Source organism: Acinetobacter sp. GQ146, from assembly GCF_059758585.1.
The window spans coordinates 115,344-200,243 of record NZ_JCAXDV010000006.1 but is presented as its reverse complement, the minus strand read 5'-3'; the positions used below and the strand labels follow the sequence as shown (position 1 = coordinate 200,243).

Here is an 84,900-nt window from a genome sequence, read left to right as displayed (position 1 = left end):
CCCCCTTTTTTAACTTATGCTTTTGAGTGTGCGTTTTTTGAACCAAAATGAGTTTTTTTTACATATTATGATCAAATTTGTTTTAATACAGCAAAGAAAACTACTGTTACAATACCGCTTATACTCTTTAATTTTAGACGGTTTCTTAAATTTGAGCTAAAAATTAAGAATTGTCTTGGATCTATTATGCATCATACTCACTATTATTTATGTGCTGCACTTATAGCTGTTAGCCTTGCCCCAACTCTTCAAGCCAATGACACTGTAGCAATTGCCAATACAGAAAGCACAGCTGCTGAAGTGGGTACAGATACTACAGCCTCTGCCCCAACTGCAACTTCGACTTTTGAATCGCTTAAAGAACTTAAGAATGTTAAAGCTACAGATTTAAAAGTGAATGCAAATGCGGCACAACCTGATGAAGTAAAAGATCCCCTTCAACCGTTGAATCGTCAGATCTTTGCGCTCAACGATGTTGTTGACCGAAACTTTGCTCGTCCTGTTGCTGTTCAATATAAGAAAAAAGTTCCAGACACTGTACGTGGTTCTTATCGCGCTTTTCGTAAAAACCTAAATGAACCTTGGAATGCGGTGAATCAGTTAATTCAAGGCCGACCATTACGTGCTGCAAAATCTTTAGGTCGATTTACCATTAACTCTGTCACAACTTTAGGTTTTGCTGATCCTGCACGTCGTCTTGGTTTGGATATGGAAGAAGAAGGATTGGGAACAACGATGGGATATTACGGCGTTCCCTCTGGCCCATATATAGTTTTACCGATTATAGGTCCAAGCACGTTCCGTGATGGTGTTGGTTTCTTTGTAGATGGTCAGGCTCGTCCACAGCGTTATCTTTTTGATGATCAGGATGGTTTATATTGGTCGGATCAAGTGTTGCGTGGTATTGATACCCGTGCTCAGATTCTTGATGTTGAAGATGTATTGCAAGGTGATCGCTATGCTGCGATTCGCGACATCTACTTGCAGCGTAAAAACTTTGAGATTGCCCAGAAACGTGGCTTGGATGCAGACAATATTTCTTTTATTGATGAAGAAACTGATGATAGCCTAGATGAGGATCTTTCAACGCCTTCCGAATAATTTGTAAAACTTATTCTCAGGTAAAATTATACTTTTTCTAGCAATTACTTGATTGATATAGTACATCTAACGAAGTAAACGTAAGGATCATACAATTTATATATGTATTTCATTCAACCGACTCGCAATATTCCTTATTTAGATCAGGTGATTAACACTCTCCCGAGTGTACAAATGATTCACATAGATGACATAGATTTGTATGATCCTACAATTATTGCCATTGCTGATGTGCAAGATTATTTAATTCATCAATGGAATTTACCCACGATTGTCTTGGCTTTTGAAAGTGAAGGTACTGCCTTGGCACAAGCGTGGGAAATGGGTGCACTTGCAGGCTGGATCTGGAATCGACTTCCGGCAAATCCAGAACACTCTTTATTAAAAATCGACGCACAATATAAGCGTAACCAAGATAGCCGAGACCTGCCTTCTGCGGCTGAATTACAAAAACGGTTACTCCCTAATCCGATTGAATTAACCAACTATCGTATTGAAACCCTTTTTCAACCATCTGCCTATCTTTCTGGAGATTGGTATGACTATTGGAAACTCAGTGATAAAGAAATCATTTTCTATTTAGCCGATGTTTCGGGTCATGGTGTCACCAGTAGCTTGCTGACCTCTTGGATGGCGGCCTTTCATGGTCGTTCTAAGACACCAAGAGAATTGATTAAAAAGCTGAATGGGATGTTGGTACAGGAAAATATTGAAAAACATATCACCATGATTGCGGGTACACTGAATTTAGAAACCCACGTGTTAAAATGGTCCAGCGCTGGACATTATCCTCCAGCTATTATGTTAGAACCAAATCATCCTCCAAAAATCTTAAACACCAGTAGCTTTCCTTTAGGTCTGACGGAAGATTTAGAGGTTGAAGAATTTGAGTGTGTCTTAAATAAACAGACCCGTTTCATTATTTGTTCAGATGGCGCTCTAGAACCTTTTGATGGCGGATTGAACGAACAATTTGAACAATTGGTCTACCACTTGCAAAATCAATCATTCCAAGCCCCTGAACATGTGGCTGATGACATTGCTATTTTAAGTTTATGCAGAATGAATTAATTTGTTTTTCAAATACTTAAACATTAAGACATATATCTACGACTCAAGAATACTTGAGTCTACACTTGCCCTATGTGATAATTTTCCTATCCTTCTCTGAAAATGGCATTTATATGTCAACAGGTCATGTTGAATATGCAAGTTTGGATGGAACGCATATTTTTAAGCTTATTGGCGAAGTGCGTGCCCAATCTTGTATCAGTCTAGACAAACTTTTAAACCGAATTGAACAACAGTCAAATGTAGTTGGGGCAATCGTAGATTTAACCCAAACAACATTTATCGACAGCACCGTGTTAGGTATTTTAGCCAAATTAGGTTTGAAGCTAAAGCAAGTGCATAACATTCAAGCTGTCATGTTATCAACCAATCCAGATATCACGACTTTAGCCAATAGCATGGGCTTGGGTCAGGTTTTTGTCATCTTGAATTACTGCGGTGATCCAAGCGTATGCACACGTGAATTAATGGAAGAACACGTGACCCATAGCAATATGCTGACCACGGTACTGGATGCGCATAAAACCTTAATGAAATTGAACGAAAGTAATCAGAATATGTTTGAACCGCTGGTCAAACAACTCCAAAAAGAACAAGATAATCTGGAACAAGCGTCTAGTCAGCAAAACGCTTAATGCACCCGTTGCAAGGAACAACACATGCCTTTACTTTCTGTTGCTCAAATGAATTCTCAAAATGACATTGAAGAAAACTTCAAGGTCATTGAGGCATTTATTCAACAGAGTAAAGCGCTAGGTTCATCCTTAGTGGTTTTCCCTGAAAACTTTGTCTGTTTTGCTGCAGGGAAGCAGCGCGAAACCGCTGAACAGTTTGAGAGTATTCAAAAGCGACTTGAAGTTCTTGCCCATCAATATGAAATCTGGATTGTGGCAGGGACTTTGCCTTGTCCTTTTCGTCCTGATGGTTCAGTGATTCAAGATGGTCGTGTACGTACCGTCAGTTTATGTATTAGTCCTGAAGGTACTGAAGCACGCTATGACAAAATCCACTTGTTTGATGTACAAGTGGGTGATGCTGTTGGCGGCTATCAAGAATCCAAGTTTTTTGAACCTGGCACAGACATTGTGGTTGCCCAAACTCCCTTTGGCAATATTGGGATGATGGTGTGCTATGACTTACGCTTTCCTGAACTGGCCTTACACTTGCGTGCACGTGGTGCTCATATTCTGACTGCGCCAGCCGCCTTTACTTACACGACGGGTCAAATGCACTGGCAACTGCTGTTACAGGCACGTGCCATGGACAGTCAATGTCAGGTTTTAGGTGCAGCACAGCAAGGCTGGCATGGTGAGAAACGTCAAACCTGGGGACATACAGCCGCCACCAATAGTCGTGGACAGCTGTTGGATATCGTGACTGCTGAAGGCGCCCAATTAATTACAGTGCCATTTGATTTGCAAGAACAAGAACACATTCGTGCCTCTATGCCTTTGATGCAACATCGCCGACTGGCACATTATGGCTAATCCTTTAACACTCTAGTTGAAGTGTGATTTCCATTCAAGTTGCTAAGGCTGTATGCCTAAGCACAAGCTCTGTATTTTAGACCTAGCCCACCCTAAACTTCTCAATAGATTAATCACACATCTGGTCTGCTCTTTTTGAAGAAAAATGTTTACCCTTTTTCTACAAATCGGTTTGTTTGTTTCTTGAACTTTAATTTAAATCGTGTACGATATATTTGTACACAATATTATTGGGTGGATAAAATGTCGTTAGAACAAGTCGTATATCGTGCAAAAGCAAAGGCTACAGGAGGTCGTGATGGCCGTGCCGTTTCAGATGATGGTATTCTCGATGTCAAATTAACCGTACCTAAAGAAATGGGCGGTATGGGTGGTGGCACCAATCCCGAACAGCTCTTTGCTGCGGGTTATTCAGCTTGCTTTCTTGGTGCACTGAAATTTGTAGCTAATCGTGATCAATTTAAAATGCCCGCTGATGCTTTTATTGAAGGTGAAGTCGGGATTGGCCCTATTCCAACAGGTTTTGGCATTGAAGTGACATTGAATGTTCACCTTCCTGCCATGGATACTGCTGAAGCAGAAAAACTGGTGGCAGCGGCACATATTGTTTGCCCTTATTCAAATGCAACGCGTGGCAATATTGACGTAAATTTTAATATTCTTACCGCATAAGCATCGAACAATAAAAATGCGCTCAACGAGGAGCGCATTTTTTTATGCAGTATTTTATTGCATGATTATTCTTCAGTCGCATTGGTGACACGTAGCACTTCTTCCAAGGTGGTTTTACCCGCCAGAACTTTGCGCAAACCATCATCGCGTATTGAGCCTGAATGCTGTCGCGCATAATTTTCTAATTCAAACTCAGCTGCATTGCCATGAATCAGACGGCGCATGGACTCATCGACAGGTACAATTTCATAAATTGCGGTTCGCCCACTAAAACCGACATGCAAACACTGTTCACAACCATGCGGCTCTGGCAATTTCAGCCCCGAAACTGAAGTCTGCAGATGTTGAAACATTTGCTGTTCAAAAGCATCCGCTTCCCGCCAAGTGGTACAATGTGGACATAAGGTTCGCACTAGACGCTGGGCAATAACTCCGATTAATGAACTGGATAACAAGAACGGCTCAATCCCCATATCTTTTAAACGGGTGACCGCACCTATTGCGGTGTTGGTGTGCAAGGTCGATAGAACCAAGTGACCCGTTAAGGATGCTTGCACCGCAATTTCAGCGGTTTCTAGATCACGAATTTCTCCGACCATCACTACATCAGGATCTTGACGCAACATGGCTTTTAACGCTCTTGCAAAGGTCATATCTACCTTGGTATTGACCTGAGTCTGACCAATCCCTTCCAGTTGATATTCAATCGGATCTTCTGCCGTCAGAATATTACGAGTGTTATCATTCAAATCAGATAAAGCCGCATACAAAGTGGTGGTTTTCCCCGAACCTGTCGGCCCCGTGACCAGAATAATCCCGTGTGGGCGATGTACCAATTGCGTCAGACGTTGATAGTCTGGCTGTAACAAGCCCAAATGAGTCATGTTTAAACGTCCAGCCTGTTTATCCAACAGACGCATGACCACCCGCTCACCATGCGAGGACGGTAAGGTCGAAACACGGACATCCACTTCTCGCCCTGCAAGACGCAATGAAATACGTCCATCTTGCGGAATGCGCTTTTCAGCAATATCCAGTTTTGCCATCACTTTAATACGAGACACCAAAAGCGGTGCCAATTCACGGCGCGGCTGGACAATTTCACGCAGTTGACCATCGACCCGCAAGCGCACTGAAAGTTTCTTTTCAAACGCCTCAATATGAATATCCGAAGCACCAACGCGAATCGCCTCCGAAAGCAAGGCATTAATTAAACGGACAATTGGCGCATCATCTTCCTGATCCATTAAATCTTCTGCTTCAGGGACTTGATCGGCCAAACTGAGTAAATCGGGATGATCTTCTAGTCCTGCCGCGACTTGCTGAGATTCTCCGGTATCTCCAGCATAACTGGAACTTAACAAAGCATTAAATTTTTGGTCATCTAATAATTCATAATGGGCTGGAGCATTGAGTAAACGGCGCGCTTCTTGTAATGCAATCCATGCGGTATTTTCACGTCGCACAATAAAAATCTGATCACCTTCATATCGAAGTAAAACGCCATGTCGTTTGGCAAAACTATAAGGAATTTGTATTTGTTTAAGTATTTGCATCACAAAATTATAATGATGAAAAAGAGGCTTTTGAGTGTACTCTAAGCTTATGACAGCGTGAAGTCTGTTTTTGACTGAACTGACTAGAGGATTTTTTTATTTTGGCAGCATCTGATTTAGAGCATGCTCCTGCGGAGCATCTTCCCCTAAAATGGTGGGGAGAACAAAAATTCGAATTAAACCAAGCCAGAACATGGCAGTTCGGCACTTTATTGTTTCGTTTAACCCGTAGTATTAATGAATGGCGGCTTGAATACCATCGCCCACAATTTCAAAAAGACTCTGAACGCAAATGGAAAACCATTGAGGATCCTGACTTTGCTTTTCCACAACCGATTAAAATTGAACGGTATATGTTTCGCAAAACTCATGAAACCTTTCATTTGATGCCTCGTTTGGCCGATCGCTCAGTGGTAATTAAGCCCGTCGATCCAATTTACATTCCTGCAGGACAGCGCGGTACGTTGTATATCAGCACACCATTATGGATTGCAGGATTTGTGGAAAGCCAACGCGAACCCTTATTTGATCTACCGATGATGCAACCTAAAGACACCTGGTTTGGTCCAGACCAACGCACTGGTGAAATGTGCTATGCCACGGCCGTTGATGGGCGCACCGAGTTAAATCTGCTCAAGCCAAGTCCATTTCGCGCGGTGACTCCGATTGAGTTTCACAATACCAGCGGACAGCAATTACGCTTTGACCGCATGAATGTGCCCGTTGCCGCACTGCCACTATTTTACAGCGAAAGTACCGATCGGCTGTGGACGTCACAAATTAAAGTGGTGCATGAAGATTTAGATCGCCCACCACGGATTAAAATTGAAAACCGGACTCCGCCTTTGGCGGGCGAAGTGACCTATGTGCATGCACCTCGCTCCCCTGGCGGTGCCTTATTCAATATGTTTGACTCATTTTTTTAGGAGGCTGTTATGCCAGATACCAATATTCCTAAAGATGTTGCAGTCAGCCTTAAAGGAATTTTCACCAATATTAACCTTGAGCGCCTGAGTGAGATTCTGGTCGCCTTAGTTTTGTGCCTAATTGGCTTTGTTTTGGCACGCGTAGTCTCGAATACCTTTATCCGCACGGTTGGACAACGCTTTAATGCCCATCAAAGCATGGTTTGGCGCCGCGGGATTTTCTACTTTATTTTCTTGCTGTTTATTATGGCGAGCCTAAAAGAAGCCGGTTTTAAACTGAGTGTCTTTTTAGGTGCCGCAGGGATTCTGACCGTAGCTTTAGGTTTCGCGTCACAAACTTCCGCCAGTAACTTAATTAGTGGGCTATTCCTGATTGGCGAAGGTTCTTTCGAAGTGGGCGATACCATTCAAATTACCTTAATTCGTGGTCATGTGATTGAAGGCGAAGTGATTTCGATTGATTTACTCTCAGTCAAACTGCTCACTTTAGACAATATTTATGTGCGCCTACCCAACGAACAGTTGATTCGTGCGCCCGTGATGAATTTATCTAAATTTCCAATACGACGCATTCCAATTACTCTGGCCATTAATTTTCAGGAAGACATCATCAAAGTCCGCGAAGTTCTGCTCGATGTCGCCGCACGATATCCGCTGGCTCTAGATGATCCCAAACCTGAAGTGACTGTAACCGCCTTTCGTGAATCCACCATTGAAATTCTATTTGCCGTCTGGTGTCGACAAGACATTTTCATTAAAGCACGCGATGAATTACAGGAACGGGTCCGTAATGGTTTCTTGGAAAATCAGATTGAAATCCCTGTACCTAAAATGGGTATTATTGATCGACCACGTCCAAAAGAAAAAGATGAAATCGACCAGTATGCTTATGCCAAAGAGCTGAAACAGGAACAAAAAGAGCGATAAAATTATCGCTCTTTTTTGGGCTCAAGCAGACTTGGAGGTAAAGGTGCAAGATATGCAATCACCAACATCACCACACCCGATGCAATAAATGAAATCACCCGCGTTAAGGTTCCACTTTGCGATAAATCCAACAACAACAGTTTAACCACGACAATCGCCAACAGCGCCGATCCCACAAACCAGATCTGACGTATCTGCCGTCGACTGGAAAAAGTCATCAAGACAAAGGCTAGAATCACCCACAATAAAGTCAAACTGAGCTGTACCGAACCATCTCGCCAAATCGCACTGCCCCATAATGGGGTTGCCAGATAATGATGCATGGCTCGAACCACCACACTACTAAACACCAACAGTCCGATCAGGATCGTGCTGACTTTAAAGCCCCATTCAACACTTTGCCGTTGCTGAAAATCATGATGATAAATCAGCCACAATAAGCCGAGCAACATCCCGAGTGAGAGGAGATCGGTCAAATTGAGTAATGGGATCACATAATACTGAGTTGCAGAATAAGGGTCGAGGTTCAAGATCAACAACCATAACAGCCCCAAACTCCACACCGATTGTTGATGTAAAAACCGGGGGTTATGGTGCATGAATTGTAAGCAGGCGTAACCCAGTGGCACAATGCCTAGTGCCGCAATTGGCATCTGTGGAAAAACTGCCAGACCAATACCTGCCAGACTAAAACACAGCATGCCTGACCATAGCGAATTGCTAATTCGATCTGGAACACGCGGCATCATCAGCAAGATTAAACTTAAAGTGATTGCACTCACCGCAACACTGTATTGCACAGGGGTACTGGACCATTGCTGCGTGGTAAAAACTGCTTCGAGCAGACTTAGCAGGTACAGCAGCAGCAAAAGTCCACCCAGTAATACCAGTTGCACATTTTGCCACTCTAATTTAGATTTTAGATGCACCACTAAACTGAACAGCGCCAGCAACAGTGTTGCGATAGCAATCGAGTAACTGAAGGCCCATGCCTGCCCATGCAGCACTTCCACCCCAGCCAAAGCACCAGCATACATACCAGAGATCAGGAAAATACTGCTAAGCATGCGCGCACTGAAATACTTCTCGACTTGTTGATAATGCAGTAAATAGAAGGCAGAAATAAATTGAGCCAAGGCATAAATAAGCGTCGTTAAAATCGGAAAATGATCATTCGACCAGACCTGATACATCAGGGCAATCGAACTGATCAAAACCAGAACCACCCCCACATAACGGCTCAAACGATAGCGTTCAGTAATCCCCCAAACAATTAAGGCTGTCCCCTGTATCACCCAACCTGTGGACGTCCAATGCGCCCCTTTAGCCAATGGAAAAATTAGCGCAGTAAAGACCACGGCTAAAATAAAGAAGCTTTTCGCCAAAATGGACAACTCTGGATAGCGACGCTTTATCCAGAAATGTAATGCAGCATAGGTGACGGCTAAAGCAACAGCACCCCAAGTCAATGCCGTGGTTGAATCATGCATCAAGAAAGCATGTAAAGAAAAACCCAAGACAGGTACACTAAATATTAAACCCACATCTAAAATGGGCTGCAATTTTTTTCTCGACTCAAACATAGCCTGTTGCTGCGATTGAGCTTTCAGCATGAGCTGACTGTAGCGAATACTCAACCAAATAAATAATGCGATGTGCAGCCATAAAATCATATCAAGGGTATGCAGCTGCTTATGTTCTGCATAGATACCCACCACCGTCCCCCCAATAAACATGGTGGCAAAAAAAGCAATTTGGTGCAGAATTTTCCATGGTTGCAAAAAGTTCAGCACCACCACAGCCAAATTGATGACCCAATAATAGGCAAATAAGAACACCACATCAGGATGAGTGTGTGGAATCAGCAAAGGCGCTAGATACGCCATACTGAGTGCTAAAATTGCCAGATACAACGCTTGCTGTTTCAGGCTTAAAACAACAGTAATCCCCAGTACAATCACGCATAAGCCACTTGCCCACATCAAGCTGGCTACGATGGCAAAATGATGCGCAAAGATTAACGTCAGGAAAATAACGGCTAAGCCCACACCCTGTAAGGCAATCGCAAATAACGTATTTTTTCGTTGCAACAGATAGCCGAAAACAGTCGTGGCACCACCCGCGAACGCGATAAAGCCCAGTTTCACCGCCAAGCTCAGCTGCCAATGTTCGCTGGCAAAGCGTAACAACAACACAACACCGACCATAAGTAGCGTAACCGCAACTCTTAAAATCGGGTTGCCATGTTTCATCCAGTCGAGTGCAGGTTGCCACCATGCAACTGACGGTCTTTCAGGTAGAGCGTGCTCATGCTGTACAGGTTGCTGAAGTGTAGGATCATTTTGCTGAGTGATGCTCAGCTGCGGCTGTAGTGGTGGTGGTGAAGTAACGGCCGACTGTTCAGATGGCTTGAGCATGCCCGTGGCTAAAGATAGTTCTGCCGAAGACTGTTGCGTCTGTTCTAATCGAGCTAAACGTGTTTGAAAATTACTGATCACTTGAATCATGCAGAGCAGTAACAGCAATAATGCCCCTACCACCAGCCAAATCCACGTGTGGGCATATCCCCAGAGTGCAGCAAAAGCGGCTACATAAATCAGGAGTTGTTGTGTGCCCAGACTAGCGGGTTGAACAACAGAAGGCGTTTGCGACTGTTCTAAGTGTAATAAGCGCTGATGCAGATTAGTAATTACCTGAACCATCACGACAGTCAATCCAATGGCCGCAGCAAATAGCGCAGATTGCCATTGCAAACCGATTGCAACCAGCAACAGGATGCTTAATGCAATCAATAACCACAGCATGCCCTGCTTGTCTTTTTTATACATGGCGAAATTAAGTTATGCAGCTGACTTCAATTCATCTTACTTGATCAGGCTTCGAGCAGGCAGTTTTACATACAAAATGCTGCAAATTTATGGACTTGTCATGATAATTTCCATTCATGTCCCAGACAGGATTACATCGCCAATAAGACAGATTTGGCTTTTTCACGTAATATATGCCTGAGTTCATAATCAAGGTTTACAGCATGCCACCTTTTGTATTGGTCGATGGGTCATACTTTTTATTTCGCGCCTTTCACGCGGTTCCCCCGCTGACCACGTCTACAGGGTTGCATACCAATGCGGTACGTGGCGCAATTTCTGCCATTCAAAAATTGATGCGTCGTACTCAACCGACCCATATGGCTGTCATTTTTGATACACCAGAACCCACCTTCCGCCATGAATTATCTCCGATCTACAAAGGTGACCGCCCTAGCATGCCTGATGAACTGGCACAGCAAATCCCCTATCTACATGCGCTGATTCGTGCTTTAGGCATTCCAGTTCACATGCTCCCAGGTGCTGAAGCCGATGATATTATCGGAACATTGGCAAAACGGGCTGAAGCCAAAGGACAGCAAGTACTGATTTCCACAGGCGATAAAGATATGGCTCAGCTGGTCACCGAAAAAGTGACCCTCGAAGACAGCTTTAAAGAAAAGCCAATGGATGTGAATGGTGTTTTTGAAAAGTTCGGCGTGTGGCCAAATCAAATTATCGACTACCTAACCTTAATGGGTGATGCTTCTGACGGCATTATGGGCGTGCCAGGGGTTGGTGCAAAAACTGCGGCAAAACTGCTCACCGAATATGGCTCGATTGGTGGCATCTTAGAAAATGTCGACAAGATTAAAGGCAAGGTCGGACTAAACATTAAAGAAAATGTCGACAACATTGCGATTGACCATCAATTGGCCAGCATCGTCTGTGATTTAGACATCGGCATTTGCTACGAAGACCTTGCCTTGCAAGATCCGAACGTGAATGAATTACGTCGCTTATATACCGAGCTCGAATTCCGTAATCAGTTACAGTCCCTTGATCACCCGAACAATCCTAACAACAGTAAAAACAAACAAAGTAATGCCAGCCTGCAACAAACGGCTGCACCTGCTCCGATTGAAACGGAAGATCAAGCGACCTTAAGTAGTGTTGATGATCAACTCGGTCAAGCCAACTACCATACCGTACTCTCCGCAGAAGTATGGGACAAACTGTTACAACGTATGCAGAATGCCCACAAGTTTGCGATTGATACCGAAACCACCAGTCTAGATTATCGTGTAGCGGAAATGGTTGGTTTCTCAATTGCTTTTGATGCTGAAGATGCTTATTACGTCCCACTCGCGCATGACTACGAAGGGGCGCCTGCGCAATTGGAACGTGATCAGGTCTTAGCGCAAATCAAGCCCATCTTAGAAAATCCTGAGATCAAGAAAATCGGACATCATCTAAAATACGATGCCCACATTTTTGCTAATCATGGCATTGAGCTACAAGGTTGGTATTTTGATACCATGCTGGCCTCTTATGTGTTGAATTCCGTCGCCACTCGTCATGGCATGGATGATGTTGCACGTCTCTATTTAAGCCACCTCACCACCACCTATGAAGAAGTGGCCGGCAAAGGTGTCAAACAAAAGACCTTTAATCAGATTGAGATTGAAACTGCAGCACATTATGCAGCTGAAGATGCCCATGTCACCTTCCGCCTGTATGAAGTACTGGATAAAAAGCTCAAAGCCCATCCAGAACTGATTAATATTTTGCATAATATTGAAGTGCCTGTAGCGCGTGTTTTAACGCACATGGAAGAAAATGGCATTCAGCTTGATCTCCAATTCCTCGATCAATTGGGTGAAGATTTTTCTAAAACCATGCAAAATCTGGAAAACCAGATTACCGAATTGGCTGGACAGTCGTTTAATGTCAGCTCCCCGAAACAAGTAGGTGAAATCCTGTTTGAAAAATTGGGCTTAAAAGGCGGTAAAAAGACCTCAACCGGTCAATACAGCACCAGCGAAAGTATTTTAGAAAAAATTGATCATCCAATCAGTGCCTTAATTTTGGATTATCGTGGCCTGTCCAAACTGAAAAGCACCTATACCGATGGTCTGCTCAAACAAGCCAACAATGCAACGCATCGTGTGCATACCAGCTATCACCAAGCCTTGACGGCGACAGGACGTTTATCCTCTACCGATCCGAACTTGCAAAATATTCCGGTGCGCGAAGAAATTGGCCGTCAAATTCGTAAAGCCTTTATTGCCCCAGAAGGTCGTGTATTACTTGCAGCCGATTATTCACAAATTGAACTGCGCTTAATGGCCCATTTTTCTCAGGATGATGCCCTACTCGATGCTTTCCGCCACGGACAGGATGTGCACCGTCGTACTGCCTCTGAAGTTTTGAATATTCCGCTCGAACAGGTGACCCATGATCAACGTCGCCAAGCTAAGGCGGTGAACTTCGGTCTATTGTATGGCATGTCGGAATTTGGTTTGATTCGTCAATTGGGCTTTACCCGCGAAGAATCACAAAACTATATCAAACAGTATTTCCACCGTTACCCTGGCATTTATGAGTATATGCAACGTACTCGTCAGGTGGCGTTGGAACAAGGATTTGTCGAGACTATTTTGGGGCGTCGCTTATATACCCCTGAAATTGATGCCCGTAACATGATGATTCGTAAAGCCGCTGAACGTGCTGCCATTAATGCACCACTACAAGGCAGTGCTGCGGACATCATTAAAATGGCCATGATTGAAGTCGATAAAATGCTACCGAAAGATCAAGCCAAAATGCTGTTACAGGTCCACGATGAATTGGTGTTTGAAGTCGATGCTGACATTGCCGATGAATTGGCACCGAAACTGGCTGAAGTAATGCAATCGGTACTGGAAATTTCTGTGCCATTATTGGTTGAAGTCGGCAAAGGCAAAAACTGGGATGAAGCCCATTAAGCAATAAAATTCTAAGCATAAAAAAGGACTCACCAGTGAGTCCTTTTTTATATCTTGAAAATGAAGCAGGAAAACTTTATAAACCCGTTAATAATGCAATTGCCACTTCATTCATAATGATTTCAGCAATATATAAAGCCAAGAAGGCAATAATTGGTGATAAATCAATCATCCCCATATTTGGCAACAAACGACGGAACGGTGCCAATAACGGCTCAGCCAATTCTTGAATGACTTCAATATAAGGTGAGCGAGACTGGGTAAACATGACCACCCAACTTAAAATAATCGTCGCGAAAATCAGGTAACGACAGAAACGAATCAAGTCCTGAATCATGGTCACAAACGTCAAAATCACCAAATGAATTGGACTGTTCGGCATCGCACCAGATAAATACATGATGCCAAATATTTTTAATAAATACAGCACTACCACCAAAGCCAATGCCGCAGTATTCACCCGACCTTTACCCAGTGTCGGAAAAATACGACCAAAAATATCCACGATCTTGGTGGCTTTAGCTGTCGACATCACCACTGGGTTGTAAGGATTAACCGCTGCTAATTGCATTAAAAAGCGGAAGAATACGAGCAAAATCGCTACGTTAATAATAATGCCAAAAATTAGCGCAGAGCTTGCACCCATATTTAAATTTTCCTAATTAAAAATTAATTATTTGCTACTTTCACTTAATTCTTGCGCCAACTCTTGACTGCGTTTTTTCGCAGCCGCTAAAGCAGACTGAATATTTTGTGAAATTTGCGCACGATCAAAGACCTCTAAAGCTGCCTGCGTCGTGCCATTTGGAGAGGTTACATTTTTACGTAATTCTGAAGGTGAGCTGGCACTGGTAATCGCCATTTGGGCTGCACCTAAAGCCGTTTGTAAGGTCAAAGCCGTCGCTACTTTTTCATCTAGACCTAAGTTCTTACCTGCACGAATCATGCTTTCCATCATATAGAAGAAATAAGCAGGTCCTGAGCCAGAAACAGCCGTCACCGCATCAATCTGCGCTTCAGTATTGACCCAAATGGTTAAGCCTGTTGCAGCGAGCACTTGACTGGCTAATTCACGGTCTTTGGCATCTACGGCTTCAGTCGCAAATAAACCATGTGCACCCGTTTGTACCAAAGCCGGTGTATTCGGCATAACACGCACAATACGGTTTGTGCCAGATAAAGTGGCCATGGTTTCAATTTCAGCACCCGCCACAATCGAAATCACCAACTTACCATCAAGTAAGCCATGCAATTGCTTTAATACGGTCGTCAACACCTGTGGCTTTACTGCTAAAACTACAATATCTGCGTGCTCAATTGCGGCAATATTATCATCCGTTACATGCACATCTTTTTCTTGTAAAAGTTGACGAATATTTTCAAACGGATCAGAAACTGTAATACGTGTGGTTGGCATACCGCGAGCAATTAAGCCTCCAATTAAGGCCTGAGCCATATTGCCGCCACCAATAAAACTAATATTACAATTTAAAACTGCACTCATGATTTACGCTCGATATTGAGTATGTTATTGCTTAGAAAACAATTTTGGTTGCCATCCTTCTGCTTCAATATATTCAGACTGAGCGAACCAAAAACCATTAGGTGTAAAAACCCCTAGCATAACATTATCTATGCTTAATATTTGAATTGTATGACGCAACCACGGAAAAATTTGTGCCTGTTGTATGGCTTTTTTTAACGGCCAACTCCCTACCCGCCCCAGTAAATGAATTTTCTCCCCGCCAATACGGGCCGATAAGATCAGCTCCCGCCCCAATAAGCTTGCAGCTAAGCCCTGTTTTTGCGGGGTAATGCGATATGTTCCAGAGGCTAAAACAATCTCTTCTTGCTGATGCCACAGCACCGACTGCTGCAAAGGAATGGGATACAACTGTTCTGCCAAATATTCCTGAGCAGTTAAACGGAAAATCTGCTGTTGATAGCGAACAAAATAATAGCCATTCCAGTGCAAAGCAGCCTGCGCATCTGGTTTAGCGGCAATCACTTCTTTCAACACACGTTCAACCATTGCAAAGTTGGGTCGATACACCGCCTCACCTTGCATCCACACCGAGAGTAATTGCCGCTGTCTGGGTTTTGACAGATTTAATAAAGCTTCAAGATTCAATAACCTTGAATTTCCACAGGTCAATAAGTCGTCTTGCAGTACTTCTAGTAAAATGGCATCTGCATCTTGCATTAAAATACTGGTCCGGTTCAGCGCTTGCTGCATTTTTGGAAAGCGTTGTTGTAGGACTGGCCATAAAATTTCACGACACCAAGCACGATCATAATCAGGATCAGCATTGGTCGGGTCTTGAATATTTTGTACATTCGACTGGGCAGCCCATTGGCAAATCTGCTCACGTGATAACTCGAGCATGGGACGCCAAAGGGTCATATTCTCGCGCTGATCCAATACGGACATCGCTGATAAACCCTGCACTCCGGCTCCAGAAAGCAAACGTAGCATCAGTGTTTCGGCTTGATCTTGCTGATGATGTGCCAAAACCAAAATTTCATTGGCTTTTAAGTGCGTAGCGAATGCCTGGTAACGTGCAGTACGGGCCTGATTTTCTAGATTTCCTTCGGCCACGTGTACAGGAACAACCGAACACGGCACCTGTAATTGCTGACAGGTCTGAAAGACAAAATCACCCCATGCCGCACTCATACTTTGCAGTTGATGATCGACATATATCGCACGTACTTTTTGTGGGAATAAAAAAGACATAAGATGCAGCAACAGCATGGAATCCACGCCACCGCTACATCCTATCAGATACGAACTTTGTTCTGTAAAGGTCTGTGCCTGTATTAAGACGTTAGACCTAAATTGTCGCTGCCAAACTTCATTAAACGTTGGTAACGTGCTTCGCATCGTTCTTGGGCATCCATCGGCTGTAACTCATCCAAAGCTTGTTTGAGTACGGCTTTTAAATTTTCCATCACTTGTTCAGGATTTAAATGCGCGCCTTGACCTTCGTCAACCACGTATTCCACAATACCAATTTGTTGTAAACGGTCAGCTGTTAATGCCAATGCTTCACTGGCTTGTTCAGCTTTTTCCGCCGTTTTCCACAAAATAGAGGCACAGCCTTCTGGTGAAATCACTGAGTAGATACTGTGTGACAACATAATCACACGGTCAGCAACACCAATACCTAAGGCACCACCTGAACCCCCTTCACCCAAAACTGTTGCAATAACAGGAACTTTCAAATTAGAAAGTTGTGCAAGGCTGGTGGCAATCGCTTCAGCTTGACCACGCTCTTCAGCACCAACACCTGGGTAAGCGCCCATAGTATCAATAAAAGTGAAAACAGGTAAATTAAAACGCTCAGCCATATCTAGCAAACGTTGTGATTTACGGTAGCCTTCAGGGTTACACATCCCAAAGTTATGCTTTAATTTTTCGCGAGTGCTACGACCACGGTGTTGACCGACAACCATTACGGGTTTGCCATCAAAACGCGCTAAGCCACCGACCATCGCACCATCATCACCAAACAAACGATCCCCATGTAAAGCATCGAATTCAGTGAAGATTTCGCCAACATAGTCCAAAAATTGCGGACGATCTGGATGACGTGCAATTTGGACTGTTGTCCATGCTTTAGATTGAGCAGCTTTATTTTTCATAGGTCGACCATTATCCCTAGATTAACCAATCAGTATTAATCGATAAATTGTTCCGACTGAATATTCAATTCAATATCCCAGTGCTTGAATTGCACTTGTTCGTCGTGCAAGTCTGCTACAAGCAAAGGCCATTGTTTGGCATCACCAGAAACGCAGAGTTGCCATTGTTGCGCATTGCCAATGGTTAATTCAATGGCAGGAAGCATCGCATCGCTACGACTATGATTCAGTAAAACTGCTAATCGAAGCAATAGACATAAGTGCACAAGTTTGCTACCACCGACCTTCATCACATCAATTTTGGCATCACTACGCAACTTGCGACGATGGTGGGCAACCAAATGCGATATAAGATTTTGGTCAATTTGTGAGAAGCCCGCAATATCGGAATGTTGTAATAAATACGCTCCATGACGGTGATATCCCCCATGGCTGATGGCCAAACCAATTTCGTGCAAATACGCTGAACGACGCAGTAAGTCACTGTCATCACTAGTTAAATTGAGTGATTCGGCCACACCATCAAATAAATGTTGTGCCGTTTTGACCACGCGTTCTGCTTGTTTTGGATCTGCACCATAACGTCCCATCAGGGCTTGTACACTACGGTCACGAATATCCTCATGCTGGAAACGACCAAGCAGGTCATACATCACACCTTCACGCAATGCACCATCCGAATACACCAAAACATCAATATTCAGTAAATCAAACACTGCCGATAAAATGGCAACCCCAGCTGGCAAAACTGCTCGACGGTCTTCTTTTAAACCATCAAAATCCATTTCAGTCACATGTTTAAACTTGAGCAGTTTTTCCTTGAGTTTTTCTAGCCCTTCACGGGTTAGATTTTCCTGTTCATTGCTCCAACCCATGTTGACCGCAATTTGGCGGCAAGCCTTAATGGTACCACTCGACCCGACAACGGTATCCCAGCCTGCTTCTTTATAGGTATTGGCAATCGCAGAAAGTTCTTTACGCGCCGCAACCACCGCTTTATCAAAACTTTTTTGGTTGATTTCACCATCTGGGAAATAACACTTGGTAAAAGCCACACAGCCCATCTGTAAAGATTCAGTATGGATGGGTTCAAATTCCTCACCAATGATCAATTCGGTTGAACCACCACCAATATCAATCACCAAACGACGACCACTATTCGCCATGGTATGCGATACACCTAGATAAATTAAACGCGCTTCTTCACGACCCGCAATAATTTCAATCGGTTTGGGTAAAATTTCTGCCGCTTTTTGAATAAATTCATGACCATTTTTAGCTTGGCGCAAAGCATTGGTCGCCACAATTCTCAAACGATTGGGCTGTACTGAACTTAAGCGCCCAACAAAACGCGCTAAACAAGCCAAACCACGTTGTTGTGCGGCTTCAGTTAAATTTTTATTTTCATCAAGCCCAGCCGCCAACTGAACTTTTTCTGACATTGATGCAACTTTTTTGACTTCACCATGGTCTACACGAGCAATCGCAAGGTGAAAGCTGTTCGATCCCATATCGATGGCAGCAAGTAATTCTTCATCAATCAAAAAATCAGACATTCTTCAAATAAACCTGTACAGAATTGAGCCTAGAGTAATGCACATGCATGCAATTTAAAAGCCATTTATCTCTTTTAAATATTGAGCTTTTTATTTTTAAGCATATATGACAATTGTGTTACACGATCAGCATCATCGTGAGCATCAATTAGACAAATTGAACTGAAAGGCTGAAAATTTGCATCTAACACTACATTGTTAAAGATGGCTATGTAATACTTAGAGCCATTAGCGATCTTTTAATAAAATTTTGGAGCATATTCCATGTCAGGTAATATCATTAACACTACAGATGCCAACTTTGAAGCTGATGTTTTAAATTCTGATACTCCCGTTCTTGTTGATTTCTGGGCAGGCTGGTGTGCGCCTTGTAAAGCGATTGCACCTGTATTGGAAGTGCTTGCAAATGAATACGAAGGCAAAGTAAAAATTGTTAAAGTAGACGTGACTTCATGTGAAGCAACAGCCGTAAATTACAACATTCGTAACATCCCTGCTTTACTGATGTTTAAAAATGGTGAAGTGGTTGCGCAACAAGTGGGCGCAGCACCAAAGTCTAAATTGACTGCATTTATCGAAGAACATATCTAATTCTCGCTTTGCAATTAGACCAAATGCGCTATCCTCGATAGCGCATTTTTTTCGACTATAAATTGACAAACTCTGTAATCTCTCTTATATTGCATGCTCAAGAAAGAAAGGATTTCAAGTCCATCTTTTTCTTACAAGACACAACACATAAGATCGCCGCTCGGCAACAGAAATTGTTTCACACATTTTCTCTTCGCAACAATTTACCAGACCTCCGCGTTGATATTATACAAATACAATGCCGTCATTTTATTGCTGTATGCGACCGAATGTTGCTCCCTTTCCAACCTGTTTCTAGAATTTATGATTCTATCTGACCACCTATGAATTTAACCGAACTCAAGAAAAAACCAATTGGCGAACTCATCAAAATTGCAGAGTTTATGGGCCTTGAAGGAATGGCACGTAACCGTAAGCAAGATATTATCTTTGCCATCTTAAAGCGTCATGCGATGAATGGCGAAGAGATCTTTGGTGACGGCGTTCTCGAAATTCTGTCAGATGGTTTTGGTTTCTTACGCTCAGCTGCAGGCTCTTACCTTGCAGGTCCCGACGACATTTATGTGAGTCCTTCACAAATTCGTCGCTTTAACTTGCGTACAGGTGACACCATCACAGGAACGATTCGCCCACCTAAAGAAGGTGAACGTTATTTTGCCTTACTAAAGGTCAATCAAATTAACTACGATACGCCTGAAAACTCGCGTAACAAGATTCTATTCGAAAACTTAACACCATTATTCCCGACCGAACAACTGGTTATGGAATTGGGTAATGGTACTACTGAAGACTTAACTGCCCGTGTAGTCGATTTAATCGCGCCGATTGGTAAAGGACAACGCTCGATTATTGTTGCTCCGCCTAAAGCGGGTAAGACTATGTTATTACAAAATATCGCCCAGTCGATCGTACGTAATAACCCAGAAGTGTTTCTAATCGTCCTCCTGATTGATGAACGTCCTGAAGAAGTGACTGAAATGGAACGTACCGTTCGCGGTGAAGTTGTGGCTTCAACCTTTGATGAATCACCAGCGCGTCACGTCCAAGTGGCTGAAATGGTGATTGAAAAAGCAAAACGTCTAGTTGAGCATAAAAAAGACGTGGTGATTTTACTCGATTCAATTACCCGTCTCGCACGTGCCTATAACACCGTTATTCCATCATCCGGTAAAGTGCTCACAGGTGGTGTAGACGCACATGCACTAGAACGTCCTAAGCGTTTCTTTGGTGCGGCCCGTAATATTGAAGAAGGCGGCTCACTCACAATCATCTCAACTGCACTCATTGAAACAGGCAGTAAAATGGATGATGTGATTTACGAAGAGTTTAAAGGCACAGGTAACCAAGAAATTACGCTTGATCGCCGCATTGCTGAAAAACGTGTCTTCCCTGCCATGAACATCAAGAAATCAGGCACGCGTCGTGAAGAGCGCTTGATGGATGAAGATAATCTTCGCAAAGTTTGGATTTTACGCAAGTTACTTCACCCTATGGATGAACTGGCGGCGATGGAGTTCTTACTTGATCGCATGAAAGAAACAAAAACCAATGATGACTTCTTTGATCAAATGAAACGCAAAGCAAGTAACTAATTTTTAAGAAATATCAAAAAGGTCACGCACAGTCGTGACCTTTTTTATTTGGTTGACTTTCTTAACATAAAAACACAATTCATTTGATCTTGTGTAAGCATATTTTCAAATATTTGATTGTCAAAATATTGCTTAGAAAAACTGCTTTATTTTTAAAAACTTAAAAAGTATTTATCCAATATAAAGCGCACTCTTAATTGTTATTTTCTGTTAAAAAATAGCAAATATTTGCTCATTTTTTGGTTTTTTTTCACACAGACCAGTAGTAATTCAAAAGGGGCAGTGATAGCATATTCGCAGACCAGTTAAGCTGCTCCTGCGTTGTTACTGCCTAACAAATTTAGGAAGAATAAAAGCATATAACAGCTGACCTTGGTTTTTTTTAATCTCATATTTTAGAGAGTGATGCCATGTTATTCAAAAAAATCGCTATTGCTGCTGCAGTTGCTACTACTTTAGCTTTCGTTGGCTGTGCTAAAAAAGAAGAAGCTCCTGCTACTGAAGCTGCTGCTTCTGCTGCATCTGAAGCTACAATGGAAGCTTCTGCTGCTGTAGACGCTGCTGCTGTTGAAGCTGCTTCTGCTGCTGAAGTTGCTGCTTCTGCTGCTGAAGTTGCTGCTTCTGCTGCTGACGCTGCTGCTTCTGCTGCTCAATAATCTTTACGATTACGTAGCACAAAAAAGAGAGAACATTATGTTCTCTCTTTTTTTATGTCTTCATAAAAACAAATTCAATTATTTCAATTTTATATATTAAAAAATCATGAGTACACGCACATAAAAAAAGCAGATCAATCGATCTGCTCTTTCCCTACACGCTGTCTAAATTTCTGACCAGCGCGGAATGTAACCACTCGACGGGCAGAAATCGGAATCTCTTCACCCGTTTTAGGGTTTCGTCCTGGGCGTTGACGCTTATCACGCAACTCAAAGTTCCCGAAACCCGAAAGTTTAACCTGCTCTCCAGAAATGAGCGCTTGGCTAATTTCATCGAAGAATAATTCGACCATTTGTTTTGCTTCACGACGGTTTAAACTCGTGAGCTCACTTAAATGATCAGCCATTTCTGCTTTAGTTAATGCTGTCATGAAGCCCTCAATGTCGCCTGATAAGTGTTTTGCAACACTTCTATGATTGTATCCATACCGGTTTTGATTTCAGCATCTTCTAATGTACGTGAAGGATGTTGCCATAACAAAGCAAATGCCAATGAGCGTTTACCTGCTTCAACCCCTTGTCCTGTGTATACATCAAAGAGCCAATTCGAGTGTAACAGCTCCCCACCCGTTTTAGTGATAAGTTGCTGAATTTCACCAATATTAATCTTATCACTAATTAAAAGCGCAATATCACGTCTAACTGATGGAAAACGTGATAATTCTGTAAAATTAGATACATAAGTTTGCAAAACTGCTTTTTGATCAAGTTCAGCGACCCAAGTTACCCCCAAGTCTAAATCTGCCTCTAGGGATGGATGTAAGCGACCTAAATAACCAATCGATACCCCATTCACCATCATTTCAGCCGACTGCCCTGGATGTAGCCATACGCGTTCCGAGCGGACATATTCCACCTTAACACGACCTGCCGCTAAAATCTCTTCCACTTCACCTTTAAAGTCAAAGAAATCCATGGCTTGTGGCTTCGCATGCCAAGATTCTGCCTGCTTCGATCCAACGGCAATCATTGCTAAGGTTGGTATCTGTTTTAAATCATGAATGCTGTTCGCACCCTGATAATCAAAACGTAAACCCAACTCAAAGAAACGTACTCGATGCTGCTGACGATTAATATTGTACTGAACACAAGGAATCAGGCTAGAAAGCAATGTTGAACGCATTACCGCCAAATCACTTGAGATTGGATTGGCCAACATTAATGGCTGAACAGATGGATTTAACTGTTTTTCCAATTTAGCATCAGCAAAGCTAAAGCTAATCGCTTCTTGATAGCCTAAAGTCACTAAAGTCTGACGCAATTGTGACAATTCAAATTGATCCTGATAGCTGGCTAATTGAGCTTCAATTTTTGGCAAACTAACTTGAATATTGTCATAACCATGAATACGCGCCACTTCTTCAATCAGATCTTGATAAATCGCCATATCAAAACGGTGAGATGGTGGCACTACCGACCATTCCGTAGCAGCAACTTCAGTCACTTCACAGCCTAAACGGGTTAAAGCCGCTACAATGAAGTCCGTATCAACACTATATCCTAAGAGTTGATCTACCTGCGCCTGACTGAGTACAATCGCTTCACGCTTTGGTAATGATGCTGGTTGCTCTGCTACTGTAATTGGTCCAAACTCACCACCAGCGAGTTCAGCAATTAATTGAGATGCACGGTGCATTGCAAGCATTGGCAATTCAAAATCTACCCCACGCTCATAACGCTGCGATGCATCTGTATGTAAGCCAAAGCTACGTGCACGACCTGCAATATGTAACGGGGCAAAGAACGCCGACTCTAAGAAAATTTCAGTCGTTTCATCGGTCACAGAAGAAGATAAACCGCCCATGATACCTGCGATCGCCAATGCTTTTTCATCATCAGCAATAATCATGACTTTTTCATTCAGCTCAACTTCTTGCTCATTTAACAGCACTAGCTTTTCAGCTGCCGTTGCTTGACGTACATGAACCGCACCTTGAACTTTTCCACCATCAAAAGCATGTAAAGGTTGACCTAACTCCATCAATACATAGTTGGTAATATCCACCAAAATACTGTGTTGACGAATACCTGAACGCGCAAGCGCTCGTTCCATCCATTCTGGCGTCGGTGCTTTGGTATTGACGTTTTTAATCACACGTCCTAAATAGCGCGGGCAACCTTCGGTGGTGACAACCACTTTTTTCTCATCAGCGATTGTCGCAGCCACTTCTTGAATGTCTGGCGCAGTCGCTGCCATTTGATTAATGACAGCAATTTCACGCGCTACACCACGAATACTGAAACAGTCACCACGGTTTGGAGTAATACTAATATCAATCACATGATCATCTAAGTCTAGATATTCACGAATATCCACACCCACCGGTGCATCTGCTGGTAACTCTAACAGACCATCAATTTTATCTTCGAGATCAATTTCAGAGGCACCACACAGCATACCTTGTGATTCAATCCCTCGTAATTTACCTTTTTTGATTTTAAAATCACCTGGTAACACGGCACCAATGGTTGCGACAGGGGCTTTCATACCCACGCGGACATTGGGTGCACCACAAACGATTTGTAAAGGTTCTCCCGAACCAATATTCACGGTAGTCACACGTAAACGATCTGCATCAGGATGCTGCTCAACCATTAAAACTTCCCCGACCACTACGCCGGTAAATGGTTTGGCTGCAGGCGACAAGTCATCAACTTCCAGACCCAGCATGGTTAGTTGGTCAGATAAGGTTTCGCTATCAATCGCAGGGTTAACCCAAGTGCGTAACCAATTTTCGCTAATTTTCATTTCTGTAAAAACCTATCAATCTATTTTTTAAATCCCCTCTAACTTCACCTTTTCCAAGATGAAGAACCCTATTTCACGTTGAAGCCATCTCCTTTTCAGAGAGGATCGTTAGGGAGAGGTCTAAATCTGTTTAAGCAAATTGGCGTAAGAAACGCACATCGTTTTGATAGAACATACGTAAGTCATTGATGCCATAACGCAACATTGCAAAACGCTCTACACCTAAACCAAATGCAAAGCCTTTGTATTTTTCAGGATCAATACCTGCTGCTTGCAATACATTCGGGTGTACCATGCCACAGCCTAAAACTTCCAACCATTTACCGCGCTCATCCATGATATCGACTTCTGCACTTGGTTCAGTAAACGGGAAATAAGACGGACGGAAACGGACTTTAAGATCTTTCTCAAAAAATTCGTTCAGCAAGTTCACCAATAAGCCTTTCAGTTCAGCGAAGCTGGTATTTTCAGCAACATATAAACCTTCAATTTGGTGGAACATTGGTGAATGTGTCTGATCCGAGTCACAGCGGTAAACACGACCTGGACATACGATACGAATTGGTGGTTGTGATGTTTCCATCGTCCGGATTTGTACACCCGAGGTATGCGTACGCAACAAATGATTGGCATCAAAGTAGAAGGTGTCATGCATTGCACGTGCCGGGTGATGACCCGGAATATTCAATGCTTCAAAGTTATGATAGTCATCTTCAACTTCTGGACCTGTCGCAACAGTAAATCCTGCTTTGGTAAAAAATTGACAAATGCGTTCCTGCACTTGTGTAACTGGGTGAATACTGCCAATGGTTTGACCACGACCCGGTAAGGTAATATCGATGGTTTCACTAGCAAGTTGTTGTTCTAATGCGGCTTTTTGCAATTGCGCTTGACGTTCAGTCAATGCAGCATTGATGGCTTCACGCACAGCATGAATTGCGGCGCCCTGAACTTTACGCTCCTCAGGGTCCATTTTACCTAACGCTTTCGATTGTTCTGCAAGCTGGCTCTTTTTCCCTGTAAATTGCACACGAACGAGATCAAGTGCAGCAAGGTCTTGAGCTGCTGCAATGGCAGCAAGCGCTTCGGTGGTCAGGGCTTCCAGTGACATAGTAACTCTCAAAGCAACAATTTAATAATAAGATAAAACCCGATATTCTATCAGTTTTTAAAGAGCTTGATGAAGTTTCCAATTAAGGAAAATTTGATTAACATCCGAAATTAGAAAAAGTTTAAGATAAACCCAATTGCAAAGAGATCAATATCTATGGCCCTCGATCAAATTTGGAAACAGCAGCTCACATTAGTCACTTATGGCAACGAATATCTGAACAAAGAGCTGGGGTTTAATCGCTGGAAACAACATCCGATTTTTGATCAACATCTTTTTGTATTTCGGGATTTACTCTCGCAACACTTATTGGCGCAACACTTTCAAATCTGGCTGGAAGGACTAAAAAAACAAGGGGTAAAACGCCTAAGTTTACACAGCTCCAGCCTGTTGAATGATGAACAAAATCCAAATGCCAATGTTGAACTGTTGCCACTTGCACACTTTATTGTCAGCCATGAAGCCAACAAGAAAACGGCCTGGATTTTTGGTAAAGAACTTGCGGAATGGTACAATGCCGATAATGATTTTGAAGCCCCAGCCGCACAACAAATTTCGCTACGAGATGAAACTTTTTGGCGCTTTGAGCTGAATCACAAACTGGCCAAGCGCCTTGAAACTGATTTACAGTCTCCCAATTGGGATGACATTCAAAGTTATTTGCAAACTGAATTATTTAATAGCCCATTCACGCAAGGCTTTGTTGAACCCGCACAACAAAATCTTCCCTATTATGGTTATACCCAAAATCCAACTAACAACGCTGACACCACGTTAAATTCAAACAAACTCGCCCTACTTCCAACAGATTATTCTGCTGATTTTGCACATCAATCATTATATCGACTTGAAGCCTTAGAGCACTATCTCCAAAACCAGCTCCAACATCCTCAACATGAAGATGGCTCACCGCTGAGCGCAGATGAACAACTTAATCTACGTCATTTCTCGCAAAAACTTGATGATTTAAGCGCTAAATTTATTGTAAAAATTGCCAATCACTATCAATCAGCACAACTGACTCCTGTCGTATCCCCTAATCCTTTAGAAGGCATGTCAGCCTCAACCCCAAGCTCAATTCACAAGCCGCACGCTCATCACCATAAAGTCAGTACTTCCGCAGTAATTAAACTGATTTTAATTACAGTCATCATCTGTATTGTGGCCTATTACTTTGGACTCTAAAAAATCATTAATCTAAAAGCCACATCTGTGGCTTTTTTTATAGTTCTAGATGAAGCATTTGCAATCAGGTTCAGCATCTGCTTTTTGTAGATTCAAAGAATGCCGTGACTCAACAGCACAGTGCATTTAAGAAGTAATTAGCAAATTAAATGGTCGTACCTCAATTCTGACTTTATGCTCATCGGCATGCTGATTAATATAATGCTGCACCGCAACCACTTGACCTTCTAATTGCGCATCAGGTCCGTACATAATTTTCACAGACTCTCCAACCCTCGGAATCATCTCCAGCTTGACACTAATCCGCGCCTGATTCACACCGACAATTTCTGCAAGCATCGCCCCATTCCTTTTTATGATGACTTCATTTCATTAGGCATCCAAGCCCAGTAAATTTAAAGTTCAATTATGTAACCTGTTCAAGAACATCGATTTAGTCAACATCATCAAAATAACAAGGCATAAAAAAAGACCGCATAAAGCGGTCTTTTCCAATCATCTTGCGACAATTATGCAGCTAATGCACCTTTAGCTTTTTCAGCTAAAGCAGCAAATGCTACTGCGTCATGCATAGCGATATCCGCAAGTACGCGACGGTCGATGATCACTTGAGCTTTTTTCAAGCCATCGATCATACGGCTGTAAGACAAACCGTTTTGACGTGCACCAGCATTGATACGCGCAATCCATAAAGCACGGAATTGACGTTTCTTCTGACGACGGTCACGATAAGCGTATTGACCAGCTTTGATTACTGCTTGGAACGCTACGCGATAAACGCGTGAGCGAGCACCGTAGTAACCTTTAGCACGAGCAAGAATTTTTTTATGACGGCGATGAGCCTGTACACCACGTTTTACACGAGCCATTTATAAATCTCCTTAGATGTATGGGCACATACGGCGAACTGAAGCAACGTCACTTACGTGAACCATTACACAGCCGCGTAACTGACGAATACGCTTAGCAGATTTTTTGGTCAAAATGTGGCGTTTGAACGCTTGTTTACGCTTGAAACCGTTTGCAGTCGCTTTGAAACGTTTAGCTGCACCACGGCGAGTTTTTAACTTAGCCATAACAACCTCTTTAAACACCTGTTCGGAACGTCTGCACCATTGCAAAAACGACCTGCAGGTAAGGAAGGCGCTATTCTAAATCATCTTTGTACAAAACAAAAGCAAAACCCGCGCTATTTAACGAATAAATCTATTGGTTAAAGGCAATGTTTTTCATCAGCTGCTTGTATCTGAATGATCTGTCTAACGCAGGCTGAAATATCGTGCTAACAGTGCAGATTCAGGCGTGTTCAGGTCAATTCCGCTCTTGCAATCATGTCTGACTGCCTAGATTCAACCCAAACATATCAGCGACTTATGCTCATCTTATTCGAGTACAGCCCTCTCTACCAATTTATCCAACTGAAAGCATGCAACGACAGCTATAGCGCCGAAGGTCTGCCCACTGCATCAAGGAATGAGTAAGCATATTTGACTTTAGACGAGCTGCTCAAGTGATGAGAATGAGTATTCCCCAATATTTGAATGCCGCAGGATTATGCTGCGATTAGAATGAATTAACGACATATTAAGGATGAATTCGGTATCAAAATAGGCGAAGGAAAATATCCATAAAACATAATTTTAGGCTTGCCAGCATGTTCAAATCAGGAAATACTGGCAACAATTTAGCCACCCTATCCGCGACCTCGCTGCAGCAAGGATCAAATTAAACTGTATGAAACGACTGCTTTGTTTTTCTCTGATTCTCACCTTCCCATTTACACAAAGTTTTAGTGCGGAAAAACCCTCAACCTCACAGCTTTCTGTGCAGAAAAGTGTAGCCTTACCCGCTCACTTAACCACGCGGATTCAGTGGACCAGCTTTCCCCAACCCCAATATAAAAGTGAAGATTTAAAAGGGCAAAATCGTGCTGCCATTTTACGTGTTTACGCAGATGAAACAGGAAAAATCACTCAAACCAGTATTCAAGAAAGTACTGGTTTAAAAGATTTAGATGAACGCTTGCTTCAAGCGGTACGTCAAGCACGGGTTCAACCTTACAAAATTGAAGATACCACCCTGCCGATTATTGGCTACCAAACCTTTAACTTAAATCTGCAGCGCGAAGAAGCCGACTGTCAGTATGCATTTAACTCTAAAAATTGGCAGCTTCAACAACAAGGTCTGGTTAAATTCAGCTATATACAGCAACCCCAACTGGCATTAAGTCGTGATGATTTAAACCAACATGACCGCAACATCAAATTTAGTTTTAAGGTCGATAAAAAAGGACATGTGAAAAAAGTCAAAATCCAGCAAGGATCTGGTCTTTATGCTTTAGATCAAAGCGTCATAGCAGCAATCTCTAATAGCCAAGTCCGTGTAAAACGTACGGCTTCAACCTTATGGCTTTATAAAAAATCCAACCTTAAGGACGAAATCCAATTTAAACTCAATGCCTGTTCAAATTAACTTTCCGGGAGGGGTTTCCCTCCCAAATTTTAATCTCGTCAGCACACGCCATCTCACCTTTAACACAAAATGTTAAAACCAGCCGATAAACAGACTATACAGCACCAAATAACGTCCTGTTTTTGCCAGTATCACCATCAGTAGAAAGCGTAGAAAATTTTCTTTCAGCAATCCGGCAATTAAAGTAATTGGATCTCCAATAATCGGCACCCAACTGAGCAATAGCGACCAGAACCCATATTTCTGATAAATCCGCTGCGCTTGCAGCATTTTTTGCTCAGAGACGGGAAACCATTTTTTATGCTTATAATGTTCAACCTGCAAGCCCAGATACCAATTTACACAGGAACCTAAGACATTCCCTAGGCTCGCAACGACAATCAGCAAAGCAGCAGAATGCTTTCCCGTAGCCAACAAGCCCAATAAAACTGCTTCCGACTGAAGCGGTAATAATGTGGCTGCACCAAAGGCAGAGAAAAACAAGAGTCCCAATGACCACATGGCGTTATGATCACAAACCTAGTTTTTTCTTCGTTGCATGATATGCATAACCCGACCAAATAAAGCTGATTAACAATAACAACCAGCGCGTCCGCGAATACCTATCAGAAATTGGCTCAATGGCAGCACGTAAAACAGCCTGATCTTTGGTATTCAGTAGCTCCACGATTTTTTGCACGTGTACGGCTTCTGCCACGAATAACATGCAGCATCCAGCAATGCCAACAATAAGGCTAATATAAATTTTAGGACTGGTTTCAATAATGCGGGTTAAATTTAAAAAGAATGCCTTCATCATAAATAGCTAGTTTTCAAGCGTGAAAACCTCAAATTAACAGTACTGAGGATATTAACACTGAATCAGCCACGCTTAGAGAGGCGAATAAAATTTCACAATCCAAATCAATGATTGCCATACAACAAATATATAAACTTTGCTGCTTACAGGTTGAGGCAAAACTTACTGCACAAAGTATTGAGAATATAAATCGAACTAAGTAAAAACAAAGAATGCTTCACAGCAATCTTTTTCAAACCCAGATCATCAAAAGCCACTATAGCCGATCAATTTCATGATTTGCTAATCGGCACAGATAGCAGCTTTGCCTATCCATCAAAACGCTGTTGCAGATCAGCAAAAATTCATAATCTCAACTGCATCTGATGAGAATTATTCATTCAAAAATAAAATAAAGGATATGAACTCTCTAGCTGAACGCTTAAACCTGTATTGCCAAGGCTCTTTGCACCGCTGGACGTGCAGTTAGGCGCTCAACATATTCTTTGACATACGGATAATCTTCCAATTGAATTTGCTGCCATTCATAACGCAACACCCATGGCAAAATAGCCATATCAGCAATGGAGTACTCACCTGCTACAAACTTTTGACCAATCAACTGCTTATTCAGTACCTCATATAAACGTTTGCTTTCATTCACATAACGTTCTGTCGCATAAGGGATTCGCTCTGGGGCAAAACGGCTGAAATGATGGTTTTGTCCGAGCATTGGTCCAAAATTTCCCATCTGCCACATCAACCATTGCTCTACTTCAACACGTTCCTGCTCATCTGTTGGGTAATATAAGCCTGTTTTGCGCCCCAAATATTGCAAAATCGCACCTGACTCAAATACAGAAATTGACTCCCCCTGAGGCCCATCTTGATCAACGATGGCTGGAATCTTATTATTCGGAGAAATCCGCAGAAAGTCAGGTTGAAACTGGTCATTTTCCAAGATATTGATGGGAAAAATTTGATACTCCAAGCCCATTTCTTCTAATGCGATGGTAATTTTATGGCCATTGGGTGTACCCCAGTAGTATAAATCAATCATTTTTTTCCTTTATCTTTTTACTGTTCTTGCAGCAATCAATTCTTATTTATAGCACGCTTTTACCCATAGCGACATGATTCAAAGCTCAATTTATTTGCATATCATGAGAATCAACTTATATAACCACACACCCTTCAAATAGCGATTCACCCAACTAATGAGCAAAAAAAAGCACTGCGAATGCAGTGCTTTTTTCAAATGAAGATTACTTTTTCTTTTTCGGTCCAAGTAACATACCCATTTGACGGCCTTCCATTTTTGGTGCTTGCTCAACAACACCAAATTCAGCCACGTCAGCTTCAATTTTCTGCAATTGAGCCAAACCTAACTGTTGGTGGGCCATTTCACGACCACGGAAGCGTAAAGTGATTTTTACCTTGTTGCCTTCTTCAAGGAACTTGATAATTGCACGTAATTTTACGTTGTAATCACCAACATCCGTTGCAGGGCGGAGCTTGATTTCTTTAACCTGCACTTGATGTTGTTTTTTCTTCGCTTCTTTTTGCTTTTGTTTTAAATCAAACAAATGCTTATTGAAGTCCATAATTTTGCAGACTGGAGGCTCTGCATTTGCAACGATCTCAACCAAATCAAGATCAACTGCTTCAGCTGCACGTAAAGCATCAGTTAGGCTTACGATGCCTTTTTGCTCGCCATTTTCGTCTACAAGACGGACTTCTTTTGCACGAATTTCATCATTCAAAGCAGGACGGTTTGATTTTCCGCCCTGTTGATTACGGTCAGGCTGTTTAATCGCTTTTACTCCACAATGTACCGGCCACGTTCGGCTACGGCTGCTTTCACTAGGTCAACGAAAGCATCGATTGACATAGTGCCCAAATTTTTTCCAGAGCGGGTACGCACGTTAACTGTACCTTCCTCTACTTCACGGTCCCCTAGTACCAATAAGTATGGAATACGCTCTAATGTACGTTCACGAATCTTAAAGCCGATTTTCTCATTTCTCAAGTCAGAAATCGCGCGGATACCGCTTTCTTTAAGTTTAGCGACAACCGACTCACAGGCTTCCGCTTGGGAATCGGTAATATTCATCACACATGCTTGTACTGGTGCTAACCAAGGTGGCATAAAGCCCGCATAGTGTTCAATAAGTATACCAATAAAACGTTCAAAACTACCAAGAATTGCACGATGCAACATCACCGGTTGATCACGATCATTGTCTTCAGTGACATAAGACGCATCTAAACGTTCTGGTAAATTGAAGTCACACTGTATAGTACCACATTGCCATACACGACCTAAGCAGTCTTTCAATGAGAATTCAATTTTCGGACCATAGAATGCGCCTTCACCCGGCTGAAGCTCCCACTCTAGACCTGCTGCATCTAAAGCATCCGCTAAAGATTTTTCAGCCATGTCCCAAAGTGCATCATCACCCACACGCTTTTCTGGACGGGTTGAGAGTTTCATTTGCACTTCTTCAAAGCCGAAGTCTTTATAAACATCTAACGTTAGTTTAATAAAGTCTGCAACCTCAGGACCAATCTGCTCTTTAGTACAGAAAATATGCGCATCATCTTGCGTAAAGCCACGCACACGCATAATGCCGTGCAATGAACCTGATGGCTCATTACGGTGACATGAACCAAATTCTGCCAAACGAATTGGCAAATCACGGTAAGATTTCAAACCTTGGTTGAAGACTTGTACGTGACATGGACAGTTCATTGGCTTCACCGCATAGTTACGACTTTCTGAATGCGTCGTAAACATGTTGTCGGCATAGTTCGCTGCGTGACCTGATTTTTCCCACAACGTAAAGTCGACGATTTGTGGTGTTTTAATCTCAAGATAACCATTATCCTGCTGAACTTTACGCATGTATTGTTCAAGCACTTGATAAATGGTCCAGCCATTTGGATGCCAGAACACCATACCTGGGGCTTCTTCTTGCATATGGAACAAGTCTAGCGCTTTACCAATTTTACGATGGTCACGCTTTTCCGCTTCTTCAATACGTTTGATATACGCCGCAAGCTGCTTCTTGTCTGCCCACGCTGTCCCATAAATACGCTGTAGCTGTTCATTCTTCGCATCACCACGCCAGTATGCGCCAGAGATTTTAGTCAGCTTGAATGATTTTAAGAATTTTGTGTTTGGCACGTGTGGACCACGACACATGTCCAAATAGTCTTGATGGTAGTACAAGCCCATTTGTGTTTCTTCAGGCATGTCCGCAATCAAGCGTAATTTATATTCTTCGCCACGTGCTGTGAATTCTGCAATCACTTCATCACGCGGGGTCATTTTTTTAATGACGTCATAATCTTGATCGATGAGCTTTTTCATACGCTCTTCGATGGCTGCCATATCATCTAAAGTAAACGGACGTGGCATCCAAATGTCATAGTAGAAGCCTTCTTCAATGACAGGACCAATCACCATTTTCGCTTCAGGGAACAATTGCTTAACAGCATGTCCCACCAAGTGCGCACAAGAGTGACGAATAATTTCGACCCCTTCGTCGTCTTTAGGCGTAATAATTTGAAGGCTTGCATCCGTGGTAATCAAGTCCGATGCATCGACTAAACGACCATCAATTTTTCCTGCAACTGTATTTTTAGCAAGACCAGGACCGATGCTTTGAGCAACTTCCATCACAGATACAGCTTGATCAAATTTTTTTTGATCGCCATTTGGCAAAGTGATAATTGGCATAAAAAATCCTTAAGGAGTGATGCCCCGTACCATGGAGCATGTCACCGCGAGATTATGATCGAGGTAAACCTCAAAAGATAAAAACGGTGGATAAAAAACTGCTAAGAATTTTACACGTGTTCAGGATTGGATAAAACCTTTTCCCTCGATAAATCTTTCTTACCACAGAAAATTGTCATGTTTTACCAGTCCAACATCCACTCGTTTGTAACCAAACTTAAAATCCTTATCGGCTTTCAATCCACATTTCGCCCGTTTAATCGCTTTAAAATGCTTAAAAATCCCCAAAAAATACATTATGATTTTATAGCGCGTTGAATTCACTATAATTTTTGAACAGCAATTCATTAAATTAGATTTTCCATTTAAAATTCATAAGCTTGCACATAAATTTAATACTCGACTAAAGCATAAATGCAAGTCGCCCCTGAAATGCTTATCTTTAAATCATCGATGATAATAAATATACATGGAGTTGTTACATGGTCGCTGCCTATGATGAACTACCGCGAACCCCCGCAAATTTCGTTGCACTTTCCCCTTTACGCTATTTAGAGCGTGCCGCTTACATCTATCCCCATCAAGATGCGATTGTTCATGGCAAACGACACCTGAGTTGGCGTGAAACCTATAACCGTTGTCGTCAATTCGCCCATCAGTTACAAAAATTAGGCATCGGTAAAAATGACACAGTTTCGGTATTGCTGCCGAACATTCCAGCCATGATTGAAGCGCATTTTGCCGTCCCGATGGTTGGTGCAGTACTCAATACCCTCAATACCCGTTTAGATGCCAAAACCATTGCCTTCATGCTTGAACATGCAGAAACCAAAGTGCTGTTGGTCGATCCAGAATTTGCAGCACTGGCGAAAGAAGCCTTGAGTTTGGTCTCTCACTCCATTTATGTAATTGATGTCGATGATGAAGAATATGAGCAATGTTTTTCGACGCCAATTGGGCAAATCGAATACGAAGATTGGTTAGCAGAAGGCGATGCAGAGTTTGAGTGGCACCTACCGAATGATGAATGGGATGCGATTAGCCTGAATTACACGTCAGGAACAACGGGGAATCCTAAAGGCGTGGTCTATCATCATCGCGGTGCTTACATCAATGCTGCCAGCAATATCATTGCTTGTGGTATGACACCTCGTGCCACGTACCTCTGGACTTTACCCTTATTTCATTGCAATGGCTGGTGTTTTGCTTGGACGATGGCCGCCAATGGTGGAACCAATATTTGTCTGCGCAAAGTCGATTCAGAACTCATCTTTAAACTGATTGCTGAGCATCGGGTCGATTATTTCTGCGGTGCACCGATCGTATTATCCATGCTGATCAATACGCCTGAACAAAAGCAAATTAAATTCGAACATCGTGTTGAAGTCATGGTGGCTGGAGCTGCACCACCCGCTGCAATTATTGAGGGCATGCGTAATCTCGGCATTAACGTCACCCACGTGTATGGTCTAACAGAAACTTACGGTCCTTCTGCCCTGTGTGCATCTCAAGCGGGCTGGAGCGAATTAAGCATTCAGGAACAAGCTCAACTGCATTCGCGCCAAGGGGTGCCTTATCCACTACAAGATGGCATGAAAGTGCTTGACCCTGAAACCCTAGAACCCGTTCCAAAAGATGGAACAACCATGGGTGAAATTATGTTCCGTGGTAATATTGTGATGAAGGGTTATCTAAAAAATCCAGAAGCCACAGCAGAGGCTTTTAAAGGAGGATGGTTCCATACCGGTGATTTAGCGGTTTGCCAACCGGATGGCTATGCCAAAATCACTGATCGCTCCAAAGATGTCATTATTTCAGGTGGTGAAAATATTTCTTCACTTGAAGTCGAAGAAGTCCTCTATCGTCATCCTGCCATTTTAACTGCGGCTGTAGTCGCAAAACCGGATCCGCGCTGGCAAGAAGTGCCATGTGCCTTTATTGAACTGAAAGAAGGCAAATCGATCACACCTGAAGAGCTGATCAGCTTCTGCCAAGAACATCTGGCACGCTTTAAAGTCCCTAAAGATATTGTGATTACCGAGATTCCTAAAACCTCGACAGGAAAATTACAGAAATTTGTATTGCGCGACTGGGCAAAAGAACGTGCAATAGGAGAGTTTGGTTAATTAGCTCTCAAGACACCAACAACATCCAGTTCAATAAAAAAGCACTTCAAATGAAGTGCTTTTTTAAATTCAACCTGATCAGTTATCAGATAGCAGTGCCACTTGCTGAACATAGTTGAATAATTTGAGTTTAGACTCCGCCAGTTCAGCTTCAGTCAACGCTTTTGCCATATCACGGTGAATACGCAAAGCATGTTGACGTAATGTATGACGTTCTGCAGCATTATGAACTTTACAGAATTCATTGATGATCGGATCACCATCTTTAATAATTCGATCTACCCAACGTTGCAACTGTGCAGTTTTCTTTGCACCCTGCTGTGGGGTCAAATACGACAAAATGACGGTCTCGTCTTCATTGCGCAATAACTTACCTACACGCTGAAATTGGCGACGACGCGCTTCATGTGAGGTAATGGTCTGCGCATCCAAAATAGCATCAATTAAACGCTCATCCACAGGAAGTTGCTGGATTTGTTTTGGATTCAGTTGCGCCAACTGCTCACCTAAAGCAGCCATACGCTGAACTGCTTTCTTTTGTTCAGTTTTACTTGCGCGTCCTTCTAAAATTTCGAAGTCTTCGTCAGTAAAACGGTTCGGTCGACGTGCCACGGTTAATCTGCCTCGTAAAATTTTGCTGCAAATAGTGCTTGAACTTCAGACAGTGCCTTTTCCTCATCTGCCCCATCAATCACTAAACGTAAAGTGGTGCCTTTACCTGCGCCAAGCATAAGTAAAGACATAATGTTTTTTGCATCGACCAATTTATCACCTTTTCCAATTTGAATAGATGATTTGAATTTGGTGGTTACTTCAATGAGTTTGCCAGATGCACGCGCATGTAACCCTAGTTTATTAATTACGTCAACAGTTGTGTCAATCATGACCAATGCTTCATTTCTCGATGTAGGACCTGAATAGACCAATTTGCTTCAAGTGCTTTTTTAAGTCTATCCACAATATAAACAGAACGATGCTGTCCACCTGTACAGCCGATGGAGATAGTCATATAGTGACGATGTCCTTCTGCAAATGCAGGTAACCACTTGTCCAAAAAATGATAAATGTCTTTAAACATTTCATTGGTCTGCGGGCTTTGTTCTAAAAAGTTTTGTACTGGTACATCTAAACCCGAATATTTCCGCAACTCTAAATCCCAATGCGGATTAGGCAAATGACGTACATCAAAGACATAATCGGCATCTAAAGGAATACCGTGCTTATAGCCAAATGACTGCAAAATCACAATTAAGTTATCGGACTGTCCAAGTTTAGACAATAAAGTATGCTTCAAATCATGCACACTTTTATCAGTTGTATCAATATGTACGGTAGCACGCAATTGTATCGGAAGTAATAATGTTTTTTCTTCCTGGATACATCCATTCAAACTTTTAAAACGATTGGATAACGGATGCGGGCGTCTTGAGGCACTAAAACGTGCTATCAACTCCTGATCGCGTGTAGTCAAATAAATAATATCGACCACCCCGTGCCTTAACAACAGTTCAAAGACATGATCAAACTCTTGTAAATCCGCACGGGTACTACGCACATCCACCCCAAGCGCGAGTAGTTCTAGATTATTTTCATGATCTAGCTTCTCGACAATCTCGGGCAACAATGCCAAAGGCAAATTATCAATACAGTAATAACCCAAATCTTCTAGTACCTGCAATGCAGATGACTTACCTGAACCAGATTGTCCTGTCACAATCAAAATGCGCTTCATGGCAAAGCTATTCCTTGAGGTTTTATGCTGCAGTATGCTTAACCTGCAAATTATCGATGAGTCGGGTTGTGCCCAATTTTGCCGCCACAAACAGAACAAGATCCTGATTAAATTGATCAATCTCTTGCAAACTTGGTGTACGGGCTTCCACATAGTCCACAACAAAACCTGCTGCTGTCAACGTGGTTTTAATATTCTCTAACACTTCTGTTAAATCAGTACCTTGCTTTAAATCGGCTTCCGCCTGTTTTAGGCTTTGGAAAATCACGGGGGCAACCTTACGTTGCTCTTCGCTCAAATAACCATTGCGGGAACTCAAAGCCAAGCCATCTTCAGCGCGAGCAATCGGTACACCAATCACTTCTAAGGGAATATTCAGATCACGTACCAATTGACGAATCACCGCCAACTGTTGAAAGTCTTTCTGCCCAAAGAAGGCATAATTCGGCTGTACGATATTAAATAATTTGGTTACAACGACTGCCACACCATCAAAATGACCTGGGCGCTGTTTGCCACATAAATCATTGGTAATTTCAGACACGCTAATATTGGTTAAACGCTGTTGTTTACCATACATTTGCTCGACCGATGGAGCAAAAATAATGTCACAGCCGACATCGGCCAACAACTGGCTATCTTGATCCAAAGTACGCGGGTAATTATCGAAATCTTCATTCGGTCCAAACTGGATTGGATTCACGAAGATACTCACCACCACCACATCACAAAGTTTTCTTGCTTCACGCACAAGGTTCAAATGCCCTTGATGCAAATTCCCCATGGTCGGAACAAAGCCGATAATTTTTCGTGCTGTACGAGCTGGTTGTAACGATGCGGCTAAGCCTTGTATTGTTGTTTCAGTTTTCATATTACAGCTCTACTTGAAAAGTATGTTCTTTTGCTGGGAATGATTGATCAAGCACCGCTGCATGATAGGCTTTAAAGGCATCTAAAATTGCAGTTTCCCCAGCTTGCTCTTTCATAAAATTACGTACGAATTTCGCCACACGACCAAAAGTCAAACCGAGCATATCTTGCACAACCAAGACTTGTCCATCGGTTTCCACACCTGCCCCAATCCCAATCACAGGAATATGCGGGAAATGCTCCGTCACTTCTCGTCCAAGCTGAGCAGGTACACATTCCAGCAATAACACTGCAGCACCAGCATCAACCACGGCTTGGCAGTCTGCAAGCAACTTATCTGCGGCTTCACGAGAACGGGCTTGCAACTTATAACCACCCAAAACATGGACGGATTGTGGTGTTAAACCCAAGTGCACACACACTGGAATGCCATTTCGGGTCAGGACTTCAACGGTTTCACTTAACCAAGCACCACCTTCAATTTTGACCATCTGCGCGCCTGCCTGCATCACCGCTTTCGCATTCACCAATGCATCATTGAGCGTGGCATAGGACATAAACGGTAAATCCGTCATAATCAACGCATGCTGATTACCACGACGTACTGCCGCAGTATGATAAGCCATGTCTTCAACCGTTACTGGCAAAGTTGAATCACGGCCTTGTATTGCCATTCCTAAAGAGTCACCAATTAAAATCGTATCCACTTCAGCAAGTTCCATTGCTTTTGCCATACTTGCATCGTAGCAAGTCAAGCATGAGAACTTACGTCCGTCTTGTTTAAATTGTCTTAAGTCACTCAGACTAATCATGAGTTATTCCTCTCTAGAAGTTCCTAGAACGTACCATTAATGATTAAATACTTGCCCAATTGCTATCTGCAACTTCAGTGAGCGTTGAATGCTGCAACACATCAAGATGATTTAATCGGTGTCCCTGAATATGTAGTGCGGGGTCTAAATCCAATAACGGAATGACCACAAAATCACGTTCTAAAATACCAACATGCGGTACAGTCAATCGCTCATGCTGAATCTGCTGATTGCCATACAGCAACAAGTCCAAATCTAGGGTTCGCTCTCCCCAACGGCGTAAACGAACACGTCCAGCCTCTTGCTCAAATTGCTGCAACAGATCCAGTAAGCTGAGCGGTGCCAAATCGGTTTCTAACTGCGCCACTGCATTTAAATAATGTGGCTGATCCTGCGGCCCCATCGGAGGGCTTTGATACAACTTAGAGGTTTTAACCGCACCTAATGTCGCTAACTTTTGAATGGCTTCGGTCAGAATTTGGCGTGAATCCCCCAAATTACTGCCTAAACCGATATAACTGACCGTCTTCATTGTGTTGGCCCAAAAACAACTTGGCTCAAATCACGTTTCACACGCTTTCTTTTTAAAATAGGGTGATCTTGCCCCAACTCGGACGTCCCAGAATTAAAAGTTGCCGTGTTACTTTCTACAGTTTTGGTTTTCCGGCGACTGCGACTACGTGGTTCAGGCTCTTGAACCAAAGGCTCAATTTCCGCTTTGACTTTAGCCTCTGGCACCTCTTCCTGAGCCGTTTTACGACGCGTTTTAGCACGTTGTCGATTGTATTGACTAATCGCACGCTCTTTTTCATCGGAAGACATCAATTGATAAGCATCCCACCAACTGCCCATCGATTGCGTGGTGTTATCCCCTGCTTTTTCTCGCAACAACAAAAAGTCAAAACCAGCACGGAAACGCGCATGATTTGACAGCGCCTCAATTTGTTGCGGCTTCGGGTTTAATAATCGGGTTTGCATTTCCCACACTTCACGAATAAACGTTTCCGCAAAACGAGGAATGACGGTGCGTGTCGCTTGACGCTTTAAGACATCCAGTCCAGCTTGCGCCCGCGCCTCAGCCGGAACAACACCTTTTTGCAAATAATAGTCACAACGCTCCAAGAATGGTTTCCAAAGCAACACGGCATAGAAAAATGCAGGGTTGATGGTTTTACCGATTTGGATACGTTGATCTGTATTTTTTGCGGCACGCTCAATAAACGGGGTAATTTCAGGACGAATCTCGGCAAATAGCTGACGCCAAATTCCAAAATCAATCAACATTGGCAGCACTTGCGCCAAATGCCCCATGGTAAACAGTTTTTGTGATTCATCATAAAGACGATGCGGGGATACATCACGTAATAACTGGGTGCGTTCAGGAGTAAAAATCTCCAAGATTTTCGGATCAATACTAAATTTTAATTTTGCCGAAAAACGTAATGCCCGCAACATGCGCACTGGGTCTTCTTCAAAACGTAATTGCGGATCACCCAATAAGCGTAAGGTTCGACTTTGAATATCTTCGACCGCATGACAAAAATCGAGCACCACATCTTTACGTGGCTGATAATACAGCGCATTAATCGAAAAATCCCGACGAGCAAAATCCTGCTCAATTGAACCCCAATTATTGTCACGTAAAATCATTCCGGCTGCAGATGTGACTGCTTTTTTAGGTGGTGCGCGGAAAGTCGCAACTTCAATTAATTCTCGCCCAGAATAAACATGAGCCAACTCGAAACGACGACCAATAATACGGCAACGACGTCCGAACACTTCTTTAATTTGTGCTGGTGTAGCATTGGTTACGGCATCATAATCCTTAGGATTAAGGCCTAACATTAAATCGCGGACACCGCCCCCTACGATATAAGCTTCGTAGCCTGCCTTCGTTAAGGCATCAATTACATCAAGTATTGAAGGGGGTAATTGAACGGTGGATAAACCGCATTTTGACGCGCGCAAAGTTTGCAAAAGACGCTGTCTCCTACGCCTGAACGTAAAATGTCTAAGATGTTGCTAATCATATCTCTAACACAATCAAAGGGCAATTTGATTATCTCAACACGATCATGATTATTGCCTAGCAATTTTGCAAAATAAAAGCTTAGAGCGCCAGCCGATCTCGATTTTTCTGCAAAAGTTTCGGCCCTATGCCTTTAATCTGTTGCAGTTCATCAATGGTTTTAAATTTTCCATGAGCTTGCCGATATTGCAAAATCGCTTCAGCTTTTTTCTCGCCTATGCCCGACAATTGCTGCAATTGTTCTGAAGTCGCACTATTGAGCCGAATTTTATTGCCTGAAACAGGTGCAACACTGGGTTTGGCTAAATAGTAATTTGCATCGGTCGCCGATGTTCCGAGTCGCGCATCTTGCGCCTGTTGTTGAGCTTTCCAGTTCAAATACTGCTGATCAAAATTTTGGGCATACACCGTGTGCATAGTCAAAAGCGTAAGTGTAAAAAACACCAGCACACGTACCACATGAAACGGGGGAAAATATTGTTGCATAGCATGCCTAATTTATTATGAAGTCATTTATTTTTTGCCTGCTCCCAAAGTTGATCCATTTCAGCGAGTGACAACTGCGCCAATGATTTGTGTTGCAGTCGGGCCTGATCTTCTATGTAAGCAAAGCGTGTTCTAAATTTATCAATCGTCCCTAACAGGGCAATTTCATTATTAACGCCTAGTTTACGTCCTACATTGATCAGTGAAAATAAACAATCCCCAAATTCTGCCTGTATTTCATCGGAATCTTGCTGCTGGATCGCCTGTTGCAGCTCCTGTAATTCTTCCTCTAGCTTGCCATACGCATCCTCAACATTTGAAAAATCAAAGCCAATCTGAGCAGCATTCTGCTGAATCTGTTCCGCTTGTTGTAAAGCTGGTCCATGTTTAATTTGATCCAATCGAGATTTCGGCTTGCCCTGCTTTTCTTGCTGTTTGATCTGTTTCCAAAGCTCAGACACTTGCTCAGCCGTTAATTGGCTAAACTGTTCTGCCTGAAATACATGGGGATGGCGACGAATTAATTTATCGGTAATCGCCTGCACGACATCCTGAAAATCAAAAGCGCCCTGCTCACTATACATTTGCGATTGAAACACCACTTGCAGCAACAAATCCCCCAGCTCTTCCTTAATATGCTGAAGATCACCCGAACGCACAGCCGCTTCCACCTCATACGCTTCTTCAATCGCGTAAGGCGTTAAACTATTGGGTGTTTGCTTTTGATCCCACGGGCATTTTTCTCGTAATTGCTGCATAACATCCAATAGTTGTTCCATGTTCAAACGACGCTCTAATCCTGAATAAAATTTAATGGTTACGATCACAGGGATAAAAAAGCCTGCGCTTGGCAGGCTTTTTTAATAGGTAATTGGTTTAATTTCCCTGAATTAAACGGCGGGCACTAATAATGCCGGGTTGTTGCTCCAAGCGCGCCAACAAGCGTGACAATTGCGCCAAGCCTTTGACTTCAATCAACAACTTCATGTTGGCAATACCATCCGCTTCGGAAATGGTATTCACCTGACGAATATTGATTTGGTCGGAGAAAATCACCTGTGTCAGATCTTTCAACAGACCACGACGGTCATACGCCTCCACCACAATCTGCACGCTTTGACCACGTGTGGGTTGCATTTCCCAGTCTGCTTCCACTGCGCGCTCTGGTTCCTGACCAATCATACGCATATAATCAGGACAAGCGACCTTATGGATACTGACACCACGATTCAGGGTAATATAACCTGCAATAGATTCCCCATGAACAGGCTGACAACATTGTGCAATATGTAGCTCAACATTATCTAGACCATCAATCAAAATTCCATGTGCTGACAAGGTATGACTGGCACGAGGATTAAGTGCAGGCTTCAACACCAGTTCAGGTTCATCCTGATCCAGATGCATATGACGATTCACCTGATTCATCAAGGCATGCAAGCTAATATCACCGCTGACCAGATTAATCAGAATATCATCACCCGATTTCACATTGAAGTGGTTACAGTAGTCACTTAAATCAATACTTTTCGGATGAATCGCAAGGCGCGACAATTCTTTGTTCAGAATATCACGGCCAATCTCAAGATTCTTACTGCGATCTTGCTGACGGAACCAATGACGCAACTTGTCACGCGCGCGTGCAGTCTTGATATAACCCAAAGAATTCACCAACCAATCACGGTTAGGTTCACGATCTTTTTTAGTTAAAATCTCAACTTGCTCACCTGTTTTTAAGGTATAGGTCAGCGGCACATAACGCTGGTTAACCCGCGCGGCATAACACTTGTTACCCACTTCGGTATGCACGTGATAAGCAAAGTCCAGTACGGTCGAGCCACGAGGTAACTCTTTAATATCCCCGTCACGACTAAATACATAAATTTTCTCAAAGTCTTCAAACTCTTGAATCTGTTCAAAGTTTTCAGAACCTTCCTCGTCTTTATGCGCGCTGGCATCGTTACGTTCCTGATAGTGTTCCAACACAGCACGCAACGAATGTAAACGATGATTGAAAGAGTGATCGGTGGTTTTTGCACCTTCTTTATAGTTAAAGTGCGAACATACCCCCAACTCGGCTTCTTCATGCATATCTCGGGTACGAATTTGTACTTCCAGCGACTTGTTTTCCGCAATCACGGCAGTATGCAAAGAACGATAACCATTGGCTTTCGGATTGGTAATATAGTCATCAAACTGATGTGGAATATGTCGCCAAATTTGATGCACAATACCCAGTGAGTGATAACACTCCGGCACCGATTTCACCAAGACACGCACGGCACGAATGTCATACAGCTGATCAAAGCTCAGGTTCTTACTTTTCATCTTGCGATAAATCGAATAGATGTGTTTAACCCGACCATTGATTTCGGCTTCAATCCCATGTTCAGCCAGTTCATTCTTGAGCTTATCAATCACGAACTGAATATAATGTTCACGCTCTAAACGTTTTTCATTCAATAAGGATGCAATTTCCTTATAACGTTCTGGCGCTAAATAACGGAAGGCCAGATCTTCTAGCTCCCATTTTAACTGGGCAATCCCCAAACGGTGCGCCAGCGGTGAGTAAATGGTCAGAATTTCTCGTGCCACACGTTCTTGACGTTCGCGTGATGATTTTGCCAATTCACGCAAAGCATAGGTACGCTCTGCCAGCTTAATCAGTACAACACGAACATCTTCTGTGACTGAAATCAACATCTTGTAAATGCCAGTCAAATGCTCACGCTGATCATTATTAAAATGATCTTCTAAACGTTTATTTTGCTCAATTAACTCGGAAAGCTTACCCATCGACAGGGTACCCTTAACCAAGCTAAAAACTTGTTCGCCAAAATGTTCTCGCACAAAATCAATGCTCATGAGTCCTTCACGAACACTGCGATACAACATTGCGGCAGAAAGGGTATCTTCATCGACATGTAAATGCGCCAAGATGTCGGCCATTTCAATACCGGTATAAAAGGTATTTGATCGATGATTGGTGGTGGATTCTAACTCTTTTTGCAAAGTCTCTTTGGCAACTTCTTCGAGTTGCTTGAGCGCTGCCCCGTCTAAAATACTGCGAACTCGATCCAACCATTCTGCTAAATCAAGTTGAGCTTGTTCGGCATGCTCTACAGTCGCTTCCTCAGACAACTCATTGAGTCGCCCAGGCAATTGCTCACGTACTGTGACCATACCCTTCTCCTACAAAATAATCATTCATATTATAAATCGTTTATCTCTTTTTCTTGCTCAAATAAGGCAATTGATTCGACATGTTCAGTATGCGTAAACATATCCATCACACCTGCCTTTTTTAATCGATAGCCATGTTGTGCCAATACACCTGCATCCCTTGCCAATGTTGCTGGATTACATGAGACGTAAACGATTTTTTTTGCATTAAATTTAGGCACATAATGCATTACCTCTTCCGCGCCAGAGCGTGGTGGGTCTATCAATAATGCATCAAATCCCTGCTTTGCCCAAGAATGATGCGAAAAATCTTTTGTTAAATCTTGTGAAAAGAACTCAATATTGGTCATGTCATTGCGACGAGCATTGTCTTGACCTCGTTGAACCATTTCATCACTGCCCTCCACTGCAATCACGTGTCCTGTAGGTGCTACACAACGCGCAAGCGGTAAAGAAAAGTTACCAAGTCCACAAAATAAATCTAATACGCGATCACCTTGCTGCAATTCTAGCAATTCACATGCCAGCTTCACCATTTGCGGATTTACGGTTGAATTCACTTGGGTAAAATCAAGCGGACTAAAACTAAAATTCACATCAAAATCCGCTAAAGCATAATGTAAGCGCATTTCTGCCTGATCCTGATCCACACGCTGCAAACTGTCTGGACCTGCAGGCTGTAAATACAATTGCCACTGCTTCTGTAACGTAAACTGTTTTAATTGGTTGACATCTTGATCCGATAATTTTTCTGTATGACGAATCAATAAGGCAACTTCCTGATCGCCCATTGCCAATTCTATATGCCCAATGGCAGCTTTGGCTGTTAGACTTTGGAGTAACTGCTTCAAGCGTGTAATTGAACCAAAAGCTTGATCAAGCACCAAACAACGATCAATTGACGTTAATTTATTACTTTGTTTTTCACGAAATCCCACTATCAACTGATCACGCTGCGGGAAATAACGCACCCCGATACGGGCTTTACGACGATAATCTTCACGCAGGGAACGAATCGGTGCCAACCACTGTTCAGGTTGTAAGCCAGCAAAATGCTGTAAATGCGATTGCAGCACATCTTGCTTAAAACGAATCTGCTCATCTTTGTCGATATGTTGCAAACTACAGCCACCACAGACATGAAAATGCGGACACGCTGGCTTTACCCTCAATTCAGAAGGCTGACCCACAACCTCAATACAATCCGCTTCTTCTAAGCGTTTGTTGGCATGAGTGATTTTGGCACGAACCGTTTCACCGGGTAATGCCTGACGAATAAAAACTTTCTTGCCCTGTTTTTCGACAGGATGAGCGGCATCCGTACCATAGTGGGCAATCCCTCGTCCCTCATGTGACAGTGTCTCAACCTTAAAAGTATAAATCGGTTGCTGACTTGGACGGGTATGCTGACGATGCTTCATGAAAACCTAGTTTGAATGGTGAAAATCGGATGCTGTAAATTCTGTCTGTTGCGACGTTTCACGCCAAATTTTCAGAAAATCAGCATGTTGAGGATGAGACTGCAGCAACTGAATGCTGGCTTGAATCCAAGCACGATGCTCTTCCAGTTGTAATTGACCTTTCAATAACAACCAGCGCAAATAAATTAACCATGTATTTAATACATCACCTTCACAATAGCCAGTTAAATCCTGCCATTGTTGTAAGCGAACATATTCGGGCACATGATAACCGCCATCACTACGCTTACCCGGAAAGCCCAGTAAATGCGCAACATCATCAAGCTTTTGGAAATGACGTATATTAAACATCGCCATTACATCCATTAAATCGACATGACGATGATGGTAACGGTTTTGGTAGTTATTATACTTCTTCTGCTGATCAATTTCGCCTTGATCAAACAAACTCGATGCAGACAAACCATGATACATGGCCCGGAAAAGGATCACTGGCAAGTCAAACTGTGAACCATTCCAGCTCACCAATGTCGGAAGCTTTTTATTAAAAATCGATAAAAATTTCTTTAAAATTTCGGCTTCAGAAAACTGTTCTCGACTAAAGGAGAACAGTTTCATCGCCCCCAGTTCATCGACCCACAACCCTGAAATACAGACAATTTCATGCAGAGGTAAGCGTTGAAAGTCCATACCCGCTTCTTGGCGACGCAACTTGGTCAGTGCCTGCTCCAAGTCTGGCTCAGGCAAATCCAAGCCATACAAATGCGCACCGGACTTTAAGTCCGTCATGGTTTCAATATCAAAAACTAGAACAGGTAAGCGCATGTATACTCTCAAACTCGATTCAAAGGGTTACAGTGCAATTATTCAGGGTCTTGGACCGAGAATAAACCTGTCGATAAATAACGATCACCACGGTCACAGATAATGCAGACAATGACCGCATCCGGATTTTCTTCTGCAATCCGTAAGGATGCCCACACTGCTCCACCCGATGATGTCCCTGCACTAATGCCTTCTTTACGCGCCAATTGCCGTGCAGTTTTTTCCGCTTCAATTTGTGGAATATCCATAATCTGGTCAACACGTTTTGGATCAAAAATGGTTGGCAAATATTCCTGTGGCCAGCGACGAATGCCCGCAATATTTGAACCATCTGAAGGTTGTAATCCCACGATTTGAATGTCAGGGTTTTGTTCTTTTAAATATTTCGACACCCCCATAATGGTGCCTGTTGTCCCCATGGCGCTGACAAAATGCGTGATCTTGCCACCCGTTTGTTGCCAGATTTCTGGACCCGTTGAGAGGTAATGGCCTTCCACATTGTCTGGATTGCCAAACTGATTCAAGACCAGTCCTTTCCCATCTTTTTGCATTTGTAGCGCCATATCACGCGCTTCTTCCATATTCTCAGACTCAATCAGCTCGGCGCCATACGCACGCATCGCATCTTTGCGTTCCTGACTAGAACCCGCAGGCATAATCAGTTTCATCTGATAACCACGCATAGCAGCCACCATCGCCAAGGCAATACCGGTATTACCACTGGTTGCCTCAATTAACGTATCCCCTGGCTGAATTTCCCCACGCTTTTCTGCCTGCATAATCATATTGTAAGCTGGACGGTCCTTAACCGAACCTGCTGGATTATTGCCTTCTAACTTCGCTAAAACTGTGGCTTGCGTGTGTTTGGCTAGACGCTGTAAACGCACTAAAGGTGTTTTTCCGACGTAATGGTCTAACAAAAATTCATCTGCTTGGAAATCAGGGGTTGTGTTACTCATGGTCTACACCTAGATCGAGGTGCGGCTATTGTATGAAAAAATGGATTGTCCTGCACCCTTTTCACGGGGTTTTTCATGAAAGTGATTAAAGCACGGTCAGTTTCAAATAAAGCATGTTAATATGCTGGGCATAGGGAATTTATTACGTTTGCCATGTCGAATTTCAATAAAAAGTTATTTAAGCGCCTACACTTAAATCATGCTTATGGACAGCTGATTGCCATGATTTTTGTGCCGATTATGATTTTGGCCTGCGTGGGTGCGGCATTGGTTTTAACTGAAACCTCCAATGCCGCAAAAGCACAACAACGTCAAATGGCGATTGCTATTCTGACACGCTATCAAAGCACGGCTGAATCTGCGTTGGATTTGCTCAATCGCTATCCATGGCATTACGATCAAGCGCAAAATGCCATGCAGTATATGTTTAATGAAAAGCTGCTGAATCACGCCACCATTCTGGATCACACTGGTGCTGAACGTATTAATATTGGCAGTGATGCGCAAGAACCATGGCCCAAATTCCCTAAAGATAAAAGCTTTTTTGGTCCAATTAAACAAAATGGCAATCATGTCTATGGCATGCAAATTAATGAATCGCCGCATCAAAAAGGCTGGTTATTAATTGAGTTAGACAATCAACCGCTACAAATTGCGCGTTATCGCGTACTGATCGTATTGGTTGCGACAGGCTTATTAACCTTATTACTGTTATTGCTGTGCCTGAATTTCTATTCACGTCGCTGGATTGCCCCGATGTATGAAATTCGCATGCAGTTACAACGCTTAAATGCCGACACATTAGATCAACACATGATCATTAACAGTACTGGCGAACTGCGACTGTTACAGCGTGATATTGCCAATGTGGTCAAACGCCTTCATTTCAGCTTTTTGGAATTAAAAGAACATACCGAACAAACCGAAGATGACTTAAGACGTACATTAGACACGCTCGAAGTCCAGAACATCACCTATCGTCAAGCACGTGACCAAGCTATTTCAGCCAACCAAGCCAAATCGGTTTTCTTGGCCAACATTAGTCACGAACTGCGAACCCCGTTGAACAGTATTGATGGTTTTATACATTTGCTGTTACGGCAGGGAAACCTCAGCAACGAACAAAACTTATATTTACAAACCATTCGTAAATCGTCTGCGCATTTATTGGCACTGATTAATGATGTCTTAGATTTCTCCAAAATTGATGCGGGTAAATTGGAGCTGGAAACTGCTCCCTTTGATCTTGAGGAAGCCATCTTTGATGTGATGGATATGTTGTCCCCTCTGGCGGCACAAAAACATATCGATATGGCATTCTACTATGGCGATGATGTCCCGAAACAAGTGATTGGCGATGCCCTGCGTTTTAAGCAAATTCTGACCAATTTAATTTCCAATGCCATTAAATTTACCCCAGATGGTGAAATCATCGTACGGGTTCGCATGAAACATGATGATATTGGACAATGCTTACTCCATTTTAGTGTGCAAGATAGTGGCATTGGATTAAGTGGTACCGATCGTAAGCGTCTGTTTGAATCGTTCTCACAAGGTGATGCCTCAGTGACCCGTCAATTTGGCGGTACTGGATTGGGTCTGGCAATTTCCAAACAATTGGTACACCTCATGCAAGGGCAAATTGGTTTTGAAGACAACCAAGAACGCGCCCCAACCGAGAAAGGCTCAACCTTCTGGTTTACCGCCATGTTTGCGGTAGATGAAGAATATGAAATCGTGCATCCGCAATTTGGGCACATGAAAGTGGTGTCCTACTTGGCTCACCATGCCGCCGCGCATGTTCTACGCCATTATTTAGAAAACTATCAAGTGGAACATATTGAAGCGGCATCGATTCTGGATTTATTTAGCCGCCTCAATCAAATTCAGTCGCAACAAGAAAACACTTGGTTGATTGTCGATCACAGTGGTGACACCGAAGCCATGCTGAAAGAGATTCGTAGTCGCTATACCGGTAGTCTTGCGGTCTATGGCTATCAAATGGCGCTCGATCCGAACATGCTCAATGAATATCGTGCACGCCCACTGTACCAACCGTTGAGTCGGAATGCCTTGATTCAGCTATTAAGCAATCAATCCATTTTCCAGTCGGAACAGCATGAAAACTTTGATGGTCAGGGCTTGCATATTTTAGCGGTTGATGACCATTTACCCAATTTGATTGTACTCGAAGCACTCTTGAGTGAATTAAATGTCACCACAACCAAAGCCCAAAGTGGTCAGGAAGCAATTGACATTATTCAGTCTCGGCTTGAACAAAAGCTCAAACCTTTTGATTTGGTATTCATGGACATTCAAATGCCAGTGATGTCGGGGATTGATACGACGCGTGCCATTCGCGCTTTGGAATCCACCTTAGAGGAAGAATCTCACCTACCGATTATTGCCCTGACTGCACATGCCTTAGCGGATGAAAAGCAAAAGCTGTTAAAAGTAGGGATGGACGATTACGTCACCAAGCCAATTCAAATTGAACAGATTATTCAGATTTTAACGCACTGGACACGTAAACAATTCGACAAAACCGCTTTGGTCGAGAAAAACATAGTGCTTGAAGCACTCGATCCGCAGATTCTCAACTGGCAACAAAGCCTACAGTTGGCGGCCAATAAAGAAGATTTGGCGGCCGATTTACTGAAAATGCTAGTTGATAGCTTCCATACCGAACTGGATGAAATGCAGCAACTGATCGAACTCGAAGATTTTCCACAGCTAGAACATGTCCTGCACCGCCTGTATGGCGCCACTCGCTACGTGGGTGCACCAAGTCTACAAGAAGCTTCTGGTGCCTTTGAGCAATTCATTTCGACCCTACGCAAAGAAAAACGTCGGGCGGATGAGCAGTTTATTCAAGAAACACTACAACGCTTTGATGAACTAAAATTGATCATGCAACAAGTACAGCAAGCAGCACAGTCAGTTTTGAATAAATACGGGCAATAAAGAGCATCGAAAAGATGTGACTGCTCTGTCATGCAAGTGCTTTGGCTGCATGCTATGCTCCGAAGCAAAGCAAAATTAGAGTATCCAACATGGCTTTATTACGTGTAGAAAAACAGAATGGAATCGCAACGGTCAGCTTAAACCGACCAGAAAAGCGTAATGCAATGAGCTTTGCTCTCTTAAACGAACTGGTGAAAGTAGCCAATCAACTCAAAAAAGACCGCAGTATCCGTTGTGTAATTTTAACTGGCGAAGCCCATGTATTTAGCGCGGGAATTGACCTTGCCGATTTAAACAATCCCAAAAATCGTGCTTATGCGGCATGGGAACTGGTGAAACCTGGCCAAAGTTTATTTCAAAAAGCTTTCCTGATTTGGCAAGAACTGCCGGTTCCCGTGATTGCAGCCTTAGAAGGTTTTTGCTTCGGTGCGGGCATGCAATTGGCGTTGGCGGCCGATATTCGAATTGCCCACCCTGAAACCCAAATGTCGATTATGGAAAGCCGCTGGGGTTTAGTGCCAGATATGGGTTTGAGTCGCTCACTGAAAGGGGTTATTGGGCTGGATTTAGCCAAAGAACTTACCCTGACGGCGCGTATCTTTGATGCCAAGTATGCCAAAGAGATTGGCTTGGTCACCCATTTATCTACAACCCCTTTACAACAAGCTCAAGCACTGGCAGAAGAAATGTTGCAACGTTCACCAGATGCCTTAGCCGCTGCAAAACAGGTTTTGGATGCCATGGAACACCATCCCCGTAAATCTTTACGCTTAGAGAAAATTTGGCAGTTGAAACTTTTACTTGGCAAAAATAGCCAATTGGCACGCAAAAAAGACAAACAACCTGAAGTCGAATTTGTTCCGCGTCAATTTTAATAATTTAAAGCAACAACCTTAAACGATAGAGAGATTCCAATGAGTTTTGATCGTAATACGAAAATTGCATTTCTTGGTATGGGACTCATGGGCAGCCGTATGGCAACCCGATTACTGCAAGCGGGATTTGAAGTAGCCGTATGGAACAGAACTGCTGCGGCCTGTGATGTTCTGATTGATCTGGGGGCAACAGCCTTACAACTCGAACAGATTGCGGACTATCCGGTAATTTTGACTTGCTTGGCAGATGACTCTGCAATGCAACAGGTCATTGAGAAAATCCGTCCGTTTTGGCAAGCTCAACAAATCATTGTGGATTTCTCAAGTTTATCGGTCGGGCAAACCCAATCCTTGGCTGCACTGGCCTTGCAAGATGGTGTTCACTGGATTGATTCACCTGTGTCGGGAGGCACAGCTGGTGCAGAACAAGGGACTTTGGTGATTTTTGCGGGAGGCGACGCCAGCATCATTCAGGACCTGTCACTGATTTATAACGTGCTTTCACAACGCGTCACCCGTATGGGAGAAACTGGCACAGGTCAAGCCACCAAAATTTGCAATCAACTGATTGTGGCTGCCAATAGCACCTTAATTGCAGAAGCCGTTGCACTGGCACGTCAAGCCGGTGTAGATACCACATTACTTGCACCTGCACTGGCGGGAGGCTTTGCCGACTCTAAGCCGTTTCAAATTTTAACACCTCGCATGGCCAGCCATCAGTTTGAACCTGTACAATGGAAGGTACAAACTTTATCAAAAGATTTAAATAATGCGGTACAGCTAGCCGAACAATTCCAACTGGATATTCCAGTCGCAAAAAAAGCGTTGTCGCAATTGCAGACACATCAAAATAAAGGCTATGCTGAAGCTGATTTAGCAACAGTAATTCAACAAGTTGAAACAGAATAATAATGCAGGAGCAAGCTCATGACTAAACTCGCAGTGAATCTGTCCATGATCTTTACGGAAGTGCCACTCATTGAACGTTTTGCACTTGCTTATGCACATGGCTTCAAACATGTTGAAATCCAGTTTCCTTATGAACTCAGCATTGCGGACATTCAGAACCAACTGACTCAGCACGATTTAAGTTTATGCCTGATTAATGTTCCTGCGGGTGATTTAATGCAAGGTGGCAATGGCCTAGCGGGCATCCCCGGTAAAGAGCTTGAATTCCATCGAGCCCTAGAAACCGCCATTCAATATGCCGTGGCATTAAAAGTCCCTAGCGTCAATATTTTGGCCGGCAAACAACCACTGGACTGCGACCTGTTACCTTGCCTAAATACCCTCGCTAAAAATTTGAAGCTGGCCTGTTTTATGTTGGCTGAACATCATATTCAGCCTGTCTTTGAAATGATTAATGGCACCGACATGCCGCGCTTTCTCATTCAGAATATTGCCCAAGCGCAGGAAATTCTGGAAGCGGTACAGCACCCTGCTCTGAAGATGCAATATGATTGTTATCATATGGCCATGATGGGCGAAGATGTGCTAGAAGAATTAAAACAAAATATTCTAGAAATTGGTCACATTCAATTTGCAGACTGTCCTGGACGACATGAGCCAGATACCGCACAAATTAACTTCAAAGAAATTTTTGATTGGCTGAGTCATAGCGATTATGCAGGTTTTATTGGTGCAGAATATCGCCCCCAAGCGCATTCCAACCATTCTTTCGCTTGGAAAAACAAGTATTTTGCCGAGCATCCACAAAGTTAAAAAACAGACAATTGAAATTTAGTGATAAAACCGCTATATTAGAAGGTGAGTTATTGTCAGGAATTATGACCCTTTATGAATTTAGAACCATCGCCCAGCGCTTCTAATTCTCTCGATCTCGCAATGAATTCTCAAGCTCAGGATGTACAAGCTTGCTTAAAAGTTGTACATGAAGCTCTATTAGATGTAAAAGCCAAAGATATTATTGAACTTGATGTGAGCAGCATCAGCAATGTCGCAGATGCGATTGTGATTGCAAGCGGTACATCAACTCGCCACGTAAAAGCACTTGCTGACAATGTGGCAGAAGAAGCACGTAAAGCTGGTTTCCGCCCTATTGGTGTAGAAGGCGAACGTGATGCAGAGTGGATTTTAATTGACTTGGGACACGTTGTTGTTCATGTCATGCTTCCAACTGCACGTAAATTCTACGACCTAGAAAGTTTATGGCGTACAGCTCCAGAATCTGTAGCATAAGAACAATGACCCTCAAGGTCTAAAAAGCCAGTTATTCTTCAGAGTAACTGGCTTTTTTATTGTGCATCTTTTTATGGATTCTCACCATCTTATCCGCCATCAAAAGACACGCTCAAACCGAGAGTGCCTTTATAGACAAGCCCAGATCCATTTAAATTAACTGCTGTAGATCAACCCCCATAAATTGCTGTTTGATCTGCTCTTTGACCCGTGCAAAGATAAAATCTGCTTTAGTGGGACCATAAAACTCGCAATACACTTCATAAATTACCGTGAGTGCTTTGGCATAACTGCTGACTGGTAAGAGTGAAACAAAATCATGCGCATGAATTTCCAAATGAGAGGCAACCGCATAACCCATCTTACTAAAACGCATTTTCAGCTCCTGATCAAAATCAGAAACATCACTAGGAACCACCCCTTTGAGCAGCAGGGCGACAAACTGCATAAAGGCATCCCTGAGCTGTGTCGATTCCAAAGCCTCTGCTTTGCTCTGCGGTTTCACCTCCAATAAAACCTGCTTCTCGACTTGCGCAATCTCAAACAAGACCTGACGTAGCATATCTTTGCGATAGAAACGCAATTCATCGGTATTACAGACTTCACTCAAAAAGCGATTCAATACAAATGAAGGTTTATCGCCATACTCTTTTTCCCAGTAACTTAAGACCCGCTCCAAAGCAATTCCATTTAAATATTGGCTAAGACCTCGCTCTATGGCACTACGTTTTTGTCCAATACTTAACAATTCATTTGGCATACTGCTGAACTCCTTAATGACGTTTGGTCATACCATCAGTTTCAAAAGTCACATCACGCTGAAATTCAGGATAAGACAATTCTGCATGCTCGCTATAATCCAAGCCACGTTGTTCATGCTGAGTACTCACACGTAAGCCCCCTAAGAGCTTTTCCAGCACTTTAAATACCATAAATGCCACACCAAACCCCCAAACAAAACCAGCAATAACACCTAAAATCTGTACTGAAATAATGTGTGAATTAAACGGACTGGCTTCATAAAACAGACCAGCAGCAAGGGTTCCCCACGCACCACAAAAACCATGCACGGTCACAGCATCCACCACATCATCCAGCTTTAATTTCTCCATCAGCACAGGAATCACACTCACCACCAGCCCCGCAGCCAAACCTGTAACAATCGCATATACTGGACTCATGGTGGCACAGCCCGCAGTAATGGCAACCAATCCCCCCAAAGAAGCATTAATCGTGGTCCGAATAAGAATCGCCTTGCCACGCACTAAGGCATAAAACATATAAGCTACCGCTGCGGCACATGCTGCCAGATGGGTATTCAAAGCAATTCGACCAATACTGACTGTGGCATTGACGGTAGAGGCTGCATTAAATCCAAACCAAGCCAACCATAAAATAAATCCGCCCAACGCCACCAAAGGTACATTATGCCCTGCCAGATAATGCGATTGCCCATTACGCCCAAAACGCCCCAAACGCGGTCCCAAAACCAGAATCCCGGCCAATGCCACCCAGCCACCAATTGAATGCACGACCGTCGAACCAGCAAAATCAATAAAACCCAGAGACTTTAACCAGCCTTCCCCTGCAAACAAACTCCCCCATGCCCAACTACCAAACACAGGGTAGATTAAGCCACTGACCACAGCCGCACTCACCACATAAGCCACAAAATGGATCCGCTCTGCCATCGCCCCGCTGGCAATCGTGGTTGCTGTTGCCGCGAACATCATTTGAAAGAACACTAAATTCCAATGCCAATCATCCAGTTGATTCGGAGCAAAATGACTTGCACCAAACCAACCTGTGGTATTGATACCAAACATCAAACCAAAACCCACCAGCCAAAAGACCAAGCCTCCCAAGCAAGCATCCATATAGTTTTTCATCAATACGTTGACCGTATTTTTGCCACGAACGGAACCACTTTCCACCAAAGCAAAACCCGCTTGCATAAAAAACACCAAGATTCCGCCCATCACCACCCAGACACTATCGAGGGAGATGCGAATTTCCTGAATATTTTGCGCTTGTGTCGCAATCGCCTCAGCCGCAACACTATTGGCTGACCAACCCCATAACAGCATTAAAAGTAGATAATTTATTGTTTTCATGAACACCCCCATAATCTGTTCACAAAAAAGCAAAATCAGTGCCAACTAGAACACAAAACCATCAAGATAAGATTCCCCTCTTAACCAACACCAACCCCCACAATTCATTCCTATGCCATTTCAGACAACCCATCACAAAAATCCATGCAGGTTTAAGCATAAAAAAACCACCCCGCAGGATGGTTTTTCAAATACAGCTCAATTCAATATCTAAGCCATAAAACTTGCAATCAAATCATTCTTAATCAACATATAGATACACGCTATATAGGTTTCTATACTTGGTACAATTTAAGAACACCAATAGACATCTAGAATTGCCTGAGAATGTTCAGATTTAAATTCCTCTGAGCTTTTATATTTTTAATTGGCTCTTTTCCGCATGGATTATTTTGTGATAGCACTCTTTTTCGCTAATACAGCCATCATCATTGGTGCAATTTGCTCATCCGTCAAAGCAGGAAAAGCTTTCATAGAAAGAATATCATTCCACTCCATTACCCATTGCTGTATCGACTCAGCATCATTGGCCTCGATTACAGCAAAACCCGATAATTGCGCCACTGTATGCCATCTTCCTAGCAATTTTATTTCAGTTGGCACTTTTCCTCCTGACTCAAGAAACCGTTCCATCGCCGCATTACGATTTTCTGAGCGAACTTTGTACTTCACGATAAATAACATAAGCCATCTCCTCGATGAATCAACACAACTACCTTACGATCCCGTGTGAGCTTGCCTTACTCATCCTCCTAACCATAATGATCTGCCAGTCATGTGATCTTACTATTGTGACAATTTCCCCTCATATTTTTGATAGTATTTTGATCACTATTTGGTTGTATTTTGATATTTATAAATTGTAGTACAGTCACTGAGCATTCATTCACTCATTAAATTCACCTCAAAAATCGAGGCTATTTTTAAGAGCAGAGTAAATGAAATTAACTCCACATTTTCATAACCTTCAAACATATAGATTTCTTAAAACAAAAAAAACCACCCCGCAGGGTGGTTTTTTCAATTCTAAGATTCAGTCTCTTAGTGACCTGTACCATTAATGGCTTTGGTCATATCTTCCACGACTTTCTTCGCATCACCGAAGACCATCATGGTTTTTTCATTGTAGAACAAGTCATTGTCTAAGCCCGCATAACCTGTCGCCATCGAGCGTTTGATCACCATAATGGTACGCGCTTTATGTGCTTCCAGAATTGGCATACCGTAAATCGGAGAGCTTGGATCATCTTTCGCGGCTGGGTTAACAACGTCGTTTGCACCAATCACCAGTACTACATCTGTTGCAGGGAAGTCTGAGTTAATCTCATCCATCTCTAAGATGTCTTCATAAGCTACATCTGCTTCTGCAAGTAATACGTTCATGTGACCTGGCATACGACCTGCAACTGGGTGAATCGCGAAGCGAACTTTAACACCTTGTTCCTTCAAGATTTCACATAACTCTTTAACCGCATTTTGTGCACGACCTTGCGCCATACCATAGCCAGGTACAATCACAACACTGTCTGCATTTGACATCAAGAAGCCTGCATCATCTGCTGAACCCGAACGATGGTTACGCTGTGCTTGTTCGCCTTTGTCCGCAGAAGCTACCGCTGTTCCGCCCATTGCGCCACCAAACAAAACGTTGATGATGGAACGGTTCATCGCCTTACACATGATGTAAGAAAGAATTGCACCCGAAGAACCTACCAATGAACCCGCAACGATCAACATGTTGTTTTCAAGCGTGAAACCAATACCTGCTGCTGCCCAACCCGAGAATGAGTTCAACAGTGATACCACGACTGGCATATCACCGCCACCTACAGGTGCAATCCATACCCAACCGAATGCCAGTGCAAGCGCTGTCATGGCCCAGAATGCATTCATATTACCTGTGGTGAAGAAGTAGAAACCACATGCCAGCATTGCAATAAAAATTGTTGCTTGAACCGGTTTAACCCATGCACCCGAAATGGTTTTTGCCCATTTTTTCGCAGCCAATTTACCGTAAGCAAATACAGAAGCTGTAAAGGTAATCGCACCAACGAAACAACCAACAAACAATTCGAATAAATGCACACTACTCATATGCGCATGTTGCACACCCGCAGCAGTTAAAGCCGCTTCATTTTGTTCAAACAATGCTGTGAGCTGGTTGTTGTGCAGAATGGCAGCAATCGCAATCAGTACCGCAGCCAAACCCACCAATGAGTGCATTAAGGCAACAGTTTCTGGCATTTGCGTCATTGGAACCGTTTTCGCACGCGCGATACCAACCACTGCACCCAGTACCATGGCACCGCCAATCATCCAAATCACCGGATGGTCGGCGACAAAGAAGGTGGTTACAACAGCAATCGCCATGGCGATCATGCCGTAACGATTCCCTTGAATTGCCGTCTTAGGACCTGACAAACCACGTAACGTTAAGATAAAGAGGACTGCCCCAATCAGGTAGAACCAATCCGCATAGTCTCGAATAAATTCCATGTATTAGCCCTCTTTCTTCTTTTGCTTCGGCTTGAACATTTCAAGCATACGAGCGGTTACCGCAAAGCCACCAAAAATATTGATACTTGCCAAGAACACAGCCACTGCACCCAAGATGCTCACTACATTCACGCTTTGGAAAGCAACATTGGGATCAACCCCAATTACTGGCATACCCACTGTCTGAATCATCGCACCAACAATGATGATCGAAGATAAAGCATTGGTTACCGCCATCAATGGCGTATGTAATGCTGGTGTTACGCCCCATACCACGTAATAACCTACGAAGATGGCAAGGACGAAAATTGTAATCGTTTCAACCATGAGTAATCTCCTTAACCACGCTTCAGCAGTACTTGACCGCCATGTGTAACCATTAGCGCTTTTTGAATTTCATCTTCCTGATTCAAGACAAGGATTTGGTCTTTATCAAATAAGGTTTCGACAAAATTAAAAACGTTACGTGCATACAGTGCAGATGCTTCGGTAGACACGGTTGATGGAATATTTGGAACACCCAAAATTTTCACACCATTTTCCGTAACCACAGTGGTCCCACATTGTGAACCTTCAACGTTACCGCCTGTTTCCACCGCCATATCCAGAATGACTGAACCCGGTTTCATCTTGGCAACTGTTTCTGCCTTGATTAAACGTGGTGCATCACGACCTGGTAACAATGCCGTGGTAATCACGATATCTGCATTGGATACCGCTTTGTCCACGATTGCCGCTTGGTCTTTGATGTATTGCTCACCTGGCATCCATCCATAACCGTTTTTCGCGGCATCGGCTGCACGTTGCTGTTCTTCTTCAGACATTGGCACGTCTAACCACTTACCACCCAAAGACTCCACTTGGTCTTTTGCAGTTGGACGTAAATCTGTAGCTTCAACCACTGCACCTAAACGTTTTGCAGTTGCAATCGCCTGTAAACCAGCAACACCCACACCCATAACCACAATACGCGCAGGTTTTACTGTACCAGCAGCGGTCATTAACATTGGGAACATGCGTTGATATTCTGCTGCAGCCAAAAGTACAGATTTGTAGCCTGCAAGGTTGGCTTGAGAAGACAACACGTCCATGTTTTGAGCACGAGACAAGGTACGTGGCAACAGCTCTAATGCAAATGCAGACACATGTTGTGATGCAAATTGATCTAGCTCGGTGTTACGGTGCGGGTCAAACATTGCCACGACTGTGGTATTTGCTGCCATTTTTTGAATTTCCTCACCCTTCGGGGCGCGGACTTTCAAAATCAGTTGACTTCCCGTATAGGCATCATCTGTAATTTTGGCACCAACTTGTTCATAAGCACTGTCAATGTAAGCAGCCTTAACACCTGCTCCACGTTGAATAACCACAGTATGACCAGCATTGATCAACTTCTTGACTGTCTCTGGCGTAGCGGCTACGCGATTTTCACCGACGACAGTTTCGGTTGGGATTCCGATTTGCATGAGCATTCCTCAAGCTAATTTTTGTCTAGCAAACACCGTTAAAAACGATGTTCCCCCAGGATGTGTTCTTGTTGAATTTTTGGATTCTAATTGAACTGTTTTAAATTACCACCCAATATTTATTTAATAAATACCCATATTTTGAACTGATGATTCATAAATATAATCATTCGATATATCATCCATCAGTTTTGCCCAACACATAGGTGAGTAAAATTCATACGAATATCGGGTGATTTTTATTTTTATCTCTCCCATACCCCAAAAATCTCAGCTTTACTCCCCACAACGCTGTAGTTGCACTGGTGATTTTGACAACTGCCCTAGGATGCAGCTTCTATGCTGAGCCTGATCAAGGTGCGCTTGATTCAGCCCTTTTCTTGATTTTTCTGCACAAAGTTGACCTGAATGACATTTTATAAAACCATGACGACAGCAACGAATGGGCTTAATCAGGCTGAAATTTGAATTTTTGGACCAACTCATGACTTGCCTGTGCTGAATCAGCATCTTCAAGCTTAACGCCACAATAAGTCATAAAAGTGAAATAGGGCGAAAGTCTTATCAAGCAGAAAATTTAATTAAAAAAATTTTTCTAATCATTTAGCCTGATGATGCAATATGTTTCACTTGTCATATTTTGCACTATTTTAGGTCACTAAATATTCACCCAAGCTAAAGCCTAACGGACAGCATGAACAAGTCTTTTGGCCTGACAGAATTTTTACACAGGATAAGAATTCAAATACCCCATTGATTATCAAAAGATTTAATATTTTAAATCAGCTAATTTAATAAATTTAAGCTATATATCTTTAAATTTATTATTCCAAATCGTATGTAGATCTATCAGTTTTTTGCATTTTTAACTGTGCCTGCCACACTCTATACTGCAAAGCTCGATCAATCGCCCAATTGTTTAAAGCGCATCCACCATGACCTTTTCTTTATCCCGTACCCAACTTGGTAGCTTATTTGCAATTGGTGCAGCATTCTTATTTAGCAGCAAGGCCATCTTCATTAAACAAGCCTATGCTCTGTCTCCACTGGTCGATGCCACCCTCCTGATGGCAATTCGTATGGCCTGCGCACTCCCGTTTTTTTTACTGATGAGTTGGCTGAATCGTCATCACAATCGAAATTTATCCGTAAAAGATTGGTCCCTGTTGATGGTGGCGGGCTTAATGGGCTACTACTTTGCCAGCTGGTTGGACTTTCAGGGTCTGATGTATATTAGTGCCTCGCTCGAACGGATTATTCTTTTCCTTTATCCCACTTTAACCGTGTTGGCATCTTGTGCGTTGTACCGTCAGAAGTTGTCTCTTAAAAGCATATTTGCAATCTTACTCAGTTATGGCGGAACAGTATTAGTGATGTTGCAAGAACAGCAGAATGCTCCTGTACAAGAACATTTCTGGCTGGGTGCCAGTTTTGTCTTTGCCAGTGCAATTGCCTTTGCGGCCTATTTATTATTAACCCCGCCCTTGATTAAAAAATTTGGTTCATGGAACTTTACTGGGCTGGCACTCAGCACTGCCTGTATTGGAACCTTAGTACAATTTTTTTGGGTGACTCCTGCACCTTTTGAGCTGATTCAGCAATTACCGACAGGCGTATTATGGTATGGCTTAGCCCTCGGCTTTTTTGTCACCGTGGTTCCAACCGTTTTATTAATGCAGAGTATTGAACGTCTTGGGGCTGCGCAATCGGCCATGATTGCCTCCATTGGCCCCATCTTGACGATATTATTGGCCGTGGCTTTTTTAAATGAACATCTAAATTTTTGGCAATGGGTGGGCTGCTTGCTCAACATTGTTGGGGTCATGCTGATTACTTTATCCAAAAAGAAACTGGCCAACTAAGGGGATGCAATCCCAATCAAGCATGCAGAATACCGCGTACTGATCACACTATTCCTTGTTCGTAAGCTGGAACTGTGCAGCATCTGCCTGGATATGCAATAACAGTTGCTGAAAATGTGCACCAGCCGATTCTGCCGCCAAAGCATCCTCAGGGTTACGCAGCGGACATTGCTCGAGTGACAGACAACCACAGCCAATACACCCATCCAGCTGTTGCCGCAGTTGCAGTAAACGTATGATGTGCTGATCTAAGGTCTGTTGCCATTGTTGTGACATGTGCTGCCAATCTTGCTTACTGGGATTACCCTGTTTCGGCAACACCTGAAATGCTGTCTTGACCTGTTGCAGCGAAATTCCCACCTGTTGTGCGGCTTTAATAATGGCAACACGTCGTAGCATTGCACGTTGATAACGTCGTTGATTACCTGAGGTACGAATACTCCAAATCAGCTGCTTTTCTTCATAAAAGCGCAATGTAGCAACCGTGACATCACTCCGTTTTGCCAATTCCCCTATTGTGAGCCATGAAGATGGAGAGCCATCCTTATTCTGCGGATCTGACATGAATACTTGACCTCAAGTTAACTTGAGCTTTGATACTAGCAAAAATTTACATCAAAGCAGAACCGCTTATGTCCGCATCCAGCTCAACTTCGCCTTTTCGCCTGATTAACCCAAAAACACTTTATAATCCACGCCCTTTTGCCTATAGTCACATGGCAGAAGTCAGGCATTTTTCTCGTATACTGCATATTTCAGGGCAAGGTGGTGAAAACCGACAAGGGCGTTTATCTAAAGATTTTGCAGAACAGATACGACAAGCCTTTGTCAATTTAGAATCTGCACTGCAGCATGCCCATGCATCTCTGTTAGATATTGCGGTTTTAAAAATTTTGGTGGTTGATCACAGCTCCCAAAAACATTCGCTTTTAATTCAGGAAATACAAACGCACTGGAAAGATCATGCTTTCCCAGTCTGTACGCTGATACCTGTTCCGTGTCTTGCCTTAGAAGAGATGCTGATTGAAATTGAAGCCACTGCTTACTGTCATTAATCACACCAGCAAAGGAACTTTATGAATTCTTCTCCTGATATTAGCCAAGACAAATCCTTACTCTGGTTGATGGCTGTGGCTTGCGGTTTGTGTGCCGGTGCGAACTATTATTGCCAACCGCTTATTCATTCAATTCAGCAATATTATAATGTGCCTGAATCACAGGTGGCGTTAACTGTCACTTTTGCCCAAGTATCCTATGCACTGGGCTTATTGCTGATTGTTCCGATTGGCGACATGGTCAATAAAACCAAATTCATTCCGCTTTTAATGTTTCTGGCAGCAATCGGATTATTTATTTGTGCTTTTGCAGTCAATTTACCCATGCTTTGGTTAGGAACCTCAATTGCAGGTTTATTTTCGGTTGCAGCACAAGTCTTGATTCCTTTAGCTACCATGGCGGTCAAACCTGAAAAAACGGGAGAAGTCATCGGCTTTTTGATGAGTGGCTTATTGGTTGGTCTGTTGCTGTCCACCAGTCTGGCCGGCTTACTCTCGAACCTCTTTCATTGGAAACTGATTTATGTGCTCAGCGGTTTTAGCATTTTACTCTTAGCCTTTTTGCTGAAATCGCGCCTGCCTTATGTCATGTCCTCTCGCATGAGCTACCTAGAGGTCTTTAAGTCGATGGCTCAACTGCTTCAGCAAGAACGACGCCTGATTTTACGTGCCTTGATTGGTGGTTGTGTATTTGCAGCCATGAGTATTCTATTTTCGACCATAGCGCTCTTGTTGACTTCTGAGACCTATCAATTACCCGATGTCTTGGTTGGCATTATTCCACTGATTGGGGTGTTCGGTGCCTTATCCACGCAGTATGTAGGAAAATTAGCCGACCAAGGCTATACCACGCTACTGACTTGGGTTGGCTGCAGCATTATGGCGACCAGCTGGTACTTCCTGTATTTAGGGGGGCATCATCTGATCAGCTATATTTTGGGCTACGGCTTAATCAATTTAGGCTTAGCCGTGGTACATAGCAGTAATCAGAACATCATTTTCCGTATTCGCCCCGATGCCAAATCGCGGATTAACTCCATTTATATGACCCTGTATTTTATTGGCGGTGCCTGCGGTTCCGCACTGGGGGTTTATGCTTGGCATCATGGAGGATGGGGGATGAGCTGCTTGGTCGGGATCGGCTTAGTGATTGCGGCGGCTGTCTTTGCATTGATTGATCTCTTGAGTTTCAACAAACCGCTCACGCCACACAACCGCTGATGATCGATTCCAGTCCTCTTTCCTGTCTAGGCGATAATATTGGCAAAGACAGGAAAGCAGCCTCCATCAGGCCTAAGACACCTGCATGACAGGATAAAATGGCTTGTCACTGTCTAATTGCATTGGATGTTCTAGCAAGATAAACATAAAAATAGGCATTAATGCCGATAAAATTGTACATCCTTCCGCGACATAACGACGATTGACCACACTATTGTAAGTGACACCGCCTTGTAAAATCTGATTACGTAAAGTGTTTAAACGGCTAAAGACAAAACATAAAACATCGACGGACTTGCGTCCTTGCACAGCTTGATGAACCACCCGCTGCTCTGCCTCAAAATCTGTTTTCCATGAAAGCTGGCTGACTTTATGATTATGATAATCCCAAAAACCCTGATAAATATATGGATTTTCTAAAATTGCATGAATGGTTTGCTTACACTTATGCCCAAGTACAAATTCTATTTTGTGCTCATCATCAAGCTGATAAAGTGTGGCCAAAAACTGTTTTACTCCCTGCTGGGGTTGAAGTACAGCACCCTCACGTGCATAAATGGCATTAAACGAAATCCATAAAGTGAGGAATTTCAAATCTAAATCAGCATCTAACAACATGGCTTTTTTAAACCAGCTGATGCCACGATGCAGCCGTAAATTAAAAGCTTCAGAATGCTCTGCTTTTTTATTCTTAAACACGTCTTCGAGTACCAACATTTTGGTCTCCTTTTCTTTATTGTTATCTTCTGTTTACCATAACCAATTTGAAGACCCTGCTCAATCAGAAAACGAGTATTGATGCGTTCAAAAATGGCATTTAAAAATATGCCATATCAAAACAAAAAAGCAGCCCAACGAACTGAACTGCTTTGATCATGGCAGAAGTATTTTATTTTTTAGCGGCCTGCATATTTTTAATCAACTCGCTGAAATCAAGCGTGGCCGCTTTTTGTACCAGAGGATAATCCATCAAAGATTTGATATGCGAAGCAAGGCTTGTGAGGGTTCAGCAATCCACAAACCCAAATGAATGATGACGAGATAGATAATCTGCCATAAAAAACACGATGTATATTGAATGCATCATGATCATGCGCAGGAGATAAAGCAGATTCTGATAAGACGTATTTGATAGAACGACAAGGAACATACGGGACTAAACCAGAATGACTCCAATTTAGCCCCACTACTTCATTTAGTGATCACTATTCTTGTCCAGCTTGCATTTGCTTAATCACTTCACTGAAATCCAGTGTTGCAGCTTTTTGTACCGGTGGGTAATCCTGCAATGACTTAATATGCTCATTCAAGATTTCTTGAACAGGCTCATTCAGCCATTGTTTACTTTGCAGTACTTGTGAACGGTCTAAAATAGTATCAAATGATTCGTACGGATCCATATGAATGTTAAACATCACAGGGAATTTTTGTTTTTGATATTGGTCATAGTAGTTTGCACTGGTTTCAAAGTGCAACTTCCACTGATTGACGCGAATCGCACGTAAAGTCGACTCATGGTAATACAAATAATTATTACGTTTACTTTCTGATGATTTTCCAGTCCAGTAATCTAAGTTATTAATACCATCAATATATTGTTTACGCTTACTTTTCATCTCTTCGACGACATTAGAGTTACCCGCTGCTGCTGCCAAAGTGGTGAAAATATCCATGTGCGCCTGAATACCCGTTTTCACTTGTCCCGCAGGAATATGTCCTGGCCAACGCACCATCATAGGCACGCGCACCCCACCTTCATAGGTCGTCATTTTTTCACCACGGAATGGCGTGGTTCCACCATGCGTTTTCGCACTATGCTCTGGTCCATTATCGGTTGAATAGATGACGATGGTGTCATCCAGCACACCCATGGCTTTCATGTTATCCAGGAGTTTACCGATTTGCATATCATGTTCGATGACACCACTGCCATACATATCGGCTTCACTCGTTACGTTTGCAGCCAAGTAACGATGCTCAGGACGTAAGTGGGTGTACATATGCATACGGCTTGGGTTCAACCAGACAAAGAATGGCTTATCGGCATCCTTACTTTTTTTCATGAAGTTTAAGCTGGCGGCAATAAACTCATCATCCACAGTTTCCATGCGCTTACGTGTCAGTGCACCGGTATCTTCACAGGTCTGCTTACCCATCTTGCCAAAACGCGGATCTTCCGTATTGTCGTTTTTGCTTGAGGAAAAACAGTGTAATACACCACGGGTACCAAACTTTTTCTTGAATTCTGGATCTTTCGGATAGTCGTATTGTTCTGGTTCTTCTTCAGTATTTAGGTGGTAGAGATTTCCAAAGAACTCATCAAAACCATGCACGGTTGGCAAGTTTTCGTTACGGTCACCCAAGTGGTTTTTACCAAATTGACCATTCATATAACCCAGTGGTTTGAGCACTTCTGCCAAGGTTGGAGAGGCAGCTTTTAAACCCAGCGGCGAACCCGGACGCCCTACCGTGGTCATACCTGAACGAATCGGATACTGACCGGTAATGAGTGCCGCACGTCCTGCGGTCGAGCTTGGCTGTGCATAATGCTCGGTAAACATAATGCCTTCTTTGGCAATACGGTCAATGTTTGGGGTCTTATACCCCATGACGCCTTGCCCATAAGCACTCACATTTGACCAGCCGACATCATCAGGGAAAATAATTAAAATATTCGGTGGCTTGGCAAGTGCAGCCGCTGATAACAAGGCTCCCCCCATTAAGGCGACGGAACGTGCGAGTATACTTTTCTTCATTCTCTATTCTCCTGATTCGGATTTTTATAAAGCTCATCTAGTTTTGTTATGTCACTGGGCTGAGTTTTTCTCAGCCTTGTTTTGGTGCTACGTTTTATTTGAAACTAAAAATAACTTATTCGACTTCTGTTACAACGGGTCTTTTATTGTGGCTGTAAACGTTTCGCAATCTCATGCTTCGATGTGGTTGCGGTATGAAAAAATTTCTTTAAGCCTGAACACAGGTAATGCAATCCACGCTCTCCATCTGGCGTCTTTAAGAAGCGGTCTTTCGGGCAATCCCCCCAACACAGTTGCAGATAAGGACATTTGCGGCAATATTCAGGCAGGCTATTCGACTTGGCATAGGCAAATTTCTTTTGGCGTTCTGAAAAGACCAGATCGCCCTGATGAATCTCTTGAATGTTGCCCAGCTTGTATTCGGGATAAACAAAGTGGTCACAGGAAAACAGATCCCCATTGTGTTCGACCGCCAGTGACTTGCCACAGATTTGTCCCGAGACGCATTTCTGTGGACCATAGCCAAACATCATGGAAATGACATTTTCAAACTGGTCGATAAAGACTTGCCCAAAGTCATGCGTTAGCCATTCTTTCCACACGGTTGAGAGGAATATGCCCCAGTCATCTGCGGCAATCGACCAGTCGGTAACCACCGAATCTGCTGTACCAGGTTGCGCTGCTGAGCTGCCAAGTTGTGGTAAGTCTTGCGGTTTCCAGTGTCCGGGTGCGGTTTGTTGGAACTGGGCACTTTCCATACCCGGAATAAACTGAATCATGTAGGGTTTAACTTGATCACGCAAAAAGCGGTAGACCTCAAGTGCTCTTTTGCTATTGTCGCGATTGACTACACAGAGTGCGTTAAACGGAACTTGGTATTGGTGCAGGAGTGCTGCGGCATGCATGACTTTGGCATGCGTTGGTTTGCCACCTTTGTTATAGCGGTGAATGTCGTGTAAATCTGCAGGACCATCAATGGATAAACCGACCAGAAAGTTGTGTTTCTTTAAAAAGGCACACCAGTCTTCATCTAGCAAGGTGCCATTGGTTTGTAAGTCATTTTCGATGCGTTGCTTTGGCTTTTTATATTTTTGCTGTAGCTCAACGACGCGTTCAAAAAAAGCCAAGCCCATTAACGTTGGTTCGCCACCCTGCCAACTAAAAACAATTTCATCGCCTGTCTGGGCTTCAATATATTGTTTGATGTGCAGTTCCAGCATCGATTCTGCCATGCGTGGCGTTTTGGGTTGATGCAACATGTCTTGTTTATGCAAATAGAAGCAGTAGCTACAGTCCAAATTACACTGCGCACCTGAAGGTTTGATCATCACATGATAACGATAGGTCTGTCCCTTGATTTGCATGGTTCTTAACGGTGGGCTTTCGGCTTGTGTCGGTATTATGCGCATCTTTTATAGAGCCCCCATGTTGTTATGATCTTATAGGTAATTCATTGTTTTCTAGTTTGATACTAAACAAACAAAAAAGTGTGAGCAAGGTTTTATTTGTATACCCTATAAAACTTTTATGCTGCTTTTATCGTATAAAAAAAGTAATGATTAAAAACTTACCAAAATCTTGTTTTCTTGGGTCGATGGATGACTGATATAAAAGTCATTCTGAATTGATCATTAAGTATTCGCTTTCATTTTCATATAAAAAGTCACTTACTTATATTTCCAGATATGGCGTTTTCACTGATCATATTTGTCTAGTATGTAAACTATCTATTGAGGTCTGGAGCAAGTTTTTAAATCCTCGTATAGGGTAGATTTTTCAATATCGCTCGCGATCCCACATCCTGATTTTTTAAATTAACAATCCCCATCATTCACACTGCAAAAATTCATCGCCATTTTTACGTTGGTATCAATTATTGATATTAATCAATCTACTACTGGCTAAAAACATATCATCAAGCGTCCGAGCCATTCATGACTCACTTCGCAATGAAATGCACAAACCTCATCTCAGATGTTTAGCCTGTTCATTTGCTTGAATCATCAAGCTTCTCATACGCAACCAAAATCATTATTTTTTTGATCATCTATTGTACACCTCTATGGTGTGATCAAAATTTATGCTAATTTTATCGTGTGGTTAATTTATAAGAACACTGCATAACAGCACACCGTATAACTAATGCCGATATGCATCTATAGCTTTATTTTTATTACAGTGAATTATAATAAATGGGAGTTCAATATGAATCCAAGATCACCCTTTCTTTATGGGCTTCGGCAGTTTAATACTGGTGTGCTCACACTCACGTTTGCCTTACTTCCCTTGGCTGAGGCCATGGCACGCCCAACTCAAGCTGAAGTGGATAAACAAGCAGCAGCAAATGTCGTATTTGATCGAACCATCCTCCCGATTGCACCCTATCAAAAAGTTGGCAAAATTGCTTCAACCATCGAAAGTTCTGATCCAGCCGCTTGGCCAATTGAAGTCTCTGCACCCAAAGGCGCACCGAACGTCCTGCTGATTATGACCGATGACGTCGGCTTTGGTGCAACACAACCCTTTGGTGGCGCCATTCCAACGCCAACTTATGACAAATTGGCACAACATGGTCTGAAATATAACAACTTCTATACCACTGCCCTCAGCTCACCTTCACGTGCAGCACTGATCACAGGTCGTAACCACCATGTTGGCTCGACAGGGATCATCATGGAACTTTCGACACCTTACCCAGGTCAACACAGCTTAATGTCGAAAAGTGTAGGCACCATTGGCGAAATCCTGACAGACAACGGCTATGGTACATCTTGGTTTGGTAAAAACCACAACGTGCCTGACTGGCAAACCACATCCGCAGGCCCCTTTCAACTTTGGCCTACAGGTCTGGGTTTTGAATACTTCTACGGTTTCTTAGGTGCCGATGCACACCAATTCCGCCCTGCCATTTATGAAGGTACCAAACCGATAGATCCATACCTCGGCAAAGAAGATTCGTACCATTTAGATGAGGATTTAGCGAATCACGCCATTAAATGGATTCAGACGCAAAAGTCGGTTTCCCCTGACAAACCGTTCTTTGCCTACTACACACCAGGCACCGCCCATGCGCCTCACCATGCCCCTAAAGCATGGCGAGATAAATTTAAGGGCAAATTCGATATGGGCTGGGATGAACTGCGTAAGCAAACCTTCGAGCGCCAGAAAAAAATGGGCATTATTCCTAAAGATGCCGTACTCAATCCAACCCCAGAAATCTATGGTCGTTTCGCAGATCTCTCTCCTGACATGAAAAAAGTTGTGTCCCGTGAAATGGAATCCTATGCTGCGGCATTGGCACATGCGGACTATCAAATTGGTCGACTCATTGACTCTATTGACAAAATGGGTGAGCTAGACAATACCCTGATTATCTTTATTCAAGGGGACAATGGTAGTAGTGCGGAAGATCCATCTGAAGACGGTATCGGGGTGACCAGTGAGATCAGTGTCATTGCCAACCATCTCCCAGACGAAAAACAATATATGATTGATCATATTGATGAGTTTGGTACGCAATGGATGCAAAACCACTTTGCACGTGGTTGGGCACATGCGATGAATACCCCGTACCAATGGGATAAGAAAATTCCTTCGCACCTAGGTGGTACCAAAACGTCAATGGTGGTTTCATGGCCTGCGCGCATCAAACAAACTGGGCAAATTCGTAGCCAATTCGTGCACATTACCGACATTGTACCGACCATCCTTGAGGCGACCAAGCTTCCAGCACCAACCAGCATCAATGGCAACAAACAAGTACCAATGAATGGTACAAGTTTCATGTACACCTTCGATAGTGCGACTGCCCCTGAACGTCACAAAACACAATACTTTGAAATCATTGCCAACCGTGCCATTTATCATGATGGCTGGATGGCGAATACGACACCCGTCATTGGTCCATGGAGTAATAAACTTTCGGAAAAACCGGCTACAGTCAATGATTACAAGTGGGAACTCTACAATCTGAAAAAAGACTTTACACAATCGAAAAACCTTGCAGAACAATATCCTGAAAAGCTCGCAGAACTTCAAAAACTGTTTACGCAAGAAGCTGAGAAAAATAAAGTCTTCCCACTTGATGACCGTTATCTTGAACGTGCTCAACCAGAAAACCGTCCGCAACATAACGTGGGTCGTAACGCTTATACCTACTATGAAGGGACCACACGTATCACTGAAGGCATTGCGCCTGACATGAAAAACCGCTCTTATAGCATTACAGCCGATGTGAACATTCCTGAAGGTGGTGCAAATGGTATTGTGATGACCCAAGGTGGATTCTTTGGTGGTAATGCCTTATTACTGATGGATGGTAAACCTACTTTCTTGTATGCGCGTTCACTGTATCCAAAAGATAAATACAAAGTACAAGCACCAAACAAACTCTCTGCTGGTAAGCACATCGTTAAAGTCGACTTCGCTTATGATGGTGGTGGCACAGGTAAAGGCGGTATGGCAACGCTGTTTGTCGATGGTAAAGAAGTGGCCAAAGGACGTATTGAAGGCACTGTACCCGTACGTGTGAGTTCAGACGAAACCTTTGATATTGGCGAAGATACAGGTACTCCGATTGTTCGAGATTACAAAGTACCGTTTAAATTCACTGGAGAAATCCACAAAGTTGTGGTTGACCTGAAAAACTAATTGCAATAAATACCGTCAGGTTTAGACCTGACGGTATTCCCTTCAGTAAAGCTCAATGCTTTACCCAACTTATGCAGCTTTAAAGACCAGATTCACTCCACCTGCTGATTGGGCGTATTACTGGCGTTGAGAAAAAAAGTACAGTTAGAATGGTTTGATTGAATTCAAATCTCAGTACAGAAAAATTATAAATCTTTATACATTTTAAAATATCGATCGATCCAACTCACGATGATCGAGATTTTCTGCGTTTGCGACATCGAAGTGGGATAAACCATGTAATAGGCTTGAGTGCTTTTTAAACTATATGGCCAGACTTGGATAAGTTCACCTTTCATCAATGCCATTTTGACATAAAACTTTGGTACGAGCGCTAGTCCACTTCCCAATAAAGCAGCTTGAATACAAGAATGAATGGTATCAATTCTAGGGCCCAATAATGCTTTATCCAACTCACTTTCTTGCAGCTGAAAGTAATTTGTCCAATCTCTAGGCCGAGAGCGCAATTGTAATAGAGAATATTGGCTAAATTGCTGTAATGAATCGAAAGGTTTTGCAATAAGCTCTGGTGACGCAACGACGATACATTCTTCATCAAAAAGTTTGATACTCGTCATATCTCGCCAAACCCCATCCCCATAGAGAAAAGCAACTTCTATCTGACTTCTGTCAATTTCAGAAGAAGAAATTTGTTCCTGAATATCTAAGTGAATATGTGGATAAATTTTATTAAAGTCTTTTAATGCAGGCACCAAAATTCTGGCACAAAAAGATGGATGTGTCGCTATATGTAAAGTCTGATTCTCGCTGTTGCTGGTTAAAAGATTAAGAACAGAAATTTCAATTTGGTTTAAAATCTTTTGGGTTTCAATGAGAAAAAGCTCACCCGCTGGGGTCAATTTTAAGGCTTGTACGGAACGAGAGCGTTCAAATAGGATTGTATTTAAAGTCTCTTCTAAATTTGAAATTTGTTTGCTTACCGCACTTTGGGTCATATTCAAAGCTTGAGCTGCTTTAGTAAAGCTCATGAACTTTGCCGAAGCATCAAAACATCTTAAGGCCGTAGTTGAAGGGTAATTACTAGACTTAAAGTTTTCCATATATTGCTTTATAGACTTCCATTACTATTCCTTCAATCTTACCGTACTAATGCAGAAATTTTGCCTGATTCACAATGAATAATTTCTTATTTGTATAAGAAAAGCTGATTAAAAGCACTGACTCAAAAAACCATATAAAAATAAAAATAAATACCTAGGTGGAAATTACCCAGATGACTGATCCAAAAATCTATGAAAAAAAGGAATAACCATACCAAATTTCTTCGCTTGTTAAGAAGAACATGGAACTATTAAATAAATTCGTTTTTTGAATTTAACCTCCGCCTCTAATTAACTGTTTGAGATATGACAAAACTAGCACTAAATTTAGCCGTAAATGCTTTTATAGATCAATTAAAACCTTCTTTCCAAGGAGATATTGATACTTCTGAAGCTGCCAGACAGGTGTTTTCTACAGACAATTCAATTTATCAACTCACACCTCAAATCATTATTTTTCCTAAGAATATTGATGATTTACAGTTAATTATGCATATTTCTAAACAAGATGAATTTAAGGCGCTAAAAATTACGCCTAGAGGAGGCGGCACAGGAACGAATGGACAATCCTTAACGGATGGGATTGTTGTAGATCTATCTAAACATATGAATAAGATCTTACATATTGACCCCATCAATCGAACCGCAACAGTGCAAGCCGGTGTGGTCAAAGATCAATTAAATCTTGAATTAAAAAAATATGGATTATTCTTTGCCCCAGAATTGTCGACCTCTAATCGAGCCACCATTGGTGGAATGATTAATACCGATGCAAGCGGTCAAGGAAGTTGCCTTTATGGAAAAACCCATCATCATGTGATTGAGTTAAAAACGGTCTTAGTTTCTGGGGAAATTCTGGATTCAAAAGCGATTGATATGCGTGATTGGCAAAGTGAACTTGAAAGAAAATCGCCATTTCAACAGAAATTATTTCAGGATCTTTTTAATATTGTTTCGAATCATCAAGCATTAATTGAACGATGTTTTCCTAAATTAAATCGTTCATTAACGGGTTACGATCTGCCCGCCTTATATAAAAACAATCAATTTAATATTAATAATATTCTCTGTGGAAGCGAAGGAACGTTGGGTTTAATCGCCGAAGCGACTCTCAATGTGCTCCCTATACCCAAGTTTAGATTATTGATTAATATTGGGTATGATAACTTTCAAAATGCTTTAAAAGATGCAAAAGCATTAATGACATTAGCCCCGCTATCCATTGAAACGGTAGACTCCAAAGTTTTAAACCTCGCTAAGAATGATATTGTCTGGCAAAAAGTAGCGCGTTATTTTCCTGAACAGACTGTAGCCACTCAAGGGATTAATCTGGTAGAAATTAATGCTGAAACAGAATCAGAATTAAATACTTTAAAACAAGAGTTTTTAGAACATTTAAATCATGATCAAAGTGTAAAACGCTTGAGTGTAACCATTGCTCAGGGCGAAACAGAAATAACTGATGTCTATGCGATGCGCAAGCGTTCAGTCGGACTGCTTGGTAATGTCACTGGAGAAAAACGGCCTCAACCTTTTGTTGAAGATACCGCGGTTCCTCCCGAAAATTTAGCCGACTATATTGCAGAGTTTCGTAACTTACTGGATGCTCAAGGTTTAGATTATGGCATGTTCGGTCACGTAGATGCCGGTGTTTTACATGTTCGACCATTGCTTGATATGAAAGAACTAGCTTCTGCTCAAATTGTTCAATTCATTAGCGATCATATCGTTGAACTCACCCATAAGTATGGTGGCGTAATTTGGGGCGAACATGGCAAAGGTCTAAGATCAGAGTATGCCCCTGTATTCTTTGGGGAATCTTACCCATTAATACAAAAAGTCAAAGGGCTCTTTGATCCTCTGAATCAATTAAATCCTGGAAAAATTGCCACTCCAGATACTCAGCCAGAATCTAAACTTATTCGATTACTTGAGAGTCCTCTACGTGGCGCTAATGATCGGCAAATTGATTTATTCAATTGGAAAGCCTTTAGCACCACAATGCACTGCAATGGAAATGGAGCATGTTTTAACTTCGATCAAAATGACCCGATGTGCCCGTCCTATAAAATTACCCGAGATCGTATCCATTCTCCAAAGGGACGCGCCACACTGATTAAAGAGTGGCTCAGACGAGAAAACACGGGGGAAAATACCAGCTCATTTGATAAAGAAGTTTATGATTCTTTACATGGCTGTCTATCCTGTAAATCATGTGCAGGACAGTGTCCTGTGAAAGTGGATATTCCTGATAGTAAAGCTCGGTTTCTACAAAAATTCCATACGAAATACCGTCGAGGCTTACGTGATTATTTAATCAGTAACCTTGAAAACTTTTTGCCCATGCTGGCCAGTTTTCCAAAAACTTATAATTTTATTCAAAATTTAAAATTCATAAAAAATTTACAACGTGATTTATTCAAAGTTGTAGATATTCCTTTATTTCACCCTCAAGCGAAAGAAAACCTAACAAAATATGGTGCGATACTGATAGAGAAAGATTTAAGCAACTTAGAAAATGCAGCTCAAGACAATGCTGTTATTCTTATTCAAGATGCTTTTACACGCTATTTTGACACCCCTGTTCTGATTGAAACCATTCAATTTATCAAAGCACTGGGAATCACGCCTTATATTCTTCCATATTTCCCTAATGGTAAACCCTTACATGTACATGGCTTTTTAGACGAGTTTGAAAAAAAACGCCTGCACAGTATCCGTTTATTAAATAAAGCAGCGTTGTCGGGTCTCTCATTAATCAGCATTGATCCAGCGATGACGCTGGTATTTCGTCAAGAATATAAAATGAAATATTCTAGCGAAATACCAACCAGTAATTTTGAGGTACTGATGCTGCAAGAATGGTTAGTAAAGCAGCTTGATAAAAGTCCCCGTTCAGGTATTCAAAGGTCAACTCAACCCACTTATTACCTTGCAGGACATTGTACAGAAAGAACGCAGCTTCCTGCTTCTACTTCACAATGGCAACAAATTTTTCAACACTTTGGGCTTCAACTCGAACCTTTAGCATTGGGCTGCTGTGGTATGGCGGGGACATATGGCCATGAGGCAGAACACTTGCATCTTTCAGAAGGGATTTATGAACAATCATGGAAAGAAAAATATGAGAATCTGGGCGATCAATTTCTTGTGACAGGATATTCATGCCGTAGCCAGATCAAAAGATTAGAGCTCAAAACCACCAAGCATCCTATTCAAATCCTGATGAATGTCATTTAAATTTATACATTAGAAGAGCGTGGTAAATGAATAAATCACGCTTAAATTTTCTATGCGTTGATCCAAATAACTTGCTTAAAACGAGTTGAATCATCCTGAGAGTATAAGAAATTAACTTGCTTGCGAGGAAGTTAATTTCAAACACGATACAGTTCCAGAATTGATCGCCTGTTCTGGCTTAGTCGCACAAACATCTAAAAAACAAAGCTCAACTCAGTTAAAGCTACAACTCGGCTGTAAGGTGTGCCGAATTCTGTAAATTTGTTAAGTCTTGCTATACCGGCATGTAGTTCATTGAGTTGAAAGATGCTGTGCAAACCTTTTATCGCCGAATCATTTCATGCCAAGCATCTTGGTGTCGATGCAGCATCTTGCAAGACAATAGTAATGGATCAAATTGGTCTTTTTCATCTCAATATGCACGCCACAAAAATCATGACTCAACGTACCCGCATTATTTTCATCTATTGATATTCATTATTTTTTTATAGAAATAAGCCCTAAACTGATTTCACAAAGGGATATATGAAAAAAATGAAGAGCTAAAGTAGTTTAATTCGTTTGATGCAGGCATAAACAGGCTTTAAATTTATAAACATTCTCCAACATTTCACAGCGTGTGAATTTTTGGCTATGCCACAGTCATACTGCATGCAAGCCGATGAAATTCACAATAGAAAAGAGAGCGTCACACTAAAGTGGAAAAAAATTATACATATCAAAATATTAGATATGTCGTATCTTCCCGTAGGTAAAAGTGATAGATATCCTCCAAACAACTGCATAGGATTTATATAAGGAAATTTAATTATGTCTTGGGTTAGTTCAAGTGAAATTCGATCAAAATTCGCCAATTTAATGTCAAAAATGTATCAAAACGAAGTGCCTCTTTATGGAGATCTCATCGAATTGGTAACGGATGTCAATAATGTCACATTGGATCAATCTTCAGAATTAAAAAAACAATTAGAACAAACCAACCAACTGCAAAGATTACATGAAGAACGACATGGTGCTATACGTCTAGGTAAAGCAGAAGAGTTAAATATCATTCGTCGTGTTTTCCGTGTTATGGGCATGTCACCCGTAGGCTATTATGATTTAGTCCCTGCAGGTGTACCCGTACATGCAACAGCATTCCGTGCAACGGAAATTGATGAACTGAACCAAAGCCCTTTCCGTGTATTCACTTCACTCTTACGCTTAGAACTAATTCAAGATAGTACATTAAGAGAAACAGCCGCAAAAATCTTAGAAAAACGCCAAATCTTTACTCCGCGTGCGATACAGCTCTTGGAAAAGTTTGAACAGCAAAATGGCCTCGATGCAAAAGATGCCGATGAATTTATTCTGGAAGTATTAGAAACTTTCCGTTGGCATACTGAAGCGCCAGTCTCAAAAGAACTCTATCAAGCCCTCCATGATCAACATCGTTTAATTGCAGATGTGGTCGCTTTTAAAGGTCCGCATATTAACCATTTAACACCTCGCACATTAGATATTGATACTGTGCAAAGTGAAATGTTGCGAAAAGGCATCTCAGCAAAAGCGATTATTGAAGGCCCTCCTCGTAGAAAATGTCCAATTCTTTTACGCCAAACCAGTTTTAAAGCACTAAATGAAAAAGTGGCCTTTATTGCTGAAGCAGGTTCACATACCGCTCGATTTGGTGAAATCGAACAACGGGGTGTTGCCCTCACGCCTAAAGGAAGAGCGCTTTATGACACTTTACTGAGCAAAGCACGTGAGCGCTTAGGGAAAGCACCCGATGATGCAAATGCTGCGGAATACACACGTATCTTAGAAGAGGAATTTGTAAAATTCCCTGATAACTATGTTGATCTTTATAAAGAGAAACTTGCATATTTTAACTTTATACCGGCTAAACCCTTACATAGCGCAGCCAACATCAATGATTTAGAAACGCTGATAGAGAATGGATCAATTTTAATTGAGCCAATCGTCTATGAAGACTTTCTTCCAGTGTCCGCTGCAGGTATTTTTCAATCCAATCTAGGCGATGCTGCACAGAACCAATATCACCAAAACTCTAATCAAAAATTATTTGAGCAGTCCCTCGGTACGCCTGTTTTAGATGAAATGGCACTGTATGAAAAAACTCAACGTGAATCACTCGCTTTATGTTTTAAATAAATAATGTTTTAAGACAATACATACCGTCAGGTTTAGGTCTGACGGTATTCCCTCAAATAAAGCCAAATGCTTAATTCAACTATTACTAGTTTAAAGGTTCGAAAACTTTCGTTTCAGCAACCATCTTCTTTACCTTTAGCTCTATATGCAGCCATCACAATTAACAAAACCCTCTCTGCTATTTCTTGCCTTTTTATTGTATTTTTTGCACTATAGCGACCCTTCATCTTGTTAAATTCTGTTGCGCTGGTCTCACACTTGTCTTCGCTCGGTGAGCAGCCCATTCTGATAGGTTCTTGCATGTCTGAGTTAAAACCGAACGCTGATCTCTCCCAGCTTCCGCGTATTTCTGTTGCCCCGATGATGGATTGGACCACCAAGGACTATCGTTTTTTTGCGCGCTTGTTTAACCCGAATGTCATTTTATATACCGAGATGGTCACTACAGGTGCCATTTTATTTGGCGATGCCAAACGTCATCTCGACTTTAATCACGAAGAACATCCGATTGTGTTGCAACTAGGCGGATCAAACCCGAAAGATCTTGCAACCTGTAGCCAAATGGCGCAAGACTGGGGCTATGATGAAATCAACTTAAATGTCGGCTGCCCGAGCGACCGCGTACAGAACAATAAAATTGGCGCCTGCTTAATGGCGGAACCTGACTTGGTGGCAGAATGTATTGCTGCAATGCGTAATGCGGTGGACATCCCCGTGACGGTAAAACACCGTATTGGCATTGACGACATGCACTCTTATGAAGAAATGCTGCATTTTGTCGATACCGTAGCAAAAACTGGCTGTAATAACTTTATTGTACATGCCCGCATTGCCTTACTTCAGGGCTTATCACCAAAAGAAAACCGTGAAGTCCCGCCACTGCGCTATGAAGATGTCTATCGCCTGAAACAAGAACGTCCGCAACTGCTGATTGAAATTAACGGCGGGATCAAAACCTTTGCAGAAACCCAGCAGCATTTACAGCATGTCGATGGGGTGATGATTGGTCGCGAAGCCTACCACAATCCCTACCTACTGGCAGAACTCGGGCAACTTTGGCAGTTAGATGCGCCTGACCGTTTTGAGATTATGGAGCAAATGCTGCCGTATATTGCTAAACGCATGGCGGAAGGCGCACCGCTTTCAATTCTCACCCGTCATATATTAGGTTTATTCCAAAACTTACCAGGTGCCAGAAAATGGCGTCAGGCTTTAAGTGGTGGTAATGCCAAAACCTTTGCGGATGTGGAAAATGCCATTCAAAACATTAAAGAAGCCATGAAGCGCACTGAAGATTATTTGATTGAACATCAAGTTCAACCTTAATGCCTACACTTAAATACAAAAGCTCAATCTTGGATTGAGCTTTTTGATTATCTAGGTTGAGTGTTTTCATTTACATGACTGAGCCGACGGTGGTCGACAACGCTTTATTCTCAAATTCACAAGAGGCTGGGGCTGGTACATCACCCTTACGCTGCGCAGCCTGATATTCCTTTTGTGCTTTTTCCAGATCTTTTAAGAACTGCTTTTCGGTATGCAACTGCGCTACGGTCATCGCGGCCATATTCTTGCCTTCGATGATGTCACTTTGCCAGTGCACATTACACACCAAGCGACTTTCGGCAAAAGCACGTCCGCGCAAGAAAATATGATTGGCACGCTGCGGTGCAATTTCACTCATAATGAGTGCCCAGCCCCAACCAATGGTTGAATGCCCCGAAGGATATGAACCATCGGTAGATAACTTCTCTTTATCTTCGCTATAAGTGATGCCGTACTTTTCACGGTCTGCGGCAGAAATTTCACAAATCCCCTGACCATTGCTCATGAACGGGCGTGCGCGTTGATATTTATTTTTTGCGGCATAGGATGACAACCCCAAATCTACCAAAGACAGTTCTAACATTTTATAAATGGTCGGAGTCTTTTCTTTACTAATGTCCACATTGGCAGCACACGAAAAGGCTTTGGCTGCACTAGGAAAATATAAATTACTGTCATAACCTGCCTGCACCCAACGCTCGGAACCATACAGCATCAAGGCATTTTTATTAATAAATTCATCATTGGCTTGCGTGACTGAACCTGCCGCAGGGGGTGCAGGTAAGATTAAAGAACTATCCAGCCTAGATGACTTTAAATAGCCTTGATGGGTTGCAAGTAATTCTTTTTCATAGCTGCTGCTTTCTGCATAAGTCAGCGCTGTTGCGAAGCTCAGCAGCAGCATCCCGATCGGTTTTATGATTGTCATAGCCACCTCTGTTCTCTGTTTTTTCTTATGTTATTTTCGTTGTTTATTCAGCTGTAGATGAGAATTGCCTGATCATCAACATAGCATAATCTAGGAAGCAAATGCGGCTTGCTCCCCAGTTTGGATTTGTCCCATGCTCGTAGTGCTGCAATGATTCGATTAGCTATTTTTTTTCGCCTGAATGGCTTCTAACTTTTTCAAGACTTCCGCAACTGCAATCATGGCAAAGCTAGAAGTCACCACCACTGCCGAACCGTAGCCACCACAGCGTAAGCCCGCACTTGGACAGACATCGGCACTGGAAAACGGGTTATCAATTGAATAGACGCAAGTAATGCCAAATTTGTCTTTCGGCTTTTTACAGATGCCTTTAGCACGCAGTTGGGCACGTAATTTGGCCAACATCGGGTCTTGTTCGGTTTTCGACAGGTCTGCCACGCGAATCTTCAATGGGTCAAGTTTACCGCCCGCACCACCCGAAACAATCAGCGGAATTTTATTAAATCGGCAATGCAGCATCAGTGCCAATTTGGCTTTGACATCATCAATACAGTCCAGAATTAAATCCGGCGTATTGGCCAGCACGGCCTGCACATTTTCTGGCGTTAAATAGTCATCAATCAGATTAATTTTAATTTTTGGATTAATCGAACGACAACGTTCCGCCATCACTTCAATTTTTTCACAACCTAAGGTGGAGCTCATCGCAGGCAGTTGACGGTTAATATTGGATGCAGCCACCACATCCATATCCACCAGGGTTAACTCGCCCACACCGGTACGCGCCAAAGCTTCAACAGCCCAAGAGCCTACCCCACCAATGCCGATCACCATCACATGACTGTTTTCATAGGCGTGAAAGGTGCTATCTCCATAAATTTTGGCTACGCCAGCAAAACGGCGGTCATATTCATCATCTAGGAGTAAATCAGTCATGGGGCAATCAAATCGAAAAAAGTAACGCGCCTATTTTAGCAAACTCAATCACCGAATCGAATCTTAATATGTTGTCCAAGCCTGCGGAATCTTGATCGCCTCTGGATCGTTGCGGGTTAAGCGAAACGATTTTCTTTGATTGATGGCGGGTTGCTGATCGGAAGATGGCGATAAAGTGCGGACATAATCATAATTCAATTGCCAGATGTAAGGCTGCTGATAGTCAATATTCAACACCAGTTTTTCTAAATCATGACAATTGCCATTGGACTGAGCATAATCTTGCTCCGAAAAACAGGCACGAATCATACGAGAGACATAAAACGGGATATTCTGGAAAATCTGTTGGTATTTGCCCTGAGGCTTGAGTTGTACAAAGTCGGCCACCTCTTCACGCATGCCCCCACCCGAGTACATTTCCTCCCAGCGTTGAATCAGGGCAATGCTATAAGCTTGTTCATTCACAGGAAATAAGGCTGGATAAATATGCAATGCTTCAGGTTGTATAAATTTACCTTGGGCATCCAGTCGATCTTCTGTTGTGCTCACTCCCTCCACCGTCCAATGCGGGGTCTGACTGAGTGGTTGATAGCCTGAAAAGTCCCAATGGTTGTGTAATTGATAACCCTGAGTGCCGCGCTCCAGTTCAAACATTTGCAATTGCGCAATCACATAGTGATGCTTGCTTTGATTGGGGACTTGATAGAGTTGCCATGTCGCATCAGGTTGACAGGAAATCTTGAGTTGAGCACACAGGCTTTCACGCTGTGCTGCTGTGATTTTTTGTTTTTGTAATATTAGGGTTTGAGGTTTTGCATACCCCCAAGCAGGAAAAAGAAATACACAACCTGCCAATAAAAATTTCAACATAAAAGTGATCTTAAAATTTTGTTTTCTAAATGAATCATACCAGAGCCTTAAAAATCAAGACTCTGGTACTTGATGATTGAATAGCGACTTAGGCTAACTCGCAATCAGATGTCGCAGTACATAATGCAAAATCCCACCCGCTTTGAAATATTCCACTTCATTGAGAGTATCAATACGGCACAGCACAGGGAATGAATCCCGCGAACCATCGGTACGAGTCACTTCCACTTCGAAGGTTTGATGTGGTGTCAAATCATCTGACAAGCCTAAAATTGAAATACATTCATGTCCTGTCAGATTTAAACTGTGACGATTCTGCTCCGACATAAACTGCAACGGTAGCACGCCCATTCCCACCAGATTTGAACGATGAATCCGCTCAAAACTTTCTGCGATAACCGCTTTAACGCCAAGCAAATTGGTGCCTTTTGCCGCCCAGTCACGTGATGAGCCTGTACCATATTCCTGACCAGCAATAATCACCAACGGGGTATTGGTTGCTTGATACAGCATCGCGGCATCATAAATGGCCAGCTTTTCTCCGGTTGGAATATACAGCGTATTGCCGCCTTCCTCCCCGCCCAACATTTCATTTTTAATCCGAATATTGGCAAAAGTCCCGCGCATCATCACTTCATGATTCCCTCGACGTGAACCATAGGAGTTAAAGTCTTTCGGCTCTACCCCATGCTCTTGCAAATAGCGTCCCGCAGGACTGTCCTTTTTAATGTTCCCTGCTGGGGAAATATGGTCGGTGGTCACGGAATCGCCCAGAACAGCCAAAATACGGGCATGTTCAATATTGTGCAGCGATTTTAACGGTTGACCAATCTCGGCAAAAAAAGGCGGATGACGAATATAGGTCGATTGTTCATCCCAGGCATAGGTTTGGCTTTGTGGAATTTGGATCGCCTGCCAATTGGCATCCCCTTCAAACACCGCAGCATATTCTTTATGGAACATCTCGGTATTCACTTTCTGCAAGACTTCATCAATCTCGGCTTGGCTCGGCCAAATGTCTTTTAAATATACCGCCTCGCCATGTATACCTTGCCCAATCGGTTGCGTAGTTAAATCCAAACGAATATTCCCTGCCAAGCCAAAAGCAATCACCAATGGCGGTGAAGCCAGCCAATTGGTTTTGACCAGTGGATGTACCCGACCTTCAAAATTACGGTTACCCGATAGAACTGAGGCCACATTTAAATCATAACAATTAATGGCTTCTTCTATGGGTTCTGGCAACGGCCCTGAATTACCAATACAGGTGGTACAGCCATAGCCAACGAGGTTATAGCCCAGTTGATTCAGATAGGGGGTTAACCCTGCTGCATTGAGATAATCGGTGACCACTTTGGAGCCCGGTGCCAAAGAGCTTTTCACCCAAGGTTTACGCTGTAGACCTTTCTCAATCGCTTTTTTGGCCAACAATCCCGCAGCCATCATGACACTAGGGTTTGACGTATTGGTACACGAGGTAATCGCAGAAATCACCACATCCCCATGGACCAATGGATATTGTTTCCCGTCTATTTCACAAAAAGCACTTTCATGAGTGATATTGGATTTTTTCGCATCAATGGCTGTGCCTCCGCCTCCTTCATTTTCCAAACGAGCTTTATCTTCTTTTTCAGGTTTTAAACTTAAGGCCATTAAAGCATCGAAGGTTTCAGGCACATCAGCCAGCAAAACCCGATCTTGCGGACGTTTTGGACCAGCCACACTAGCAGCCACCGTCGACATATCCAGACTTAAGGTATCGGTAAAGACAGGTTCATCGCCTTGATTGCGCCACAGTCCTTGTTCTTTACAATAGGCTTCCACCAAGGCAATACGCTCATCGCTACGCCCCGTTAAACGCATATACGCCAAAGTCACGTCATCAATCGGGAAGAAACCGCATGTTGCCCCATACTCAGGGGCCATATTGGCAATCGTAGCGCGATCGGCTAAGGGTAAATCCGCCAAACCATCACCATAAAATTCAACAAATTTACCGACCACCCCTTTTTGCCGTAGCATTTGGGTAATGGTGAGCACCAAATCGGTTGCAGTAATGCCTTCACATAATTTTCCCGTCAGTTGAAAACCAATCACTTCCGGAATCAACATGGAAATCGGCTGCCCCAACATGGCAGCTTCGGCTTCAATCCCACCGACGCCCCAACCTAAAACCCCTAGACCATTAATCATAGTGGTGTGCGAATCTGTACCGACCAAGGTATCGGGAAAGGCAAACGTCTGGCCATCAGACTCCCCTAACCAGACCGCTTGAGCCAAATACTCCAAATTAACCTGATGACAAATCCCTGTACCTGGCGGTACCACACTAAAATTGTCAAATGCGGACTGTCCCCAGCGTAAAAACTGGTAACGCTCTCCGTTACGCTGCATTTCAATTTCAACGTTTTCTGCAAAAGCCCGCGCATTGGCAAAGTGATCAACCATCACCGAGTGGTCAATGATCAAATCTACAGGCGATAAAGGATTGATCATCTTCGGATCCCGCCCTGCTTGCGCTACTGCGGCACGCATCGCGGCAAGGTCGACCACAGCAGGTACCCCAGTGAAATC

At 42.8% G+C, this 84,900-nt stretch carries 72 protein-coding genes (1 of these 72 cut by a window edge); 26 read left to right on the top strand and 46 right to left on the bottom strand.

What is annotated here, in order from left to right; genetic code table 11:
• Positions 1 to 186 precede the first annotated feature (186 nt).
• The 5 genes from AC6CHI_RS11665 to AC6CHI_RS11645 all read left to right on the top strand — a co-directional run bounded on the left by AC6CHI_RS11665 (position 187) and on the right by AC6CHI_RS11645 (position 4,331).
• Complete coding sequence (locus AC6CHI_RS11665) at positions 187 to 1,101, top strand: MlaA family lipoprotein (RefSeq protein WP_498121408.1); 915 nt, start codon at positions 187 to 189, stop codon at positions 1,099 to 1,101.
• A 102-nt stretch (positions 1,102 to 1,203) separates the two neighbouring features.
• Complete coding sequence (gene gigA, locus AC6CHI_RS11660; RefSeq protein WP_458892882.1) at positions 1,204 to 2,172, top strand: RsbU family protein phosphatase GigA; 969 nt, start codon at positions 1,204 to 1,206, stop codon at positions 2,170 to 2,172.
• A gap of 113 nt (positions 2,173 to 2,285) precedes the next feature.
• Positions 2,286 to 2,807: an anti-anti-sigma factor GigB gene (gene gigB / locus AC6CHI_RS11655; protein ID WP_458892883.1), complete on the top strand. Its 522-nt coding sequence runs from the start codon at positions 2,286 to 2,288 to the stop codon at positions 2,805 to 2,807.
• Positions 2,808 to 2,831: 24 nt separating this feature from the next.
• The gene (locus tag AC6CHI_RS11650; protein WP_458892884.1) at positions 2,832 to 3,659 is read left to right on the top strand and encodes a carbon-nitrogen hydrolase family protein; all 828 of its coding nucleotides are present in this window, start codon (positions 2,832 to 2,834) and stop codon (positions 3,657 to 3,659) included.
• 243 nt (positions 3,660 to 3,902) lie between these two features.
• Positions 3,903 to 4,331, top strand: coding sequence for an organic hydroperoxide resistance protein (locus AC6CHI_RS11645; RefSeq protein WP_498121407.1), 429 nt, complete (start codon positions 3,903 to 3,905; stop codon positions 4,329 to 4,331).
• A gap of 65 nt (positions 4,332 to 4,396) precedes the next feature.
• On the opposite strand, the gene gspE is transcribed toward AC6CHI_RS11645, so the two are convergent.
• Positions 4,397 to 5,887, bottom strand: a complete 1,491-nt coding sequence (gspE, locus tag AC6CHI_RS11640) for a type II secretion system ATPase GspE (RefSeq protein ID WP_458892886.1) — start codon at positions 5,885 to 5,887, stop codon at positions 4,397 to 4,399.
• 101 nt (positions 5,888 to 5,988) lie between these two features.
• On the opposite strand from gspE, the gene AC6CHI_RS11635 reads away from it, so the two are divergent.
• Positions 5,989 to 6,813 carry a DUF432 domain-containing protein gene (locus AC6CHI_RS11635; protein ID WP_458892887.1) on the top strand — a complete coding sequence of 275 codons (825 nt, stop codon included), beginning with the start codon at positions 5,989 to 5,991 and terminating at the stop codon, positions 6,811 to 6,813.
• A 9-nt stretch (positions 6,814 to 6,822) separates the two neighbouring features.
• Entirely contained in the window at positions 6,823 to 7,740 is a 918-nt protein-coding gene (locus AC6CHI_RS11630) for a mechanosensitive ion channel family protein (RefSeq protein ID WP_498121406.1), read from the top strand.
• Positions 7,741 to 7,742: 2 nt separating this feature from the next.
• Here AC6CHI_RS11630 and AC6CHI_RS11625 read toward each other — a convergent pair whose 3' ends face one another.
• On the bottom strand, positions 7,743 to 10,568 hold the full coding sequence (locus tag AC6CHI_RS11625; RefSeq protein WP_498121405.1) for a DUF2339 domain-containing protein: 2,826 nt from the start codon (positions 10,566 to 10,568) through the stop codon (positions 7,743 to 7,745).
• A 203-nt stretch (positions 10,569 to 10,771) separates the two neighbouring features.
• Here AC6CHI_RS11625 and polA point away from each other — a divergent pair, with 203 nt between their 5' ends.
• Complete coding sequence (polA, locus tag AC6CHI_RS11620) at positions 10,772 to 13,534, top strand: DNA polymerase I (RefSeq protein WP_498121404.1); 2,763 nt, start codon at positions 10,772 to 10,774, stop codon at positions 13,532 to 13,534.
• 76 nt (positions 13,535 to 13,610) lie between these two features.
• Here the strand turns inward: polA and AC6CHI_RS11615 are convergent, their stop codons facing one another.
• The 5 genes from AC6CHI_RS11615 to ppx are packed head-to-tail and all read right to left on the bottom strand — an operon-like array spanning position 13,611 to position 18,735.
• On the bottom strand, positions 13,611 to 14,180 hold the full coding sequence (locus AC6CHI_RS11615; RefSeq protein ID WP_458892891.1) for a YggT family protein: 570 nt from the start codon (positions 14,178 to 14,180) through the stop codon (positions 13,611 to 13,613).
• A 27-nt stretch (positions 14,181 to 14,207) separates the two neighbouring features.
• Complete coding sequence (proC, locus tag AC6CHI_RS11610; protein WP_498121402.1) at positions 14,208 to 15,038, bottom strand: pyrroline-5-carboxylate reductase; 831 nt, start codon at positions 15,036 to 15,038, stop codon at positions 14,208 to 14,210.
• A 24-nt stretch (positions 15,039 to 15,062) separates the two neighbouring features.
• Positions 15,063 to 16,418 (bottom strand): tRNA lysidine(34) synthetase TilS, encoded by a 1,356-nt coding sequence (gene tilS, locus AC6CHI_RS11605; RefSeq protein ID WP_498121401.1) that lies wholly within the window; start codon positions 16,416 to 16,418, stop codon positions 15,063 to 15,065.
• Positions 16,355 to 17,179: an acetyl-CoA carboxylase carboxyltransferase subunit alpha gene (locus AC6CHI_RS11600; RefSeq protein ID WP_458892894.1), complete on the bottom strand. Its 825-nt coding sequence runs from the start codon at positions 17,177 to 17,179 to the stop codon at positions 16,355 to 16,357. Before AC6CHI_RS11600 ends, tilS begins: the two co-directional genes overlap by 64 nt.
• A 35-nt stretch (positions 17,180 to 17,214) precedes the next feature.
• Complete coding sequence (ppx, locus tag AC6CHI_RS11595; protein ID WP_458892895.1) at positions 17,215 to 18,735, bottom strand: exopolyphosphatase; 1,521 nt, start codon at positions 18,733 to 18,735, stop codon at positions 17,215 to 17,217.
• 264 nt (positions 18,736 to 18,999) lie between these two features.
• On the opposite strand from ppx, the gene trxA reads away from it, so the two are divergent.
• The 3 genes from trxA to AC6CHI_RS11580 all read left to right on the top strand — a co-directional run bounded on the left by trxA (position 19,000) and on the right by AC6CHI_RS11580 (position 21,574).
• Positions 19,000 to 19,326 carry a thioredoxin gene (trxA, locus tag AC6CHI_RS11590; protein WP_458892896.1) on the top strand — a complete coding sequence of 109 codons (327 nt, stop codon included), beginning with the start codon at positions 19,000 to 19,002 and terminating at the stop codon, positions 19,324 to 19,326.
• 323 nt (positions 19,327 to 19,649) lie between these two features.
• Complete coding sequence (gene rho / locus AC6CHI_RS11585) at positions 19,650 to 20,918, top strand: transcription termination factor Rho (RefSeq protein ID WP_458892897.1); 1,269 nt, start codon at positions 19,650 to 19,652, stop codon at positions 20,916 to 20,918.
• A 410-nt stretch (positions 20,919 to 21,328) separates the two neighbouring features.
• Positions 21,329 to 21,574, top strand: a complete 246-nt coding sequence (locus AC6CHI_RS11580) for a hypothetical protein (RefSeq protein WP_498121399.1) — start codon at positions 21,329 to 21,331, stop codon at positions 21,572 to 21,574.
• 134 nt (positions 21,575 to 21,708) lie between these two features.
• Here AC6CHI_RS11580 and AC6CHI_RS11575 read toward each other — a convergent pair whose 3' ends face one another.
• The 3 genes from AC6CHI_RS11575 to pheS all read right to left on the bottom strand — a co-directional run bounded on the left by AC6CHI_RS11575 (position 21,709) and on the right by pheS (position 25,494).
• Entirely contained in the window at positions 21,709 to 22,005 is a 297-nt protein-coding gene (locus AC6CHI_RS11575; protein ID WP_016166119.1) for an integration host factor subunit alpha, read from the bottom strand.
• Entirely contained in the window at positions 22,002 to 24,383 is a 2,382-nt protein-coding gene (gene pheT / locus AC6CHI_RS11570) for a phenylalanine--tRNA ligase subunit beta (RefSeq protein WP_498121397.1), read from the bottom strand. The genes AC6CHI_RS11575 and pheT overlap by 4 nt, the downstream gene beginning before the upstream one ends.
• A gap of 130 nt (positions 24,384 to 24,513) precedes the next feature.
• Positions 24,514 to 25,494 (bottom strand): phenylalanine--tRNA ligase subunit alpha, encoded by a 981-nt coding sequence (pheS, locus tag AC6CHI_RS11565; protein ID WP_100242091.1) that lies wholly within the window; start codon positions 25,492 to 25,494, stop codon positions 24,514 to 24,516.
• 156 nt (positions 25,495 to 25,650) lie between these two features.
• On the opposite strand from pheS, the gene AC6CHI_RS11560 reads away from it, so the two are divergent.
• Complete coding sequence (locus AC6CHI_RS11560) at positions 25,651 to 26,679, top strand: hypothetical protein (protein WP_498121395.1); 1,029 nt, start codon at positions 25,651 to 25,653, stop codon at positions 26,677 to 26,679.
• A 126-nt stretch (positions 26,680 to 26,805) separates the two neighbouring features.
• Here AC6CHI_RS11560 and AC6CHI_RS11555 read toward each other — a convergent pair whose 3' ends face one another.
• The 3 genes from AC6CHI_RS11555 to rpmI all read right to left on the bottom strand — a co-directional run bounded on the left by AC6CHI_RS11555 (position 26,806) and on the right by rpmI (position 27,755).
• Entirely contained in the window at positions 26,806 to 27,018 is a 213-nt protein-coding gene (locus tag AC6CHI_RS11555; RefSeq protein ID WP_458892901.1) for a hypothetical protein, read from the bottom strand.
• Positions 27,019 to 27,188: 170 nt separating this feature from the next.
• Positions 27,189 to 27,548 (bottom strand): 50S ribosomal protein L20, encoded by a 360-nt coding sequence (gene rplT / locus AC6CHI_RS11550; RefSeq protein ID WP_004867327.1) that lies wholly within the window; start codon positions 27,546 to 27,548, stop codon positions 27,189 to 27,191.
• 12 nt (positions 27,549 to 27,560) lie between these two features.
• Positions 27,561 to 27,755 (bottom strand): 50S ribosomal protein L35, encoded by a 195-nt coding sequence (gene rpmI / locus AC6CHI_RS11545; RefSeq protein WP_001096359.1) that lies wholly within the window; start codon positions 27,753 to 27,755, stop codon positions 27,561 to 27,563.
• A 658-nt stretch (positions 27,756 to 28,413) separates the two neighbouring features.
• Between rpmI and AC6CHI_RS11540 the strand changes: the two genes are divergently transcribed.
• Positions 28,414 to 29,151 carry a TonB family protein gene (locus AC6CHI_RS11540; protein ID WP_498121393.1) on the top strand — a complete coding sequence of 246 codons (738 nt, stop codon included), beginning with the start codon at positions 28,414 to 28,416 and terminating at the stop codon, positions 29,149 to 29,151.
• 72 nt (positions 29,152 to 29,223) lie between these two features.
• On the opposite strand, the gene AC6CHI_RS11535 is transcribed toward AC6CHI_RS11540, so the two are convergent.
• The 5 genes from AC6CHI_RS11535 to thrS all read right to left on the bottom strand — a co-directional run bounded on the left by AC6CHI_RS11535 (position 29,224) and on the right by thrS (position 33,671).
• The gene (locus AC6CHI_RS11535; RefSeq protein WP_498121392.1) at positions 29,224 to 29,652 is read right to left on the bottom strand and encodes a YqaA family protein; all 429 of its coding nucleotides are present in this window, start codon (positions 29,650 to 29,652) and stop codon (positions 29,224 to 29,226) included.
• A 10-nt stretch (positions 29,653 to 29,662) separates the two neighbouring features.
• On the bottom strand, positions 29,663 to 29,950 hold the full coding sequence (locus AC6CHI_RS11530) for a hypothetical protein (protein WP_498121391.1): 288 nt from the start codon (positions 29,948 to 29,950) through the stop codon (positions 29,663 to 29,665).
• Between the two features lie 421 nt (positions 29,951 to 30,371).
• Positions 30,372 to 30,989, bottom strand: a complete 618-nt coding sequence (locus AC6CHI_RS11525; RefSeq protein WP_498121389.1) for a glutathione S-transferase N-terminal domain-containing protein — start codon at positions 30,987 to 30,989, stop codon at positions 30,372 to 30,374.
• 205 nt (positions 30,990 to 31,194) lie between these two features.
• Positions 31,195 to 31,743, bottom strand: a complete 549-nt coding sequence (gene infC, locus AC6CHI_RS11520) for a translation initiation factor IF-3 (RefSeq protein WP_458893035.1) — start codon at positions 31,741 to 31,743, stop codon at positions 31,195 to 31,197.
• Between the two features lie 5 nt (positions 31,744 to 31,748).
• Entirely contained in the window at positions 31,749 to 33,671 is a 1,923-nt protein-coding gene (thrS, locus tag AC6CHI_RS11515) for a threonine--tRNA ligase (RefSeq protein ID WP_498121388.1), read from the bottom strand.
• 482 nt (positions 33,672 to 34,153) lie between these two features.
• Between thrS and AC6CHI_RS11510 the strand changes: the two genes are divergently transcribed.
• Positions 34,154 to 35,797: an acyl-CoA synthetase gene (locus AC6CHI_RS11510; RefSeq protein WP_498121387.1), complete on the top strand. Its 1,644-nt coding sequence runs from the start codon at positions 34,154 to 34,156 to the stop codon at positions 35,795 to 35,797.
• 78 nt (positions 35,798 to 35,875) lie between these two features.
• On the opposite strand, the gene yjgA is transcribed toward AC6CHI_RS11510, so the two are convergent.
• The 13 genes from yjgA to cysM form a co-directional block, all read right to left on the bottom strand.
• Complete coding sequence (yjgA, locus tag AC6CHI_RS11505; RefSeq protein ID WP_458892908.1) at positions 35,876 to 36,409, bottom strand: ribosome biogenesis factor YjgA; 534 nt, start codon at positions 36,407 to 36,409, stop codon at positions 35,876 to 35,878.
• 2 nt (positions 36,410 to 36,411) lie between these two features.
• Entirely contained in the window at positions 36,412 to 36,681 is a 270-nt protein-coding gene (locus AC6CHI_RS11500) for an HPr family phosphocarrier protein (RefSeq protein WP_100242079.1), read from the bottom strand.
• Entirely contained in the window at positions 36,678 to 37,529 is an 852-nt protein-coding gene (gene rapZ / locus AC6CHI_RS11495) for an RNase adapter RapZ (RefSeq protein ID WP_458892909.1), read from the bottom strand. The genes AC6CHI_RS11500 and rapZ overlap by 4 nt, the downstream gene beginning before the upstream one ends.
• Positions 37,530 to 37,551: 22 nt before the next feature.
• A complete protein-coding gene (panC, locus tag AC6CHI_RS11490) occupies positions 37,552 to 38,400 on the bottom strand; it encodes a pantoate--beta-alanine ligase (protein WP_498121385.1) in 849 nt (282 codons plus the stop codon).
• Between the two features lies 1 nt (position 38,401).
• Positions 38,402 to 39,211: a 3-methyl-2-oxobutanoate hydroxymethyltransferase gene (gene panB / locus AC6CHI_RS11485; RefSeq protein ID WP_498121383.1), complete on the bottom strand. Its 810-nt coding sequence runs from the start codon at positions 39,209 to 39,211 to the stop codon at positions 38,402 to 38,404.
• A 43-nt stretch (positions 39,212 to 39,254) separates the two neighbouring features.
• The gene (gene folK, locus AC6CHI_RS11480) at positions 39,255 to 39,743 is read right to left on the bottom strand and encodes a 2-amino-4-hydroxy-6-hydroxymethyldihydropteridine diphosphokinase (protein ID WP_498121382.1); all 489 of its coding nucleotides are present in this window, start codon (positions 39,741 to 39,743) and stop codon (positions 39,255 to 39,257) included.
• A complete protein-coding gene (gene pcnB / locus AC6CHI_RS11475; protein ID WP_498121381.1) occupies positions 39,740 to 41,188 on the bottom strand; it encodes a polynucleotide adenylyltransferase PcnB in 1,449 nt (482 codons plus the stop codon). Before pcnB ends, folK begins: the two co-directional genes overlap by 4 nt.
• 133 nt (positions 41,189 to 41,321) lie before the next feature.
• Positions 41,322 to 41,726, bottom strand: a complete 405-nt coding sequence (locus tag AC6CHI_RS11470) for a ComEA family DNA-binding protein (protein ID WP_498121380.1) — start codon at positions 41,724 to 41,726, stop codon at positions 41,322 to 41,324.
• 23 nt (positions 41,727 to 41,749) lie between these two features.
• Positions 41,750 to 42,505: a nucleoside triphosphate pyrophosphohydrolase gene (gene mazG / locus AC6CHI_RS11465; protein WP_498121416.1), complete on the bottom strand. Its 756-nt coding sequence runs from the start codon at positions 42,503 to 42,505 to the stop codon at positions 41,750 to 41,752.
• A gap of 97 nt (positions 42,506 to 42,602) precedes the next feature.
• Positions 42,603 to 44,909, bottom strand: coding sequence for a RelA/SpoT family protein (locus tag AC6CHI_RS11460; RefSeq protein WP_458892916.1), 2,307 nt, complete (start codon positions 44,907 to 44,909; stop codon positions 42,603 to 42,605).
• 29 nt (positions 44,910 to 44,938) lie between these two features.
• The gene (rlmD, locus tag AC6CHI_RS11455; RefSeq protein WP_458892917.1) at positions 44,939 to 46,330 is read right to left on the bottom strand and encodes a 23S rRNA (uracil(1939)-C(5))-methyltransferase RlmD; all 1,392 of its coding nucleotides are present in this window, start codon (positions 46,328 to 46,330) and stop codon (positions 44,939 to 44,941) included.
• A gap of 6 nt (positions 46,331 to 46,336) precedes the next feature.
• Positions 46,337 to 47,155 (bottom strand): 3'-5' exonuclease, encoded by an 819-nt coding sequence (locus AC6CHI_RS11450; protein WP_498121378.1) that lies wholly within the window; start codon positions 47,153 to 47,155, stop codon positions 46,337 to 46,339.
• A 38-nt stretch (positions 47,156 to 47,193) separates the two neighbouring features.
• Entirely contained in the window at positions 47,194 to 48,114 is a 921-nt protein-coding gene (cysM, locus tag AC6CHI_RS11445) for a cysteine synthase CysM (protein ID WP_498121376.1), read from the bottom strand.
• 153 nt (positions 48,115 to 48,267) lie between these two features.
• On the opposite strand from cysM, the gene AC6CHI_RS11440 reads away from it, so the two are divergent.
• The 5 genes from AC6CHI_RS11440 to rsfS all read left to right on the top strand — a co-directional run bounded on the left by AC6CHI_RS11440 (position 48,268) and on the right by rsfS (position 54,152).
• Positions 48,268 to 51,078, top strand: coding sequence for a GacS-like sensor histidine kinase (locus AC6CHI_RS11440; RefSeq protein WP_458892920.1), 2,811 nt, complete (start codon positions 48,268 to 48,270; stop codon positions 51,076 to 51,078).
• A gap of 89 nt (positions 51,079 to 51,167) precedes the next feature.
• A complete protein-coding gene (locus AC6CHI_RS11435; RefSeq protein ID WP_498121374.1) occupies positions 51,168 to 51,953 on the top strand; it encodes a crotonase/enoyl-CoA hydratase family protein in 786 nt (261 codons plus the stop codon).
• A 39-nt stretch (positions 51,954 to 51,992) separates the two neighbouring features.
• Positions 51,993 to 52,862, top strand: a complete 870-nt coding sequence (locus tag AC6CHI_RS11430; protein WP_498121373.1) for an NAD(P)-dependent oxidoreductase — start codon at positions 51,993 to 51,995, stop codon at positions 52,860 to 52,862.
• A gap of 18 nt (positions 52,863 to 52,880) precedes the next feature.
• Positions 52,881 to 53,675 (top strand): hydroxypyruvate isomerase family protein, encoded by a 795-nt coding sequence (locus tag AC6CHI_RS11425; protein WP_458892923.1) that lies wholly within the window; start codon positions 52,881 to 52,883, stop codon positions 53,673 to 53,675.
• A 75-nt stretch (positions 53,676 to 53,750) separates the two neighbouring features.
• Positions 53,751 to 54,152: a ribosome silencing factor gene (rsfS, locus tag AC6CHI_RS11420; protein ID WP_458892924.1), complete on the top strand. Its 402-nt coding sequence runs from the start codon at positions 53,751 to 53,753 to the stop codon at positions 54,150 to 54,152.
• A gap of 151 nt (positions 54,153 to 54,303) precedes the next feature.
• On the opposite strand, the gene AC6CHI_RS11415 is transcribed toward rsfS, so the two are convergent.
• The 6 genes from AC6CHI_RS11415 to AC6CHI_RS11390 form a co-directional block, all read right to left on the bottom strand.
• Positions 54,304 to 54,912, bottom strand: a complete 609-nt coding sequence (locus AC6CHI_RS11415) for a hypothetical protein (protein WP_498121371.1) — start codon at positions 54,910 to 54,912, stop codon at positions 54,304 to 54,306.
• Between the two features lie 13 nt (positions 54,913 to 54,925).
• Positions 54,926 to 56,266 (bottom strand): ammonium transporter, encoded by a 1,341-nt coding sequence (locus AC6CHI_RS11410; RefSeq protein ID WP_498121370.1) that lies wholly within the window; start codon positions 56,264 to 56,266, stop codon positions 54,926 to 54,928.
• A gap of 387 nt (positions 56,267 to 56,653) precedes the next feature.
• A complete protein-coding gene (locus AC6CHI_RS11405) occupies positions 56,654 to 56,950 on the bottom strand; it encodes a DUF3303 domain-containing protein (protein WP_498121369.1) in 297 nt (98 codons plus the stop codon).
• A gap of 357 nt (positions 56,951 to 57,307) precedes the next feature.
• Positions 57,308 to 58,762, bottom strand: a complete 1,455-nt coding sequence (locus AC6CHI_RS11400) for an NAD(P)(+) transhydrogenase (Re/Si-specific) subunit beta (protein WP_498121368.1) — start codon at positions 58,760 to 58,762, stop codon at positions 57,308 to 57,310.
• Positions 58,763 to 58,765: 3 nt separating this feature from the next.
• Positions 58,766 to 59,089, bottom strand: a complete 324-nt coding sequence (locus AC6CHI_RS11395; RefSeq protein WP_498121367.1) for a proton-translocating transhydrogenase family protein — start codon at positions 59,087 to 59,089, stop codon at positions 58,766 to 58,768.
• 11 nt (positions 59,090 to 59,100) lie between these two features.
• Complete coding sequence (locus AC6CHI_RS11390) at positions 59,101 to 60,228, bottom strand: Re/Si-specific NAD(P)(+) transhydrogenase subunit alpha (RefSeq protein WP_498121366.1); 1,128 nt, start codon at positions 60,226 to 60,228, stop codon at positions 59,101 to 59,103.
• 935 nt (positions 60,229 to 61,163) lie between these two features.
• On the opposite strand from AC6CHI_RS11390, the gene AC6CHI_RS11385 reads away from it, so the two are divergent.
• Entirely contained in the window at positions 61,164 to 62,090 is a 927-nt protein-coding gene (locus AC6CHI_RS11385; protein ID WP_498121365.1) for a DMT family transporter, read from the top strand.
• A gap of 48 nt (positions 62,091 to 62,138) precedes the next feature.
• Here the strand turns inward: AC6CHI_RS11385 and soxR are convergent, their stop codons facing one another.
• Positions 62,139 to 62,654 carry a redox-sensitive transcriptional activator SoxR gene (gene soxR / locus AC6CHI_RS11380; protein WP_498121364.1) on the bottom strand — a complete coding sequence of 172 codons (516 nt, stop codon included), beginning with the start codon at positions 62,652 to 62,654 and terminating at the stop codon, positions 62,139 to 62,141.
• A gap of 68 nt (positions 62,655 to 62,722) precedes the next feature.
• On the opposite strand from soxR, the gene AC6CHI_RS11375 reads away from it, so the two are divergent.
• Both AC6CHI_RS11375 and AC6CHI_RS11370 read left to right on the top strand, forming a co-directional pair.
• Complete coding sequence (locus AC6CHI_RS11375; protein WP_498121362.1) at positions 62,723 to 63,145, top strand: RidA family protein; 423 nt, start codon at positions 62,723 to 62,725, stop codon at positions 63,143 to 63,145.
• A 21-nt stretch (positions 63,146 to 63,166) separates the two neighbouring features.
• Positions 63,167 to 64,366: an MFS transporter gene (locus AC6CHI_RS11370; protein ID WP_498121361.1), complete on the top strand. Its 1,200-nt coding sequence runs from the start codon at positions 63,167 to 63,169 to the stop codon at positions 64,364 to 64,366.
• Positions 64,367 to 64,438: 72 nt separating this feature from the next.
• Here the strand turns inward: AC6CHI_RS11370 and AC6CHI_RS11365 are convergent, their stop codons facing one another.
• The 3 genes from AC6CHI_RS11365 to AC6CHI_RS11355 form a co-directional block, all read right to left on the bottom strand.
• Positions 64,439 to 65,083, bottom strand: coding sequence for a hypothetical protein (locus tag AC6CHI_RS11365; RefSeq protein WP_498121359.1), 645 nt, complete (start codon positions 65,081 to 65,083; stop codon positions 64,439 to 64,441).
• Between the two features lie 488 nt (positions 65,084 to 65,571).
• Positions 65,572 to 67,122 (bottom strand): arylsulfatase, encoded by a 1,551-nt coding sequence (locus tag AC6CHI_RS11360; protein WP_498121358.1) that lies wholly within the window; start codon positions 67,120 to 67,122, stop codon positions 65,572 to 65,574.
• 143 nt (positions 67,123 to 67,265) lie between these two features.
• On the bottom strand, positions 67,266 to 68,531 hold the full coding sequence (locus AC6CHI_RS11355) for an anaerobic sulfatase maturase (RefSeq protein WP_498121356.1): 1,266 nt from the start codon (positions 68,529 to 68,531) through the stop codon (positions 67,266 to 67,268).
• 796 nt (positions 68,532 to 69,327) lie between these two features.
• Between AC6CHI_RS11355 and AC6CHI_RS11350 the strand changes: the two genes are divergently transcribed.
• Positions 69,328 to 71,772, top strand: coding sequence for an arylsulfatase (locus AC6CHI_RS11350; protein WP_498121355.1), 2,445 nt, complete (start codon positions 69,328 to 69,330; stop codon positions 71,770 to 71,772).
• Positions 71,773 to 71,957: 185 nt separating this feature from the next.
• On the opposite strand, the gene AC6CHI_RS11345 is transcribed toward AC6CHI_RS11350, so the two are convergent.
• Positions 71,958 to 72,872, bottom strand: coding sequence for a LysR substrate-binding domain-containing protein (locus AC6CHI_RS11345; RefSeq protein ID WP_458892941.1), 915 nt, complete (start codon positions 72,870 to 72,872; stop codon positions 71,958 to 71,960).
• 306 nt (positions 72,873 to 73,178) lie between these two features.
• On the opposite strand from AC6CHI_RS11345, the gene AC6CHI_RS11340 reads away from it, so the two are divergent.
• From AC6CHI_RS11340 to dusA, 3 genes are all read left to right on the top strand, one after another.
• A complete protein-coding gene (locus AC6CHI_RS11340) occupies positions 73,179 to 76,112 on the top strand; it encodes an FAD-binding and (Fe-S)-binding domain-containing protein (protein WP_498121354.1) in 2,934 nt (977 codons plus the stop codon).
• A gap of 810 nt (positions 76,113 to 76,922) precedes the next feature.
• Positions 76,923 to 78,266 (top strand): 2-oxoadipate dioxygenase/decarboxylase HglS, encoded by a 1,344-nt coding sequence (gene hglS / locus AC6CHI_RS11335; protein WP_498121353.1) that lies wholly within the window; start codon positions 76,923 to 76,925, stop codon positions 78,264 to 78,266.
• A 300-nt stretch (positions 78,267 to 78,566) separates the two neighbouring features.
• Positions 78,567 to 79,592, top strand: a complete 1,026-nt coding sequence (gene dusA / locus AC6CHI_RS11330) for a tRNA dihydrouridine(20/20a) synthase DusA (RefSeq protein WP_498121352.1) — start codon at positions 78,567 to 78,569, stop codon at positions 79,590 to 79,592.
• Positions 79,593 to 79,662: 70 nt separating this feature from the next.
• On the opposite strand, the gene AC6CHI_RS11325 is transcribed toward dusA, so the two are convergent.
• The 4 genes from AC6CHI_RS11325 to acnA all read right to left on the bottom strand — a co-directional run.
• Entirely contained in the window at positions 79,663 to 80,520 is an 858-nt protein-coding gene (locus AC6CHI_RS11325) for an acid phosphatase (protein ID WP_498121351.1), read from the bottom strand.
• 159 nt (positions 80,521 to 80,679) lie between these two features.
• Positions 80,680 to 81,456: a tRNA threonylcarbamoyladenosine dehydratase gene (locus AC6CHI_RS11320; RefSeq protein ID WP_498121350.1), complete on the bottom strand. Its 777-nt coding sequence runs from the start codon at positions 81,454 to 81,456 to the stop codon at positions 80,680 to 80,682.
• Between the two features lie 63 nt (positions 81,457 to 81,519).
• A complete protein-coding gene (locus AC6CHI_RS11315) occupies positions 81,520 to 82,326 on the bottom strand; it encodes a hypothetical protein (protein WP_498121349.1) in 807 nt (268 codons plus the stop codon).
• A gap of 93 nt (positions 82,327 to 82,419) precedes the next feature.
• On the bottom strand, positions 82,420 to 84,900 hold the 3' portion of the coding sequence (gene acnA, locus AC6CHI_RS11310) for an aconitate hydratase AcnA (protein ID WP_458892966.1). The gene runs 276 nt beyond the window's last position; the window shows 2,481 of its 2,757 coding nt (coding positions 277–2,757); its start codon lies off the right edge, out of view — the gene reads right to left on this strand; it ends in the stop codon at positions 82,420 to 82,422.

Bases quoted from the DNA above. Each gene is read 5' to 3' on its own strand.
- AC6CHI_RS11665 (WP_498121408.1), top strand. From the start codon at position 187: ATGCATCATACTCACTATTATTTATGTGCTGCACTTATAGCTGTTAGC.
- gigA (WP_458892882.1), top strand. From the start codon at position 1,204: ATGTATTTCATTCAACCGACTCGCAATATTCCTTATTTAGATCAGGTG.
- gigB (WP_458892883.1), top strand. From the start codon at position 2,286: ATGTCAACAGGTCATGTTGAATATGCAAGTTTGGATGGAACGCATATT.
- AC6CHI_RS11650 (WP_458892884.1), top strand. From the start codon at position 2,832: ATGCCTTTACTTTCTGTTGCTCAAATGAATTCTCAAAATGACATTGAA.
- AC6CHI_RS11645 (WP_498121407.1), top strand. From the start codon at position 3,903: ATGTCGTTAGAACAAGTCGTATATCGTGCAAAAGCAAAGGCTACAGGA.
- gspE (WP_458892886.1), bottom strand. From the start codon at position 5,887: ATGCAAATACTTAAACAAATACAAATTCCTTATAGTTTTGCCAAACGA.
- AC6CHI_RS11630 (WP_498121406.1), top strand. From the start codon at position 6,823: ATGCCAGATACCAATATTCCTAAAGATGTTGCAGTCAGCCTTAAAGGA.
- AC6CHI_RS11625 (WP_498121405.1), bottom strand. From the start codon at position 10,568: ATGTATAAAAAAGACAAGCAGGGCATGCTGTGGTTATTGATTGCATTA.
- polA (WP_498121404.1), top strand. From the start codon at position 10,772: ATGCCACCTTTTGTATTGGTCGATGGGTCATACTTTTTATTTCGCGCC.
- AC6CHI_RS11615 (WP_458892891.1), bottom strand. From the start codon at position 14,180: ATGGGTGCAAGCTCTGCGCTAATTTTTGGCATTATTATTAACGTAGCG.
- proC (WP_498121402.1), bottom strand. From the start codon at position 15,038: ATGAGTGCAGTTTTAAATTGTAATATTAGTTTTATTGGTGGCGGCAAT.
- tilS (WP_498121401.1), bottom strand. From the start codon at position 16,418: ATGCGAAGCACGTTACCAACGTTTAATGAAGTTTGGCAGCGACAATTT.
- AC6CHI_RS11600 (WP_458892894.1), bottom strand. From the start codon at position 17,179: ATGAAAAATAAAGCTGCTCAATCTAAAGCATGGACAACAGTCCAAATT.
- ppx (WP_458892895.1), bottom strand. From the start codon at position 18,735: ATGTCTGATTTTTTGATTGATGAAGAATTACTTGCTGCCATCGATATG.
- trxA (WP_458892896.1), top strand. From the start codon at position 19,000: ATGTCAGGTAATATCATTAACACTACAGATGCCAACTTTGAAGCTGAT.
- rho (WP_458892897.1), top strand. From the start codon at position 19,650: ATGAATTTAACCGAACTCAAGAAAAAACCAATTGGCGAACTCATCAAA.
- AC6CHI_RS11580 (WP_498121399.1), top strand. From the start codon at position 21,329: ATGTTATTCAAAAAAATCGCTATTGCTGCTGCAGTTGCTACTACTTTA.
- AC6CHI_RS11575 (WP_016166119.1), bottom strand. From the start codon at position 22,005: ATGACAGCATTAACTAAAGCAGAAATGGCTGATCATTTAAGTGAGCTC.
- pheT (WP_498121397.1), bottom strand. From the start codon at position 24,383: ATGAAAATTAGCGAAAATTGGTTACGCACTTGGGTTAACCCTGCGATT.
- pheS (WP_100242091.1), bottom strand. From the start codon at position 25,494: ATGTCACTGGAAGCCCTGACCACCGAAGCGCTTGCTGCCATTGCAGCA.
- AC6CHI_RS11560 (WP_498121395.1), top strand. From the start codon at position 25,651: ATGGCCCTCGATCAAATTTGGAAACAGCAGCTCACATTAGTCACTTAT.
- AC6CHI_RS11555 (WP_458892901.1), bottom strand. From the start codon at position 27,018: ATGCTTGCAGAAATTGTCGGTGTGAATCAGGCGCGGATTAGTGTCAAG.
- rplT (WP_004867327.1), bottom strand. From the start codon at position 27,548: ATGGCTCGTGTAAAACGTGGTGTACAGGCTCATCGCCGTCATAAAAAA.
- rpmI (WP_001096359.1), bottom strand. From the start codon at position 27,755: ATGGCTAAGTTAAAAACTCGCCGTGGTGCAGCTAAACGTTTCAAAGCG.
- AC6CHI_RS11540 (WP_498121393.1), top strand. From the start codon at position 28,414: ATGAAACGACTGCTTTGTTTTTCTCTGATTCTCACCTTCCCATTTACA.
- AC6CHI_RS11535 (WP_498121392.1), bottom strand. From the start codon at position 29,652: ATGTGGTCATTGGGACTCTTGTTTTTCTCTGCCTTTGGTGCAGCCACA.
- AC6CHI_RS11530 (WP_498121391.1), bottom strand. From the start codon at position 29,950: ATGATGAAGGCATTCTTTTTAAATTTAACCCGCATTATTGAAACCAGT.
- AC6CHI_RS11525 (WP_498121389.1), bottom strand. From the start codon at position 30,989: ATGATTGATTTATACTACTGGGGTACACCCAATGGCCATAAAATTACC.
- thrS (WP_498121388.1), bottom strand. From the start codon at position 33,671: ATGCCAATTATCACTTTGCCAAATGGCGATCAAAAAAAATTTGATCAA.
- AC6CHI_RS11510 (WP_498121387.1), top strand. From the start codon at position 34,154: ATGGTCGCTGCCTATGATGAACTACCGCGAACCCCCGCAAATTTCGTT.
- AC6CHI_RS11500 (WP_100242079.1), bottom strand. From the start codon at position 36,681: ATGATTGACACAACTGTTGACGTAATTAATAAACTAGGGTTACATGCG.
- rapZ (WP_458892909.1), bottom strand. From the start codon at position 37,529: ATGAAGCGCATTTTGATTGTGACAGGACAATCTGGTTCAGGTAAGTCA.
- panC (WP_498121385.1), bottom strand. From the start codon at position 38,400: ATGAAAACTGAAACAACAATACAAGGCTTAGCCGCATCGTTACAACCA.
- panB (WP_498121383.1), bottom strand. From the start codon at position 39,211: ATGATTAGTCTGAGTGACTTAAGACAATTTAAACAAGACGGACGTAAG.
- folK (WP_498121382.1), bottom strand. From the start codon at position 39,743: ATGAAGACGGTCAGTTATATCGGTTTAGGCAGTAATTTGGGGGATTCA.
- AC6CHI_RS11470 (WP_498121380.1), bottom strand. From the start codon at position 41,726: ATGCAACAATATTTTCCCCCGTTTCATGTGGTACGTGTGCTGGTGTTT.
- mazG (WP_498121416.1), bottom strand. From the start codon at position 42,505: ATGGAACAACTATTGGATGTTATGCAGCAATTACGAGAAAAATGCCCG.
- AC6CHI_RS11460 (WP_458892916.1), bottom strand. From the start codon at position 44,909: ATGGTCACAGTACGTGAGCAATTGCCTGGGCGACTCAATGAGTTGTCT.
- rlmD (WP_458892917.1), bottom strand. From the start codon at position 46,330: ATGAAGCATCGTCAGCATACCCGTCCAAGTCAGCAACCGATTTATACT.
- AC6CHI_RS11450 (WP_498121378.1), bottom strand. From the start codon at position 47,155: ATGCGCTTACCTGTTCTAGTTTTTGATATTGAAACCATGACGGACTTA.
- cysM (WP_498121376.1), bottom strand. From the start codon at position 48,114: ATGAGTAACACAACCCCTGATTTCCAAGCAGATGAATTTTTGTTAGAC.
- AC6CHI_RS11440 (WP_458892920.1), top strand. From the start codon at position 48,268: ATGTCGAATTTCAATAAAAAGTTATTTAAGCGCCTACACTTAAATCAT.
- AC6CHI_RS11435 (WP_498121374.1), top strand. From the start codon at position 51,168: ATGGCTTTATTACGTGTAGAAAAACAGAATGGAATCGCAACGGTCAGC.
- AC6CHI_RS11430 (WP_498121373.1), top strand. From the start codon at position 51,993: ATGAGTTTTGATCGTAATACGAAAATTGCATTTCTTGGTATGGGACTC.
- AC6CHI_RS11425 (WP_458892923.1), top strand. From the start codon at position 52,881: ATGACTAAACTCGCAGTGAATCTGTCCATGATCTTTACGGAAGTGCCA.
- rsfS (WP_458892924.1), top strand. From the start codon at position 53,751: ATGAATTTAGAACCATCGCCCAGCGCTTCTAATTCTCTCGATCTCGCA.
- AC6CHI_RS11415 (WP_498121371.1), bottom strand. From the start codon at position 54,912: ATGCCAAATGAATTGTTAAGTATTGGACAAAAACGTAGTGCCATAGAG.
- AC6CHI_RS11410 (WP_498121370.1), bottom strand. From the start codon at position 56,266: ATGAAAACAATAAATTATCTACTTTTAATGCTGTTATGGGGTTGGTCA.
- AC6CHI_RS11405 (WP_498121369.1), bottom strand. From the start codon at position 56,950: ATGTTATTTATCGTGAAGTACAAAGTTCGCTCAGAAAATCGTAATGCG.
- AC6CHI_RS11400 (WP_498121368.1), bottom strand. From the start codon at position 58,762: ATGGAATTTATTCGAGACTATGCGGATTGGTTCTACCTGATTGGGGCA.
- AC6CHI_RS11395 (WP_498121367.1), bottom strand. From the start codon at position 59,089: ATGGTTGAAACGATTACAATTTTCGTCCTTGCCATCTTCGTAGGTTAT.
- AC6CHI_RS11390 (WP_498121366.1), bottom strand. From the start codon at position 60,228: ATGCAAATCGGAATCCCAACCGAAACTGTCGTCGGTGAAAATCGCGTA.
- AC6CHI_RS11385 (WP_498121365.1), top strand. From the start codon at position 61,164: ATGACCTTTTCTTTATCCCGTACCCAACTTGGTAGCTTATTTGCAATT.
- soxR (WP_498121364.1), bottom strand. From the start codon at position 62,654: ATGTCAGATCCGCAGAATAAGGATGGCTCTCCATCTTCATGGCTCACA.
- AC6CHI_RS11375 (WP_498121362.1), top strand. From the start codon at position 62,723: ATGTCCGCATCCAGCTCAACTTCGCCTTTTCGCCTGATTAACCCAAAA.
- AC6CHI_RS11370 (WP_498121361.1), top strand. From the start codon at position 63,167: ATGAATTCTTCTCCTGATATTAGCCAAGACAAATCCTTACTCTGGTTG.
- AC6CHI_RS11365 (WP_498121359.1), bottom strand. From the start codon at position 65,083: ATGTTGGTACTCGAAGACGTGTTTAAGAATAAAAAAGCAGAGCATTCT.
- AC6CHI_RS11360 (WP_498121358.1), bottom strand. From the start codon at position 67,122: ATGAAGAAAAGTATACTCGCACGTTCCGTCGCCTTAATGGGGGGAGCC.
- AC6CHI_RS11355 (WP_498121356.1), bottom strand. From the start codon at position 68,531: ATGCGCATAATACCGACACAAGCCGAAAGCCCACCGTTAAGAACCATG.
- AC6CHI_RS11350 (WP_498121355.1), top strand. From the start codon at position 69,328: ATGAATCCAAGATCACCCTTTCTTTATGGGCTTCGGCAGTTTAATACT.
- AC6CHI_RS11345 (WP_458892941.1), bottom strand. From the start codon at position 72,872: ATGGAAAACTTTAAGTCTAGTAATTACCCTTCAACTACGGCCTTAAGA.
- AC6CHI_RS11340 (WP_498121354.1), top strand. From the start codon at position 73,179: ATGACAAAACTAGCACTAAATTTAGCCGTAAATGCTTTTATAGATCAA.
- hglS (WP_498121353.1), top strand. From the start codon at position 76,923: ATGTCTTGGGTTAGTTCAAGTGAAATTCGATCAAAATTCGCCAATTTA.
- dusA (WP_498121352.1), top strand. From the start codon at position 78,567: ATGTCTGAGTTAAAACCGAACGCTGATCTCTCCCAGCTTCCGCGTATT.
- AC6CHI_RS11325 (WP_498121351.1), bottom strand. From the start codon at position 80,520: ATGACAATCATAAAACCGATCGGGATGCTGCTGCTGAGCTTCGCAACA.
- AC6CHI_RS11320 (WP_498121350.1), bottom strand. From the start codon at position 81,456: ATGACTGATTTACTCCTAGATGATGAATATGACCGCCGTTTTGCTGGC.
- AC6CHI_RS11315 (WP_498121349.1), bottom strand. From the start codon at position 82,326: ATGTTGAAATTTTTATTGGCAGGTTGTGTATTTCTTTTTCCTGCTTGG.